Genomic DNA, 115,343 nt, shown 5'->3' on the forward strand with positions numbered 1-115,343 from the left:
TCTCTTTTCGTATGACCTTTTTCTGATTTTCATCGTTATCTGACATACTAAACCTCATGCTGTACATACAATCAGTATATACAGCATTCTCAACTTTGAAAGTTAATTATGAGGCTTTAGTCTATCAGGTAAGTTTTGTATTCAGTCATACCACAAAGTGTGTTTATTAATGAGCTGTAAGTCTGTTTTACTTGATGGACTTGTTTCATATCTACATGTTCATTTTGAGTATGTGCCAGTTGCGTATCTCCAGGACCAAAATAAATTGTCGGTATGCCATATTGGCTGATGAAAGCTCCCTCACCCCAAGCAGTCCAATACACAATATTAGTTTTCTGGTTCATTTGCTGTGAAATGGTATCAAGAACCGTGGGAAAACATGATATGTCAGGTTCAGTCAACAATCCGCTCCAGTCTCCTTCTAAATGAACACTCGCACGAAACATGGGATCATTTTCACGACATTCATTCAATGCAATTTGAACTTCATCAAGTCCAGTCTGAACATCCTGATGCGGTAAATAACGCTTATCAATTCGAACCTTGGCATAATCTGGTACAACATTAGGGTCTGTACCACCTTCAATCACTCCTACACTGATAGACTCTTTACCAAAATATGGATCTTCTTTGTAATTTTGCGTGTTACGGCGGAGTACTTGAACAAAATCCATGGCCATATAAATGGCATTTTGTCCTAGCATAGGTAAGCTAGAGTGTGCAGAAACACCATGAAACTCAACACTTATCCATGATTGCCCTTTATGGGCATTACAAATTTGACCATTAGTTGGCTCTGGGATCATTGCAAAATCATGTTTCCCTAGATGATTGTTATCAAACAAATGTTTAATACTCGCACCTGTTGTTTCTTCGTCAGTTGTAAAAACTAAAGTGACATCACCTTTTAATTCTGTATCTTGGGCAGCGTCAATAAACGCACTTAAAATACATGCACAACCACTCTTCATATCTGCACTACCACGACCATAAATCATGGATCCTCGCTTTTGCGGTATAAATTGGTGTGCTTCGCCATTCACGACATCAAGGTGGCCTTCTAGCAACAATTTAAAGTTGCTATTACTGCCCTCAATCCGCGCAATTAAACATGGTTCAATCTCCGTATTTACTTCGATTACAGCATTGGTCTTTTGCTCTAATATGCTGCGGACATATTCAATAGCTTCAAGTTTTCCATCGACTTGATAACTATTAATGCCCATTAAATCAATAGTGTAGCGCTCTAAATCAGTTAATGGCATATTACCCCCACTTATGCATTTTATTATCAGCAACAGAATCGAATAACTCACCACTATGGATATCTTTTTTCAAGGTTTTAAAAAATGATGTAAATAACACAGCCAAAGCCAATAAGACCGGTAAAGCTGAAATGGTGATCATAGATTGAATCGTTGTTAACACGTTTAATCCATCAATAGTATGTTCAAGAAATAGAATACCTAATGGAACCACGAGAAACATTAACGACCAAAAAACTTTAAAATGGGAACTCGGTTCTTGATCTCGTGCTAAACCAACTGAGGTATAAATACTTAAAGAAGTACCATTAGCCGTTGCTGTCGTAGCAAGATTAAAAAAGACCAAAACAACAAAGACAGCAATACAAATAGATGACATTGGCAAAGTATCTAGCACTTTTAATGTCACACCACTATTTCCAATCTCTCCAATTTGTGAAGATAAATCAATACCATGGTGTAACTCTTGTGACATACCATAACTACCTAAAATTCCGAATGTTATCCAACATGCAGCAGCGCCCCAAACACTATTTGCAATCGCTATCTCTCTAAATGTTCGACCGTATGAAGTTCGCGCAATCCATATGCCACAAATAAATGTTAATGCAACATACCAAGCCCAATAAAAAATGGTCCAGCCTTGAATAAACCCAGTCTGACGAACAGAATCTGCATTGAAACTCATTCGTGTAAATTCATGAATCGTTGTCCCAATCGACATAGTTAAATTATTTAAAATAAATCCTGTATCACCAGCAAACAATACGAATGCAAAGAAAACCAATGACAAGCGAACATTAAATGTACTAATTATCCCCATTCCTCTTGCAATCGTTTTTGAAGTTGAAAGCATAAAGAATACGCCAAATACACAAATTACACCGACTTTAAAACCAAAAGTATCATCAATGCCTAACAAGTGACTCGACAACTTGGCGATCACAGGCACACCGATGCCAACAGTTGTCATGATTGCCATGAAATAACCAAAAACAATAATAGAATCAATGATAAAACGAAGAGCTTTATAAAATTTTGATTCACCTCCAATCACATTGTGACACAGAGTCGAAACACGCAGATCATCACTTTTTTTATTCCAATAAAGATAACCCAAAGCAATACCAGGCAAGAGGTAAAAACCCCACGCAGAAATCCCCCAATGAAACATACCGTAAGAGATGGCATGTTCGTAAGCTTCAGGCGATCCTGCTTTAATGCCAAAAGGTGTCGTGTTGATGTAATACATCCATTCACACATTCCAAAAATCAAGATCCCCGCAGCTAAAGCCGAGCATAAGTTCATAGAAATCCATGTGAATTTTGAATAATGAGGTCTAGCATTCTTACCACCTAAGCGGATATCACCAAAGCGGCTAAAAATGAGTACAGCGACACCTATGGTCACACCAACACCCATCAATAAGAAAAACCAAGCCATATCAGTTGTGATAAAACGATAAAGCTCTGAAATTAAAGCAACTACCAAATCAGGTACAAAAATGATAGGTAAGATTACAGCTGTTAATATACAAAGGGCACTTAAGATTAGTGCCTTATTGGCATGTTGAAACATATATCCCTCTAAAATTTAAACATCTAAGCGTTTAGACGTCTGGAAATCTATCAGAAGTATATACATTTAACAAGATAAAACCATAATTGGTTTTTAGTCATAGGAAGATTTACGAATCCGTTTTGCCTAAAATTGTGAAGCAGGTGGCTTTGAGCAAGTCAATGCGGATTATGCAGATCATTGGCCAGCTCAAGGTGGACACTTCTATATTGTGTGTGATGGCATCGATCATAACGAGAACACTGTTGCTGCTGTTAGTGAGTTTTGTGAGCTATTAAAAGATGAATTTTCAGAGAACATCATTGGTGATGAAATTACTCTCGAGAATGCAATCATAAAAGCTGTAAGGTCACTTGAGCATAGAAGAGCCAGTTTTGCATTTTGTATGACCGCTGCCTTGAAATTACAGGATCAGTTAGTCGTCGCGCACTGTGGTGATTGTCGCTTAGGGTTTTTAACGCCTAAAGGTGTTGATTGGCAAACAAAGGATGACGTTCCTCACCATCAATTGTATCACCGAGGAGTGTTGGGTAGGGATATGTACCTGAAAGTACGACACTTAGTTTCTTGTAAGATTAAACCGGCCTTTAGAAGAGAAAGCCTAATTCAACTTAAGTCGGATATGAGTAATGCAAATAGATCATGTCATCTATTTGAAATGCTTCAAACGGCTGATGACTGATGATGGCGCAAAGATGTTTTTCTAAGTTAATTATTGTTATTTCGCATTCCGCATAACCCACAATACAGTCAGGATTCATGGCTTTTTGGTACTGACCGATAAGCATTGAGTGGGTCAGTCGTAAGTGCTTATTCCACAGTTCTACTTGGTGGGTTTGTTGTGCTCGACAGCAACAATTTATCGACGCCAACCAATACTTTAGTAACGGCCATTCTGGTCGCTGCATATGTAAGCTGAGATCCCATTGATACTCAGAGGCACACTGATGATAGGCTTTAATACCGCTGGATAGTTGCTCAAATAGTTCAGGTTCTTGGCGCAAATTCTGTATGGCATGCATAGCAAATAATGCCATGTCATCTTGTAATTGTGGTGAGGGCATCTTAGTAAAAGGCTCTTCCGATCGCCACCAAATATTTTGTACTTCTTCACTTAATAACCCTAAAGCGATTTGTCTAATCAAGGAATTCGAGCCGCCATCTAACCTCAATAGTTTTTCGAGTTTGTAGATTTTCTGCTCGAGTGTTGAAATCATTTCTGTGTCCATTTTTTCTCTTTCCGTTAGGCTTTAAGGCCACTCATCTTTACCCATACCCGATGTTCATTCATAACCGCGATTGCTATGCTGATTTGTGTTTTTATTGGCATAGTGGCTTTATTTTCGGATGTAATGAATCACTATGACGATCAATGAAAAAAACAGCGTCTCTACTTCCCAAAGCCGCACGATAACGACTCATCCCCAAACGAATAGGAATGTGTCGTTAATGCTCACCTCACACTTCTTTTTTCTCTAAAACTCCCTGTCTTTTTTCACCGGCCAAGGGCGCTGATGATACTCATATTGGCCGATACTAAAGACACTAGGCTTATCGAAGTCTGAGTAATACACACATTGTTTGGCATGCGGTTTACTGACCATCACGCTTTCTTTGTCATAACAAATATGGCTGCGTGGATCGGTGCAATGTTCATACATGGCCAGTGATAACGCTTTGCAGCATTGCAGGTGTTTCTCCCATATCAGCGTTCGGTCAAGATAGCTGTGCTTAATCGCACTGTAGTATTTCGCTAACGGCAAGCCTGGTGTCTTGGCATGTAAGCGCACATCCTCAAAGCTTGCAATGTCAGAGAACAATAGATTTTCTGCATAGTTATTGAGTACGGACTGTAAATGTGGCGCTTTCATAAAATTGTCATAGCATTGCTTGGCGATGGTTTCTAATAAGACTTGCTCATGCAAAGAGAACAAGACCATTTCGGGTTTATTGCCAATCAGGGTATGCACCGAGGGCAACTCAATGCCCAATGCAAAGGCGCCCAATTGCTTTATATCGGTGAGATTTTGTTGAAAGTATTGCGCGCGGTTAAACGATAAGATCATCATGCTGCGTCTCCTTGCATCATCGTGCTAAAGGCCCGTCCATCTTGACGTGATGCGTTGGCGACATAAGGGGCGTAAACCTCAAACAGCAGCTTGGTGTCACTGTGTCCTAGCATGTGAGAGATATAGAGAGGGTTTTCATGCGCGGCGATATGCAGCACTGCCGCCGTATGGCGCGTTTCATAAGCACGACGAGGCGCTAATCCTGCTTTTTTCAGGGTAGGGTGCCAAACCTTGGTGCTGATGTAATGGGTATCGAGCCCTTTTCCATTTTTACCACTAAACACAAACGGACTACTTGGATCACGTTGTTGCCATTGACGTTGCAATGCGGCGTATAAGGTATCGCACATGGCCAGTTCCCGACGCGATTTTGGCGTCTTCACATCGCAGATCTCACCATTGACGTAGTTTTGCCGAATACGAATGAGTCGGTGTTTAAAATCGATGTGCTCCCAATACAGGCCATGAACTTCACAGCTACGCATCCCTGTCCAAAATCGCAGTAAAAAATAATCTTGCCATTGCGGCTCGCAACTCGCTAAGAACTGTTTGACCTCTTCTAAGGTCAGCGGTTGGGAGTTGGCCTTTTCTTCTTTTAAGCTGCGGTAGCGACGAAACGGGTAAGGAAAATGATGCTCTTCTGCGGCAAGGCTGATAATGGCGATCAATGGCCACAAAATACCGTTGATGCGCTTGTATGGGAAATTAACTCTGCTTTTGGGTAATGTGAGACCCAGGCTTTAGCTGCAACTAAAGCTCTCTATGTAGTAGTTCGTTTGAACACTGGCTCCTCTGTTGAGAGACCGATAACAAACATGAACGCTACATAGAACTCCAAGCATAAACCTCGAATAGTCGACTGGGTCTAGAACCCGCATTACGCAAGCATGAGTTAGCTTATTATGAATACAAATACACTTCAAAACATTAATGTCGGTGTTGATACTGGCAAATCACAATTAGACATATTCATTCGCCCTCTTGATATCTATTTCACTGTTACCAATGATGAAAAAGGTATTAAAGAAGCGATTAAAAAAATCAAAAAACATGCCCCACAACGTATCGTCATTGAAGCCACTGGGCGCTTAGAAATGCCATTTGTGCTTGAATGTGCTGAAGCAAAACTCCCTATAGTCCGAGCTAATCCCGTGCACATTAAACGCTTCGCCGGCGCCATTGGGCGTCGAGCAAAAAATGACAGACTGGATGCCGAGTTAATTGCTCACTTTGCTGAATCTATCAAGCCAGAAATTACTATTATAAAGGCTGAAAACATAAGATTAATGAGTGACTTAGTCGTCCGCAGAAATCAGTTATTATCGATGCAAACTATGGAAAAGAACCGGATACAAATCTTACCTAAATCACTGCATTCAACGATAAAACCGATGCTCATAGCGATGAAAAATCAAATCAAAAAAATCGAAGATAAACTGACTAAACTCATCGAAAATTGCCCCGAATATCAAGCTAAAAACATACTCTTACAAAGTGTCCCCGGTATAGGTAATATCGCAGCAGCATCAATCATCAGCAATATGCCTGAGTTAGGATACATCTCCAATAAACAAGCGGCTTCTCTTATCGGCGTTGCGCCGATAACCAAAGAAAGCGGGCGTTATAAAGGCAAGAGAACAATACAAGGTGGCAGGTCGCAAGTAAGGACCGTTCTTTACATGGCGATGATGTCAGCTATGCAATGTAACCCTATTTTCAAAGCCACTTACCAACGCCTTGTTGAAGCTGGAAAACCTAAAAAAGTAGCCATCATCGCTTGTGTTCGTAAGATGGTAGTCATATTAAATTCGATGATAAGAGATGGCTCCATGTGGGATGAAAATTTTGCTAAAAATTAGTTATTGACACCATAGTCGTTTTGTTATGTTTGTCATACGCGCTTACCGAACTTGGCAAAAACTTGATTGCCTAGATCTATAACGCTTAAACCAATTTGAAGCGTCTACTTATCGACGGCTACAACTCTAATTTACTCGCCTCGAAAATCAGGGAAAATTACAAAATAGAACCCACCATAGAAAAATAAAAACATCAAAAACGCGGTAAATCCAGCCCAAAAGTGTGACCTATTTTCATAGTAGTCAATCCAACCGCCAGCGAAAAAAATAGACTTATATATCACCGCATGTAACAAGTTTAACGCCGACAAAATCGCTGCTATTAGAAACAAGACATCCATCAACATCCTCCCTGAGATAGACTTCTCAAATTGAAAATACAAACTATAAAGTCATCAAACAAACCATCAATAATTCGATAACGTGGAGCAACATTTTCAACGAAAACATAACAGTATATTAGCAAGAAACACGGATAAACCCGCAGATTATTTCAACACGTTCACTGCTAATCAATTCATTTATAGCTAAAAGATACTCTAATAGCGTTTTTTTAAAAGCATTTAGCCGATTTTATGCGATGGAGAAAGCGAGAATTGGGTTTAGTAAGCCAGTTGTGACAGGGATGTACTTTCAGTTTTTACATACTATTTTTAATTAACAATGCCTTACAATGAATTCCGATAGATCGCATATAGGTATAAGTTCTCGCTTTCACCCAAAACCGTTTAATACCCAAAAAATTTAATTATAACTGTATAAACACACTGAACGTGAAAGGGAGCGAGTGATTTTCGAACACTTATTGTTTCGTTAAACGCATCTAAAGAAAGCACACTCAAACGTCTAATATACGCTTGTGGTAAATAGATTCCTGCTCTCGCCTAGGCTCGGCTGGAATGACAACTTTAAAGCCCCCGAAGTAGTATGATTAAGTTAAAATAGACATCAATACCAAACCATTAATCAAACAATAAGTGCGTTTGTCCATCATGCTCAATACGCGTGACTTGGGTATTAAATATCTCTGTCAGTAATTGGCTGGTTAATAGCGACTTTGTTTCGCCTACTGCTTTTAATACACCTTCTTTGAGAATCAACACTTTATCCGAATGTCTCAAGGTTCGATTTAAATCGTGGTTTGCCATCACTACGGTTAACCCTTTGCGCGCCATCACTGCTATCATTTGGTACAGCAAGCTTTCTTGACCAACATCTAAAGGCGCTGCGGGTTCATCGAGCAGCAATACTTTCGCATCTGGGTTTAATGTTGGCCACACTTGCAAACATACTCCGGCAAGTCGTACTCTTTGCCATTCACCACCGGATAAATGATGAATGCTTTTGCCTAGCTTGTCGGTAATGCAAAGCTGCGTGGTAATTTCACTCACCGCTTTTTCTACTACATCATGGTGAATGTCTTTGTTGATAGAGAGCGATAAATATTGAAAGACCGACATATTAAACGCCGGTCGATCTGACTGACATAAATAGGCGCGGATCGTTGCCAGTTCTTTCAAATCATATTGAGCGATTGATTCACCACCAAAAGTGACGGTTCCTTGATGCGAAAGTAAGCCAGATAACACTGCAAGCAAGGTACTCTTACCACTCCCATTTGGACCAATCACATGTAGGATTTCCCCAGGATTGACTTGAAAGCTCATTGGCATCAAACGATTTGATACGCTGAGATCTTTTATATCGAGCATAGGCGTTATTTTATTCATAATTAATTCTGATCATGCCCACGTAGTAACATCCAAATGAACACTGGCGCACCAATTGTCGTTGTCATTACACCTAAAGGCAGTTCTGCACTGGTCAGTGATACTCTGGCAAGTAAGTCAGCCAGTACCAATAAACTTGCGCCACACAGTGCAGACATCGGTAACAGGTAACGGTTTTCACTACCAAAAATCAAACGAATGAGATGCGGAACCACTAAACCTATAAAACTGATCACTCCGCCAATCGCCACTGAACAGCCGACCAATATCGACACATAGATAATCAACTTCCAACGTAGAGCAAACACATCTAAGCCGAGTTGTTTGGCATGTTGTTCACCTGCCATCAATAAATCTAAATCTCGACCTTTGAAACACAACCAAACGATACAGGGTAACATTATGAGCCCTAGTGCCACTTGAGCCCAAGACACTCCGCTAATACTCCCCATTAGCCAATACATTAGAATTCTGAGGTTAAAGTCATCACTGAAATAAAATGCCCACGTCACAACGGCGCTAGATAAAATCCCTAACGCTACCCCAATCAATAACAAGCGGCCTGTGGTTAAACGCATCGCTTTGGCAAGTGACACAATTAAAAGCGTAAAAACTAACGAACCCAATATCGCGACGGCCATTGAACCTAGTGGCGACATTAAGACAGGAAAAAAGAACAAGGCGATCACCATCGCTAGACTTGCCCCGCCTGAAATACCAATAATACCGGGCTCTGCCAGCGGATTGCCTAATAAGACCTGTAAAGTTGCACCAGCCACCGCAAGTGAAGCGCCTAATAATATGGCAGCAAGCAACCTAGGTAGTCGAAGGTTGACGATCACTTGTTGCTGTAAATCAGACATAGGATGGAAAAAAGACAGGGATAAATCACCAACTGATAAATAGATAGCACTCACGCTGACTAAAAAGATCGTGATTAAAATGAATGGCAGTTTCCAGCTCTGGTGTTTGGTGTGAATTAACTGATTGAATTGCATATGATCATAGTCACTTATGTATACTCAAAATCATTGGAGTTGCAGTGAGGCGACAAGTGAATGAAGCCCCATGAGCATAGCTCGTCTATGTGATTGGGGTGAATGAACGCCGTCAACAAAGCTGCAGCTTCAAGTACGAAGAGTATAAGCTTGCGGTGTTTTCGATACCATACCAGTTACGCATCAATTGAAAAGTAAACTCATAATATATTTATCTTTAGCGAATTCTTTCGACCAATAATGCCGCTCTCTGACCGATATCCACCTTATCATTAGCAAACACTAAAGCGTAACCACCAGATTCACAGATCATCGGAACGCCGCCTTGTATTCCGTATTCTTGATTTAAGTACAGTGGCTCAAAATTGATTAGTGCTTGTTGTGCTGTAAAGGCTAAATCTGGATGTTGCTTACGGATCTCATCAACCACATCATAAACTGCAATATCTTGATTCATGCAATTCACATCATCTAACTTTCCATTTCGATTGAGCAATAAATGCATACCCGATAAAAACGATGTAAACACGGAAAGATCATTTTCACCGAATGATCTAAGTTGCCCAAGTTCGATGGTTAAACTCTTCGCTTGGAAATACTCACCGGTATACCAACTAAACGCATAACTAGGATGATGACATAACAAAACAGCCTGAACATCTGCGTGCTGAGCAAAGTATTTTAATTCTTGGTCGGTGATGTCAGATTGATGTCTGGTAGCCGGACGGATAGCAAAAACAGGATATTGAGAAGGGCGAGAGGAACAATGAAGATCAAGGTGCCAGCGTTTCTTTCCAGAAGAACGTTCAAAAAACAATTCGACGACATCTTTTATTTTAGCGGCAATTTCACTTTCAATTCCTCGTACTTTCCTACTGGATATTTCAAAAAGTTGATTGAGGTTTTGTTCTATAAAACGCTGTTTCTTTATGGTGGCATCGGGATGAGCAAAAATAAACAAACACGGATGGCTGATGGTCACCTCACCAGATAGTACTTGCGAAACCAATTTATCGACCAGCTCGATCGGCCCAGTTTCATCACCATGAATTCCAGCCGATATTACCGTAGCACTGTCCCCTTTGTAGTGAGCAGGCGTTATGCCTAACATGCCGCGGTGATAAAACCTTAGCACTAGGCCGCTATCTACCGTTAAGGTTTGTTGCGGCCACGATAAGTGATACAAAGTGGTATAAATAAACCCTTTGGTCACGAGATCGTTAACTAAAGGGTTATCTTTTTGATGATGTTGGTGATCCATAATCACCTCCACGAAGCCTACTCTTTAAAGTTTAGACTAAGTTGATGGTTTATTCAGCAATTCTAATTAACTTGTCATTGCCCATCAAGAGCTTCATCTCTGAAGCAATTGGATCATTAGCCGTGAAAACACAGACTCTTAATTTATCCGCTTTAGCTTTCTCGATTAACCCAGCTAAATGGTGTGTATCTTGGTATTCTTCTCTGTCTGCATCACGACGGCATAAATCCACAAATTCAAATGGACAATTCGTTGGATACAAAACCAATTCAGATTCTTGCATTAAACGTAGTGCTTTAATCGAAAGGTTTTCGACATCATGATTAAACTGAATCCAATGCAAAACTGACGTCACTTCCACTTTATCTTGTAAGGTATCGAGATATAGAGATTCCAATTGTTCACGCTTGGTAATGGTTGGAATTTTTGCTGAAGAAAAGAAACGCTCCCAAAACTTACGTCTTTCATCTACCGTGGCTAATGATTCTTTAATGCTATTACGTTTAGATGCGCCAAAATCTGCCAATAGTGATAAGTTCTGTGGCAACATAGATTCTAACTTTTCACGTAAATAACGAATTAATACTGGTGACGCCCCACCACTGGATACCGCTATTTGAATACGACCACGGTTGATCATAGACGGTGTAATAAAGTCACAATAAGGTTTGTCATCAACAACATTAACCATAATGTTTTTTTGCTTAGCATCATGGTGAACTTGATGATTCAACTGGGGGTTATCGGTCGTAGCCCAGACCTGAATATAGTCTTGCAACATCTCAGATTGGTAAAACGCCTTCACCCAAAGCAGTGATTGTTGCTCTGCTAGAGAAAGTAAATAAGGATGAATATTCGGTGAGACTACCGTTACATTTGCCCCTGCTCTAATAAGCATATCTACTTTACGGCAAGCCACTTCACCACCGCCGACAACCAGAACTGCTTTCTTGTTTAGATCTAAAAAAACTGGGAAATAACGCATTTAATTCCTTTTTGTGATGTGTCACTCATACTTGATACTACCAAATTTGTGCACAGAGGAAACATAAGATCTTTATCACAAACAATTTTACTTTGAATTTACCCCCCTCACTTATTGATTAATCCATTAGTAACTACTTTATTGATAATTATATAACGCCCTTACTCAACTATTCAGAATAAAAGGTTAGATGTGACATCGTGGTGCATCATTGCACTATTTACATTGCTATGACATTTATACATCCTAAATTTAATGAAAGATTTGTGATGCAACTCAATCACATAATGGATGTAGTGATTTGTGTATTTCAAATTCTTTCCTACTCTTTAAGAGTAAAACAGGTACGAAACCTCACTTAAATATGAAGGTGTACCGAACAAATATTCTAATTAAAACAACATTAGTTTAATCAATCACAGACAAATTCGTTTTCAGTTCAACCTGATTTCAATGGACGTATACAGGAAGGATACACATGCAAAAATCAATTAAACTTCTCGCTTCAGCAGTCGCAGTTTCTGCTGCAATGATGGCTAATACAGCGTTTGCCGGCACACTGCAAGATGTACAAAAAGCGAATGAACTAAAATGTGGTGTAAGTACTGGCCTTGCTGGCTTTTCAAACCCCAACTCAAAAGGCCAATGGGAAGGCCTTGATGTTGAATATTGTCAAGCGGTTGCTGCTGCAGTATTAGGTGATAAATCTAAAGTAAAATACGTTCCACTAAACGCAAAAGAACGTTTTACTGCCTTACAATCTGGTGAGGTAGATGTTCTATCTCGTAACACAACTTGGACACTTCAACGTGATGGTTCACTAGGTCTTAACTTTGTTGGAACGACTTACTACGATGGTCAAGGTTTCATGGTTAAGAAAGACCTTGGCGTTAAAAGCGCAACTGAGCTTGATGGCGCATCTGTTTGTGTTCAATCAGGTACTACGACTGAACTTAACCTTGCAGACTACTTCCGATTAAAAGGTATGGAATACAAACCAGTTGTCTTTGACACAATGGACCAAACCTCTAAAGGTTTCGATTCCGGCCGGTGTGATGTTTTGACTTCAGACCAATCTCAACTTTACGGACTACGTTTGAACTTAAAAGATCCAAGTTCTGCAACCGTTTTACCTGAAATCATTTCTAAAGAGCCATTAGGCCCTGTCGTACGTCAAGGTGATGACCAATGGTTTAACGTTGCTAAGTGGACATTATTTGCCATGATCAATGCCGAAGAATATGGCATAACTCAAGCAAATGTCGATGAGATGAAAAAATCTAATGATCCAAACGTGAAACGTATTTTAGGTCTTGATGGTCCCAAAGGCGAAGGTCTAGGACTAAAAGATGACTGGGCTTACCAAATCGTTAAGCAAGTGGGTAACTACGGTGAAATGTTTGAACGTACTGTCGGTCAAGGTTCACCACTTAAAGTGGACCGTGGTGTAAATAAACTTTGGAACGCAGGTGGCTTCCAATACGCGCCACCAATTCGTTAATACACATAACTTCATAATACTCTGGACTAGGGCGGTTTCTGCCGCCCTTTTTTTTCAATGATTTTGAGGTTACGCAGTATGAAACCTAATGAATCTGAGAAAGCAGTCAATCAGTCAGCATCTGGTAGCTCCCTTTCTCACCTTATTTATAACCCAAGATTCCGCTCGATTGCTTTTCAGCTTATAACCGTGCTAGTTCTTGGTTACTTTTTCTATATCATCATTAATAATACTATCGATAACTTGAATAACCGTGGTATTTCCACAGGTTTTAGTTTCCTCGATCGTGAGGCTGGCTTTGGTATCAGCCTAGCGTTAATTGAATATGATGAAACCTATACCTTTGGTCGCACCTTTATCGTCGGCCTACTCAATACTGTTTTAGTATCTTTTCTCGGTATCATCCTAGCAACTATTCTTGGTTTTACTGTCGGTATAGCGCGTTTGTCGTCCAACTGGATGGTCAATCGTCTTGCTGCGGTATACATAGAAATTGTTCGTAATGTCCCCCCTCTACTGCAGATACTATTCTGGTATTTTGCGGTTCTACAAGCCCTACCTTCCGCAAGACAAAGTCTCAGCTTAGGCGAAGCTATATTTCTCAACATACGTGGTTTGTATGTACCAAAACCGATCTTTGAATCTGGTAGTTGGCTAATCGGCGCTGCGGTTATTCTTGCGGTTGTGCTCAGCATTGGTGTGTATATCTGGGCTAAAAACAGACAGAAAGTGACAGGGTTACAAACGCCAGTTACTAGAATTGTTTTAAGCTTATGTATCGGCTTACCACTTGTCGCTTATTTCATTATGGGAATGCCAATTTCGGCAGATTACCCTGAATTAAAAGGCTTCAATTTCAAAGGTGGCATTACCGTATTGCCTGAATTGTTCGCTTTATGGCTTGCTCTAGGCATATTCACTTCAGCCTTTATCGCTGAAATTGTTCGCTCAGGCATTGAAGCTGTCAGTCATGGTCAAACAGAAGCCGCAACCGCTTTAGGCTTATCGCAATCAAAAACACTAAAATTAGTTGTTATTCCACAAGCGATGCGAATCATCGTTCCTCCCCTTACTAGTGAGTATTTGAATTTAACCAAAAACTCCTCATTAGCAATGGCAATTGGCTACCCCGATCTTGTCTCGGTTTTTGCTGGCACAACGCTCAACCAAACCGGCCAGGCTATTGAGATCATCTTTATGACGATGGGAGTTTACTTAGGATTAAGTTTATTAACGTCATGGCTCATGAACATCTATAACCGCAAAGTTGCGTTAGTAGAAAGATAACAAGCGGAGAATTTAGATGAAACAGCACCAATTTTTACCTGACCTCCCGCCACCGGCTAATACTGTCGGGCTTATCGGTTGGTTACGCAAAAACTTGTTTAGTACACCTCTTAATAGTCTTTTGACCCTAGTGATGGCTTATATTGCCGTGACAACAATTTGGTCAATTGTAGATTGGGGAATCATCAACGCAGATTGGATAGGCACAACTCGAGATGCATGTAGTAGTACCGGTGCATGTTGGGTGTTTATCAGCGTCCGCTGGGATCAGTTCATGTTCGGCTTTTATCCAGCAGCAGAACTGTGGAGACCTAAGCTATTTTACTGGACACTTGCCATTCTTGTTGTCTTGATGGCTTACGAAAAAACGCCGAAACGGACTTGGATCTTTATCTTTTTTGGTAGTGCCTACCCTATTTTAATGGCGGGTCTACTTGAAGGTTCGATGTTTGGTTTGCCAGTGGTTGATACTCACCAATGGGGTGGCCTACTGGTTACGTTAATCCTTTCAACCATAGGTATCGTTCTTTCGTTACCGATTGGTGTGGTTCTAGCATTAGGACGACGTTCTAAAATGCCAATTATCAGTAAGCTGAGTATTGCTTATATTGAAGTTTGGCGTGGCGTTCCACTGATTACTGTTTTATTTATGGCTTCAGTCATGTTGCCACTCTTTTTCGCTGATGGTGTTCAAACCGATAAACTCATTCGAGCCTTAATCGGGGTGGTGATGTTCTATTCAGCGTATATGGCAGAAGTTGTACGAGGTGGTTTACAAGCGATCCCTAAAGGCCAGTACGAAGCAGCCGATTCACTTGGGCTGTCATATTGGCAAAAAATGGGATTAATTGTGTTACCACAAGCATTAAAAATCACCATTCCATCTATTGTAAATAACTTCTTATCACTACTGAAAGATACCAGTCTTGTTCTCATCATTGGTATGTATGACGTACTAGGTATCGGCCAGGCTGCGAATAACGACCCGGACTGGTTAGGTTATTCAACTGAGAGTTATGTGTTTGTTGGGTTAGTGTTCTGGGTATTTTGTTTCGGGATTTCCCGCTACTCCATTTATTTAGAAAACAAACTCCATACTGGCCATAAGAGATAATTAATGTAATTGGTATTAATACAATTGGTATAGATCTCTTGGAAGATAGAAGCATTCAAGGAAGTAATTATGACTCAACAACAAGACTACATGATCCAAATTGATGATATGAATAAATGGTATGGTGAATTCCACGTACTGAAAAATATCAATTTGAAAGTAACAAAAGGCGAAAAAATCGTTATCTGTGGCCCTTCAGGTTCTGGCAAATCAACCATGATTCGCTGTATTAACCATTTGGAAGAGCATCAAAAAGGAAGCATTAATGTAGGTGGTACCGAGCTAACTGACGATCTGAAGAATATTGAAGCCATCCGTAAACAAGTTGGGATGTGTTTTCAGCACTTTAACTTATTCCCACATTTAACGGTGTTAGAAAACTGCACCCTAGCGCCTATTTGGGTAAAGAAAATGCCAAAAGCGGAAGCAGAGAAAGTTGCCATGAAATATTTAGAACGGGTAAAAATCCCAGACCAAGCCGATAAATACCCTGGGCAACTTTCTGGTGGTCAGCAACAACGTGTGGCGATTGCTCGTTCATTATGTATGAATCCACAAATAATGTTATTTGATGAGCCTACTTCTGCGCTCGATCCTGAAATGGTACGTGAAGTACTTGACGTAATGGTTGAATTGGCGGGCGAAGGCATGACGATGCTATGTGTAACCCATGAAATGGGCTTTGCTAAAGAAGTTGCAGACCGTGTCATATTCATGGATGCTGGAGAAATTATTGAAGAAAACAACCCGAAAGAGTTTTTCGAAAACCCTCAATCAGACCGTACCATTAATTTCTTAAGCCAAATACTGCATCATTAATCTCATCGTTTAAACGCTACTATATTTGAAACAAAGCCTTAGCAATTCACACTGCTAAGGCTTTTTAGTTTATCTATCTCTTAACTCATTATTCTAATCAACTAGAGGCATTGAATTTCATCCCAAAACCAATTTGATTGTATTGGTGATTCCCAAACTCCCGGGCCATTTTTGGCAATAAAACACTTATCTTGATAACTCACTTTTTCACCGTTAGCTATTTGAGTCACACCTGGTTGCCAAACAATATAATCCTCAATCGGAGTCGGATCTGGTATTGGCTCAGGATCAGGGGTTGGTTCAGGATTAGGTTCGACATCCCCACCGTCATTCACCTCACCATTCATTAATGACCAAGGCCCGCCACTGGTTGGTGTATCTCCTTGCGTCCACCATGCTGCTTGATATATCGCCCCCTGATAGCTCACTTGGTCGCCGCCAGTATAAACCTTACTCGCGTCCCATGAATCTACACCATCAACTGGGGGGTCAACCGGATCGGGTGAGACTGGCTCAAGCTCATCAACGACTCTTACTTCTGGCCAACCTGCATGAGAGCCATAGAAGTTAGTGACACATTTTTCATAATCTCCCGGAACCAGTGCCGAATAAGCAGTTTGGAAACCAACCAACTCACATTCAAATGAATAACCGCCTGGACGATCAGAATAGTATTTCCAATTACCATCCCAGTTTGTGTACAGCACATCCGTCGTACCATTTAAATTCAAGCTTCCATAAGGCGTCTGTTGCCAACAAGTATTGGTTTCATCACTTTCAATAGGAATTTGAAAATGTGCCACCAAGCCTTCCCAATAACGGATACGATTTACTGGCTGACCTTTCTCTTTATTTTGCTCACCACATTCAATCCCACCATTAATAATGTTAATAGTAGTACCAAAACCATATCCAATACCCGCATCGAGTTCTCGCTGAGATGGCTTCCAAGTTCGATCAATAACATGCAACATCGCAGGCTTTGGCGCTTGTGGCGTTAAGAAAAACCAAATAGCAGAAGCAAGGTTAAGCCATGAATCCGCAACTAGTCCCGGGTTATTCAGTAATACCGTCGCATCCCCGTCGAACATTACTTCAGAAAAAGCGCCATAATTAAAATGATAAGAAAGTTGCTTGGCACCTCGACCAAAATAGCCTTCACCGGCTGCACATGGCCAACGCTTATTTTGCCAATCATCTTGCCCACAACCTGTGGTATACCCTGCTTGACCTTCAGACCAGCCCAGTTCTCTAACATGCACCAGTGCTTGCTGCCACTCTTCTAGCGCAAGTGGATTATCGGAAATATTATCTTTGGAAATATGACCGCCAGTTTCTTGTGAAAAGTGAGCAAATGCCGTAATAATCGACTTCTTACAAATTGCGTCAGAGTCACGCCCATCGGTGTACTCGCCACAAAATGCAGGGAACTTGCCTATCGCCCGCAAAAAACGCGTGTAGGTATATTCTGGCGCTGCCATTTGAGTTAAGAAATCCCAGTCAGATTGAGGGAAAACACGCTCAACTCTCTTAACATTTTCTGGGTTAGAACTCGCACCCGGTTCAATCGCCTCAACAATAGCATTATCTCTGGTTTCTAACGCCTTAGACCAAATAGCATACATAGGATCTGACGTTTTTTGTTGCTCCATTGCTTGTATTTCAGTGCGATCGACTATATAGCCTGTCGGATTTTCAGGATCCGGTTGAATATTCATACTGGCGTAACTTGGCAAGGTATATAACGCGCCAAGCACTATGATAAATGATTTCCGTTTTAACATAGATGCATTCCTTATTTGTTGATAATCATCTAGAGGTTAGTTCTGAAACATGAAACAAAAACAGCATTAAAAATATGGATACATTCCTTTTGCGACGCAACTAAAAAATCAGATGTCGAGTATTGAATATGAAAAGAAGTAATTGTGATATACCCAATCAGACTCAAGTGGGGGGTAAGCAACCGATGTAATTGATAAATTAGATATTTCAAACTGCGTCTCAAAAAAGTACCAAGATGTCATAGGTGTATAGCCGTCACATTTTAGGCTGATTAAAATGCAAATCACTTTACCGATAGAGATAGGCCTAAAGCAGTATGAGTTTACAGACCCAACGCGCCAAATTACTTTTAAACGTCACATCTATTAAACACGATGGTTTTATTCAATATTTACTATCCTCAAAGTGCTATGACTTAGAAACAGGTTTCTTCTCTGTCACTTGCGACATAGCTAACCTACCGAGTCACTGGTATGAGGACATTGATACAAATATTGAGTGGTTAATACCAAAGGGTATGAAGAAGTATGGACTCGCGCTGTTAAACGACAAAGAATCTCGTCATATTACCGCGCAAGATTTTATTTTTTGCTCACCAGAGTTGAAGTTAGAAGATAATATTGTCGCGATTTTGCAGTCTATTCCAGCCGCTTTAGATGAATCACTATTATTTGAATACCTAGGAATAAACACTGCTACGCCACACTATCAAGCTTCATTTTGGCAATCGACTCTAGGCGCACTAGTCGATGGCTCGAAAGGAAAATATGAAGTTGAGCTATATGGGTTGCCCCTCAACAAGCAATCTAAAATAGCCTCTCGCTTTAATAGTGCATCATGGCTAAAAGCAAGTATAGAAACATTATCTGAGCGAAAAGAAAGCCAACTATGCTATGCCGTTTCTCGTAATCAAAATGACAAAACTCAATATCTCGCTTTTGATACCGACGAAACCAACAAACTGATTAATTTGCAGTGGAAAGAGTGCATCAGTAAAGCATTTTTATTTGCCAAGATCCCACATTCCCAAGTGCAAGAAGTGACCTCTGCCTACCAAGATGAACAACAAGTTAATAAGGTATTAAGAGAATACTGCCATTGTCAATCTCAATTAGCGGCTCTAGAAGATATGCTACCTTTCTTACAAAGCATGGACGATTCTATCAAATTAGACTGGGTAACATTAAAAGAGGCGTAAACAGCACTTTTATTTTCATATCATGTTACAACTTCACCTGACAGATATAAGGAAATTCCCGTAGAATAAATACAAAGGTTATTAAATAAAAACCTTGAAAAAGTGAACTTTAAGCACCATTAATGTACTTAAAGATACTTAGTCTATTTTTAAGTAATCCGATAGCAGTAACCCTGCAATCAAATAATGGTTATGCTATCGGTATCAAGTGTATTAACGAGGGAAACTATGAACAGTCCACTAACATCACGCACCGCAAGAAGCGAAAGCGTTGTACAAACCAACCGAGTGTTACGTAACACTTACTTTTTATTGTCTATGACACTACTTTGGTCTGCAGTGGTAGCGGGTGTATCTATGGCGCTAAACTTACCTCGCCCAGGTATCATTCTAATGTTAGTTGGTTTCTATGGTTTGCTTTTCTTAACAGAGAAAAACCGTAACTCTAGCTTAGGTCTTGTATTTGCTTTCCTATTTACAGGTTTCTTAGGTTATAGCCTTGGTCCAATTCTGAATATGTACGTTGGCGCTGGAATGGGCGATATTATTGTTACTGCTCTTGGTGGTACGGCTTTATCTTTCATGGCGGCATCCGCTTATGCATTAACCACTAAACGTGATTTATCAGTATTAAATGGCGTTATGATGGCAGGTGCCATTGTATTAATCGTGGGTATGGTTGCAAGCTTCTTCATCCAAATCCCAATGTTCCACCTAGCATTAAGCGCAATGTTTGTTTTATTCTCAACAGGTGCAATATTGCTCACAACGCAAAGTATTGTACGTGGTGGCGAGACAAACTATATCTCAGCGACCATTACTCTTTACGTATCTATTTACAATATTTTCATCAGCTTACTAAGCATCTTAGGTATTACTAGCCGCGATTAATTTGCCAATAAACTGATACTAAAACCATTCAAAAGCCTGAAGGGAAACTTTCAGGCTTTTTTGTCCCTATACCCAAGTAACGTCAAGGTGCAGAATTCAGAGCTATCATCCAAACCTTTAAGCAAAGAAGATTGGCGAAGGAATGTAGGTACCTTTCAAACTAATCTGACACTGCCTATCTCTTATAAAAAAGAAGAGGTTTGGATAAAGCTCCCGAAGGGCAAGTTAAAACAAGATTTATGTTGCGTTAAATTGAACAGAGATTGAATAACTATGATCATGTTCTATTTGCCTTGCCTAAAACTTGTTTTCCTCTTGCTGAAACTCGCACCTTGAAGTTACTTGGGTATATTTAAAGCAGCTAGAAGCCTGAATCGTAATATCATTAGATTCAGAGTTTGATTGCTATTATGATTAGAAATATATTCAAGTAGTGCACGCGGCAGGACGGTTGAAATGTATCAATATAATGGCAAGACGATAGAAACAGACAAAGAAGGCTACCTTTTAAATCACACAGATTGGCAAGAAGACCTCGTCCCTATGATCGCGGAGCAAGAAGGGATTGAACTTACTGATGCACATTGGGAAGTCATTCTATTTGTGCGCAATTTTTATCTCGAATTCAACACTTCTCCAGCTGTTCGGATGCTAGTTAAAGCAATGGCAAAAGAGCATGGTCCAGAAAAAGGTAATAGTAAATATCTGTTTACTCTATTTCGAAAAGGCCCAGCGAAACAAGCAACAAAATTAGCTGGTTTACCCAAGCCTGCAAAGTGCTTATAAAGAATATTCCGTAACTTCAATAGAGAGGGATTACGCTCAATCACTACAAAATAGCAAAATCCCTTTCAGTAATAAGCGTTGTTTCTACTTCTTTTACAGATTCAACATAAGCTGTCCTTGGACCTTGCTTTAGCCACTCATAAAACTCAACCACCTTTTGCTCATTGCCACAAGCTAAAACTTCGACATCACCATTATTCAGATTTTTAGCATACCCCGTTAACCCGAGAGTTAAACCATGATGGGCGGTCTGATAACGAAAGCCAACACCTTGTACCCTACCCGATACTATAAACATCCGATTAGATTCGGCCATAATCCACTCCTTTACTATTAATCATTCAGTTATCAGTTTAGTGATAATGGCGCTAATACGAAACATTTGCCTGTATTCATTTGCTTTCCGCCTCACATTCCATGAAAATAGAACATTCATTTTTTTCAGGCAATTTCTAACTATGTCATCAGCTATCTATCTCGTAAAAGGCAGAGAGAAATCTCTACTTCGTCGCCATCCTTGGGTTTTTTCTCGTGGTATTCAAAAAATCGATGGAAAACCACAATTAGGGGAAACGGTAGATATCTATTCCAACCAAGGCCAATGGTTAGCAAAAGCTGCATTTTCTCCTCAATCACAAATACGTGCTCGCGTTTGGAGTTTTGAAAAAGAAGAAATTAATACTGATTTCTTTATTAAACGCTTAACGGATGCGCAAGGCATGCGTAATGCGATTATCGAACGTGGGGGGTTAACGGGTTATCGACTCATTGCTGGTGAATCTGATGGTCTGCCAGGGATCACGATTGATCGTTACCAAGATTTCTTAGTTTGCCAATTACTCAGCGCAGGCGCAGAAGCGAAGCGTGAAGAGCTTATTGCAGCATTAAAAGTGGTCTACCCTACTTGCAGCATCTACGAGCGATCTGATGTATCGGTTCGTAAGAAAGAAGGTTTAAAAGAGCGCCAAGGCGTATTGCATGGCGATACACCACCGGATGTCGTTGTCATTGAAGAAAACGGCGTAAAAATCCAGGTAGATATTAAATCAGGCCATAAAACAGGCTTCTACCTAGATCAGCGTGATAGCCGCCAGCTTTCCATGAAATATGTCGATGGAAAAACCGTACTCAACTGTTTTTCTTACACTGGTGGCTTTGGGCTTTATGCATTAAAAGGTAACGCGACACACGTTGTAAATGCTGATGTGTCACAACCTGCGCTTGATAACGCAAAAGCCAACGCAGAGCTCAATGGCTTTGATATATCGAAAGCTAAATTTTTAAATGCTGATGTTTTCAAACTATTACGTGAATACCGTGAAAATGGCACTAAATTTGATGTCGTGATCATGGATCCACCCAAATTTGCCGAATCAAAAGCACAATTAAATGGGGCTTGCCGCGGCTATAAAGATATCAACATGCTTGCTATGCAGATTCTAAAACCGGGCGGCACATTGCTGACCTATTCATGCTCGGGGCTTATGGAGCAAAACCTGTTCCAGAAAATTTTAGCGGACGCAGCTTTGGATGCTGGTCGTAAAATGCAATTTATTGAACGTTTTGGACAAGCCGCCGATCATCCAGTAGACAGTGCCTACCCTGAAGGTTTTTACCTTAAAGGATTTGCTTGTCAGGTAATTTAATGGCTATTCTGTACTCATACGCAACGTTAGTTACAATATACCTAGCTCATTAATCAATTTATCAAACTCACAGTAGAGAGTAATAACATGTCAAAATTAACATCGGACATTCAAGCTAATCTTGATCTTTTCGTACAAGAAACTCAAGAAACGAAATTGGTTTGGGGACTTAAAAACGAAGATGGCTGGTTAGCTTGTGATTCATCAGAGTTTGAGAATAGTGAAGTTATGCCATTTTGGTCATCGAAAGAAGATGCTCAAATGCACAATGTTGAAGAATGGTCTGATTTTGAAGTACTAGAAATCCCGTTAGACATTTTTGTTGAAGACTGGTTAATCACTCTTTCAGAAGATGGTGTTTTAATTGGTACTAACTGGAATGCACAACTTGAAGGTAAAGAAGTTGAGCCTAGTGATCTAGCCAAACTATACCTTTAAATCAAATAGATAACTATATTAAACAAAGCCCTTCATATTGAAGGGCTTTTTTACAGCAAGATTATTTAGTCTTAGGTAACGTAAAGTTATTAGGATTGCTTCGCGATTAAAGCCGCCATCACAGCATCTCGATTTTCGATGTAATCGATTAAACCTGCCTTTCGAAGACCACACGCTGGGCAATCACCACAGCCATCACCAATCATGCCGTTATAACAAGTGAGTGTCTCATTTCTTACGAGATCTAACGCATCAAATTGATCTGCTAATGCCCAGGTTTCTGCTTTGTTAAGCCACATTAATGGAGTATCAATCGTAAATTGACGATCCATACCTAACACTAAAGATTGATTAATCGACTTCACAAACTCGTCACGACAATCAGGGTAGCCAGAAAAATCCGTTTCACATACGCCAGTAATCACATTTTGAGCACCGATTTGATAAGCGTAAATGCCCGCAAGGGTTAAAAATAAGATATTCCGACCCGGTACAAAAGAATTCGGCAAACCGTTATCTTGTAGTTCATGCGAAACTGGAATGTCATCACGAGTTAACGAGCTGATCGCAAGTTCATTTAATAAACTCACATCCATCACTTTGTGGGCCGCAACGCCCAACTTTTTCGCTAAGGATTGGGCAACTTCAATTTCAAGTTTGTGTCTTTGCCCATAATCAAACGTAATGGCGTGCACCTCATCAAATTCTTTGAGGGCTTTAACTAAGCAAGTGGTTGAATCTTGTCCACCACTAAAAACGACGACGGCTTTTGATGTCATAAGGATTTCTCTATTGTTTGGTTATTGCCGATACAACTAATTTTAAGGATCATGTAGGTTAAAACAAACCAAAGGCCACACTGGGCAAAATAACCACTAATTGAACTTTGTACCAACTGTGGAAACCAGAGCGATTGAGCGCATAAAATCCCCCCCCCAATTAACCAACATATAATTAACTTTATGATTAAATAAGGCGTATGAAGGCGTTGTACTTTTAACAAGCTTGGTAATGAAAGTAATAACGCAAAAGTGACAGCAGCAATATTCGCCAGCTGTATTGAATGAAATTGATAAGCTAAAACACTTAAACCGATAAATGATACCCACCATAGCGCCGGATTCTGCATCACAAGTTTCATTGTGATCGATGGTTTACTTTCTAAACGAATATAATGCCACAATGTAAATAATCCTATTACATAACCAAATAAAACATCCGAGGCAAATTGTTCACCAAGAATAACACTTGATATTCCTTGTACTAAGGTCAGTACAATAACGCCAAATAAGTAACCCCAAATGGAATCATAATCGTAGACTTTTCGCCATACATGGAACAGATAACCAATTAACACCACACTGAGTGCAGCACGTATACTAGGCGTACTAAAACCAAGTGGATCACTAAATTGTAATGAAGGTTGATAAATAAATGGTCGGGGGTACTTTAAACCAAGCTGAATAAGTAATGTTATTGACACCGTCACAATACCAATAAACGTCATATGTAGAATCGATTTACCGCCAAAGTAATAAATTAAGATTGGCAGCAAGAATAAGATCCCCAAAATACTCGATGACAAATTGATTATTTTAAGGCTACTTATCAATACATTCGATATTGCCTCTGGTAACTGAATAATACTAGATTGAATAGCTTGAATAATCGATAATTCAAACTGATGAACTGGGGGCGCAGCACTGATAGCAGAATCAATATATTGAATTGGTGCATTAGGAACATCATGATTTAACACTTGTTGTTCATACTGCTCAGGGTAGCGATATTGTTGTGGAACGATACTATCGGTATAGGCCAATAACACTTTATTCACTTCAATACGAAAATCTGGGGCAAACCAAGCTGGTAAAGTATGAAATCCTTGTTCATCTCTTGCTGTAAAAGCAATCACCCCCGAATCTGGCGTACAGTGATAAACAACTGCCGTTTCAGTCTCGGTTAATACTTCTTTAGCCGTAACAACAAGCCCCGTTTCTTCCCATGTTTCCCTTTCTGCAGTCTTATTAGGGGCTTCATTTACAGCAATAGTTCCTCCGGGAAGAGACAGTTTTTTAGTAAAAACTTCATCGACAAACACGACTTGATCATCGGCTTTTATAAAACATAAAGCTCCTTTAATATGAGGAGACACTGTTTCTATCTTCGTTTCTTCTGATGCGGACACAATAAATGAAGACACAAAAAACAAGATCAGAATTAAATATTTACTCACTCGCTTACCTAATTTGAATACCATTAAATTACCGACTTCCTAAGCCAATGTATATGTGAAGCAAAGCCTAACTTATTATATAAAGATCGCGCAGCTTGATTAAACGCCCAGACCTCAACAAAAATTTGCTGAACACCGTAATCAACTAAGGTTTGTTCTATCTTAGCCAACAGTTGTGCCGCTACCCCTAAGTTTCTATATTCAGGTATGACAAATAACTCATCAATGTTACCCATAGGTATCGCTTTACTTACCGTCGAAACGAGTTCGCAAAAATGCCCGGTAACAAAACCAACAACTGAATCTGAAGCATCTATCGCGACATACACTAAGCATTCAGGAGAATCTAAATAGCGGCCAATACTTTTTTCTTGCTCAATTTCTTCTGAGGTTTTAAAAAATTCGGGGCATGACTCATGATGGTGCTGGTGAAGTTGAAACATTAGCTCATCCAGTTGAGGTAAATCTTTTTGTGAAGCGGCGCGTATGTGAATAGTCATATCCAAATTAGTGGTTACTTAAAGTAGCGATAAGACTGGCTATTCTACTGCATTAAGTTAATTTTGTACTTAATATGTTACTGATTTTCTTTAATTCATTATGGTTAGATCAATAACTCAACACTTTCTTATTTTTACGAATTCTATTAAAGTAAAAAATTGCCTTTCAAATGGACTCGGTTATGCTCGATTACGCACTCTTATCCGCATTTATTCCTACCTTTTTCTTTGTGTCCATTACACCAGGAATGTGCATGACACTAGCCTTAACATTGGGTATGAGTGTTGGAATTAAACGCACGCTTTGGATGATGGTTGGAGAACTTGCAGGCGTGGCCTTAGTGGCATCATTAGCAGTGATTGGCGTTGCGGCAATAATGTTAAATTACCCTAATTTATTTTTAACATTAAAATGGATTGGTGGTGCCTACCTTATTTGGGTTGGTATCAATATGTGGCTCAATAAAGGCAAAATGTCCCTGAATATTGGCCAATCCACTCAACCTACCGACCGCCTAAAGTTAATGAGCCAAGGTTTTATTACTGCGATTGCCAATCCAAAAGGTTGGGCATTTATGATTTCACTCTTGCCGCCATTTATTAATGTCGACAAATCGGTTCCCCACCAGATGGTTGTCTTGATTAGTATTATTTTAATGACCGAATTCATTTCAATGATGGCCTATGCAACTGGCGGCAAAAGCCTACGCTTGTTTTTAACCCGCGGAGATAACGTTAAGTTTCTCAACCGTATTGCTGGTACATTGATGATTGGTGTTGGGATCTGGTTAGCCTTGATTGATTGACATAGCACCCAACCATGCATTCCTTCGCTAATCTTCCTTGTCTAAAGGCTTGGATGATAGTTCTGAGTTCTGCATTTTGAAGTCACTTGTGCATAGTTGTTACTGATAGTTTTCTTTTTTATATAACAAAACGTCATAACACATACTTTAATTGGCTTTGCAATTGTGAAGCCAAGCTGTAAATTTACAAATAATTGGAAACATTCCTCCCCTTTTGTAAACAAACCAGTTTAAGGATTCAATTATGTCACTTGCGGTTATCGCTAACTTAGCGGTATTTGTGTGCATTCTTTTCTTTTTATTTCAACAACAAAGAAAATCTAGCACTCTATCTCGCCTTGTTTTATTAGGACTTGTGCTTGGAAGCGCTTACGGTTTACTTATCCATATATTTTATGGCGAAGGTAATCCGGTTATCAAAAACACCCTCGATTGGGTGAATGTTGTCGGCAGTGGCTATGTCGGTTTACTCAAAATGGTGATCATGCCATTAGTATTGATTTCGATGATTTCAGCAGTTGTCAAACTCGACAACTCTGGTTCACTTGGAAAAATTAGTGGCTTAACCATTTCGGTACTGCTCTTCACTACGGCTATTTCTGCATTAATTGGTATTACCGTTGCTCACCTATTTGGTTTATCTGCGGAAGGTTTATCAGCAGGCGTACGTGAAACGGCTCGTATGAGCGTATTAGAAAATCGCATGGGTAGCGTTGCTGACTTAACGATTCCGCAAATGCTAGTGAGCTTTATTCCGACCAACCCATTTGCAGATTTAACTGGTGCACGTTCAACATCAATCATTGCTGTCGTCATCTTCGGGATTTTAGTGGGTATTGCTTCTCGTCTTGTAATGAAGGAAAAACAAGATCTTGAATCACCAATTCGTACCTTTGTTGAAGCCGTTCAGTCAATCGTTATGCGTCTAGTTAAAATGATCATTGCATTAACGCCATACGGTATTGCTGCGCTAATGAGCAAGGTGGTTGCCACTTCTAGCCTCAATGACATTTTAAGTTTAATTGGTTTTATCGTGGCTTCTTATGTGGCGATCTTATTGATGTTTTTTGTGCATGGCTTATTAGTTTCTTTGGTTGGCGTGAGTCCTAAAGAATACTTTAAACGAATCTGGCCAGTCCTAACATTTGCTTTTACTTCTCGCAGTTCTGCCGCGACGATTCCACTGAACGTAGAAGCGCAAATAACCAAATTAAAAGTGCCACCAGCGATTGCTAACTTATCAGCGACCTTTGGTGCCACTATTGGTCAAAATGGTTGTGCTGGTATCTACCCTGCAATGCTGGCAGTAATGGTTGCGCCAACAGTTGGTATTAACCCACTGGATGTGAACTTTATTCTGTCTTTAGTGGCGATCATTACCATCAGCTCATTTGGTATTGCCGGTGTCGGTGGTGGTGCAACATTTGCAGCATTAATCGTACTACCAGCAATGGGGCTACCTGTAGCAATTGCCGCTTTACTTATCTCGATTGAACCATTAATTGATATGGCACGTACCGCCCTTAATGTGAGTGGATCGATGACGGCAGGTACTATCACTTCTCGTTTACTAGGTGATAAGAAAGACATCAATAAAGAGTTTGATGAAGTTAACGCTTAGTACTCGTTCCAACAAGCAATTGCTCACAATATAAAATAAACAAAGCCCGCTAGTTCAATATTAACTAGCGGGCTTTTTGTCACTTAAATCTATGATTCAAGAATATTAATCAGCGCAAAGATGTTAAGAGATCAGGTTATAAAATTGCCAGAGCTAATTTTGCTAAATTATACGCATCCACATAACCTGAATGCTGTCGCCCTTCCCATTCTATATTCAAGTTTTCTTGCGCCGCTTTATGACCGATTCTTTTGTCTTTGAGTCGATATTTCATGCGGTATAACGTCGCGAGATTCAAAAACTCTTTAAAAGGGAAGTCTAAACCTTTTTCTGAACACTCTTTTCGCAGAATCTCATCATCATGTCCCCAAGCTGCATAGATCTTATTAGGGCCACCAAAGTTTTTGATCATAGATTTCAAAACATCTTCTAACGGGCGGCCTTGTTTTTGTACTTTACGTGGCGTAATACCCGTTAGCTCAAAGCAAAATGCAGAAATTTCATCATGTTCAGGTCGCACGTAATATTGAGCACGCTTAACGATCTCGCCTTTAATAAGGTCAATCTCTGCTAAACCTACTTCAATAATTTCACCGGTCGTGCCCACACCATCGACATTCCAGCAACACATTTCCAAATCGAAACAGACGACTCTGTTGTAATTCATACACTATCTTTTCCATCAAAACCTTAAAAAGGATTCTAACGAAGAATCTCTGCTTTCTCGACCTAAATTCAATATAAACAGGGAGATTTACCTAAATCAGCCATTTTACTTCTACTACAAGTTTGTCAGCGGTTAAAAAAAAGCCAAACACCTTTGCTCTACTTCCTTAAATGCTTAATCTATACTGGAATTCACGCAGCTTATGGTAAAATACGTCCCATTAAAAATACTGGGCTTTCGCTTGCATATTCTGATATTGCCCTAATATGATCACTTAGAATCAAATTTAACCAAGAGATAAAATAATCATGACTTTCGACTTATCGGCAATCCCAACCACTATCGATTTATTCCATGTCATTTTGGCTTCCACAACCGTATTGTTTCTATTACTCAGTCTACGTACAAAAACCGTAGAAAAAATCGTCGAGACACCAGTCGAAAAAATTGTTGAAGTTGAAAAGCCTGTTGAGAAGATCGTTGAAGTTGAAAAAGTTGTAGAAGTAGAAAAAGTGGTTGAGAAAATTGTTGAGGTTGAGTCTAAGTTAAAAAGCGCCCCAACTGACTCCGCACTTCAGTTAATGTCTATTTTCCAGCAAGAAGCACGTTTAATTGATTTCTTATCCGAAGACCTAACAGGCTTTAGTGATGAAGAAGTCGGCGCAGCGGCTCGTGTGATTCATATTGGTGGACAAAAAGTATTAGCGGATCACTTCAAATTAAGCCAAATTCGCGCAGAAGACGAAGAAACTCGCATTACTATTGAAGAAGGCTTTAACGCACAAGAAGTTCGTTTAACCGGTAATGTATCTGGCCAAGCACCATTCACTGGCACCCTTATTCATAAAGGTTGGAAAGCCGATACCATCACCCTACCTAAGCTATCTGAAAATTACGATGCCAAGGTATTAGCACCAGCAGAGGTTGAGCTGTAATGTCTACTAGTCAATATTTTATCGGTATCGACTTAGGTACTACCCATTGTGTTTTGTCGTATTGCCCAATCGATTCAGGTGAACCACAAGTCAATGTTTTCGCAGTGCCACAATTAATTGCGCAAGGCCAAGTCGATTCATTAAATCAACTGCCTTCATTTTTATATCAAGCGCATGACAGTGAAATGGCTTCAGGTACGAGCGCCCTACCTTGGACAAGTTCAACGACCAATACGCTCGTCGGTAGTATAGCTCGCAACATGGGCAATAAAACGCCAATGCGTTTAGTGGCGAGTGCCAAAAGTTGGTTATGTCATGGTGGCATTGACCGTCGTAACGCTTTCTTACCGCAAGGCAGTGATGACGAAGTACAAAAAGTATCACCATTGAAAGCCACACAGCTTTATCTAGAACATTTAATGGCCGCTTGGGATCATCAACATCAAGATGCTCCGTTACGTGAACAGCAAGTAACCATTACTATTCCAGCGTCCTTTGATCCTGCTGCAAAAGAATTAACTGCAGAAGCAGCACGTAATGCGGGCTTTCAACATGTCACCTTACTGGAAGAACCTCAAGCGGCACTTTACAGTTGGATTGACAGCAATAGCGCAGCTTGGCGTGAACAAGTAGAACTTGGTGATCTGGTTTTAGTTGTTGATATCGGCGGTGGTACCACAGATTTATCGTTAGTTTCTGTCACTGAACAAAACGGCAACCTTGCCTTAGAACGTATTGCCGTTGGTGAGCATATCTTGCTTGGCGGTGACAATATGGACTTAGCGCTCGCCTACCGCTTAAAAATGACTCTTGCTCAGCAAGGCAAACAGTTACAACCTTGGCAAGTACAAGCCATGGCGCACCTATGCCGTGACGCAAAAGAGGCATTGCTAAACGATCGCACATTAGCTTCCGTACCTATCGTCGTCCCTAGTCGCGGTTCGAAACTATTAGGGAGTACACTTAAAACCGAACTCACTCAGCAAGATGTCGAGCAAACTCTGCTTGAAGGCTTCTTCCCGAAAGTGGCTGTCAACGAACATCCTGTACAATCGGCTCGCAGTGCGTTAACCCAACTTGGCCTACCTTATGCGCAAGATGCGGGTATTACTCGTCATATCGCCGCGTTCTTATCTCGTCAAAGTCAGCAAGATGGTTCGAGCTTTATTAAGCCGACTAAAGTGTTATTTAATGGTGGCGTATTAAAATCTGATCTTATTTCAGAGCGCCTGCTTGGTATTATCAATGCTTGGTTAACCCAAGATAATAATGAGCCAACACAAGCGCTAACAGGTGTCGACCTTGATTTAGCCGTGGCTCGTGGTGCGAGTTACTACGGTTTTGTTCGACATAATATGGAAAACAATAACAGTGGTGTCCGTATTCGCGGCGGTATCGCAAGCAGCTACTATGTGGGTATAGAAAGTGCGATGCCAGCCATTCCGGGCATGGCACCACCAATGGAAGCGATCTGCGTTGCGCCATTTGGTATGGAAGAAGGCAGCCACGTTGAGCTCTCTAGCCAAGAATTTGGTTTAGTGATTGGTCAACCCGTTCAATTCCAGTTCTATGGCTCGACAACTCGTCGCGAAGATGAAGTCGGCACTCATTTGGATTATTGGGCACCAGAAGAACTCGAAGAGCTCCCTGAAATTCAAGTCACACTCGATGCCAAAGAAGGTCGAAATGTTGGTGACGTGGTCGTGGTTAACATAGCAGCGACCATTACTGAAATTGGTACCTTAGAACTTGAAGCCATCGCCAAAGATAATGGCCAAAAATGGCTGGTTGAGTTTAGCGTTCGTCAACAATAACGAATCACTACACTCTCTACTCACACTAACTAGGGGCATTGACTTGGGTATATAATAACTCTTTCATTCAGTGCCCTTTTGTTTTTACTTTTCTTTAGGAAAACATCATGAATTCTCCCATCAAATCAAATGCCCATTACCTAATTGGAATTGATTTAGGCACCACCAACAGTGTGCTTGCCTACTGTGAAATTCAGGATGATTTAACCAAAAGCAAAGTCAATATTTTCGATATCGACCAGCTCGTTGGCCCGGGTGAAGTTGTACGTAAACCACTACTTCCCTCTTTTCGTTTTCATCCTACTCAAGGGCAATTTCAATCATCGGATATGTCACTACCTTGGGATCTACAACCGGTTGAAGGTGAATTAGAACAAGTCATTATTGGTGAGTGGGCCCGTGAATTAGGTGCGCAAATTGAAGGCCGCCAAGTATCCAGCGCCAAAAGTTGGTTATCTCATGATGCGGTGGATCGAGAGTCTGAAATCCTACCTTGGTCTGGCTCAGATAACGTCGAAAAAGTATCTCCACTGCTTGCCAGTGCCAGTTACTTAAATCATATCCGTCAAAGCTGGGATCATCATAATCCGAACCACAAGCTAGCAGACCAAGAAGTGGTCGTAACCATCCCAGCCTCCTTTGATGAAACCGCTCGTAACCTTACCTTAAAAGCGGCTCAATTAGCCGGTCTACAACATATTCATTTATTGGAAGAGCCACAGGCAGTTTGCTACGACTGGTATAGCCGTCATATCGACACCGCTTCAGCACAACTGCAAGATATCCCTTCGATACTCGTTTGTGATGTTGGTGGTGGTACGACCGACTTGAGCTTAATTGAAGCCCAATATCAAGAACAGCAACTCACACTGAACCGTATTGGGGTCGGTGATCATCTTATGCTAGGTGGCGACAATATCGATTTAGCCCTCGCGCATCTGGCTGAACAGCGTTTAAATCAAAATAAAAAACTGAACGCAGCGTCGTTGATGAAACTGATCCAACAAACACGTAAAGTGAAAGAAGATTTATTGCGTCCTGATGCGGCAGAAGAAGCCAAGATTTCCATACTCGGCAGTGGCTCTCGCTTGATTGGTGGAACAAAAAGCGCGCCAATTACTAAGCAAGAGATCCATCAAATTGTTATCGATGGTTTCTTTCCTTTAACTCAGCCAGACGAAATGCCGCAGCAACGAAAAACCGCTGTCGTTGAATTTGGTCTACCTTATGCTGCGGATGCTGCGATCAGCCGCCATTTAGCAGCATTTATCCAAAACCATTCTCCCGACGGTAAAACACCTACTGGGCTATTACTAAATGGTGGCGTGTTTAATAGTGAATTAGTCGAAAACCGCATGGTTGAGTTACTCAGCCAATGGCATGGCGCTCCGATTACTTTGCTGGATAACCCGAGTCCTGATTTATCGGTCGCTTTTGGTGCAGTCGCTTATGCCAAAGCTCGCCATGGTGCGCAACTTAAAATTGGTGGCGGTTCGGCTCGATCATACTTCTTACACCTAAAACAAAAGAATGTTTCAGCGTCAAAAGCCTTATGTGTTTTATCCAAAGGTACCGATACAGGCCAAGAAATTCGCCTTAATGGTCGCCAGTTTTTATTAACTCTTGGCGAACCGATTCAAATTGATTTGTTAACCTCAACCCAAGAGCAATTTATTGATGCCAGCGGATCTTTAACGCCTCCTCAAAATAGTTTGTTGCTCAACGTACAAACCAACTTAGAGCGCGCTGCATTCAAGCCTCTACCGCCTTATATTGCAACATTAGAAGGCAGCCAAGCGCGTGAGAACTTGCAAGCTAACCAGAAAGATCGTGTTGAAGTCATGCTCGCTTGCCAACTTACCGAAGTCGGTACTTTAAAAATTGAATGTGTCAGCACCACAAATGACAATCAACGTTGGCTACTCGAATTCGATACCCGCAAACATGAAGAATTTGAGCAAGTCCAAGCTCACCCTCGCCTAGAACAAGCGAAAGCACTGATTTCAGCCGCCTACTCTGCTAATAAAAAATCGGACAACGCCAAATTAATTAAAACTCTTAGCAAAGATCTCGAAAAACAACTCGGCAAACGCGAACAGTGGGATTTTGCCACCCTACGCCAGTTATTTGATACGTTTGCTTTAGGAAAAAAACGTCGTCGTCGTTCGGAAGCTCATGAAAAGCAATGGTTGCGTCTAGCCGGTTTTGCTCTACGCCCGGGCTTTGGTGATCCAACCGATGAATGGCGCTGCGAACAAACATGGGCGTTATATCAGCAAGGTATTCAATTTCCTTCGCACCAAACTTGGTCGGATTGGTGGATTTTCTGGCGTCGGATTGCCGGCGGATTAAATCAGGAGCAGCAAGAAACCATTTTGGCCGATATTGCGAAGTACCTACACCCCGGCGCACATCGCGGAAAAGGAACGGGCAAAGAAGCAACTGAACATGGATATGAAGCCATGGTTCGTCTATCCGCCTCGCTAGAACATTTAGACAGTGAAGATAAAATCTTACTCTCTAATTGGTATCTAAGCCGTGCGCAAAAGTCTTCCGAATATGTACAGGCACACTGGTGGGCATTAGGCCGCTTAGCCTCACGCACCCAAATGTATGGCAGCCAGCACAATATTGTCCCTGTTGCACAAGTAAACCAATGGCTATTAAAAATGCTTGATTTAGACTGGAAGCAAGAGCCAATGATTGGCTTTGCCGCGGTGATGATGAGCCGAAAGACTGGCGACCGCAGTATCGATACTAATGAAGATATACGTGAGAAAATCATCGACAAACTGACCACAAGTCGTGCAACACCAACTTGGATAACACTCGTCAAAGAAGTAACAACATTAAACGAAGATGAATCGAAAAAAGTCTTTGGTGATTCTATTCCGGCAGGAATTCAAATGCTCAATTAACTAAATGCATTGTTCATCACTCATTTAGAAACCAACCAAATAAAAAGCCTAAGTTCATTCCACTTAGGCTTTATCATAACGTTCCTTATGTTATAGAAACCTACATAAACCAACTCCACCAAATAAAGGCAGCTAGGAAACCAAATAGATAAACAAAACCGACCCAAGACAAGACTTTCAATTTACCCGTAAATTTAAGTTGTTCTGGTAAATTAGTTTTCGTCACTAATTTATAATTCAAAACGGCAAAGATCGGTGTTGTCATAAAGGCTAAGATCATCGCAAAATGCATCATCGTCATTAATGATGAAGTAAAGAATAGAATAATCGCAAAGGCCAACAGGCTCACAATCACCATCCAAATATTTAAAACACGTTTTGCTTCAATTGGATAGCTTTCTTCTGATTTTTTGCTTAATAATAAAGTACTTTCGGTTAACACTCGAGAATAACCATCGATGCAAGTAATAGTACTACCGAAAATACAAAAGAAAGCAATCACCGCAATAAGGTAGCGAGACCACTCACCAATAGATGCCGTGTACATACTGACTAATTGGTGTGAAAAACCAATACCAGAAGTTTTAAGTGTTTCTCCACTACCATTTAACACTAGTGCGCCAAGGGATAGGAATACTATCGCGAGAATAGCGGTACCGATATAGCCCACATTGAAATCAAATAATGCAGAGCGTGCCGTCACTTTTTGTTCTTTGCTTTGTGACTTTAGCCACAACGAGTTAAAACAAGAAATTTCGATTGGTGCAGGCATCCAGCCCATCATGATCACAATAAATCCAAAGGCTGCCATTGTCCAAGCTGATGGGCTTTGATACTCGGCAGGTGCAACGGCGCCATTACTTGCTGCAATCATCACTGCCAGTACGGTGGTCACCACTAACACACCCATGATCACTTTAGATAAAGAACTCAGTGCTTTAAAATGCCCTGCGACCAAAATAGCTAAGCAGACGACCAAAATACCACCAGCAATCACTGAGATAGATAATGAGATTGGAAGGAAATAACCCATCAAACTCGAACTAAACATCAACAAAGCAGCAATATTGACAAACGCAGATACAAAGTTGAGAACGTTAAATAACCACAGATAGCCAACTCCCATTTGGTGATAACCTTGAACTAAACTCTGACCGGTTCCTACTGTGTATTGCACACCAGCTCTAAAAAATGGGTATTTAAAGACGTTTACTAACAGAATAAGCGCTGCAAGTTGCCACCCATAAATGGCACCAGCTTGCGTGGATGATACTAAATGCGATCCACCTACAGCCGCAGAAGCCATCATGACACCAGGGCCTAGGGCTTTTATTAGAGAAACTTTATCACTGATATCTCCTACATGAGGAGTTGAAACTGTGGCAGTATTGTCCATATCTTGTCCTTAATGAAGCAAGTGAATTGGTTTACTATTCAATTCCAAGCTTTTTATTGTTATTGCCTTCCATTGCCATTAGTAATCTTGAGAACTTATTTGGCTATTTGGGGAGAGACTCACAACGTTTCAATCCTAATTTATATATTTGGGTATAAAAAGACTTAACGTTATTTTGCAGAACATTCTGCTAGCTTTATGACAAAGAAACAAGGGTTGGAATAATAACAACAGAACTATTGACTAACAAATCCATTAATTTTAGTAATTTACTTTGATACTATAGTCACAACAGAATCACTGACTTGTTTTTAGTAACAAAAATAACATAAAAAAAAGCTGACCATCTGGCCAGCTTCTTTAGTTATGCTTTGTCGAACTCAGTTTTAATTAATATAAACCAAGATCTTTCTGCAAATGTGGAGATAATGATAAAGAATCATAAGCCGAAGTAACTGGCTTTTTGGTTTCTCCAAATAATACGTCCACAATATGCATCATCAATCCTTTGATGTTAACCGAGTAGGTTTTTTTATCCATAGATGGTGCTGCAACTGTTTCTAAAATTGCTTGTGTCATCTTTGTACTCACTCTAATTTAACTATCAATTTGAGCGTATAGTAAAAGTACAAAAGACAAGTTAACAATGAAAAATAACCAGCGTTCACATTAGTTTTTCTAATTTACAAATAATTAACACCCTACAGTTGTTAGAAAAAATAAACACATTAAAAACCAACAATTTAGGGTAAAAATGAAGCTAACCATTATAACAAAAACAAATGAATTAACATTTTTTTAACGATTATTTATTGTTGGATGAGTGAGAAATTTTAATTCGCTATCCATTGAGTCTCAATCAATAGTTGATCGTATTGCTTTATTCTTGCAGTAAAGATATCACCTTCATGTACTACACCAACGCCGCTTGGTGTCCCTGTCATGATCACATCCCCGTTATTTAAGGTGGTATAAGATTTCACTTCATTCAAAATATCATCAGGGCTATACATCATATGCATTACCCCACCCGCTTGTACTCGTAGTCCATTAATCAAAAGTTCTAGTGTCAATCCTTGCCAATTACCGCTCTTTAACGAAACAAACTTACTTAACACAGCTGAGCCATCGAATGCTTTCGCACGTTCCCAAGGTAACTGCTTTGCTTTCAATTGAGATTGTAACTCCCGTTTAGTGAGATCGAGACCAAAACCCACCGCATGTATCTCACCATTTTTAATGCTAAAGCAAATCTCACCTTCGTAATGTAATGGCTCTTGATGAAAAGACATTAACTGGTTAGTAATCGAAGTACTCGGCTTATTAAACACCACCATTTGGTCTGGCATTGCATTGTTTAACTCTTTGACGTGCTCAGCATAATTTCGGCCTACACACACGACTTTTGAGGGTTTCTGCTTTTTGTTATCTATCAGTATTGTTGTCATTGTTGTCCCTCTTATTACCCTTTTTAATATTGGGTAGTTTGCTGTTAAGCCGGCACACGGAAAGAAGAATCTAATTCACTCATTCCAAGTCCATTGCGTTTATGCACTTTTATCTGTACTGGAATACGCTCTTTCATGGCATCTATATGACTAATAACACCAATCATTTTACCGGAGGCATTTAAGTTATCTAATGCGTTTAAAGCCATATCGAGCGTATCGGCATCCAATGTACCAAAACCTTCATCCAAGAATAAAGAATCAATACTGGTTTTGTGACTGACCAAATCCGACAATGCGAGCGCTAACGCTAGGCTCACTAAAAAGCTTTCACCACCAGACAACGTCTTCGTATCTCGAATCGTATCGCCTTGCCAAGTGTCTATCACTGATAACGCCAATCCGTCCGTTGATACACTAGCAGTAGATACATCAGCATTCTGATCCATTGAAACGCCTGAGCGCTGTAATAAGTAGCGACCATGTAGCCGTTCCAACTGTTTATTGGCTAAATACACTAGGTTGTCTAAAGTAAGTCCTTGAGCAAATTTTCGGAACTTATCACCGCTTTTAGAACCAATTAAAGCATGTAGATATTGCCAGTCATCATAATGGGATTGCTGTGATTCTATCTGTTTAAATAGCTCAACTTGCCCTTCTCGCCTACGCTTATCACTTAATAATTCGTGTTCAATTTGCCCGATACGGTAGGTTTGGCTATCTAAGATTTCACTTACTTCTTGAAGGCTTTTCAACACCGTTTCGCAATCCGTCTTCATCCACTGAGACGCCTTCTCATGCTGTTGAATACTATCCCACTGCTTATTGGCATTTTCCACTAACGCCACCGCTCGTTCAGCTTGATTATTTATCTTCTGCTGCAACGTGATGAGTTTCTCTCTTTCATTGTCATCTAATAACGCCGCTTCAAACATGGCTTGGTTTTCAAACGGACTTTGGTCAAGCGCTTGTTGCCAATCTTGCTGTGCTTTTTTATGAGTTTGAGTTTGTTGTTCAAACTGATTTTGGGTACTGGCAATCTCACCGGATAATTTTTCTAACTGAACTTGCAGACTATGCCATTGTTGTTGAGCGACTTGATAGGCTTGTTCCGTTTGATCTAATTGCTTTTGACTCGCTTGTTTTTCTTCTGCAATGTTTCGTTTACCAAATAATGCCAACCGTTCCTGTTTTTTCTGTGCGAGCAATTCAATTTGAGCCATAAGAGCCTTGTTCATTTGATCTGCAAGGTTCTGTTTTTCTTGTAGTGATTGATTCAAACGAACTTCATCTTGCTGTACTTGCGCCAGTTTGTGCGTCAGCTCGGTAGATTGCTGATTATATTGCTGCCATTGTTGCGATGCTTGACGCTTTTGCTCTAACCAATCATTTAATGGCGAAACATCCGTTGGACTCCCCTCTAGCAGTGAATAGTCGGGCAAGCTATAGCCTAAAGCCTGCCATTGCTCACTCAAGGTTTGATAGATTGTCGCTCTATCTTCTTGCAGGCTTTGTAATGATTGGAGCTTAGCATCATCTTGTTTAAATAATGCCCGTTCTTGTTGCTTAAGCCCTTCAAGTGAGGCTTTAACTTTTTCTTGTTGAAAATGGCTTAATTGCAGCCCTTCTTTGCAAGTATTCAATTGCTTTTCAGCCTGTTGAAGCTGAGATAACTTCGCTTTAATGGCTTCGATTTGCCTAGGAACGTCAACCTCATACAGCTGCAGTTGCTTTGAGTCTTCAATCGCAAACAATGGTAATGTTTGATTGTTAAAGCTTTGCTGCCACTGATGTTCAATGTCGCTCAACTCAGCGTTATCTTGCTGCTGTTTTTGCGTTAATTCGGTTATATAGCGAGCCGTAGAATCTAGTTGCGAGCGAGCTTGCATGCCTTGTGCTTCAATCGTCTTTATCTCTGTTTCGGCGCGTTCTTTATCAAGACTGATTTGCGAGCGGTTCAGTGCCGTTGAATGCTCTAAAGCCGGATGTTCCAATGAACCGCACAAAGGACACGCTTCACCCGTTTGTAATTTGGCACGATAATCGGCAAATTGCGTGTCTTGATCGATAAGCGTTATATAACTCTGTATCTCAGCGTCTTTGGCTTTATAAGCCTGACGTAATGATGCGCAATTATCGGTAAGTTGTTGATGTTGTTTCTGTTGTTCAATCAGAACTTGAGCTTCACGCAGAATGGTTTGCGATAGCTTTGACCATGCATCATGCTTCATTCGTAGTTGATAAATAAATTGGCGATGTTGATCTTTTTCTTCTAACTCTAGAGCCAATTGATCCGCATTTTTTTGTTCATCAGTATTGAGATCTAACCAGGTTTGATTGGCGGCTTGAAATAGGGCTTCTTTACCATGAACATCCGCCTGGCATTGCTGAAAGTGCTTTTCTTCCACAGCAATAGTATTAGCAAGATTAACCTTTTCTTGTTGCTCGGCTTGAATAGTCTTATTGAGATCGACTATTTCACGCCCCTTTTGCGCCATTTGTTCAACTTGCAACTGCCATGAATTTAGGTGTTGAGAGATCACCTCATCATTCGCGTGCTTATCTAAATACTCTCGACAAGTCGCCTGCTGTTGTTGGGCTTGTTCTAAAGCAGACTTAACCTGGCTAAGTTCTTGTTGTACGGCATTAAGCTGCTTATTTTCATTTTGATATTGGTTAGTTAAATCAGCAACTTTGCTCTCTTTTTGTTGTATGTCTTGATCCAGCGGCAATACTTGTTCATCAATTAATTTGAATAGACTTCGCTGGGATTTTTTCTGTTGTTCCAATGCAATAGCAGCCTGATCATGACTTTGTTGTTTCGATTGCTTCTGCTTTTCAAACTCTGAAAATTGCTGCTGTTTGTCATTGAATTGAGTGGTAACCGCATCAAGTTGTTGCTTCGCCTGTTGCCATTGCAGGAAAGGCTGTCTCAATTTTTCAGCCGGTTCGCTTTTCGCGAGTTTATCCAACTGCGGCTGTTCATCTATTTTTTGCTGATTAACTTTCTCTTGTAGTTGATGCGCTTCTTGCACAGCTTGCTGGGCAGTTTGGTACTGTTGCCACCAGTGGTGATGCTCATTCCAGGCTTGTTGTGTTTGCTTGTTTTTCTGTTGCTGTTGTTTAACGTCTTCAAGTTCATTATTCAGTGCTGAAACTTGCTCTAAAGAGAGAAGTTGAACGCCTTTTGCTTGCGATTCCAGTTCCGCTAACTTTTGTTTGGCATTTGTAAAGTACTCATGCACTTTCTCTGAAATTTGACCGTAGATCTCCGTGCCCGTTAATTCTTCAAGTAGCTCGGCTCGCTCGGATTCTTTCGCATTTAAAAAAGCGGCAAATTGGCCCTGAGATAACATCATGGATTTAGTAAAACGAGAAAAATCCAACCCAGTGATTTCCTTTAATAAGGAATCTTTTCGTTTCGTTTGACTCGCAAGAACCTTACCACTTACCACTTCAGCCAACTCCACAACCGCTGATTGCAAATTGCCATCTATTTTACCTCTAGAACGACGCATGCTCCAAAATGCTCGAAACGCTTTTCCTTTCACCTCAAATTCAACTTCCGCTAAACACTCAGCCGTACCTCGCGTCATAATTTCATTGTTCGAAGTGGTAATTAGCCCAAGACGTGGTGTTTGGTGATACAGAGCAAGGCACATGGCATCAAGTAATGTAGTTTTACCTGCGCCAGTTGGCCCAGTGATGGCGAACAAACCATTTTCTACAAAAGGCGATTGAGTGAAGTCGATCTTCCACTCCCCCTTTAATGAATTTAAATTTTGAAAGCGAACCGTTAAGATTTTCATTACTTCACTTCCTTATCGCTATTACCAGTTTGTTGCTCTAACACATCGGAGACAACTTGCTCAAACTGCTGCATAATTCGTTGTTGCCTAGCCTCTGCCTCTTCTCCTTCAAAGGATTCAAGGCTCATTCGTTTGTGGAAAACATCTTGCGGGGTAAGCTCTGCCAGAGTTTCATTTTTCACCTGAGTCAGTGATTGAACTTGTTGCGAGCGACTACGACGCAGTTGCAAGACTTCAACATTAAGGTTTTCTGTCATAGCTTGGATTCTTGACTGTAAATCTGATAAGTAATCATCCACTTCCACATGAATACACAACCAGACCGTTTGCTCAATATCAACAAATTGCTGCAATTGCGACTCTATACTTTCAAGTGAGCCTTTCAGTGTCATCATAGATTGAAAAAGCGGAATAGAAAGTGGTTCGATCCGCTTACCATTTTCGTTGAATTCAACTAACACTACTTGTTTATTCGATAACTTTGATTGGCTTTTTTCTGGGCTTTCAGTTTCAATCGTTTTGGCTTTAATCTCATCAAAACTTAACGGAATAGGCGATCCGCAATAGCGAATAGATTCAGATTTAGCAACAATTTGTGGTCTGTGTATGTGGCCAAGCGCAATATAATCAACGGTCGGAAAGGCTTTAGCATCAAAGGCTTCAAGTGAGCCGATATAAATATCGCGCACCGATTCAGAAGTAGCCACACCTAATGCTGTTAAGTGACCCGTTGCGATTATTGGTAGTTTACGTTTGAGTTTCTGTTCTTGCTCACTTTGTATTTCTAACGCCTTATCGTACAAGTTCTGATAGTGCTGTTGAATAGCCTCTCCCAACGCTTGTTTTTTTTGGGTACTTGTTTCTCCTGCGACACTTTGCAACACATCTCTTGGTCGGATAAAAGGAACCGCACACAAAATAGCACCAGCTTTCTTATTACGATCTTCTAACAAAATCACTTGTTCATTAAGGTTTTCAGTCGTATTCGCAATAACATGGGTATTTAAGCAAGCAAGCAGATCTTTAGATTCATTCAGCATTGAAACTGAATCATGATTACCACCCAAAACGATTAATGTGGTATCTAGTTGACTCAATTTCACAACAAACTGATTGTACATTTCTCGGGCGTAACTTGGTGGCGTACCAGTATCGAAAACATCTCCCGCTATAATAACCGCATCGACTTGTTGTGCTTTAACCAACTCTAGTAGCCAATGAATAAAAGCTTGATGTTCATTCTTGCGACTTTTTGTGAAAAAATTTTGACCAAGATGCCAATCTGAAGTGTGGATAATTTTCATAAAGTAACGAACAGGCCAATTGAAAAAGATAAAGGAATTGTGCCATAACTGGTTGAAGAAGAAAGCGGAACCTGCATTTAATTGACCTATAAAACGAAGAATCCCAAGCATAAAAAAAGCTCAGGAAATTTAACCTGAGCTTGTTACAAAAACCATCACAAAAGTAACGGCCAGCTATGCGTAACCACCAATGTGTGTTCTAGTGTTTAGCTGATCGGCGGCCAAACCAAAAGCTAAACGAACACCTGGTATGCGACTAATTTCGTCGCTTTACCAATACACTGCCTGTTAATAGTAGACAATCCATTAAGATTGCTTTCTATACAACAAACAACATGTATTCAGTAAAAAGAACTAAACAGCTTATTTATCTATAGGTTATCGAGTTTTCCTTAGCTTTGATAAAAATCCCTATCAAGAATTTACAATCATTTCATGAAAAACTTGTGATGTAAAAACAAGCATTAATTAAAAAATCAATCTCTGTATTTTAAACAGACCGCAATTCTAGCGTTTCTATTGAAGTATGTCATTAAAAGTGTGAATGACATCGCTAAATCGGAAATATTGCGGCCCCCTACATTATTAGTATCCTTCTTGAACTTGCTTATATGACGAATAAACAAGCCGCTCACGTATAGGTTTAGCACCGATAACCAAAGAAAGTGAGTGCTATAAAGGTAAAAGAACCATCCAAGTTGGTCGTTCTCAAGTCAGAACTGTACTCTATTTGGCAATAGTCAGCGATGTAATTCGATTTTTAAAGCTCATTACCTATACCTTTTAGATGCTGGATAACCGACAAAAGTCGCTATTATTGCGTATGTTCGTAAGATGGATGTATCTTAAATTCGATACTAATAGATCGCGTCATGTGGGATGAAAATAGAGCTTGGCAGGCATTAAAAAAGCCCATCAAATCTAAACAAAATACTGTTTAGAAAATTAGGGCTAAATTAGGTTTTTTAAGGCTGTATTGGGCTTTATTTTCCACACTATTGTTTTTATCAACAGTGTCGTGCTTTTGAAAATATCCTCCTTGGATATCCTAAAACTACTTAGTCCAATCTAAGATAACTTTCCCCGAAAGCCCGCCACGCATCGTGTCGAAGCCCTCTTGAAAATCATCAACACTGAAATGGTGCGTGATAATTGGAGTTAGATCTAGGCCTGATTGAATCAAGCTTGCCATCTTATACCAAGTTTCGAACATTTCACGGCCGTAGATACCTTTGATCACTAAACCTTTGAAGATAACTTTAGTCCAGTCAATTGCCATATCGGATGGTGGGATACCAAGAAGCGCTACACGGCCACCGTGATTCATGGATTCAAGCATTGAGTTGAATGCCATTGGAACACCAGACATTTCTAGACCAACATCAAAGCCTTCTGTCATGCCTAACTCAGCCATCACGTCTTCAAGTTTTTCTTCCGCAACGTTAACTGCACGAGTTACGCCCATTTTACGTGCTAATTCTAAGCGGTATTCGTTTACATCAGTAATCACAACGTGACGCGCACCAACGTGTTTAGCAACTGCCGCCGCCATGATACCAATTGGACCAGCACCTGTGATTAGAACATCTTCACCCACTAAATCAAACGATAGCGCGGTGTGCACTGCGTTACCAAATGGGTCAAAGATGGATGCCAAATCATCAGAAATTTCATCTGGGATTTTAAATGCATTAAAGGCTGGAATCACTAAGTATTCAGAAAACGCACCGGTACGGTTTACGCCCACACCTGTTGTATTACGGCATAAGTGAGTACGACCACCACGGCAGTTACGACAGTGACCACAGGTAATATGGCCTTCACCTGAAACACGGTCGCCAAGTTCGAAACCTTTGACTTCTTGGCCGATGTCAACGACTTCACCTACGTATTCGTGACCAACAACCATTGGATAAGGAATAGTATTTTGTGACCATTCATCCCAGTTATAGATATGAACATCAGTACCACAAATAGCAGTTTTACGAATTTTGATTAAGATGTCGTTATGACCCATCTCAGGCATATCAACGTCTGTCATCCAAATGCCCTCTTCAGGCTTTAGCTTAGAGAGTGCTTTAATTTTACCCATATTTTTAATGTCGCCAATAGATCGAACTGTCATTTAGATGATCTCCATTTCTTTACCAACCGCGATGAATGCATCAATTGCGCGATCAAGTTGTTCACGGCTATGAGCGGCTGACATTTGAGTACGAATACGCGCTTGGCCTTTTGGTACGACGGGGAATGAGAAGCCCACAACGTAAATGCCTTTTTCAAGTGCACGTTCTGCAAATTCAGCGGCGACTTTCGCATCACCTAACATAATAGGAATAATCGCGTGATCAGCACCCGCCATAGTAAAGCCTGCTTCAGTCATGCGAGTTCGGAAATGATCAGCATTTTCCCAAAGCTTAGTACGAAGATCATTGCTTTCAGCCAGTAGGTCAATAACACGAATTGAGGCCGAAACAATCGCAGGAGCTACTGAGTTTGAGAACAAGTAAGGACGAGAACGTTGACGTAACCAGTCAATCACTTCTTTTTTACCCGCAGTGTAACCGCCTGAAGCGCCACCCATTGCTTTGCCTAATGTGCCCGTGATCAAATCAATACGGCCCATTACATTATTGTATTCGTGAGTACCACGGCCATTTTCGCCCATAAAGCCAACGGCGTGAGAATCATCCACCATCACTAACGCATTGTATTTATCCGCTAAATCACAGATAGCGGTTAAGTTTGCAACCACACCATCCATTGAGAATACACCGTCTGTCACAATCAGTTTATGACGTGCGCCAGCTTCATCTGCGGCGATCAATTGTTGCTCTAGTTCAGCCATATTATTGTTGGCATAGCGGAAGCGTTTCGCTTTACATAAACGAACACCATCAATGATAGAGGCGTGGTTTAGAGCATCAGAAATAATCGCATCTTCTGCTCCAAGGATAGTCTCAAATAAACCTGTGTTTGCATCAAAGCAAGAGGTGTAAAGAATGGTATCTTCCATACCTAAGAAATCAGATAACTTACGCTCAAGCTCTTTATGCGAATCTTGTGTACCACAAATAAAACGAACAGAAGCCATACCAAAACCGTGCTCATCCATCCCTTGTTTCGCTGCTTCAATAAGCGCAGGGTGATTAGCCAGACCTAAGTAGTTATTGGCACAAAAGTTTAATACTTCTTCACCTGTTGAGATTGAAACAGCAGCAGCTTGAGCTGACGTGATCACGCGTTCAGATTTGTATAAACCTTCAGTTTTGACATCATCAATCTGTTGGTTGATTTGTTGGTAGAATGCAGAAGACATGGAATATCCTTTTTATTATTGGGATTTTTAGCGTTTAAAAGCTGAAGACTATTTTAGTTCATGGTGAAAGAGACTATTATCCCTCCACATGGAAAAACATTAATGAATTAAATTCACAAATGGGCTATTTAGATGTTGAATTCTCGACTTATCGCATTGTTACCGGATCTCGCCACCTTCATTTTAGTGGTCAATAAAGGCAGCTTTACCGCGGCCGCAAAAGAGTTAGGGGTCACACCTTCCGCTTTAAGTAAATTGATCACCCGTTTAGAAGCCTCGCTCTCGGTTAAGCTGTTTGAGCGTACTACGCGAACATTACAGATCACACAATCAGGTCAAAAGATTTACCAACAATCGGTCGCTATGGTGAATGCGGCTCAACAGGCGGTGGATATCTCCAATGCTGAACACGAAGAGCCGGTGGGTACTGTCACCGTCGCCGCACCAAAAGCCTTTTTGAGTATAGTCTTACAACCAATCGTGACACCTTTTTTACAGCGTTATCCGAATATTGAATTGAAGTTGAAAGTCTCTGATGGCGATATCGATATGGTAGAACAAGGTATCGATATTATGTTTCGCTTAACCGATAAGCCGTATGAAAATCTAATTTCTCGAGAACTTGGCAAGGTCAATTTATCACTTTGTGCTAGTCCAGAATATTTAGATCATAAAGGTCATCCGCAACATCCTACTGAATTAATACAGCATGATTGCTTATACCTTGGAGAAGCTCGTAATGATCATATTTGGAATTTTGTTCAAGGTAATGAAACTCATACAATTCCTGTATCAGGGCGATATGCCGTTAACCATTCACAAATGCGTCTTAATGGGGTCAAAGATGGGCTTGGTATTGGTATCTTCCCTGATTTTGTAATCCGAGAAGCATTGAGTAATGGAGAAGTCATTCAAGTATTAGACGATTGGACGATCAAAGGAAACTATCATGGAGTAATTGCCATGCAATACGCGTCTAGCAAATACATGCCGACGCGTCTGAAAGTGTTTATCGATTATGCCGTAAAACATTTACCTATTTAATAGATCATCTTAGTGAAGCATCAAGATTACCCCCTAAGGTTACAACCTCTCAAATTCAGAAATCGCTTGGCGACCACGTTTAGCTAAGAATTCTAAAAACTGTTTCGGTGTGTGCGTAATCACTTGCTCTGCGGGCATTGCAATACGATCAAGCAATTCACTCACCTTTTCGAATTTACCCAGATCATGAGCAAAATGAGCATCGGAGCCTGTCGTGATATAACCACCCGATTCTTTTACCGCTAAAGCAATCGCTTCACAACGCTGTTCACTGCCCGCACGACTGCCGCCTTTTAATGAAGAGTTATTCAATTCAATCGCCACATTGTGTTGTTTGGCACACTCAGCTACCGCTTTAAAATCGAAATCGTATCTCGGGTTTCCTAGGTGACCGAGCGCATCAACGCGGCCACTTTTAATCACATTGATTAACGTTGTGGTATGAACCTCTTTGGTAGAAGGTGTAAATACCGGCTCATGGAAACTCGCAATGACCCAATCTAAATGCTCATCGGAACTAGGATGAATATCAACCTCACCAGATTCATTCATAATGTTGCTTTCCATACCGCGCAAAATGGCCACATCACTTAAAAATCGGGGTAAAATACGTTGGTTATTGAAAAACCAATAATGTGGAGCGCCCGGCATAGTTGAAGCATGGTCTGTAGTGCAAAACATTTTCATACCATGCTTATGAGCGCATTCAGCATTCTCAATTAACGTACTATAAGCATGACCGCTTGCATAAGTGTGAGTATGGGTATCAACCTGTATCTGCATCATATTTCTCCTTCTACTGGGTTATATACCATATCATTTTCATGTTGCGGCTGTATTAAAAATACAATCTAAGTTTCTAAAGAATGTTTAGTGAATCAAAACTCACCATTATCTTATCCCAACCACACCCATTAGATGAGCAGATAATTAGTACGATTGGTATTAGGTAAGTTTAGTGTCAATTTTATTCTGTAAACTCAAATAATGAATACAAAGAAGTATAAACAGGTGTAATTTATATATATCCAAACTTTCAAATCGAAAAGGATATTCTTATGCTTAAGCTCAAACCTGCATCTTTAATCATTATCGCCATTTTTGGTTTATCACAGCTTACCTTTGTACCAACCGTCTTAGCAAAAGAAAATCTAAGGCAACAAACATCTGCAATTCAAGCCACTCGTTATCAACAAGATGCCGAGATTATTAAGCATACGTTCGAGAGCCAACTTTACACGCTGAATGCCAACACTGCTGGGCATTACGGGTTAAGGATGTACCGCCAAACGTTAGATCCGAAATACTCTGCAGCAGTTTGGTCAGATATGGCAAGAGTCGCTAGCACACTTAATGAAATTGCCGCTGAAATACACACGCGTAAGCAAGCCAAAGCTTACGGGCAGAAGAAATTACAGTACTATAAAACAAAGAAGACTGTTCGCACCCAATTGCGCTACGAAGTGACCAAAGATAAGCCTGAATATCTATTCTTAGGTATCGACCTTCTTGGCGCTATGGCTCGAGCAGATGAATATGGTTTAAAGCATAAAGGCGATAAGCATCTACATAACTTAATTCGTCAATTCGACTTTAAACCCTATGCAACTGACCCTGAAATGATCAAAGCATGGGCGGCTCAATTAGCAAATCAAGTCTATTGGTTGCGCCAGTTAGATGAACAAGATGTGGTTGATGATTTTATTCTTGCTTTCCAAAAAACCTATCCAGATAACCAAGATAAACAACTTACCGACCAACAATATACAAATAAAATTTACGGTTTAACTCATATTATTTTTGCCGCTTCGGAGTACTATCAACGCCCTATCGACAATAAAGAATTCTCATGGATTTATGATTATTTCGATAAAAACATTGAACAAATATTAGCCCGAACTAAAGAGGATGTGGTGGCCGAGGTAGGTATCAGCTATCTACTTGCAGGAAAGTTAGATTCTCCAACTCTTGCCGATACACAAGCTACCATTTCTCATGCAATTGACATGAAAAGAGGCATGATTCCATCCACTGATGGTGATTTTGAATTAGGAAAAGGTGAACATAGAAATGTATTGGCGATCATGCTATTAGGATGGCAAGGAACCAATGCGGCGCCAACCATTTCAAAGCAACCAAATGTATTTAACAATTTACCATATGGTTTGGTTAAAAAGTAGCATCGACCAAAGCACTCTCCCACTCAATGTATTGATGAATGGGGATCCCCCTGCGTAAAATCATTTATCTCTGTTATTGGAAGCGGCCATTGCATCTTTACTACTAGTAAATTTAATCAGCCGAGTTCAATTTAGCTGTATTATGATCTGTTAATACTACTGATTTATATAGAAAATATATTTTTCACTAGGAAGAACACCATCATACTAATTAAAGTCGTGGCAATCACATTCTTCATTTTCCAAGCGATAAACGCCGCCAGAATAGCCGCAATCAAGTATGGATTATGATAAGAAACCGACAAACGATCATCATGGATAAACACAATCGGAGCCCAAATAGCAGTTAATACTGCCGGACTAGAATAACTAAGCAAACGCTGCGTATTGCCATTTAACTTTAGTGGTAGCTTAGGAGAAATAAACAAATAGCGACTAAAAAATACTACCGCTGTCATTGCCAAAATTGAAAGTAGAATCATGCTTCCCCTTCACTATTTTGATGAGAAATTGCTTCATCTTTAACATTACCTTCAACTAAGTAACCCGCCACCATCGCGAGCAAACTGGCAATAATAAGACTACCTTCAATTTTCCAATAACTCAGTAAAACGGATACTACCAAGGCAACAATAACCGATGTTAAAACAGACCAAGTTTTAATTGTTGGAATGACAATCGCAATAAACGTCGCAGCAACTGCAAAATCAAGCCCCCACTGGTCTAAATTCGGAATTCGTTTTCCTGCGACAATCCCTATAAAACTAGCAATATTCCAAACTAAGTAGAAGCTAAAACCTGCACCTAATGCGTACCAGCGGTTAAACACTCTTTGAGTTTGATGGCCACAAACCGCAAACAATTCATCGGTCAGTAAAAAGCCTAATCCTAAACGCCATTTAAGCGGTAAAGGACTCAACTTTTCGCGCATCGACATACTGTAAAGAAAGTGACGAGAAGTAATAAACAAGGTCGTCAACAACATTGTCCATAAGCCTACTTGAGCATCAAACATGCCCGTGGCCACGAGTTGTGCAGCTCCGGCAAATAAAATCGCCGATAAGGCTTGCGCTTCAAATGGCGTTAAACCGATATCAATCGCATACGAACCAGCTAACAACCCCCAAGGAATGACGGCTAAACTGAGAGGGAAAATAGCTAAAGTTCCCCGCCATATCTGTGATACGCGGGAAACATTTGAAGAAGCGTTATTCATAAATATTAAGAATGCTCATTGATATCAATTAAGGTTTCGAAACGAGGGTTACCTCTTAACATTTCAAAATCAGGCTCATCAGAGGCCAGCTCTCGAAGTGATGCACTTGATTCAATAGCTAAGACAAGATCATTAATCGCTTGCTCTTCGGCACCGAGTCGAGAATAAGCACAAGCACGTTGGTATAGAGCATGACCGTTATTATCATCCACTTCGAGTACTCGATTACAAATACTCAAGGCCCAATGGTATTCATTAATTTCCATCGCGGAATCAGCTTTATGAGTTAATGCTTCGAGATCACCTGGGCGAATTTTTAAAATTTCATCATAGGTTTCAATTTTTTGCTCTGGAGTCTGAGCACTCTGTGCACGAAGCCATAAGTTATGTACTTCATTAATAATTTCAATTTCGCGGTTGTTCTCTGTAATGATTCGTGTCTTACGTTTTAAATCACGCTCTAAGGCACTAAACTTTTTCTCATAAGACATGGTGATTTCATTAAGACGCTTATCAGCCATTTCTTTGGTGTTGTGCTTAATCTCTTTCAAAGACTGCCAACCGACTAGTGCTACCAAAGAAGCAACACCAGCAATGATATAGAAAAAGTAAGTCACGGTAATATTGGAATAGTTGAGAGATTTATCTGCGACAGCCAATTCACGGTCGGTAATTTGTACCGTCAAACGACGCTCTAAATCTTGTTGTTCTGTCCGCAATGATTTTAATTCATCGAGAATATAACGCTCCATTAAGGGACGATCGAGCATTTCCGTTTCTGAGTATTTTTTCGCTTCATTTGCTAGCGTCTGAAATGACAATAACGATATTAGTACAATCCATAACCATTTCATAATTTTGCCTTATTATATTATTGTTTTTCACCAACAAACCTTAACATAATTACAGCGAAGTTATATACCCAAGTAACTTTATCCCACACTAAAACAAGGGATAGAGCTAAAATTCTAATGATCAGTACTTTTTAAACACTGGTCGGCAATCAACTGCAAGAGAAAGGTTTCTCGGTCAATCGACATCCCTTTTTTATCACTTAGTTCAATGGTTTTTAAGTTGTGCTCTATCGCTTGTTGAATGTTAATCCAAACAGGCTTCATACCATTATTAATTTCATGCGATTCAAAACATGTATCCCCTAACCTATCATCAACTTCACAGGTATAACAATAAGACAGCATGTGCATCACATTGGCATCACCTTTATACCATGGACGAAACTCTTCATAACAACCGAACGCTTCAATATTACGAATATTCTGTGCACCCGTTTCTTCTTGTAGCTCGCGGATCATGCCCTCTACTTTGTCTTCACCAGAATCTAATCCTCCACCAGGCAGGCTGTAGTCGTGGTAGCGTTCAGTATAAAGTAGAAGAATACTCTCACCTTTCATGGCAATCGCACGTGTAGCTAAGCGTTGAATAATCGATTTAGATTCTAACTTTTTCACATCTGGATGTACGGTACTTCGTAGTAATTTCATTAACTTTTTTCTCTTTAAAAGAGTTCAGATCATTTAATATTAAAATCGGCCACAGACTCAATACACATTGCATCATGGCGCCAAAATTCAAACTCACAATCAAGCAACATTCCATCTTGGTTATAACGTATTTTTTCTACAAGCGTTGCAGGACTCCCCGAAGTGGCACGTAAAGCCTGAGCAATGTCCCCCATTAAAGAAGAAGCGGTAATGCGATATCGAATTGCTTGGTACTCTTGATGGTAGTGCTGACGATATATTTCAATAAGTGAAGTGCTTAAGTCATGCTCAAGCAGGTTAGGAAATAAATTCGGATGAGCATAAGTCGTCACAAAAGCTACCGGACGATCATCCAACAAACGTACCCGATCAATACAATAAACATTGCTAAAAGGTTTCAGATTTAATTGTTTCGAAGCTTGCTTATTAGCCAACATGGATTTAGCGGTAATCAACTTTGTTTCCGGTTTAAACTTCTGAGCGAATGCCATTTCAGTAAAGCCTACCACTTGATTAGGGTTATAAATCAACGGCTCTGGTGAAATAAACCAACCACGTCGGTCTTCTCGATACACTTTACCTTCTGCTTCCAATAAAGATAATGCCTCTCTTAAAGTCACCCTAGTCGTATCAAAAGATTCGGCTAATTGGCGCTCTGATGGTAATTTCTGCTTAGGTAGTAAAAGACCTGACTCTATTTGCTCAACAATAGCATCTTTAATTTTTACATATTGCACTGGCTAGCCTATCACCCTATATGTCAAATAATGTTCTTAGTATTTATACAAGTCTTGTATATAAGATAGTAACTTATTTATTTTATACAGGACAGTTTCAAATTTTTACTCAAACCAAGGCAACCAAGGCTCCATAACGATGAGAAACTAAAAACATTCTGTTCAATAGAGTTGATTCCACAAGTTCTGTAAGTGACTCAATATGCGTAGAAAGCTTTAAATCCGTTGATACAAATGTTGATTGTCACCTAACTCTATTAGTGTCGTTGTATACAAATAACACCTTCCTTATAGTGCCTTAAAAATAACAATAGGGGCTGAAAAACAGCCCCCATATAATGCACCATGAAGAAATATAACAGGATAGTATTATTAAAAATGGATAGATTAATGTCCTGCCACAATCTTAAAATAATAAATCATTGCGATTGCAATAAGGTACACGGACCAATGATCTTCTTTAAAACGTCCCGTAATTAATTTCAAAAATGCGTATACAACTAATGCAGCAGCGATACCATTACCAGAATTAAAACTAAAAATCGTCATAGCAATGCAGACAAAAGCAGGTAAATACTCCGTAATATCTTCATAATTAATTTTACGCAATGACGTCATCATTGAAAAACCTATATATACAAGAACCGGAGCAGTGGCAACCGTCGGAATCATTGTAGCGAGTGGTGATAAAAATAGCGTTAGTAAAAATAATGCTGCTGTCACTATACCAGTAAAGCCCGTTTTCCCTCCAGCTTCAACACCCGCAGAGCTTTCTAAATATGTAGTTAATACTGGACATGAAAATAATGCCCCAAAAGTGGTCGCGGTCGAGTCCACATGAAAGTTTTTTTCGATACCAGGCAAATTACCTTTATCATCTAAATAACCAGCTTGTGCGCCTACTCCTAATAATGTTCCCAAGGTAGAGAAGAAATCTGGAATAAAAAACGCTAATAAAAATGGAATGTATTTAACATCTAATGCGCCCAAAATATCCAATTGAAAAGCCATATCACCAATATTTTGTGGCATAGCTATAACTGATTTTGGAAGCTGTGTAATTCCTAGAGGGATGCTAATTACTGTTGTAATTAAAATAGCTAATATAATTCCACCACGAATTTGACGGGTAGTAAAAAAGAGCACAAGAAAAAAACCTATAAAACCAACAATGGCGGGCGTTGAAGTTAAATCACCAAAATTCAATACATTTTTACTCGCATTAGCAACAATAATGCCTGCTTGTTTCAGCCCAAGAAGCGCAATGAATAAGCCTATACCGACACCTACGGATATTTTAATTCCATGTGGAATCACTCGAACAATAAAGTCCCTCACCCCTAAAAAAGAAACCAACATAAAAAGTACACCGCTGATAAAGACAATACCTGATGCAATCTCTAAAGGAACCCCGCCACCAACGAGAGTAAATGAGAATATAGCCACACTCCCCAAACCTGGTCCTAAGACAAAAGGTCTATTTGTATATAGTGCCATAGCTATGGTCGTAATAACGGTCATCAAGACAGTTACTGTCATTGCTTCTGCAAATGGCAAGCCAGCTTTACTTAGCATTCCAGGTACAACCGCAACTATATAGGCCATCGTAGCAAAGATTGTAAATCCCGCTATTATTTCCGTTTTAAAGTTTGTTTTATATTTTTCAAATTCAAAAAACGCTTTTATCTTTTCCATTGAATTATATTCCTATTCCATCAAGAATTATTAGTTTCTATATTTAATTTGTTGTGCTTCCGGTCTAGAGTGGCAAAAGCTCAATTGTTTATAATATTCATCAAACTGCAGCCCCCACTTATCTATCCATTCCTCTTTTTGTTTTTTAGGTAACCAACTAGATTTCAAACTATTGATAATAAAAGTTTTCAAACTCATGACATCGAAACCTAAATCTTCCACCATGGTACGATAACAATTAACACTGTTAGTATTATGCATATGCCAATCGTCAGTACATGGCACGATATTTAAACCAGCCTGAGCCATGGCTCGGATAGGATGGTTGTTTTTCCATTCGTTAAAATCTGGCCATTTATTTAAAAAATAAGTGTTTGATGGTACAACTGTAAATGGAATTTGAGATTGAGCGTACTGGCGTGTTAGTTCTTTATTTTCAATAATGCTATAGCCATGATCGACTCGGTCAATACCAATCAATTCAATACCTGATTCAACATTTCTCCAATGTAAACCAAACTCCGAACAGTGAGCCGTTAATTTATAACCATGTTGTTTTGCTAAACGATATGCTTTCCAAAATTGCTCAACGGGGGCGTCATGTTCTTTATAATCAATACCGATACCAATTACATAAGGGTGTGGGTGAAGCAGCATAGTTTCGACCATTTCAACTGCAACTTCTGGGGTTTTCTCTCGATTAATTGATGGTATCAAACGAATGACAATACCCCATTTTTCATAAGCATCATCAATCGCTTGTACTAAGGAGTTATTCACACATTGATATTGAAGCGACGTATCACTAGGGTTCCAAAATGTTTCAATATACAAAACACCACATGTGTGGGCATCTTCTGCAACTTCCAATAAAACACGATAATAATCTTCAGGCTGCTTCATTAATTGATACAAATACGTCAATGCTGCAATTCCACCTTTCGTAGACCCCGTTTCACTTTGGTATTCACGGTAATAAGTCTTTGCCTCATTTTCAGTCAAAGGTTGGTGATATTTTTGAGCTAAATCCAACATAGTTGCCATTCTTACACCACCAAGGAGGTGATAATGAAGATCAGCTTTAGGGATATGATGTATAAATTCGGTTAATGTGAGTTTCTTCATTACATTTGCACCAATAAAAGCAATCGATTGCTTAAGTGTGCAATGTATACGAACTTATGAGAAATGCCTTTATTGATATGGCAATGCCATTTCGGCATTATTTAATAAACTTAGTGCCTAAACAGTATGAGGAAAATGATCTATTTAACTTAAAGACCAACCTTCTTGAACTTGTTTTGTTAGTTGTTTCCAAAATGTTTCCCCCTGATCGCTGAGTCGACTTTGATTTCGATAAACTCTCATTTGGTACGGCACACACCACTTCTCAGTATTAAAAGAGAATAATTGACCATTTTTAAGCTCATCAATAATCAAATTACTAGGCAACCAAGCGAGTCCTTTCCCTCTCATCGCCATATCCTTGTGCAATTGACACATCGATGATTCAAAACAGGTTTTAAAAGAGAATCCAAAATCAGTACCTACATGGCTCTCAATCAAACGAGCACTATAGCTCTCTGATGAGTAACGTAATAATGGTAACGTACTTTCTAAAAATGGATTGAATATAGGGTGTCCTGCTTTATCAACAGCTGACACTAATAGAAAGTGTCCTTTCCCAACTGGGATATTTTGAAATGGGGGTTGTAAGAGCTCCATAACATCAAATGCAAATAAAATATCGCTTTGTCCATCTATCAAAGATTGACTTGCTTGATCAACTCTAAGTACATCAACACTATATGGTAACTCATAACCAACATGGACTTGTTCTACTAAGTTCATTAATGATGGAGAAGCTAAAGAGTGTGGTGTGGCAACTTTTAATGGCGTAAAAAGTTGTTGTTCCATACCTTTTAACTGGGTTAGACCATGCTCAAGTTGTTGGACTAAATTTCTCGCAGTAGTCCTAAATTGCTTACCGGCAGGAGTTAAACTTATAGGGTGTGTTGTTCTATCAATAAGCTGTAATCCAACAGCTTCCTCCAGTGCTTTAATATGTCGCCCAAAAGCGGGTTGAGTGATAAACCTAGCTTCAGCAGCTCTCGAAAAATTTTTCATTTCACTAAGAACTATAAAGTCTTCTAGCCATTTAGTATCAATACTCATTAACTCTTCCATAAATAAAAAACGCCCAGCACATAAAGCACTAGGCGTAGTATATACACCCAAGTCATTTCAAGGTGCGAGTTTCAGCAAGAGCAAAACAAGCTTTCATACCGAGTCTGATCGATTTGAAAGCTGCTTACATCCCTTCGTCAATCATCCTTGCCTAAAGCCTTGGGTGATAACTCTGAATTCTGCATCTTGAAATCACTTGAGTATAGTATCATCTGTTCTTCTTTACTGTTATTTAGTCACAAGCCATAAAGCATGAATCATCGCTGGGAAGAAGAACAAGAAACACAATATTACGTTAATCAGTAGATCTTTACCTACACCACACTTCAAAAATACAGCCACAGGTGGAAGTAATACCGCTAAAATAATTGCAACTAATTTATTATCCATGTTCCATCTCCAAAATATCAATAATTATTTATTATCAGATAGTTAAGTAAAGTTATCTAGTAAAATCAACTAAATTAGAAAACTTTTATTGTTTCCAAACCAAGCTCTTAAATAATTGACCAACTATGTGTCATCGTAACACTCGCCCCAAGCATTAAACAAACCGAACAATATTTCTCTAGTGATTCCGACACGGCTTTTTCTATTAGTGCTTCATCTAATTGTTCACCAGTTAATTCAAAGTGAATGTTAATCTCGGTAAATACTTTTGGTGCAGTTTCTCGACGCTCACCAGTCAGCTTAGCAACACAAGTTTTAATTTTTTGTCCTGCACTTTTTAGACTATCAACCACATCAACTGAGCTGCAACCCCCCGCCGCCATTAATACCATCTCCATTGGACTTGGTGCTGTTTTTCCGCTATTACCATCCATCACAACAGAATGACCAGACTGTGACTCACCGATAAACTGAAAACCATCAACCCATTTTACTTGTGCTTGCATATTGTTTCCTTTTAATAACTTTAGTATTTCTTAACGATCGTTTGGCCAATTGGTGCCAATGAAATAACCGCTAATTTAATGTGTTGAATGCCAAAAGGAATACCGATAATTGTCACAAAACAAGCTAATGCTGATGCTAAATGCCCTAGTGCCAACCAAATACCAGCAAAAACAAACCACACAACATTACCAAGCATTCCTAAAAAGCCGGTACCAATATCTTCTTTAAAGGTTAGTTCATTTCGCTTAATGGCTTCTTTGCCAAACGGAAAAAAGGTAAAAGTTCCAATAATAAAGCACGATTTAGCCCAAGGAATGCAGATAATCGTTAAAATACAAATCAGACCCGCTAACCACCAAAACAACCCCATGAATACGCCACCCAATAGAAACCATAAAATATTACCAATCGTGCGCATGTAAACCTCGTTATTTATACGTTGAAGCGAGAATTCTATCGGCTCGCTTAACACATCATTTTAAATTAATACCAAACCCTATAAGAAAGTGATCTAAATATTAAATTCATTAACCAGTCAGAACGTTATCTTCTGGGTATTTCAATAAAGTTGGCTTTGGTTTTGCTAACATATACGCCAAAGTCAAAGGGCCGATACGGCCAATAATCATGATCACTACCATGATATATTTGCCAGACTCTGATAACTCTGCGGTTAATCCGGCCGAAACCCCTACTGTTGCAAATGCTGAAATAGTTTCAAACATCACTTTATCAAAACTGGCTTTTTCAGTAAGCATCAATAGAAACATAGATCCCGTTAATATAATACCGCTGACTACAATAATCGCTAATGCACGAGTCACTTTAGGCCAACTGACCGTTCTACGGAATAAAACCGCATGTTGATTTTGCTTTAAAAATGCCCAAGTTGCGACAATGGCAACCACGAACGTAGACACTTTAATGCCACCCCCCGTTGATGCAGAACCAGCACCAATTAGCATTAAAATAATCATAATAAGCAAAGCTGGCTCAGTTAATTGTGAAATATCAATACTATTAAAGCCAGCAGTACGTGCAGTTGCTGATTGAAAAAAAGCGGCTAGCCATTGTCCACCTTCAGTTAAATTTCCCATTGTTGCAGGGTTATTGCGCTCCAACAACCAAAACATAATGGTGCCAAATAGTAATAAAATAGGCGTCGCCGTTAACATGATTTTGGTATGTAGATTAAAACCACGAAATCCACGACGCCAATTAGCACTGACATCAGTAATAACGGTAAAACCAATACCACCAATGATAAATAAACCGGCAAGAGGAAAGGTAATCGCTGGATCTGCTACATACCCCATAATACTGTCAGAAAATAGAGAGAAACCGGCATTATTAAACGCTGAAACCGAATGGAACAAGGAATAATACAGCCCTTTATTCCAACCCATCTCAGGTACCCAAGTAAAGGATAGAATCACCATACCAATGAGTTCTGCCATACAAGCGAAGATAATAATCTTCATGACCAATTTCTTCAGATTAACATGCTTACTTTGACCTAAAGCTTCTTTCGCTACCGCTTGCTGTTTTAAGCTCAAACGGACACCAAAGATGTAAAGAAGAACTGCCGATAACGTCATTTGACCGAGACCACCGATTTGCATCAGTAGCAGCAATAATATTTGCCCCTCGATAGTAAAGTGTTGCCCGGTATCAACCACACCTAAACCAGTCACACTAATCGCAGACGTTGCAGTAAAGAGCGCATCAGTAAATGACAAACCAGACACAGAAAAAACAGGGAGAGTCAGTAATACTGCCGCAGGCATTAAGATAGAAAGAAAGCTACCTAGTATAATTTTAGGTTCAGACCAGCCTTTTTTCTCACCATCTTGTTTAATGGTAAAGACTGAACCTTTCACTTCTAATAACTTCATAGATAGCCTATTACATCGATTTCATTTTATGAGTCATGATATCTTGCGGCCCGACAATGAATAAAATATCGCCCATTTCAAGGTTTGTATCATATTCTGGTGAATCAATAATTTCAGGCCCACGTTTAATCGCAAGCACCTTCATATCAGGATCTTTACACAAGGATAAATCTCTCAATTTTTTCCCCATATTTTTAAGTGCAATAACGATTTCAGTGATAGCCAAGCCACTACCGATATCATGGAAATCAAATACTCGACGATCTAGCATTTGACGAGCAACTCGAATCCCCATGTCTCTTTCAGGTAAAATTACATGATCAGCACCAATTTTCTGTACGATTTTAGCGTGAAATTTATCGTTAGCCTTAACCCAAACATTTTTTGCTCCTAACTCTTTAACTACTAGAGTCGTTAAAATACTGGCATTCACATCTGAACCAATCGCCACCATTACCATGTCATATTCTTCAAGCTTTAACTCTTGCGCTGTTTCTTCATTGGTACAATTTGCCACGATCGCATTGGTAGTAATAGAAGAGACACTTTTCACTTTTTCTTCATTGATGTCGATTGCAAGTACCTCTGCGCCTGCATCACATAACTCTTCACATACTGAACGCCCAAAACGTCCTAATCCAATAACTGCAAACTGTTTAATTGAAGATTTCATATTTTGATATAGCCTTTCAAATTAATGAACATTAAGAAATAATGAAAAAAGATCGATAAACCCTATCAACTCTTTCTTTTAACGCCAACTCGTTATTAATCAAAAATGTAAACCTCGCTTAAGCTAGCTTCATTTTTAACACTCATGGCTAAATGTTTGTATTTTCTATCATAAAAAATCGAACCAATACGTAATCTGCCCTAAGAAAAAGAATTATTGATCTAGTTAATGATAAGAGTAGGAATAAACTAAGATATTTGTTAGCTTAACGCCCAATTAATCATCGTTTCACAGGTAATCACTTTGAAAGCATTTTTTGATAATATTTATAATTTTCTCACAGAATACTCTTATAATTGGGCGACTGATTTAATTGCTATCGGTATTCTCAGTTTCATCATTTGGTTAATATGGCGCTTTGTTTGTTCTCGCCTAATCAGTATTACTGACCATACTGCTTTACAGTGGGATGATGTTATCATTCATTCCTTACAAGCGCCTATTAGCACATTGATCTGGTGCTGGCCGATGCTGATAGGTATTGGCGTTTTACTCGAAGATTTATTAGATCGTTCGATAACTTGGATCTACACAGTTCAAATCCTAATGGGAATTGCTTTGGTTGTCTGGACTTTATTTAGACTCGTCAGCAATGTTGAATTAGTGGTTTTACGAAATAACAAACGAGATGAAACGACCGTTCAGGCTTTATCGAAAGTAGTCAGATTGATTATCTTTGTGATCGGTACAATGACGGTAATGCAAACTTTAGGGTTAAGTCTTTCTGGTTTGCTGACCTTTGGCGGCGTCGGTGGTTTAGTTGTTGGTTTGGCAGCCAAAGATCTCCTTTCAAACTTCTTTGGTGGAATGATGGTCTACCTTGATCGCCCTTTTAAAGTCGGAGATTGGGTCCGCTCACCAGATAGAAACATAGAAGGTACTGTCGAAAAAATCGGTTGGCGCATGACGATTATCAGAACGTTTGATAAGCGTCCATTATATGTACCCAATGCAATTTTTAGTAATATCGTAGTCGAAAATCCATCACGAATGCACAATCGACAAATCAACGAAATTATTGGCTTACGCTACCAAGATGCCCATAAAGTCGACGCGATCATTAAAGACGTCCGCGAAATGGTCACCAATCACCCTGATATTGACTCTCGCCAAACCATTATTGTTAACTTCAATACCTTTAGTCAATCGTCATTGAATTTCTTTATCTACGCGTTCACTAAAACCGTCGCCTGGGTACGCTTTCATGAAGTCAAACAGGATGTTTTATTGCAAGTATTAACCATTGTGCATAAACACGGTGCTGATGTAGCATTTCCAACCCAAACACTGCATATACATTCAGTTTCGCCAGAACCAGATGAAATACAGAACAAAGAAAAATCAACTCATGAGAAAGCTAAGTTTTCCATCAAAATGAAATAGTATCAGATACACAAAAAAGCATTTCTGTCCCTTCTCTCTTTTATAAGCAAAGATGTAGGAAGAAATGCTTTTTACGTTAACTCTAGTGTTTACTCAACTTTTACACTTACTTAATACAGAAACGATTAGCACCAAAACTTCTGCTTAATCAGATTATCCAGCACCTGATTGACCGCTTGCTCTGTCATATCTACGATCTGGTCAATATCACTTTTGGTTGCTATTAAAGGTGGCGCAAATCCTAAAATATCTCCATGTGGCATGGCACGAGCAATTAAGCCTCGTTCTAAGCACGCTGCCGCCACTTGTGGCCCGACTTTTAAGCTAGGATCAAATTGGGTGCGATGGTCTTTATCTGACGAAAACTCAAGCCCATGTAACAAGCCTACTCCACGGGTATCACCAACCATGGGATGATCGACAAATTTCGCATGCATTTTCTGTTGTAAATATTCCCCGACGACTCGGCTATTCTCCACCAGTCCTTCACGTTCAATAATATCAAGATTACATAACGCCGCCGCAGCGCCCATCGGATGTCCTGAGTAGGTATAACCATGACCAATTGCACCCCATTGATCAGTACCATCTTCCAAAACCGACCACACTTTATCGCCAATAATCACGCCTGATAGAGGCAAATACGCAGAAGTTAACCCTTTTGCGACCGTCATAAGATCTGGTTTCATTTGATACAAATCTGAACCAAAGTTCACCCCTAATCGACCAAAGCCGCACACCACTTCATCAGCAATCAGTAATATGTCGTATTTATCGAGCACCTTACGAATTGCCGGCCAATATCCACTTGGAGGTGGCACAATGCCACCCGTTCCGAGTACTGGTTCTGCAATCATTGCTGCGACGGTATCGGGATCTTCTTTTAAAATTTGTGCTTCCAGATGGTCAGCACAGAGTTGAGAGAATTCTTCTTCACTCATTTTATCCACTTCACGGCGATAATAATAAGGCGACATTGTGTGCTTAATCCGTTCAAGTGGTAGATCAAAATGCGCATGGAAAATCGGTAAGCCCGTCATGGAGCCAGATGCAATACTAGAACCATGATAGCCACGCTCACGCGAGATGATTTTTTTCTTCTCTGGCTTTCCTCGAGCATTGTTGTAATACCACACCAGTTTGAGCTGAGTTTCATTGGCATCACTGCCAGATAGACCGTAGTAGACTTTGCTCATGCCATCTGGAGCCCACTTTAAAATTCGATCAGAAAGCTCAATTAATGCCTCATTAGTATGGCCCACATAAGTATGGTAGTAGGCCAGTTTCTTTGCTTGTTCATAAATAGCATCGGCCATTTCTTCGCGCCCATAACCAATGTTGACGCAATATAAACCGGCAAAACCATCAAGAAGTTCAATGCCTTCCGAATCGGTAATTTTCAACCCTTTCGCGCCAGTAATAATACGACCTGGCAACTCACCTGCGGCGTACTGCTTCAAATGAGTCGAAGAGTGAAAAATGCTCTCGCGGTCGGTTTTTAAAAGTTGCTCTGTTGATTTAGTCATATCTTTTCTCCTTCCATTCATCGATTCACTTGGGTATATACCCAAAGTAATTGGAGTTGCAGTGAGGCGACAAGTGAATGAGACCCCATGAGCATAGCTAGCCTATGGCTTTCTTAATAAAAGATAGCGGGGCGAATGAACGCCGTTAACCAAGCTTCAGCTTCAAGTACGACAGGTATATTAAGAGCCACTCGCCGTTGGTAGTTGCCCTAAGCAGCAGTATTTAATCTCACTGAATTCATCAAAGCCGTGGCAGCTTCCTTCTCGCCCGAGACCCGATTGTTTAACGCCGCCAAATGGTATTGGCCCACCGGTCATCTTGACGGAATTAACACTCACCATGCCAAATTCTAACCCTCGCATGCAGCGCCAAATATCATGAATATCGTGGCCATAGACATAAGCCGCTAAGCCATATTCGGTATCGTTGCTCATTTCAATCACTTGCTCTACATCGTCATAAGGGATCACACCTGCAACAGGACAAAAGTTCTCTTCGCGATACACCGCCATATCCGGAGTCACATCCGCAAGCAAGGTAGGCGGGAAAAAGTTCACTCCTGATAAATGGCCTTGATACTGGGAAACTAAACGCGCCCCTTTATCGATGGCATCACCGACTAAACGTGCAGCATTTTGGGCAGCATTCGCCGAAATAAGCGGCCCCAGTGTGACTTTCGGATCAAGCCCATTGCCCACCACCATGTCATTCATTGCCTTGGCAAACTTATCCAAAAACGTTTCATAGTGACGACGGGGCACAAAGATACGATTAGCCGCTAAACAATCTTGTCCTGAGGTTTGAAACTTAGCATCGATAGCAGCATGAACCGCCTGATCCATATCCATATCATCCAACACAATAAATGGCGCATTACCGCCCAATTCCATACTGCATTTTTTTACTGTATCTGCTGCTTGCTTTAGCAATAATTTGCCTACTGGTGTTGAACCAGTAAACGACAACGCTTTAATCACAGGAGACGCACACAAGGTTTTTGAAATCATCGCCGCCTCACCTGTCACGACATTAAAGACGCCAGCAGGAAAGCCACAACGATCGGCCAGTTCCGCTAAAGCAAGCGCTGAAAATGGCGTATCACTAGCAGGCTTAATCACCACAGTGCAACCAATGGCTAATGCCGCGGCCGCTTTGCGTGTGATCATCGCATTAGGGAAATTCCAAGGGGTAATTAAAGCCGCCACGCCAATCGGCTCACGCAGCGTAGAAAGTTGCGCATTGTTGATGTGACTGGGAATAGTATGCCCGTAACTACGACGCGCTTCTTCAGCAAACCAACGAATAAAGGACGCGCCATATTCCACTTCACCTACTGCTTCAGCAAGCGTTTTACCCTGTTCAACCACCATTAAATACGCCAAATCTTGCTTGGCTTCTAAAATGGCGTAATACCAATTCATTAGAAAATCCGCTCGCTGATCGGCACTTAATTTTCGCCATGGTTGAAAAGCTTCATCTGCAGCTTCAATTGCTTGTTCTATTTGTAGCTCGCTCAACATACTGATATAGCCAATAGTTTGGTTATTGGCAGGATTTTCAACCGCATGAAAACTATCACCACATTGCCATTTTCCACTAATGTAAGCGTGATTTCTGACTAGACGAACATCATCCAGTAACGTCATCATTTCATGCGAAGCTTTATGCTCATTGTTATTAACATAATGAACAGACTGGTGGTTATTTGACTCATTGGTGGAATAAATATCTCGATCAGAAAATCCCATAATGCCCTCCCGTCCTATCAAAGTATGAGTATAAGAATTAGCTCATAGTTAAAAGATAAGGAAAACCGAGTAATTATGTTTTTGAAGAAAAGAGATTAAGGTATGTTTTTTTCTGTTGAGTCACCAGAATTCAGGGATTTTTTCTGGTGACGTTAACTGACTATCATTATTTCAATAATGGCTTTCTACTGACGTGGCATTTTGCTTGATAGTTTTTGTTACGATGTAGGTAAAATAACGATCAATTCCAAGGTCGGAATCAAGCCATAAATCCATTAAACGTTGGTATTGATCAATATCTTGTGCCTGTACCTTGATAATGTAATCAACCCCACCACCAGTGGCATAGCAATCCGTAACTTCTGGAGTTTCACACATTAACGATTCAAACCGTTTAAACGCTCTCGAATGATGTTCTTTTAGAGAAACCTCTACCAAAACCGACGTGCGCTTTAAAATTTGATTGATGTTTACTCTAGCACCATAACCTTCAATGATGCCGGCTTTTTCAAGCTTTTTAACTCGCTCCCAACATGGGCTAACAGATAAATGAATTTCATCCGCTAATTGCGATTTAGTAATACGTCCATTTTCCTGCAAAATTTGCAGTATTTTCATATCATATTGATCAAGCTGCATCATACCTCCAGCCTATTAAATCCTGTCATCCTTAGTGATTGAAAACTCTAATGCTTAATAAACAAGTGGCGTGGATAATCACACAAAGCTTGAGCGCCAAGTGATGTAATCACAATACTTTCGGTTGTTTCCAATCCCCAACTATCAAACCAAAGACCAGGCATCAAATGGAACGTCATGCCTTCTTGCAATACCGTGTCATCACTACTGCGTAAGCTCATGGTTCTCTCCCCCCAATCCGGCGGATAACTCAAACCAATCGGATAACCACAACGAGCCCCAGCTCTATCAAAACCAGCTTTATCTAAAATGGTTTGCAATACATTAGCTACATCAGCGCAAGTATTCCCGGGCTTCGCGATATCCATCGCGGCCTCTAAGGCAATGGTTAACGCTTCATCGGCGCGTTTAAATTCATCGTCTGGCTCACCTAAAAATATCGTTCTAGATAATGGGCAATGATAACGACGATGTACTCCCGCCATTTCAATAAAGGTACCTTCACCCTTATTAAAGGGCTGATCATCCCATGTTAGGTGTGGCGCTGAAGCATCTGCACCAGAAGGTAGCATCGGTACAATCGAAGCATAGTCACCAAAGTACCCTTCATAACCTAATACAGCCTGACGATTAATCTCCGCAACCAAGTGATGCTTTGGTAATCCTGGCTCAATCATGTCAAAGGCGACTCTGTGCATGTTTTCAACGATTCTTGCAGCGTGATACATATACAATAGTTCTTGCTCCGATTTCACCGCCCTACACCAATTGACTAAACCCGTTGCATCTAATAACTGTGCATTCGGTAAACTATCTCTCAACCACTCGAATGCCGTAGCACTAAAATAGTAATTATCCTTTTCAACGCCAATACGCCCACGGTCCCATAATTTAGGTGTAAGAACAGCTTTAACCAAATATTCCATCGGGTGTAAATGAGGATTCATTACATAGTAGTCGGGATAATAAAAGACGTTCTCAGCTGCCATATAGACAGTTCTAAATGCTCCATTAGCATCTAAATAGCGACCAAACCAAATTGGCTCACCGCTAGTCGATACCACAACACATTGAGGGACATAGAAAGACCAACCATCATATCCAGTTAACCATGCCATATTGGAAGGATCATGAATGATTAATAAGTCCAGTTCATTTTCTTCCATTGATTGACGGACTTTAAGTAAGCGTTGCTGATATTCTTCCAACGAAAACTTAAATACAACTCGTTGCATATCCATTCCTCTTTGATAAATGCAGCATCTAATTTGCAATTAAAAAAACCGCAATCCCATCATTTAACATCAGAGATCGATTACATTAATACCAATCCAAATAAGTCGTTATTCGAAGCTTACATAGTGAGAGTTAAGCAACTATCGAGCCATTTTTGAAACGGATATTAAAAGCGATTATTGATGGCTAATAGCTTAACTTTAGGTTTTGGAATTAAGCCTGATGACAACTTATTTCGATTGGCCTATCCCTGCCTGATGCAAGTTAAAAAAGGTTGAATAATAAAACCGTCATAATTTCAGTATGGTTCAGAGAATGGGATTTGCCTAAAAAATGTATTTCAAAAAAAAACAGACACGCGATGTATCTGTTTTTAGGTAAGTTTCTATCAATTTTTATAATGCTGAAATTTGAAAATTAGTACTTAACCTGATAACTCAGCATATAAGTTCGGCCTTGACCTTTGTAATCAAATACCGATGCTGGTGCCGAATTACCGTAATATATTTGAGCACGTTGTCCCCAAACCGTGGTGTAATCTTCATTGAGTAAGTTCTGAATGCCAAACCCTAAGCTGCCTACTGGTAATTTAACCGACGTGGTTAAATCAACTGTCGTGTAACCATCCAGTTCATTATCAGAATCATCACTTAAATCAAACATAGTGTTACTTTGTAAACGTAAAGCGTAAATATCATCATACCAACCGACCCAAGCTCCCATTTTTGATGCACTTGATGTCGTGACCGCAGATTTTACCCAATCACCATTAGCATCTTTTTCTTCACTACGGACAACATGACCTAGACCACCTATTTGTAGATTAGAAGTTAACCAATAATTAAGCTCCGCTTCTAAGCCATATACACGTTTATCGAAATCAGAAACTAATACCGCAAGAGTACTTTTATCGTAAGAGGTCACTTTGTCTGATAATGATATATAAGCAGCGCTCTGAATACTTAATTCACCCACTTGGTTTCGCATACCTACTTCGAAACTGTTGGTTTTCATTCCCTCTAACTTACTTTCAGACACATTAACACTATCGATTAGGTTCATGTGGCCATTTGCATCAGTTTGATAATTACCATTCCCGTAATATTTAGCAGGATCGGCTAAGTCAAAACCTTGCGAGAAGTTAGCCCATACTTGATTACGGTTATTAATGTGGTAAAGAGTACCTAAATTAAATAATCCCACCGCGTAATCTGTGCTACCACCCTCAATAGTATCTGCAGAAATTGCACCACCTAAAGCAATCGTAGATTGAGCGTTGGCGCTAACAAAGTCATCAATTTTATTATTAATATATTGATAACGATAGCCGCCCTGCACTGTCCAATCATCGGTAATATTGTACTCGCCTTGTATAAAGCCTGCGACAGAGGCAACTTCAGTCCCTGGGTATCTGCCAATGGTGGCGTAGGTTTTATTAACTAAACCACCTGTTGCATAACTTGTTGCTTGGTCAAACATATCTTGACTACTATCTAAAGTATCGATGTAGCCATCAAGGCCATAGGAAAGGTTAAAGCGACCAAAGTCTTTTAATAATGCCATACGCAGACTAACTACTTCTGTATCCTGCTCTGACGCAGCCATATATGTACCGTAAATAAAAGGAATAAATGACAAACTTTCTTTACGGTAGGAAGCTTGAATCATTAGTTGTTGGTTTAAAAAGTCTGAATTTAAGTAATTCACATTCACCATATAACGTTCTGTGCCACCTTGGCGATCCGATTCATAACCTTTACTACGAACATTCAGTTGGCTTTCATCTCTTAAGCCAGCAAAGTATGTTCCAAAGTCGATACCATAAGGGCTATCTTGTTGACTATCATAATATTGTGCGAGAATAGATAAGCTTTGGCTATCAGTTAAATTCAATTCACCAGTTGCCATCAAATCTAAAACGGTATTGTATTGTAAAGAGCCTTGCGTAATATCTGGTACAATGATGTTGCCATTGGCATCGTATTTAGCACCTGTTTCATGATAAACAGCAGAAAGTCGACCACGAACCTTCTCATTACCTCCACTGATCGATTGGGCAATTTTTCCATCATAATCTTCACCGTTATTAAAACTGCTACCACCACCAACATAAGTTTCAGCGTGTAAGCCTTCATCGCGCGCTTTTTTAGTAACAATATTAATTACGCCGCCAGTTGCCCCTGCACCATAAACAGAAGTTGCACCTGAAAGCACTTCAATTCGTTCAATATTAAATGGGTCGATAGAATCAAATTGGCGACTAATCGAACGAGATGAATTTAGCGATACACCATCAATCATTACCAAGGCAGAGCGGCCACGTAAGTTTTGTGAAGTATTCGTTCTTCCTTGGCTACCAATATCTAATGAGGGGATAGTTGCAGCTAAAATGTCCCCTAAACTTTTACCACTACGCGCTTCTTCCTCGATGCGCTCTTGATCTACATACCAAACCGTACCTGGAATATCACTAATACTTTTAGGTGCAGTACTTGCCACCACTACTACGGTATCTAATGATGTACTTTTTTCTTCGGCCTGAACGGAAAAGCTTGAAACACCTGCAACCGCTAATGCCAAGCTAACTGGTGCTAATTTTTTTGGTGGCAAGTTGAGTCCTTTTAACATGTTGATTTCCATTTAACTTCATCTCTCTATACTGTTTTTATTAAAAAATGCCCATTCATTCTTCTTAGCGATTAACGCTATTGATAATCCACTATCGTAATAGAAACCCACTACTGATAATCGAAATACCAATGATAATTATTACTATATCTGATAATAATTATCCCGTTATATTGGCTCTATGACCAACTTCATACAATGTTGTAGCTATCGATTATTCAAGCTACAAATTTAGGTTGAATTTAAATGCTCAACCTTATTATTCCTACTATTTAACTTTACTTTCTTAACAAATAGATAAAGTAGCCACCACCAATCAGTGATGCCAGCAGCCCTGCAGGTACTTGCCAAGGAAACCAAATATTGCGACCTAACCAGTCCGCTAATAACATGATGTTACTGCCTATCGCGCAGGACAAGAGCATTTGATGTCGTGCGCTATATTGTCCCATTGATTTAGCCATATGCGGTGCCAATAAACCGACAAAACTCAGGGGCCCCACCACAATCACAGCCAACGCAGTAAGCATCGATGCAAACAACATTAAACATTGTCGAACTCGATAGGTATTCAGCCCTAAAGCACTCGCGGTAATATTGCCTAGCGCCATCAAATCTAGCCAGCGGTGACAAGTAAATAATCCAGCCGCTAACAATACCGTGCCAACGATCAAAAGTAAGGAATCTGACCACGCCACTAAATAAGTTGAACCGGATAACCAAGCTAATAAGGCTTTCACTTGCTCGTTACCAGAGGCTAATGAAATTCGAATCAATGAATCTAATAAGGCGCTTAATGCCACACCTGTCAATAACATTTTCACTGGCGAAAGTTGGCTCTTACGGCTAAACCACCACACCATAAACATGATGAATAAGGCTCCACCAGTGCCAAGCAGTAACTGCTCAAAACGCGTCACCGAACCAAACAACAACACGCCCAGCACTAAAGCAAAAGCAGCACCAGAACTGATACCAATCACTTCCGGGCTCGACATTGGGTTGCCCGTAATTCGTTGAATAATGCTACCCGCTAATGCCAATGCAGAACCGGCAAAAATCGCCACCAGTACTCTTGGCATTCTTAAATCTAAAACGCTATGTGCAAAGCTCAGTTGCCAGCCGAATTGGCTTTGTCCTAAAAACAAAGACATCAAAGTAAACGCCACTAACACCAATACTGAAATCACAAATACTGGTAGGAAGGTTTGTTCAGAAAATTGTGGATCAGAGCCTGGCTGAAACTTTTGCGAACTCGACCAGGTTTGTTTATTCAATAGCCACAGTAAACACGGCGCGCCAATCAAAGCCGTGACTGAACCTGTTGGTAATAACTCCCCTGCCACTCCCGCAAAAGGCATGACTAATAGATCAGTTAAAAGCAACAAAACCGCGCCCATTAACGTACTGAGCAATAATTGAGAAATCAGTCGTCTGGCCCCTAATAATTTGGCAAGACTTGGGGCAACCAAACCAATAAAACTGATAATACCCACTTCACTGACAATACTTGAGGTGACAAACACCGCAATCACCAAAGCAGCGATCCGCAATAACCCCACTTTGACGCCAATCGATGAGGCAACATCTTCACCGAGCTGCAAAATAGACAATGGACGCTGAATCACTAGCAGGAGCAATAATGCAATCGCAATTTGTGGCAATAAATGCGCGACACCACTCCAATCATTTTGATCTAATGCTCCGGCTCCCCAAATAAACAAGCCAGTTAATTGCTGTTCATTAAATAGGATCAACACCATGTTGAGTGAGCCTAAGAATAATGTCACCACCATGCCTGCTAACACCATTTGTAGTGGTGCAAAGCCTTTGTGGGCGGTCAGTAAAAACACTAAACCTGTCGCTATTAATCCACCGATAAAAGCGAGCGTTTTCGGTGTCAGCCAAAACAAACCACTCAACTCGGAATGCCAAGCCGATAAAGGAAGTAATAATGCAATCGCAACCCCTAACTGAGCCCCCGAAGCCACACCTAGCGTGGTTGGTGAAGCCAATGGATTCCTTAATACGGTTTGCATTACGGAGCCAGCAAGCGCCAATCCTGCGCCACACAACAACGCCATCATCAAACGTGGAAAATAACTGTAATGCAAGATAACTTGCTGATAGCTTTCTTGATCAGGAGAGAATAAAGCTTGAACCAACTGATCAATAGGTAATGAATACGGCATACTAGCTTTAATCAATAGGTTTAATAACCCAATGATCAGCGCAACGAAGACACCATATTTCATCACACCAAATTTAAAAGGAGTCGGGAGCGCAGCGTCCATCTACTTTGCCTTAACCTGTGATTCTATAGTGTTGGTTTGCGTTAAGGCTCGAGTAACTTCATCACTGAACTTTTGCGCAGCTAACAGTCCGCCAAACGTCCATACCGGTGGTAACTCATGGGCACGCTGCTCACGTACAAACTTCATGACTTTCCAAATAGGATTACTATTGAGCAGTTTTCTTTCATCACCGGTTAATGGTCCATAATAGAAAACTTCAGAGTCTTGAAATGGCGCTAATTGTTGAACGGTAGCTGAGCTAAACCCCCAGCTATTGCCTTGCTGTTGCCAAGCATTGGTTAATCCCATCAACTGAATCGTTTCTCCAGATAAAGAAGCATTACCATGGATGCGGATATGTTGCTCACCGATAAAACGGATCAATAACAAGGGAGAAATAGTTGTTTGAGAATCTTTTTCGAACTGTTCAATGCGCTGTTTGTTAGCTTGGATCTTTTCATCAAAATCAGCAATCACTTGCTCTGCTTGCTCACTACGATGTAACACTTTACCGAGATTACGAACTTGAGATTTGGCATTTTCTATCGGTTGATGTGAATCAGTATAAATACTTAACACCATGGTTGGCGCAATGGCATTCAACTTTTGATAAGCTGGACTCATCGCATTACTCATCAAAATAAGATCTGGCTTCATTTGTGCGAGCAGCTCTAGGTTTGGCTCTCTTCTTGAACCAACACTGACAACACTTTCCGGTAATTGTGGTGAGACAACCCAAGCTTGGTAACCCTTAACATCCGCAATACCTACTGGAGTCACACCGAGCGCTAACAAATGTTCCGTCAACACCCAATCCAATGCCACAACTTTTTGTGGGATGGAATTAAATGTAACTACCCCCATCTCATGCTTAAAGCTTTCAGCGTGAGAACTAAACGATGCCCACAGCATTAAGAATGAGACTAACCAGCTTTTCATACAAACTTCCTTTTAAATACATCTATATATGATGAGTACCAATTAACGGATATAGCTGATCGCATGACCAGATTCAGGATGAACAAATAAATCGAGTGGGATGCCGTAAATTTGATGCAGAACATCTTGCTGCATTAACTCATCAGGCGCGCCACTGGCTAACACTTTTCCTGAATGTAACGCCACCATATGATCACTGAATCTTGCCGCCATATTGATGTCATGCAGCACCATGATCACGGTTAACCCTAATTCCTGGTTTAACTCTCTCACCAAGGCTAATAATTCATATTGGTGAGCAACATCTAATGCCGAAGTAGGTTCATCTAATAAAATACATTCGCTTTTTTGTGCCAGTAACATCGCCATCCAAGCACGCTGTCTTTCGCCACCAGAAAGCGTCGCCACAAAACGATCTTGCATATGGGTGAGCTCCACTTGCTCAATGGCCTGATCGATATATTCTTCATCTTGGGAGGTGTAGCGGCCGAACAACCCTTTCCACGGATAACGACCAAAGCGTACTAACTCGCGAACTTTGACCCCATCAGTCAACGGGGGATGTTGCGGTAAATAAGCAACTTTAAGTGCAAATTCCTTGGCCGATAATTCAGATAATGGTTCTTCATCTAATAAAATACGGCCTTGGCTGGCTTGCTGTTGCCTTGCTAACATCTTAATCAACGTGGATTTCCCACTACCATTATGACCAAGCAAACTGGTGATCTTGCCCTTTTCAAAGCTTAAAGACATCGGACTTAAAATGGTTTTATTTTGAGTCTCAAACGTAACATCCTGTAATCGAAACATATCCTTAAGCTCACTAAGCAAATCAAACTACACAAATAGTAATGATTATCATAACCAGTATCAATAACGTTTTAAATTTATATACAATTCAATGGCACTTTTTTTGATATTTTCTGAATCAGAATTTATCCTTTTCTGTAGTCTAAATAGCTAGATAAGTAGCGGGTTGGCGATAGGATCGGCTAATTCTGGTAATGGCCTTTCACTGCTATCTCCTAATCCAATTTTAAAACGTACTTTATTAAGACAAATCTTATCTATATGGGTAGTCAATAGATCTAAAGCTTTAAAACGTTCGCTCAATTCCGGATGTTGAGCTTGGTAGTCCTGCAAAGTACTTTTTAGTAATCGGTAAAATTCCGGCTCACTCACTCCACCAGCTTCAAGCATTGGAGAAACAAAACGCAGCACCGTCACAAAATGTCCAGTAAGTAAATCATGGATAAGATAATGAGCCGGCAAACGAACAAGGTTGGCTTGAATATCATGATCAAGTGTTGAAAGCTCAGGATAATCTTGCTCGATTAATCGCAAGTCACCGTGAAAATCTTTAATCAAACAGCCAACTGGGAAGTGGTTTTGTAAAATCAAAGTGACGTTTTGTCCATGCGCTACGATTCCCACACCATATTTAGCCATTAAATGATAAATAGGCACCACAACATGAGTAAACATCGCTTTCAACCAATCTTGAGGAGTTCGATTTGATAAGTGAATTAACGCTTCAATGCACGGCTCACCACTTAAATCTTTTTGCATTAGGGTTGCCATTGAAAGAGGTCTTTGGTGTTCACTCAGTAAGCTTTCTGCACGTTCTCGCCAAATACAACCCAGCATTTCTTGATAACGATATGGCCCGTCGATTTTAGATTGATAAGGATGAGGGCAATACACCCCACCAATTTCTTGTTGAACTCGCAGGCCAAGCTCATTTAAAACCACATCTTGTTTTGCAATATCCGCCAACCAAGTTGAGATACGTGCACCATGCGCAATATATTTGCCAGGAATCCCTCGATAGCAAGAGGTATTTAAGATCGTTAATGCGGTTTTGATGTCTACATCCACACTCGGTATTTCTGCCGTTAATGTTCTAATCGATTGCTGGGCCAACCACTTCACTGTCGTTGTACCGAGATCGATCAATTTATTTTCAACGAAATACTGTAAAAATTGGCTTTGAAGATAACGCTGCAACTGCCATGGATGTACAAGAATAATATCAAACTGATCTAACCCATCTGACGGCAATTTATCGAGTAGCAAATGCCATTCTTGCTCGGTGACAAAAGAAGCAAATAAATCCTGAATATCTAAGCCAACTTTAAACCCAGACACAGAAATCGATTTATCCACCGCCAAGAAATGTAGTGCAAATGCTTGACCTGATTCAGGAGAATAACGCTCAAGATCGTGCTCCCCCCACCCTAAACGGCCTTTATTGGCGATTAATTTAGGATGAGCATTTAAATATTTTTGTCTCGTGATTTCATCACACTGGACAATATCAAAAGCGGTAAGCCCTTGTTGGACTTCCAAGCTACGCAACTCACTTCTTAGCGTCTGCTGAACCTCTTCAAAAAAGCCAGCTAAATTCATATCAGAAATATTGAGTACAGGTTGTAAATCGATCAATAAATCATTTAATAAAGGGACTTCACCATGACTCGATTGAATGGAAGCATTATCAATGTTGAGCATGCCCCATACCGTTTCTTGTGCTTCAAATCTCCATTGATGATCCCCGAAATCGAGTACATAACTTTCCTTGCTCGATGTTTGAGTATTAGGTGCTTGAGCGCTCAATGGTGCACATTCAATTAACTGCTCAAAATGAATTTCACTTAATGTTTTACCAATCAAATTACGGTTTGCTTGTTCCCAAAATTTATATGACATGCAGCCTCCTACCCCCCAATAACCACAAATAAGTCATTGATATTTATTCGTATGACAAACTTATGTAGCACGAAATAATCACCAAAAATCCCCCTTAATGTATTGACATCCACACCAAAGATCAACAATCATAATGATAATTATTTGCATTATCATTTAGGTTTGTGTTTTATGTGGTTATTTGGATCACTATTTACTTTAGGAATTAATCAGACATTACTGATCGCACTCCTACCACAAATAGCCGTGCTTTTTAACGTCGATGCACAAAGCCATCAATTAGGACTGATCGCAATAGCGATTAATGTCAATTTAATTAGTTATTGGGTGGGTTCAGGGATATGGGGAAAGTATCTTAATCGTATAAGTTTGACACAAGCCTATTGGATCGCAGGGATTGGATATATAACATGTCATATTCTTTTCATTGCCGCCCTGTTTCACTTATCAAGTCCGCAACTTTGGTTAGCCGCATTAAGTCGATTTGGACTTGGTTTATTCAGCAGTGCATTTATGCCAATAGGACAAACCTATCTCACTCACAAGCGACCTGCCGAATTAAATAACATATCAAAACTCAGTGGTATCGCCACGCTTGGTCGATTACTCGGCCCGACTTTGGTTTTTTTACCTTTAGGGTTATCCAATATTCTGTTACTCACACTACTCCCTATCGGCGTGAGTTTATTGTTCATAAAATGGTTAGCTAAAAACGATTTAAACCTGACTTTCATCCCCAATCATACCAAAGCGGTTTCTTCAATAAAGCTAGCTCAGGCATATAAATTGACCTTTTTGACTGCATGTTTAACTACCATGCTGGTCGCTATATACCAATTAATGCTAGTGCCTTATTTAAGTAAGTTAGGATTAAACTCCCAGCAAATATCCAACTACCTTGCGGGTATGATGTTGGCAATTAGCAGTTTAATGACCATCAATCAAATGTGGCTCACCCCTAAATTATTAGCTCGACCAACATTGATTTGGCACTTCATCAGTTGGCCTCTTGCTTTTTGTGGCTACATTCTCGCCACTTTTGAACATAGTTTGATAACGTTAATTATATTTAGCACAGCATTGACCATTGCGTTATCAAATCTACCAGCCTGGTATTCCAAGCAACTTTTATTTGTTAATCGAGACACTCCCCATACCAGTCAACTCAGCGGCCTCTTAGCGCAATCTCATTCTAGCGGGCACCTGATTGGCACTGCATTGGCATCTTTAGCAGTCTACTTAAATATCAACGCTGAATATCTGCTGATCATGTTTATTTCAATATTAGTGCTTAGTGCGGTGTTGCTTAAACGTCAACACCTCACCCAAGCCTCAATCGTAAATTAACCCGTCCAATTTATGGACCGTCACTGCTTCATATAAAGGAAAACATATGTCTATCTACCCATTAGCTATTCCAGATAGCACAGTACAACACACCTCAAGTTTAGGATTACAAAGCTTTTTCAATAGTTTTTTGATGGAAACAAAAGGTTGTCGAGTCGTTCAGCAACACCTTTATATTTCACTTGGTGAACAACAATTAGCCTTACCATTAAGCTATGTATCGGCACTAGGGCGTCATCGTTATCAAGGCGATATCTACTTAATTAACCATGCAGAAACTCACGACGATCACCAAGTAGATTCGAGTATAAATAATGCGAATAAAATCAATTTTTCACGTGCCGTATCGTTATTAGTCTCTTACTACTACCCTCATATAGATTCTAAAACGCATGATCGTTTCTTTAACCGAGTCGGAGAGTCAACACGCTATATTAATCGTGCAATGTTAGCACTAGAGCAACGCTCTCAGCTCGATCTTTCGGCAGATTGTTTCATTCAATCAGAACAATCTTTAGTTGGTGGACATAGCATGCACCCAGCACCGAAAAGCAGCGAACCTTTAACGGAAGAACAGCAATATGCGTACCTTCCGGAATACGCTCAAAGTTTTGCCATTGAATGGTTCGCCATCCACCCTAATTACATCGCCTCACAAACAGAAGCATCGCAGCTTCTCCATACCTTTAAAGCGCTATTACAAAGCAATTTATCTTTAGATGGAAAAACAACCCATCATATACCATCGCTAATTCAACAAGGTTGGCTTGCACTACCTATGCATCCATTACAAGCCAAAGAGTGGCGAGAAAACATTAAAAAGTACGACCTATCTGAATATGTTGTTGATTGTCAACTCTGCACGCATGGCTGGACTGCTACTTCATCCACTAGAGCGATTTATCACCCTCAATTGGCTTGGATGCTCAAAGTCTCTCTGCCGGTTAAGTTAACCAATTCTTTACGCCTACTTAGTGAAAAAGAAGCCAAACGAGGTGTTCAGTTTAGTCAGATATTACAGACTGCTGTGGGTCAAGAGATGCAACAAAGAATGCCTAACACTGAATTTATCCAAGAGCCAATTTGGGCTTCAGTAAAAGACTCAAATGGTCAGTGTCTAGACTTACCTTTAGTTTGCTTAAGAGAAAACGTCTTTTACCACTTTCAAGATTCCCTCACCACTCAACCCAATACTCATCTTCTTGCCACTGCGAATCAAAATATCAATGGTGAAAGTCAAATAGGACAATGGGTCAAAAGCTACGCACAAGAAAATCAACTGCCATTATCGGTAGCAGCGCGTCAATGGCTAAATCAATTTATGAACAACGTTATTCACCCACTATGTATTGCTCGTAGTGATTACGGCATCATTTTTTTAGCACACCAACAAAACATCCTGTTAGATATTGATAATAACCTACCAATCGGTATGAAATATCGAGACTGCCAAGGGATTGGATTAACGGATGTTGCCCTTCAAAAATTTTCCGAGCTTTTCGATAACCAAGAGCCCGAATATTTTGTGTCACAAGATAAAGTTGATCCCTACCTTTCTTATTATTTGGTTGGCAATACATTACTCAATACCATTGCAACCATCTGTGCAGATACGCAAATAAAGGAGCATGAACTATGGTCTAGTTGCCAACACACATTTTCTCAATGGCGTCAAGCTCGACCGATAGACTCCGGTTTCTATGATTACTTACTCAAATCACCAACACTAAGATGGAAGCGTAATTTTTTCTGTTTCTTATCTAACTTTAACGAATCAACTTTACTGGACCCTAGTCAGATTTATTGCGAAATTGAAAATCCATTTTATGACGCTCAACCAAAAGAGAGACTATATAAACCTTTACCTTCCAATTCCCATCAACCACGTAGTATTTGTATTGAGTCATTACAAACTCTGACTGAACAAGATCATTCACATCAACGGTTCGCAATATATGAGTTGGGAGTATTACAAGGCGAATTCGATTTAATCTTGTCTCAAGGTGAGATCTATATCGATACCAAATTAACCGAGCCGATGTTGTGGTGGAGCGCAACAGAGCACGCGTTTTATACGAGTCATAAAGCCGAGCTACATTGTGGACATTGGCCTGACTTTGTTCTCCCTCACCTAACAGATGAAAAGCTATTACATAAAACCTTTCTACAAGTAGCTCCAATATGGCACCAACCAGCACAAATCACAGAGTCAAAACAAAGACAAACCGCGCCCAACGGCATTTCACATCCTATCCGTCCGCCTAAACCCGTGGGTACTGTCTATCAACGCTATTGTTACCACCTAAAGCGTACAGTGTCGTTTCGAATGATCGAAATTCACCGCGATTTAGACATTTTCCACCGTTGGCATAATCACCCATTAACGTCGCCAATTTGGGAACTAGAAGGTAGCTTAGGGATGCATTCACAATACTTGCAAAAATTAGAACAAGACCCACATCAATTTGCCGTTATTGGAGAATTCGATGGGGTCGCTTTTGGATATTTTGAAGTGTACTGGGCAGCCGAAGATCGTCTAGGGCCTTATTACGAATTTCAAGACTATGACCGAGGTGTACACATCTTAGTTGGTAATTTTGACTACCGAGGGGGCACCTACTTTGATGCGTGGGGCAAGTCGATTCTACATTATTGCTTCTTAGTTGAACCGCAAACCATGAGCACAGTAGGTGAGCCAAACGCGAAAAACTATCGAGTCGTCAAAATCACGGAACGAATTGGCATGAAAAAACAGTTCGAATTTGATTTTCCACATAAGCGTGCTGCATTGCTGCAATGTCAACGTCAAGATTTTTTTGAAAACGTCATTTTTTAATTTCGCCACTGTCAGTGATGCTAAACACATCATCACTGACATTGCTTATACCAATCAAATTAATTAGATGATCAGAGATTACGTAGGAAAAAGCCTTGAGAACAAGGCATAAATTTTCGATAAGTAGTTACTCTACAATCAAAATTTATAACGCAGTTATCGATGCTTTTCACAAGTAAGAATGATTAGATGATTAATGAGATTGGTATTAATACCTGTAGGGAACACATCATGAATAATCCACAAGATTTTGATTGCCTTGGAATTGGACTTGGCCCATTTAATTTAAGCATTGCAGCATTAATTGAAGAGTCAAAAACACAACTGCAAACGCGATTCTTAGAAAGAAAGCCTTTATTCAGTTGGCACCCAGGCTTATTACTCAGCGATGCAAAAATGCAGACTTCGTTTTTAAAAGACCTAGTCAGTGCCGTCGACCCCACAAGCCCATACAGCTTTTTAAATTACTTGGTAAAACAGCATAAATTCTATCCATTTTGTGCCTCTGGTCAGTCAGTCATTTCACGATTAGAGTTCTCGGACTACCTTGCTTGGACTGCCCATCAATTACCCAACACCCAGTTTGACTGTAACATTCAACACGTCGATTACGTCGACAATCAGTTTATTGTTCATTCAGAAACAGAGCGTTACACCAGCAAAGATTTAATCATAGGAACCGGCATGCAACCGCATATACCTGAATGTATCCGTGAGTTGGTATCCGATCACTGTTTTCATGCAAGTGAATTGGCTTTACGCGCGCCGGACTTAACAGGAAAACGAGTTGCAATCATAGGAGGAGGACAAACTGGCGCAGATATATTTCAGCACACCTTTGATCAACAATTCGGTAGACCTGAGAATATTGATTGGATTTCTCGACGCCCGAATATCGAACAATTAGACGAAGGTTGCTTTACTGATCAATATTTCATGCCCGATTACGTCAATCAGTTTTACCACCTAGACCAAAAGAATAAACATCGTGAAGTTTCCCACCAGAAACTAGCAAGTGACGGTGTCACGTCAAGTTGTTTAAATGGATTATATCAACGTCTCTATCACGACAAATATGTATTACGAAACCCTAAATGGTGGTCAATCAAACCTCATCAGAGCTTAATATCAGGTCAATATAGAAATGGAGAATATCAATTAGACATTCAGCATGGTCTGACCCAGAAAATCCAAACGGTAAAAGCAGATATTGTCATTCTCTGTACTGGTTTTACCCATGACCTCCCGGCATGTTTAGATCATTTAAAACCACTGATGATCACCGACCCACGCAACCGACTCATACTCAGTAGCGACTACTGTTTGCAATGGAAAGGAATGCAGAACAATCGTATTTACATTGTAAATTCTGGTACCGATAACCACGGCATTGCCGAGCCTCAACTTAGCTTAGCTGCATGGCGAGCTGCTAAAATCGTCAATAGCCTATGCCAAAATAACATTTATGAACTTGATGAAGAGCAAAATATTCTCGATTGGGGTTTGGATATTGAACCACAGCATAACTTTGCCAATGTAATCTCTATGTAACTGAAATAAATAAAGATCTAGTCTAATCTAGATCTTTATTTTTGAATCATTAGTTTAATCAAAACCATTAACTTCCCCCCTTCATTTAGCTGAATTAAATCTTGCTAATACTCAAGTCACTTCAAGATGGAGTTTCAGCAATAATATAATGTTCATAAATCAACCTATTTCAGAGGCTTTTTATGATTACCGCCACACTTTATAGATCCAGAATGTGACGGTGCTAGCAACTCCTCTCCACAATAAAAAACCACCATTTGTCTTACAATATACTAAAAATGGTGAATCAAGGAGAGAGTCTATGTTAAATGCAGAATCTATTGTTAAAGATGCAATAGACGTCGTAACCCCATCTATTGAAAAGCTTTTTGAAAGAACAAATCGAAAAGAGCTTCATATCGTAGTAATGAATCCTGAGTTAAAGCCTTGGGAAAGTTCATTTGAAAATGCCATTTTGTATGAGAAATCATTAGGCAAACCAGAAACTTGGACGATTCCTTTTGAGCAACTTGCTCGCCAAAAAGCCAAACAAGCATGGCGAAACTCTGTGGCAAATATTAATGCTCAAACTCAACACCCCGCTTCAATTAGAGAAGGCGACATTTTGTTCTATGGCTCATTTGTTTACGGCAATATTGTTGTGGCATGTAGTGGCGTAGAGCAATGGTATGACATGCTAATTAGTGGTTGGATTGCGGTGGCAATTGAACAGATCACTATGAGTGAATATCAGAACAATAAAATTTCTAACCCTACACAACCTGTAAGATAAGGAAAAGACTGCCATGAATAATTTATTAAAAAAATTGCTTGTTACAGCTGGAATTCTTTTGTCAACCACCGCGGTTGCCGCAGACTATCCAACCAAAAACATTCGCCTTATTGTTCCATTTGGTGCCGGTGGTGGCACGGATGCAGTTGGTCGAACACTGGCTAACTCTGCGAAAGATGTTTTAGGGCAAAACATTACTGTAATGAATCGTACTGGTGGTGCGGGTGCAGTTGGTATGAGTTTTGGTGCACAACAACGCCCAGACGGCTATACCCTAACCGTAGTCACTCGTGAAATTTCCTCTTTACCTCAAATGGGGTTGATGCAACACGATGCGAGTGATTTTAAATTAATCCGTATGGTAAACCTTGATCCTGCAGTCGTGCTTGTGTCAAAAGATAGCCCATACAACACCATTAATGACCTTATTGCAGAAGCAAAGAAAGAACCAGGTTCACTAAAATTTGCATCAACAGCAGCTCCCAACTTTTACTTAATGGCGCTTGAGAAAAAAGAAGGCATCAAACTGAATGCGATTCCATACAACGGTGCTTCAGAAGCGATTCCTGCGGTACTAGGTAAGCACACTGATGTGACTATGGTAACGCCAGGAGAAGCGATTGCTCAATTGCGTTCAGGCCAACTAAAAGCATTGGGCGTAATGTCTGCAGAGCGCATTGATTACCTTCCTGAAGTACCTACTTTAAAAGAGCAAGGTGTCGATGTAGTAACAGGTACATGGCGTGGTATTGGTGCACCGAAAGGTACACCTGATGAAGTAATTGAAACTCTAGGTAAAGCGTTTGACCAAGCAATGGCGAGCGATGAGTTCAAAGGATTCATGACAAAAGGGGCGATGACTATTCATAACCTCAATGCTGAAGAGTTCACTCAGTTTGTTGCTGAAGATACTAAAGCATTAGGCGCACTCATTAACGACAAATAGTAACAACAAAAAATGGGGCCTACAGGCTCCATTTTTGCTCAATTAACTAATTAAGTTGTAGAGTTTATTATGAAAGATCGAAACCTTACCTTCCCCTTTTTAATGATCTTGATGAGTATTGGCGCATTAATTGTGATCAGCCAATTTGATAAGCCCATGTTCCAGGATGCTAGCGTTGACGCAAAATTCTTTCCTCGAGTGATTGCGTTCGGCATTATTATTCTATCTTGTGTATTGATGCTTCAAAGTATTATACAAAGAACAAAACAGACACTACCTCCAATTTTCTCCAAACTGTCTTTATTTGGAGTTGGATTTCTCATTCTGTATGCCTCATTAATTTATTTCATTGGCTATTTAGCCGCTTCACTTATTGCCTTTACTAGTTATTTAATCTTCCTAAAAATCAAAAAACCTATGTATTACGTTTTTTCGACGATTTTTGTCTTCTTTGTTTATTACTTATTCAGCGAAGTCTTTTTTATTTCTTTGCCACAAGGCGTATTTTTCTAAGAGGCGGTTATGTTAGAGCATTTATTGAACGGCTTAGCTGTCACATTCAGTTTTGAAGTTCTGCCTGTCCTGATTTTTGGAGTATTGGGCGGCATTATCTTAGGTGCACTACCCGGCTTAACCGCCACTATGGGGGTTGCAATTCTTTTACCTTTTACTTTTGGTATGGAGCCTACCGCCGCGTTAGTGATGCTCATTGGTGTCTATATCGGTGGCATTTATGGCGGTTCCATTGCGGCTATTTTGCTTAAAACACCTGGCACTCCCGCATCTGCTGCCAGTGTACTGGATGGATATACCATGTCTTCCAATGGACAAGCCGCACGTGCATTAAGTATTTCTGCCATTGCTTCTTTTGTTGGTGGATTGATCAGTACCATAGTGCTGATTGCCATCTCCCCTCTTTTGGCGAAGTTTGCTTTAAAATTTAACGCTCCTGAGTATTTTGCTTTGGCGTTATTTGGTTTAACGATTATTGCCAGTGTGTCTTCACAAAACATTCTCAAAGGCTTATTAGCAGGCGGAATTGGCTTATTGATTTCCACTGTCGGTTTAGATCCAATCAGTAGTGTTCCACGATTTACCTTTGGCGTGATGGATTTATACAGCGGTGTGAATGTAATTCCAGTGCTAATTGGTTTATTTGCTCTATCTGAAGCGCTAAATCAAATCGAAAAAATCTTGTCTGAAAAACAAATCAAACCACCTAAGTTTGATCGTAAATTACTCAGTCAGAAAGATTTAAAAGAAATGATGCCGACGGCAGTGAAAAGCGGATTAATGGGAACAACCATAGGTTCAGTACCAGGTGCCGGTGCTGATATTTCTGCCTTTGTTTGTTACAACGAAGCAAAACGATCTTCAAAGAATCCTGATGAGTTTGGTAAAGGATCGGTGAAAGGCTTAGCGGCGGCTGAAGCCGGTAACAATGGTGTAACTGGCGGTTCATTAGTGCCACTGCTTACTTTAGGTGTTCCTGGCGATGCGGTAGCGGCAGTACTTCTTGGTGCATTAATCATTCAAGGTTTAACCCCTGGTCCATTACTATTTGCTCAAAGCCCGGAAGTGGTTTACGGCGTGTTCAGTTCAATGCTGGTGGCTAACATAGTGATGTTGATTGTCGGCCTACTTGGCATTCGCTTTTTCTGTCGCATTATTGAAGTACCTAAGATTTTAATGATCCCGATTATTATCTTCTTATCAATTGTCGGCGCGTATGCCATCAACAACTCAATGTTTGATATTGGTATCGCAATTGGCTTCGGTGCTTTAGGCTTTATTCTCGGTAAATTAGATATTCCATCTTCACCGATTTTACTGGCTATCATCTTGGGACCAATGGCGGAAACCAACTTGCGCAAGTCATTGTTAATGTATGATAACTCTTGGTCTTTCCTATACGATAGACCGATTGCCTTAGCCTTTATTGTATTGGCTGTTTTATCGGTTTACTCTACAATGAAAATGAAAAAGCGCGCGAATAAAGACGCTTAATTTTCTCAATTTCAATCATAAATAAAAAGTGCCGACATCTTAATCAAAGTGTCGGCACTTTTATCAATATCCCTATGAGCAATTGGTTAACAAATATTTTCTTCGTGAACCCACACTGCCATTTCAACACGTGAACGTAAATTCAATTTTTTTAGCAAACTTTTGACATGGACCTTCACCGTTCCTTCTGCAATATCAAGTTTACGAGCTATCATCTTATTCGTCATACCTGTCGCAACTAACTTTAACGTTTGGAATTCCCGCTTAGTTAAACTATCAATCCCGCGTTGTACTTTCTTATTACGTAATCCTTCCATTAAAATAGGTGCCATTTCAGGGCTTAATACCATCTGACCATGACAAGCTTGCTCAATCGCTTTTAATAACTCTTCCGGTTCCATATCTTTGAGTAAATATCCATCAGCACCAAGTTTAATCGCATTAGTCAAATCCCCTTTATAATTCGATACCGTAAACACTATAACTCGGCTTGATAAATGACAATTACGCAATTCTCGCAACGTTTCAAGACCATTCATCTCCGGCATATTAAGATCCAAAAGAATAAGATCTGGATCGTATTTTTCAGCTAGCTCAATACCATCTACACCACTATGAGCCATTGCTACCACTTGCATATGACTACTCATTTCAATTAAATGCTTGACCCCACCACAAAGCATTGGATGATCATCGATTAATAATATGGTTGATTTATCAGTGTGTTGTATTTCCATAGCAATACCTTTTTTATTGAGGCGAGAATTCAATATTAATACGAGTTCCCATTCCTAGTTCTGATTCAATATTAAACTTACCAGGTAACGACTTTGCTCTATCTCTCATAATAGTAATGCCATAATGATTTTTAGGTTCGGTGATTCTGCTCATACCACAACCATTATCAATCACGGATATAGATACTTTTTGATTCGTAGGATCGTATTTAGCATCGATATCAACGGAGCTGGCATGGGCATGTTTATAAATATTGGATAAAGCTTCTCGAATAATATGAACAATATGCACAGCTTGATGAGCAGAAATACTATTGGCAGGTGCATCAAAATTTAGCTGAATGATTAAACCAAGTTTCTCATTAAATTCTTCAATGGTATTTTCAAGAGCTGGCAATAACCCAGGTTCCATCACTTTTAACCTGAACGTAGTGAGTAAATGCCTAAGTTGACTATAGGCGGTGTCCACTTCTTGGCGCATTTCTGCGACTAAGGTTTTTTGATCATCCGAAAATTGTGCATTTTGCATTTGCAAACAACTTAAGCGTATTTTCATACAAGACAGAGATTGTGCGATAGAATCATGTAGCTCGCGAGCAATGGTTGCCCTTTCATTTGCGAGCAACACTTCACTATTGAGATGTTCTTGATATTTAGAGGCTAACGAACGCGTGATTTGCTTGCTTAAAGTATCAATCAATTGCAATTCATCATCCGAAGCTTGTTGCTCTACGAAGAAATCAATTTTAAGGCGACCGTAACTGCGTAATCCATCTTCTAATTCCCACGCCTTCACTGAACCTACAACATCGGACACATCAGACATCGTATAAAAACAAGTATCACAGTGATTGTCTAAACAGCTTTCTGGTCGCTGATATTGTGCAGTGGTGACAACTTGTTGATTCGCCGATTTATGATAATCAGCAATTTCTAAGGTAATATTTTTGTAGCCTGTAATCTCTTTCAACTCAAAAATAATAGGAGAAAATAATGCACAGTAGCGTTCATTTTTATCTAGAATCAAAGCACCACTGGAACGATTTAGAAAATCGAGTAACCGATTCTTATACGTCAAACTCTGGGTTTTGATTGTCACTAAAGATTCTAAGTTGGCATACATGCCTTCAAGTTTATCCGCCATGCTGTTAAACATGGTTCCCAATTGATGTAGTTCATCTTTTTTATTGGTCGCAGGAAAACGAGATTGTAAGTGACCATTTTTCAAATGAAATGACATAGTTAATAGCTGACGCCAAGGATGAAAAATACGACGCCGTAAATGAACAATATTCACCAGTAACAGGATTATAAGAAGAAAAATAAAAAGGGTTTGTAAGGATTTTAAAATCCATAGACGGTGTTCTGTTTCTTTATCAATCAAATGCACTAATTGATCTAATTGAGAGACATATTGAGTGATCTCACCTCTTGCTTCATCAGGAATCTTCGCAGTTAATAGGCTTGGCTTTACCACTTCAAGCCAATAGACATGCACATTTTTATACTCGTCTGAAAAACCGCGCTCTTGTAAATAATCTTCCAAAAATTGGGAATGACGACTTTTATCAATTGCGGTTAAAACGTCATCTTTTTTTTGATTAAGAGGGAGTAATGAAAGCAATTCAAAACTTTGCATCCGCATATAGCCAATTCGGTTTATGGCATGAGCGTTCCCTTGAATACTGTTTGCAAACCAGGCTGACACCGACATTCCGACAATGGCACATAGCGAAATCACCAACATAGAGACAGAAATTTTACTGACTAAAGAAAAAGGATTCCAAAAGAAAGTCATTGGGCTTCGTTTTAATTTTGATTTCTGCAAATTAACTTGTGTCATAACAGTCATTTTGAAAAGAATGAGTCGATATTTTATGCTTTTCCCCATAGAACCATATAACCATTTGTGGGTATCACTTAATATCCACGTATCAATATTATCGATGACACAATCAAGAGAAAAATCATAAGCAATTAATATTAAGACAAATAAAAGTAAATCGATAACTACCTATATTGTCCATGCAACCTCTTTTCAATACTAAAAAATGCACATCCACTTGATATGTGTCAAAAAGCCCTCTCAAAAATAGGTCAAAGCTAATCGAAGTTTTCTCCCAACTAAGGACTTTGAAATGGAATCGACCATTCATAATAATAAAAATATCAGCAAGGTTTTAACCCATTGGGTTCCTGAAGATCCAATATTTTGGCAGCAAGAAGGACAACATATTGCTCGGAAGAACTTATGGATTTCCATTCCTTGTTTGTTATTGTCGTTTTGCGTTTGGATGATATTTAGTACGGTTTCGGTCAATCTAAATAAAGTGGGGTTTAGTTTCACCACAGATCAATTGTTTTTATTGACTGCATTACCTTCGGCATCTGGTGCGATCATGCGCATCCCCTATTCATTTATGGTTCCGATTGTGGGAGGACGTCGTTGGACAGCTTTCACTACGGCCTTTCTTGCAATACCTTGTATTTGGTTGGCCCTTGCCGTCCAAAATCCCAATACTCCTTATTCCGTATTTGTTTTAATTTCCCTGCTGTGTGGCTTTGCTGGTGGTAATTTTGCTTCAAGCATGTCCAACATTAGCTTTTTCTTCCCTAAACATAAGCAAGGTGGGGCGCTTGGCCTGAATGGTGGCTTGGGTAATCTTGGTGTCAGTGTGTTGCAATTATTAGCCCCACTTGCCGTATCTATGGGGATCTTTAGCTTCTTTATTTCTGGTTCTCAACAGCCAGACGGAAGCATGTTGTGGCTCGCGAATGCGCCATTGATTTGGGTCCCTTTTATTATTATTGCGACGTTGGCAGCTTGGTTTGGGATGAATGATCTCGCGACAGCCAAAGCATCAATATCGGATCAATTACCGGTATTAAAACGCCCTCACATGTGGATATTAAGTTTCTTATATTTATCCACTTTTGGCTCGTTTATTGGATTTTCAGCCGGCTTTGCAATGTTAACCAATACACAATTCCCAACGGTAGATATCATTCATATCGCCTTTATTGGCCCTTTATTAGGCGCATTAATGAGACCAGTTGGTGGCGCGCTATCGGATAAATTTGGCGGGATCAGAGTTACCACCATTAACTTTATTTTAATGGCAATCTTTACCGCTTCGATATTCTATTTCTTACCTGGAGAAATCTCAGAAAACGGTAATTTCGAATTATTCTTTATCGGGTTTATGATGTTATTCGCAACCGCAGGTCTGGGCAGTGGCTCAACATTCCAAATGATTGCTGTGGTATTCCGACAATTAACGGTAGAAAGAATGCTGCGTGAAAATGGTGGTGATGAAGAAAAAGCACAAGCACGGGCCATCAAAGACTCCGCTGCCGCTCTGGGATTTATCTCAGCAATAGGCGCCATTGGTGGCTTCTTTATCCCAAAAGCTTTTGGAACGTCTTTAGCATTAACTGGCTCGCCACTGGGTGCTATGAAGGTTTTCTTAGGCTTTTACATCGTATGCATCATTTTGACATGGGCGGTATACGGACGTTATGAAAAGAAATAATTAAGATCGAATCGATTAATAGGTTTTAAAAAATACCAGCTGTAAAGGCTACTAATAATTATCTAAAGATATAAATAAATGTCAGGGGTTAATAAATGATTATAATTATATCTAATTAATATGTCTGAGATTGGAGGCAATACTTTGTCTTATTTCGACACTCATCAACTAGACGTTAAAAATTGGCATTGCTCTCTTAATCTGTGCTCAGATTTCCAGAGCAATCGTATTCAAGGATTGTTTAAAAGTAAGAGTGAATATGTTGCCATTTGGTATAGCTATAAACTTACTATCTAAGCAATCAATTCTTTTGTAGACGTTAAATTTGTTGAATTAACAAATCCTACCTATAAAAAATGAGAAAGAATATAAAAGTTTTTTAATCGTCAAGCTTCCTATAAATTACTTGCATAAAATTCCATAATTTTCGCTATTGACCCTGAAGAAAATAGCAACCACAGTGGCACATTTAAATGTGCTCTATGCAAAGATCAGGTCTTTCAACTGGTACGAAAATCGAAATTCGGCGGGCCACATTTCTTCGCTGATTGACCGCATCGAGACTCTTTGTAAAGAAGGTATACAAATCCCCCCAAAATTGGGAGGGTTAGATTGAACAAATTAGTAACAATTAGGAGAGCATCTGCGCACGATGCTGAGACATTAGGTGTGATTGGTCCCGCTGCTTATGCCACGACATACCATTACCTATCGAGTGACAGTATTACTCTGATCCATCAACTTGATACTTTTAGTAAATCCGTATTTTTAGTACTGTTACAGCGAGATGACTCAAGGGTATGGGCTGCCGAAAAATCGAGGAAAATTATTGGTTTTCTAACAATGTTAATAAGTTCGGAAAATCCCACTACGTATGATACTAACGGTGCAGAAATTTCGAGGATTTACCTACTTCCAGGTAGCAAAAAATGGAAATTGAGTAAATGCTGCACAAGAATATGCGAGTAAACTTAAGCTGACGAGGTGGCTTGATGTAATGGAGTCAGCAACAGTAGCAAGGAATGCGTATTATAAATGGGGTTTTCAGAGATAGGGCTTAAGACTTTCCTCCTCAAGTCAAAGCAGATTTATCAAAAATGCTTTTCCTGAGCATAAAACTCAATCCTAAAGGTAACAGAGCATTTCTGTGTATTAGGTAATTATGGAACTACGAAGATTCGTATATGGCGATAAAATTGCGTTGACCCATTGACTTGCGGCTAGTTGATATTATTCAGTACAAAAAACGGCCATAATGTACAATGATTTTCAATATCCAAACCGCCAAATTATTAAGTAACAATATGATAGTAAAAAATTTATAATCACAAGTGACGTTTCCAGAGATGTGTACATTAAAATTAATACAGGGTAATGAGCCAATGAATATTAACAACGAACTTGTTTATGAGCTTATATCTGCCCAGTTTCCGCAGTGGTCTAATTTACCCATCCGTCCCGTAGAAATGAGTGGATGGGATAATCGTACTTTTCATTTAGGTGGCGATATGCTCGTGCGCTTACCAAGTGCTGCGCATTACGCCTGTCAAGTCGAGAAAGAACAGGAATGGCTGCCAAAACTCGCGCCGTTCCTATCCCAAAAGATACCCACCCCGTTAGGCCTGGGGAAACCGACTGAACGTTATCCTTGGAAATGGTCTGTTTACCGTTGGATAAAAGGGAAAACTGTCGTTGCTTCTACTGAAATCGACCTTACTGTACTCGCTGAAGATTTAGCTAATTTTCTTATCAATTTTCAGGCTATAGACCTAAAAGGTGGGCCAGCTCCGGGGGCTCAAAACTTTTATCGTGGTGGTTCTATTGCTGTATACGATTCAGAAACCCGGCAGGCAATCAGTGCATTAAATGGAAAAATCGATTCGAATCTGGTTACTGAAATATGGAAGTCCGGCAGCTCTCAAACCTGGCAGAAAGAACCGGTTTGGGTTCATGGAGATATCAGTGCGGGTAACCTGTTAATCAATAATGGTAGACTGGATGCTGTTATTGATTTTGGCCAGTTATGCATAGGTGACCCAGCATGTGATTTCGTCATTGCTTGGACATTATTTGATGCTGATAGCAGGCAGGTATTCCATGATATCCTTTTGCCTGATGCGCAGACCTGGGCAAGGGCGCGCGCCTGGGCGTTATGGAAGTCTTTGATAGTCATGCTTAACACAAACCAAACTAATGCGGTCGAGGCAAAGCAGGCACATCGAACATTCGAGAATATTCTTGCGGAGTATAGTTTAAACCACTAACAGTTAAAATAAGGCATGCGCCTAAAAGGATTATTTAATGAACAATCAAAAAGAAATAATGACATATTATATTGCCGAGTCTAAAGATAATTATTTTGTGCATGGCAGCCCTCCGATAGAGACGATTGAAGTTGTGGATTATGATATTTATCAAAAAATTTTCCAATCCCTTGATTATTTAGATAGCGAAGACGCATAGCGTCTCCATAGATAATCCAGCCGTACACCTCTCTACCCCTCAATAGTCTACTTATCTCCACACTGATAACAACACTGGCAACAATAAAAATAAACCATATTAAAACAACAGCTTAAATAAAAAAACCCAGTACCTAGTTGGAGGTATTTGTCTTTTTACCCTTGCGTAAGGACAAAGTGCTTCTTGATCAAAATCAATATTCCTATTCTTTATCCTACCTATTCTGCTCGTGATAACCAATGTCAATATAAATACATATAACTACAGGTGAAAAACCTGATGAGGAGATCTCCGGATGAGCAAATTTCTTGACCGGTTTCGTTACTTTAAGCAGCTCGGTGAAACCTTTTCAAATGATCATGGCCAAACATTAAAGACCAATCGCGATTGGGAAAATAGCTATCGTAGTCGTTGGCAACATGACAAAATTGTTCGATCCACTCACGGCGTTAACTGTACCGGCTCTTGTAGCTGGAAAATTTATGTCAAAAATGGCCTAGTAACTTGGGAAACTCAACAAACCGATTATCCAAGAACTCGTCCAGATCTTCCAAACCACGAACCTCGTGGCTGTCCTCGTGGCGCAAGCTACTCTTGGTACCTTTACAGTGCCAACCGTGTAAAATACCCAATGATCCGTAAACGTTTGTTGAAACTATGGCAAGAAGCCAAACAACAACATAACGATCCAGTTGATGCTTGGAAATCCATCACTTCAGATCCCGCAAAAATGCAGCAATACAAAAAAGCGCGTGGTCGTGGTGGATTTGTTCGCGCAAACTGGGCAGAAGTGAATGAGTTAATTGCTGCGGCAAACGTTCACACAGCCAAAGAACATGGTCCAGACCGTATCGCTGGTTTCTCACCAATCCCAGCTATGTCTATGGTGTCATATGCTTCTGGTGCTCGTTACTTATCGCTTATCGGTGGTACATGTTTAAGCTTCTACGATTGGTATTGTGATTTACCACCTGCCTCTCCAATGACTTGGGGCGAGCAAACGGATGTGCCCGAATCTGCAGATTGGTACAATTCTTCATACATCATTGCTTGGGGTTCAAACGTTCCACAAACACGTACGCCTGATGCCCACTTCTTCACCGAAGTTCGTTATAAAGGGACAAAAACTGTTGCGGTAACCCCTGATTACGCTGAAGTAGCCAAATTATGTGACCATTGGTTAAATCCAAAGCAAGGTACTGACAGCGCGATGGCATTGGCAATGGGTCATGTTTTATTAACTGAATTCCACACGAAACGCCAAGTGGAATACTTCAAGAACTACACTCAACAATATACAGATATGCCAATGTTGGTTGAGTTAGAAAAACGCGAAGACGGTACTTTTGTTCCTGGACGCCAATTACGCGCATCTGATTTGGTCGATAACCTTGGTCAAGATAACAATCCTGAATGGAAAACCATTGCCATTGATGACGCAACGGGCGAACTGATTGCACCACAAGGCTCAATTGGTTACCGCTGGGGTGAAGATGGCAAATGGAACCTTGAGCAAAAAGATGGCAAAACCGATCAAGAAAGAAACCTACGTTTAAGCTTGGTGGATTCTTGTGATGAAGTGGTTAATGTTGGCTTCCCTTACTTTGGTGGCCTACCAAGTGAGCACTTTAAAAATGTGGAACTTAATGATGTTATTCAACATAAACTGCCTGCTAAGCGCCTAACTAATGCGCAAGGCAATGACATTTTAGTCACCAGTGTTTACGACCTCACCATGGCAAACTATGGTGTTGATCGTGGCTTAAATGATGAAAATTGTGCAACAACCTACAGTGAAGTAAAAGCCTATTCTCCGGCTTGGGCTGAGCAAGTTACTGGCGTTAAACAAGAAGAAATCATCAAAATTGCACGTGAGTTTGGTGAAAATGCTGAAAAAACTCGTGGCCGCTCTATGGTCATCGTTGGTGCAGGCCTGAACCACTGGTTCCACATGGATATGTCTTACCGAGGCATCATCAACATGTTGGTATTTTGTGGTTGTGTTGGTCAAAGTGGTGGCGGTTGGTCACATTATGTCGGTCAGGAAAAACTGCGTCCACAAACTGGCTGGCAACCTCTTGCCTTTGGTCTAGATTGGCAAAAACCGCCTCGTCATATGAATGGTACGTCTTTCTTCTACAACCATTCAAGTCAATGGCGTTATGAGACAGTGAACTCAAATGATCTTCTTTCTCCATTAGCAGATAAATCTCGCTACAGCGAAAGTTTGCTTGATATGAATGTAAAAGCAGAACGTTTAGGCTGGTTACCGTCTTCTCCACAATTCGACATTAACCCTCTGACCGTGGCAAAAAAAGCAGAAGCAGAAGGCTTAAGTGCTGAAGATTACATGGTGAAAAACTTAAAAGATGGCAGTATCAAGTTCGCCTCTGAGCAGCCTGAAGATCACTACCCTCGTAACTTATTTATCTGGCGTTCCAACCTATTAGGTTCTTCCGGTAAAGGCCATGAATACATGCTGAAGTACTTATTAGGTACTGAGAATGGCGTTCAAGGTAAAGATCTTGGTGAGCAAGGCAAAGTAAAACCAGAAGAAATTGAATGGAAAGATACCGGCACTGAAGGCAAGTTAGATCTTGTTGTAACGCTTGATTTCCGTATGTCGAGCACGTGCTTATTCTCTGACATCGTTCTGCCTACTGCGACTTGGTATGAAAAAGATGACATGAATACATCAGACATGCATCCATTCATTCACCCTCTTTCAGCCGCTGTTGATCCGGCTTGGGAAGCAAAAAGTGACTGGGAAATCTACAAAGGCATTGCGAAGAAATTCTCAGAAGTCTGTGTGGGCCATCTCGGTGTTGAAACCGATCTTGTTTCATTGCCAATCCAACATGATTCAAATGCTGAAATTGCTCAGCCATTTGATGTGCGAGATTGGAAAAAAGGCGAATGTGACCTTATCCCAGGTAAAACAGCGCCACACCTAAAAACCGTGGTTCGTGATTATCCAAATACTTATGAACGCTTCACCTCCCTTGGTCCAATTTTGGATGAGCAAGGTAATGGCGGTAAAGGTATTAATTGGGAAACTCAAGTTGAAGTCGATTTCCTAAAAGAGCTGAACTACACCAAAACAAAAGGGGCAGCTGAAGGACGTCCATTAATTGAAAGCGCGATTGATGCCGCTGAAGTTATCTTATCTCTCGCACCTGAAACTAATGGTCAAGTGGCGGTGAAAGCTTGGAGCGCATTAAGTGAGAAAACCGGTATTGACCACACTCACCTTGCAACCAATAAAGAAGACGAAAAAATTCGCTTCCGTGATATTCAAGCACAACCACGTAAGATCATTTCAAGCCCGACTTGGTCTGGTTTAGAGGATGAACATGTATCTTATAACGCATGTTATACCAACGTACATGAGCTGATCCCATGGCGTACGCTATCAGGCCGTCAACAGTTGTATCAAGATCACCAATGGATGCGTGATTTCGGTGAAAGCTTAGTCGCTTATCGCCCGCCAGTTGATACTCGTTCAGTACAAAGCGAAATCAATAGAAAGAGTAATGGCAACCCTGAAAAAGCGTTGAATTTCATTACTCCACACCAAAAATGGGGCATTCACTCAACGTACAGTGAAAACCTATTGATGCTGACGCTTTCTCGCGGTGGTCCGATTGTTTGGATGAGTGAAGATGATGCGAAACAGCTTGGTATTGAAGATAACGATTGGATCGAAGCCTTTAATAGCAATGGCGCATTGACTGCTCGTGCTGTTGTTAGCCAACGTGTTCCAGAAGGTATGGTGATGATGTATCACGCCCAAGAACGTTTAGTGAATATTCCTGGTTCGGAAATCACACAACAACGTGGCGGTATCCATAACTCCGTGACTCGTATTACACCAAAACCGACGCATATGATTGGTGGTTACGCTCAGCAATCTTACGGATTTAACTATTACGGAACGGTGGGTTCTAACCGTGATGAGTTCGTTGTGGTTCGTAAGATGAAAGACGTGAAATGGCTAGATGACGAAAATAACGACTATGGCCAAGAAAAAGCCATTGCTCAAGCTTCAACAAAAACTGGACAGGAGAAATAAGCATGAAAATCCGTTCTCAAGTCGGCATGGTGCTTAACCTAGACAAATGTATTGGCTGTCACACCTGTTCAGTCACTTGTAAAAATGTATGGACCAGCCGTGAAGGTATGGAATACGCCTGGTTCAACAACGTCGAGAGTAAACCTGGTGTGGGTTACCCGGCAAACTGGGAAGACCAAGACCAATGGAAAGGTGGCTGGATCCGTAAAATCAATGGAAAGTTAGAACCAAGAATGGGCAGCAAGGTTGGCGTATTGTCAAAACTATTCAATAACCCAGATATGCCATCGATTGATGATTATTACGAACCGTTTACTTTCGATTATGAGCATCTACAAAATGCCAAAGAAAGCAAACATCAGCCTATTGCTCGTCCACGTTCGTTGATCACTGGCCAACGTATGGACAAAATTGAAAATGGTCCAAACTGGGAAGAAATTCTTGGTGGTGAGTATTCAAAACGTTCCAAAGATTACAACTTAAACACATTTGGTTTCGAGCAAAAACAAAAAGAAATGGTCGGTGAATTCGAAAACACCTTCATGATGTATTTGCCTCGTCTGTGCGAGCACTGTTTAAACCCAGCCTGTGTGGCAACTTGTCCTAGTGGCTCAATCTACAAGCGTGAAGAAGACGGCATTGTCTTGATCGACCAAGATAAATGTCGTGGCTGGCGGATGTGTTTAACTGGTTGTCCATATAAGAAAATCTACTTCAACTGGAAATCAGGAAAATCTGAAAAATGTCTTTTCTGTTACCCACGAATTGAAGCTGGTCAACCAACGGTATGTTCCGAAACTTGTGTTGGTCGTATCCGTTATTTGGGTGTGATGCTTTATGACGCCGACAAAATTGAACAAGCAGCATCAACCGAAAACGTCACCGATCTTTACCAAGAACAGTTGAATGTTTTCCTCGATCCTAATGACCCTGAAGTGATTAAAGAGGCACAGGCTCAAGGGATCCCGATGAGCACAATAGAAGCAGCGCAAAAATCACCAGTCTATAAAATGGCAGTTGATTGGAAATTGGCACTACCGCTTCACCCAGAATATCGCACCCTTCCTATGGTGTGGTATGTGCCACCACTATCACCAATTCAATCAGTAACGGATGCAGGCGTACTGGATGGTGATGGCGTGTTGCCTGAAATTGAACGTTTACGTATTCCCGTAAAATACTTAGCAAATTTATTAACGGCAGGTGACGAAAAGCCGGTACTGAACGCGTTAAAACGTATGCTTGCAATGCGTCATTATAAACGCTCAGAAACCGTTGATGGTGTGATTGATACATCTGCACTAGAAGAAACAGGCCTCACTGAAGCACAAGCGAAAGAAATGTATCGCTACCTAGCCATTGCCAACTACGAAGATCGATTTGTGATCCCAGCAAGTCATCGTGAAATGGCAAAAGAGTCTTTCCCTGATTCTTTTGATAACAAAGGTGCTTTTGCTGAGAAAAGTAGTTGTGGCTTTAGCTTTGGTGACGGATGTCATGGGGGCGGAAGCGACAATAAATTCAACCTATTTGATAGTAAACGTATTGATGCCATTAACATCGAGCCTCAAACATCAAACAAAAATGGAGTGGAATAATGGAAAATCTAAAAATTATTTCATTATTACTTGAATATCCAGATCATGAGATCTGGTTACACAGAGACGAGTTGATGAAAGACATTTCAGAAATGCTGTTTCTTAGCCCTGCTCAAATGAGTCGTTTATATACCTTCATTGAAGAACTAACAGAGCAAGATTTATTAGATGCTCAATCTAACTATATCGAATTATTCGACCGAGGCCGTTCACTATCATTGTTATTGTTTGAACACGTACATGGTGAATCAAGAGATCGTGGTCAAGCCATGATCGACTTGATGGAACAATACAAAACGGTAGGCTTACAAATCGAAAGCATCGAATTACCTGATTATTTACCGGTTTATCTTGAGTATTTATCGACACAAACTCGTGAAGAAGCCACCCAAGGATTGGCCGATATTGCCCCCATCTTGGCCCTACTTGGTGCTCGTTTAAAAAAACGCGGCAGTAAATACCAACATTTATTTACGTTACTACTTGAATTATCAGGTACAAAAGTACGCCCGAAACATTTAAATAATAATGTAGAAAAAGAAGATCGTGATGATACACCAGAAGCTTTAGATGCCGTTTGGGAAGAGGAACAAATCAAATTCTTAGGTGAAGAAGGCTGTGCTTCTGCTGAGCAAAACATGCATCAAAAGCGTTTTTCCGACAGTGTACAACCCCAATATATCAGCTTAGATTCATTGCCATTAAGCTCTAACTCAGCCACTGGAGGACAATTATGAGTTTTCTAAATACCTTCTTTTTTGACGTGTATCCTTATATTGCCAGTGCTGTATTTTTCATTGGTAGTTGGATCCGTTATGACTACGCACAATACACATGGCGTGCAGGTTCAAGCCAAATGCTCACTAGCCGTGATGATAAGCGTTATATGCGTATTGCTTCCAATTTATTCCACGTAGGCATCTTGGGAATTTTTGCTGGTCACTTTGTCGGTATGCTAACCCCGCATTGGATGTATGCGCCATTTATCACCATTGCCGCGAAACAAAAACTGGCTATGATTGCTGGTGGGGCTTGTGGTTTGATGACGGTGACCGGTGGCGCGATGCTACTTAAACGTCGCTTGACTAACTCACGCGTTCGCGCAACATCTAGCTTTGCTGATATCGGCATTCTAACGCTATTGGTGATCCAAGCAACCCTCGGTGTTCTAACTATTCCATTCTCTGCACAACATATGGATGGCAGTGAAATGATGAAATTAGTTGGCTGGGCACAATCAGTAATGACGTTTGGTGCCGATTCTTCTGCTCACTTAGATGGGGTTGCTATAATATTTCGAGTTCATATAGTGTTAGGTATGACTCTGTTCTTGTTATTCCCATTCTGTCGTTTAGTCCATATTTGGAGTGTACCGGTAGAATACCTCACCCGTAAATATCAGCTTGTTCGTCAACGCCGATAATCAGTAAAAAGTGCCGAAATCTTAATCAAGGTTTCGGCACTTTTCTTTGAATAACGATCAGCAGCCTTTTGGCTCTACTTGCCCATCACCTTTTTATGTACAAGCCCAGCGATTAAACCCCAAAGTGTCGCTCCGATACCGAACAAGGTAATCCCCGACAAAGTCACTAAAAACGTATATAGCGATGACTCACGTAAACCTTCATCTGAAAACGCACTTTGCATGCACATTAATAGCGTTCCAAGTAACGCAAGGCCAGCCAGAATATTTGAAACCTCCTTTGGTAGAGCAAGGAAAATAGTTACCACTGCGGTAGCCCATAAACCAGCAATGACATAAAACACGCCCGCCCACATGGCTGAACGGTAACGCTGCGTTCTATCTTCATCTACCTCTTCATTCATACAAATCGCGGCTGAAATCGCGGCAAGGTTTAAACTAAAACCACCAAACGGAGCAAGAAGCATATTAAAAATGCCAGTGCCAATAAACACAGGCTTGCCAGGTACTTGATATTGATAACTGCGTATCATGGCAAAGCCGGGTAAGTTCTGCGACAGCATGGTAATAATGTAAAGCGGTACGCTTAGGTTAAGCATCGCCATCAAATCAAAATCAGGCGTGACCCATACGGGTTTCGCGATATCTAACGAAATACTTTGCCCATCAAATGCACCAGAAAAAATAGCAATCGCCACACCGACAATGAGCAATAACATCATGGCATAGCGAGGTAAATAACGTTTCGCGACAAAAAAGGTCACCACCATTAACCCAAATGTTGCAGGGCTAGTCATCACAGGCGTAAACGCTTTAAGACAAAATGGTATCAAAATAGCTGCCAACATAGCGGTTGCGAGTTGAGATGGGATCTTTTCAATCAAGCGACTAAGGGGAGATATTAAACCTGTAAGCACAATCAAAAAGCCTGAAATGATAAAAGCACCAATCACTTCAGGTAGAGCGTATTGCCCTACTACCGCCACCAACATTGCCGCACCGGGGGTTGACCACGACATCAATACCGGCATCTTATAATACCAAGAATAAGCAATCGAGCTTACCCCTACCATTAACCCTAAAACCAATAACCAACTGGCAATTTCTAAAGGGTTTGCTCCGGCTGCGGTAGCGGCTTGTATGATAATAACAATTGAGCTGGTATAACCGATTAACACTGCAGTAAAACCTGCAGAAATATGGCTAATATTCCCCCACGACTTTAAGTGATCTAACTTTACATCATCCATCATTTGCGCCGACTCTTCCTTGTATCCGTGACTCAATTCAAGCCATCATATCCAAATCTATCTAATCAAGTCACTCTATCTAGCCACTCTACCTAACCAGCAAACAAAGCATTAAAGCTGAATACATTTAAGCTGAGCAATTAACTCTTGGGTAGCCTTACCCTGTGGATGTTGAGTTGACCAAATAAGATCGATTCCTTGCTTCCATGGCTGAGACTCGAAAGACAACTCTAGTCGCTTTAATTGATTCGAAGAAACAAAATCGTTGACTACTTGAGCCGGTAATGAAGCCCAACCTAGCCCTTGTTGTAACATAGGTATAGTCGAATGTGCACTTTCTGTACGCCATACTTGATCAGACACGCGCCATCTTGGCGTATCTTGATTGTATCGACCAGTGATTAAAAACTGACGGTAGTTCTCTAGCATTTGCCATGTCAGTTTTTCTTCCTTGGCCAGAGGGTGATCGACACCAGTTACACACCAAAACTCCAAAGAGCCCAACCCATAGACTTCAATTTCTCCGGGATACATCAATTCTAACTGCTGTAAAACGGCCAGTTGCGCTCGACCATCACGAATGAATTCTAACACCTCGCTCTCATTCACATGCAAAATTTCTATTTCGACTAATGGATATTGTTGCTCAAAATGACACAGAGCTTCAGCCACCGCTTGTGTCATCGCCATTGATTCCACCACCAGCGTGATCTTTTCTTCAACACCCATTTGATAAGCATCAGCTGCCGATAAAAATATCCCACATTCGTTCAATATTCGCTTAGCGCGTAGTAATAATGCTTCTCCGTGTGACGTCAATTTTGGCGAGCGAGTGGAGCGATCAAACAAACTTAAATTTAAGTCATCTTCAAGGTTAGCAATTGCGGTACTGATTACTGATTGCGCTTTGCCTAAATGCCGTGCGGCAGCTGAAAATGATCCTTGTTCCGCAGCGACAACAAATGCTTGTAATTGGTCTATTGAAAATCGCATCTTTTATTCCTGCCCAATTTATTTAGATCTTGACCTATCTAAAAAAACGATAGTTATTAACTAGAATATATCTTATTTAGTATTAATAATAGCAACTGTTTTATGGTTAGATTAGCAATTTAGTTGAGGAAAAAATGCGTACAACCTTTGATAGACTAAGACACACTATCTGCTTTGAATTAATTGGTCTGGTGATTTTGACCTTAGGTGTGGCAAAACTGATTAATATGGATATGACTAAGATAGGTATTTTGGCGGTTGCGTTTTCAATCATCGCAACGGTATGGAATTACTTCTACAACATTTTATTTGATAAAGCGATGCTAAAGCGTACCGGACAACTGAATAAAACGGTCGCAATACGAGTGTTTCACGCAGGGTTATTTGAGCTAGGATTACTGGTGATCACACTACCTATTATGGCGTGGTGGTTAGAAATAAGCTTGGTAGAGGCATTAATTTTAGATCTAGGAATGGCGTTATTTTATCTTATTTACGCTTTCATTTATAACTTGGCTTACGACCGAATTTTCCCGATTCCGCAAACCAAGCAAGTAAGATCTAACGCTTAAGCAGTAAAAAAGCTCCAAATAAGGTTTAACGCAATAAAGGTTAATGCAAATTTCAGCACAACATGGAAGTGCTGATTTGATACTTTATCCAGTACCTTCTTACCTACAAACGTACCGAAAAAGCCAACGAGGATCATCAGCCCTATCACGCCAATCCATTGCTGATAGGCAAAACCCAACATACCAAAAATAACCGCCTTAATAATATGTTGAATCGACATAAAACAAGACATCGTTGCGCCGAGTTCACGACGATCGGGCAGAATATTCTTAATCGTTGCAATCAGAAATGGCCCCGTTGCGCCAACAAACATGGTCAAGAAAGCGGTAAAAGCTCCGATACCAAGCAGCCCTTTTTTCCCTTGTAAACTCAACTTGATAGGCACCCAACTGCTGATCAAAATGAACACGGCCAAAATAAGTTCTAAGTACTTGGTAGGCAAGTTTAAAGCAAGATTCCCCCCAATCACTGCCCCGACAACACTACCAACAAAAAACCATCCTAAATATTGCTTTTGAATATAGCGTCGCATCAGCACCGCACGCCCCGCATTCGAACCGAGTTGCACAATGGCGTGAACCGGAATCACCGCCGCCGCTGGCATCATAGTGATCATAAATGCAATTAACGTCGCCCCACCGCCTACTCCAATAATAACATTGAACATAGACGTCATACCGCTTAAACCGATTAAGGAAAAAAACTGTACCGTGCTAAGGTCATCGGGTTTTAAATGAAGAATTAAATCAGTAAAGACTTGCATAAAATGAATTCAGGAAAAGGAACAAACTCCAATTATATACCTAAGTCATCGTCAAATGCGATTTGGATGTGGGTGTTAATTTTTCAGTTTTGTAAAATAAACAACAGCTGAAGCAGCTTGCAGCATTTGTAGCAAGTTACTACAATAAGCCTATATATAAACCAAATAAGGAAACACCACATGGCGACTACAAGCGTACGTATTGACCAAGAACTTGTCGATAAAGCGGCTATCATGGCTAAAGCACTAAACCGCACTACACCAAAACAAATTGAACATTGGGCTAAAATTGGTGAAATGATGGAAGATAACCCTGACTTACCTTACGAATTTGTAAAACAAGCCATTATCGCAAAAGCAGAGAAAGAAGCGGGTAAGTTAGAGGCTTATACTTTTGACTAAAATCACCAACATTCTTCAAACTCCAGCGTTTAAAAAAGCGGTCAAAAAGCTACATAAAAACCAAAAAGTGGACTTAGATAATGCCATTCGTGAGCTTCTTAAAGATCCCTATTTAGGCGAACAGAAAAAAGGTGACCTATCATTTCTGCGAGTATATAAATTCAAGATGGTTAAACAATTAACTTTACTCGGTTATAACTATGAAGATGGCACGGTAACTCTTGAACTCATGGCACTAGGGGCTCATGAAAACTTTTATCGCGATGTCAAAAAGGGTTATTAATTCGAGGATGTAATGAGATAAACGACAACCTCACCTAGTCTGTACTAACTCATCCCCACATAACCTTCCATACTCCCGATAGAATCAATCCAACGCTCGATATTTGGGTAACTGGCTAACTCAAAACCACCTTCATGGGCGACATGGGTGTAGGAATACAACGCAATATCAGCGATCGAGATGCTATTCCCAACCAAGAAAGCAGATTGCGATAATTGTTGCTCCATGATTTTCAGGGCTTTGTGACCGCCAGATTGCAATGATTGGTATTCTTCAAGCCGGTGCTCTGGCATGCCTTGGTATTTTTGTATAAACCGCGCAACAGCGATATAAGGTTCATGCGAATATTGCTCAAAGAAAAGCCACTCATAAACTTTGGCTTTCTGGTATCTATCGGTTGGTAAGTACCGTGTCCCTTCAGCAAAGTAGCTTAATATGGCGTTAGATTCACACAACACCTGACCATTATCAAAAACGATGGTTGGAATTTTTCCATTTGGGTTGAGTGACAAAAACTCGCTTGTTTGAGTTTCTTTATTGAGGATATCAACATACTGCCAATCGTGTTGAATATTTAAAAATGACAATAATAGTTTTACTTTCAAGCAGTTTCCCGACTGCAAATCGCCATATACGAGCATTCCATTCTCCGTATGTATTAAAATTTAAACCAACGGTTTCTCCATATAGAAAAACCGATCATCTTCTTTTACCACAACAAAGCCACTACGCTGATATAAATGAAACGCAGGGCTAATCTTAAACACTCTCAATTTCACTTTTTTAATATCAGATTGCAACGTTAATCGTTCTATTTCTTTCAAAACCGCTGAACCTACCCCTTTTTTTTGGTAGGAAGAACTGACTTGTAGATCTCTTAAATAACAACTGTCAGCTTCAAAAGCTAAGCGAAATGTTCCAATAATTTGACCTTCTTCGACTATGTCCCAATTATCTAAACTTTTAACTTGATCGACTATCTGCTGTTGCTGCCATTCAACGCCATACTTCTCGTAATACGGCGACATGTTTTGATAAGTGATCTCGGCTGAGAAGGCTAAGTCGTCCGTTGGTTGGAATAAAATATTCATCATAAACCCTACCCTAGTTACCACATCGATCGCTTCAAGCTACTCAATTCCAATAAACGTGTCGAGATTTCTTCGACCGATAAAGTAGTGGTATTAAGATAAGGGATTGCTTCACGACGAAATAAAGATTCCACCCGATTTAGCTCTTTTTCACATTGCTGTTGACTGGCGTAGTCACTATTGGCGTAACGTTCGTGGCGAATTGCCATTAAACGTTCGGTATCAATCGTTAGCCCAAAAGTTTTGAAGCGATAAGGTTCAATTTCTTTAGGGAGTTTTAACGCAGACATATCATCTTCGATAAACGGATAATTTACCGCACGAATGCCAAATTGCATCGCAAGGTACAAGCTAGTCGGGGTTTTTCCACAACGAGAAACACCAAGCAAAATGATATCTGCTTGATCCAGGTTATTAAGAGACAGCCCATCATCATGCGCCAATGTGTATTCTACGGCAGCAATGCGATTTTGATAACTGGCAGCATCTTTTTCAATGCTGTGAGAGCGGTGTAATTGTGGGCTAGGCTCTAAACCCAAATCTTGCTTTAACGGTTCGACTAAAGCATTTAACACATCATAAAAATATGCATTCGCTTGCTCAATAATCGCTTTCACTTCTGGAATAACAATAGAGAAAAACACCAAAGGCTTTTGCCCCGTTGCTTGATGCTTTTCTTCAATCAAGCCTTTTACATATTCGGCCCGGTCAATAGTCTCCACAAAAGGTAAGGTAGTTTGTGAAATTTTCAATGGGAACTGCCCTAATACTGCATGCCCTAAAGTTTCGGATGTGATCGCAGTCCCATCTGAAACATAAAAAACATATCTGAAATCTGCCTCATTATTCATAACCAACTGATTCCTAAGTTTAAATTTTTAAGTTAATTGTAATATTAATTTTTTGTGAATTTTTACAACTACAATTACACAAAATATTTTTATAAGGTATAGCAAAGCAAGGTTCATTGTGAAGTGGTCTCTCCATTTATACTTAACTTAAGTTCAAAACTGAGAGATGAGTAATCATTCATAGTGACATGCGCAATATACTGAATGATAAAAATAACAGACATAAGAGTAACTTTTTCCAGTCAAGGTAAGTTACCAACATAGCTTACTGAGACTGTTTTATAACAATCCAAAACAAACAGTCTAGGAGATACGCCGTGGGTCAAAACGTGCTTTGGTACGATGCTTTATCAATGAATGATGTTGATAAAGTCGGGGGTAAAAATGCATCTCTAGGTGAGATGGTAGCCAACTTGTCTAATGCTGGGGTAAAAGTGCCGAATGGATTTGCCACTACCTCTTTTGCTTTTAATCAATTTCTAGAAACCAATCGACTCAATGAGCGAATCTATCAACTATTAGATACTCTCGATGTTGAAGATGTTAATGCTTTGAAATCGGCTGGTGAAACCATTCGCAACTGGGTACTTGAAGCCCCACTCCCCCCTCAACTTGAAAACGATATTCGTGATTACTACCAAGAACTCAGCAACGGCGATGACAAGCTTTCGGTTGCGGTACGTTCTTCGGCCACTGCAGAAGATTTACCCGATGCTTCTTTCGCAGGCCAGCAAGAAACCTTCTTAAATGTGCGTGGTATTGATGCGATTATCGAGGCTACCAAACATGTCTTTGCTTCTCTATTTAATGATCGAGCTATCTCCTACCGAGTTCATCAGGGATTTGACCATAAAGGTGTTGCACTATCGGCTGGTATTCAACGTATGGTGCGCTCAGATAAAGCGGCCTCTGGCGTCATGTTTACCCTAGATACAGAATCTGGCTTTGATCAAGTCGTCTTCATTACCTCTTCTTGGGGTTTAGGTGAAATGGTCGTACAAGGTGCGGTTAATCCTGATGAGTTCTACGTTCACAAACCAATGTTACAAGCAGGTAACCCAGCCGTTGTACGTCGCACGATTGGTTCAAAACTGATTAAGATGATTTACGCCGAAGGTAAAGAACTCGGCACACAAGTTGAAATCATTGATACCGATGCATCTGAACGCAGCCAATATTCATTAACCGATGACGAAATTCAAGAGCTAGCTAAACAAGCCTTAATCATTGAAAAACACTACGGTCGACCGATGGATATCGAGTGGGCAAAAGATGGCATTACCGGTGAGTTATTAATCGTTCAAGCGCGTCCTGAGACCGTTCGTTCTCGTGATAATCAACAAGTGATGGAGCGTTTTCAATTAAACGAAAATAGCCAAAACTTGATTGAAGGTCGTGCAATTGGTCAGCGTATAGGCGCCGGTGTCGTACGCGTCGTGCAAAATCTAGATCAAATGGATCAAGTACAAACTGGCGATATATTAGTAGCCGATATGACCGACCCTGATTGGGAACCGGTGATGAAGAAAGCTTCTGCTATTGTTACTAACCGTGGCGGTCGAACTTGTCATGCAGCGATCATTGCACGTGAACTCGGCATTCCTGCGGTGGTCGGTTGTGGGGAGGCCACCAGCAAACTAAAAGATGGACAGACAGTAACCGTTTCATGTGCCCAAGGTGAAACCGGTTATGTGTTTGAAGGTGAACTCGATTACGAAATCAAACGCTCTTCGGTCAGTGACCTACCCGACTTACCACTCAAAGTAATGATGAATGTTGGTAACCCAGATCGTGCCTTCGATTTTGCGTGTATTCCAAACGAAGGGGTTGGCCTTGCTCGACTCGAGTTCATCATTAATAAAATGATAGGTATTCACCCGAAAGCGCTGCTGAATTACGAAGAGCAATCGGCGGAACTTAAAGCTGAAATAGACCAACGTATTATTGGTTACGCCAACCCTGTTGAGTTTTACATTGAGAAGCTCACCGAAGGTATTTCGACCCTAGCGGCGGCATTCTGGCCTAAGCGCGTGATTGTGCGGATGTCCGATTTCAAATCCAATGAATATCGTAATCTGGTTGGTGGCATTAACTTTGAACCGACCGAAGAAAACCCAATGCTTGGTTTCCGTGGCGCATCTCGTTATATCTCACCAAAATTCCAAGACTGCTTTGCTTTGGAATGTGAGGCGATTAAACGAGTCCGCAATAAAATGGGCCTCAAAAACGTCGAAATCATGATCCCATTTGTGCGCACGACTAACGAAGCGGCATCGGTCATTGATTTACTGGCTAAGTTCGATCTACGTCGTGGTGAAGATGGCTTAAAAGTCATCATGATGTGTGAGCTTCCATCCAATGCAATTTTAGCGGAAGACTTCCTAAAATACTTTGATGGATTTTCCATTGGCTCGAACGACATGACCCAACTAACACTAGGCTTAGACCGGGATTCTGGTGAAATCGCTCACATGTTTGATGAACGAAATGCCGCGGTAAAAGCCATGTTATCAATGGCGATTAAAGCGGCGAACAAAGCTGGGAAATATGTAGGAATTTGCGGCCAAGGTCCATCAGATCACGATGACCTCGCTCAATGGTTAATGGAACAAGGCATCGATTCGGTATCTTTAAACCCTGACACGGTTTTAGAAACCTGGGTACATTTAGGAACCAAAGTGCCAAATAATTAATCTAGCTGATCATTTCATGCTATAAATCAAAAAACGAGGTCATCATGATCTCGTTTTTTCTATCAAAATACACTATCTATCAATATTAATTAGACAAAATTTAGATAAAAAAAACCGAGCATATTTCCTGGCCGGGAAATGTTGCTCGGATAGGTAGGATTAATACAACTCTTTCCCTTATTACAAGGAGTGAAAGAAGGAGCATTAGTGCACCAAACGGTGCGACCTATACAATGAACTGTTACTAAGCCGTCTTACCAATCTCAGTAATTAGTACGACGTGCTTGAGTTAATTTTGCTTCCAGTTGCAAGATATCGTCTCTTGCAAACATGTCTTCTAATGTAGACACCAATTTTCGTCTCCAGTTCGGATATTCATCCATTGTTCCTGGAATATTTACTGGTGTATCCATTTCTAACCAATCTTCCAGCTGTAAACTAAGTAAAGCACTGCTTCCAGTTGCCATATGCACTTGCATTGCTTCACTTAACGCTTGGTTAATCTCCACCTCATCGTCATGATTTCGCACTAGTTCAGGAAGGTGATTATGTTGTTCTAATGTTTCAATAATATGTCGTCTACGTGATTTTCTATCTTCGAACAACACATTTAATTGCTCTTCATCTGGATACAAACCAATCTCACGACCTAGAGTTAAATCTGCACTATTCCAAAAGCCTCGTAATGTCGGCATATCATGGGTACATAATGCAGTCATCGATTGCTGTTTGTACTGTTCTGGTGCAATATATTGCCCATCTTGCTCAGTTTCAAAAAAGAACACTTTGTAAGAATGGATACCTGCATCATTGAGCTTTTCAACAATCTCTTCAGGAACGGTCCCTAAATCTTCACCAATCACTGCGCATTGATGACGATGACTTTCCAGTGCCAATATCGACATTAAATCATCAACCGGGTAGTAAATATACGCGCCATCTTTGGCAGTTTTACCTTTTGGGATCCACCACAACCGCAATAAACCTAAAACGTGATCGATTCGTAGTGCGCCGCAATTACGCATATTAGCTCGTAGCAAATCGATAAACGGTTGATAAGCTAATGCTTTAAGCTGGTACGGGTTTAACGGTGGCAAGCCCCAGTTCTGCCCTAGTGGCCCGAAGATATCAGGTGGTGCACCAATACTTACATCTTGGCAAAGGGCACCATGGTCTGCCCAAGTCTCCGCTCCCGAGTCGCACACGCCGACGGCCAAATCACGATACAACCCTAGCGCCATGTCCTTTTCTTCTGCTAACTGTTGTACTTGAGTCAGTTGCTCATCGGCAAGCCATTGCAAGTACATATACAACTGCACTTTTGACTGATTATCTTTAATGTAATTTTGCACTTCTGGTTTGTCGAAATGCTGAAGGCTTTCATCAAAAACTGGCCAGCCCCAAACACAATCATCTTGTGCTTTTAAATCTGCGTGCAATGCATCAAAAGCGGCTTGATGAAGCAAACTCTCGCCACCTAATTCAACAAACTTGACAAAATCTTGGGCGCGTTTTGTTTCCTTATTAACTTCCTTGTCAATAAAGGTTGAAAATAGTTCCGGCAAGATTGCCATTTTGAGCGCTGAAACTTCTGTATAGTCGACCCACTCTTTCGCGCGGTTATCAGATAAACGCTGTTGGAATATCGAATCTGCTACCATCGCCTGTGCTTTTTCACTTTTCGAGAATTCAGGCACCGCTTCTACATCAATGTACATCACATTCAACCAGCGACGAGACGATGGACTATATGGACTCGCGCCTTCTGGATTCGCTGGAAACAAAGAATGAATTGGATTCAAACCGACAAAATCACCACCTCCTTCGGCAATTTTTTCCACTAAGTATTTAAGATCAGAAAAGTCGCCGATACCCCAGTTGGTTTTTGAAGTCACCGAATAAAGCTGAATACTCGGGCCCCATAAACGTTCGCCTTCGACTAACTCTGCTTGCTTAAAGCAAGATTGAGGTGTCACAATCAACGACATCATAAACGGCTTATTACGGCGTTTACGAAAGAGTGATAATTGGTGATAACCAAGCGGCAACTGATTCGATAATGAAAAGACTAGGTAACCTTTTTCAGCGCGATGGTCTTCAATAATTTGAGATTCTAAATAGCCTTCAAATCGCTCACCTTGTTCAGTTTCTACTAACCAAGAAAACTCGCTCAGCCTGGCAGATGCATTGATATGTAATTCAACCAGCACTTCTTTGTTAGCATGCACCACCTTCACGCTTGGCAGTACATCGACCTTATGACGTTGCTCGGCTTGATCTAATAATGTGGATTTATCTGCCGTGTCATAACCAAGTGCTTGCAATAGTTCTTCGATGGTTTGTTCGCTCACATAGGCTTCATCGCCCCACGCGCTGATATAACGGTCAACAATCCCTTCTAGAGTAGCCACTTGTTTTAATATTGAATGAGATTGCGCTGAATTTAAGTCTTGCATCGAATGCTCCATAACGTCTTCTTAAAAACATCTGTCGTCGAAATCTTTATTTTTAAGAACCTATGCCTTTAAAAACATAAAATACTTCGAGAAGTCGTGTTCATTTTCGTTACATTCAATATTGCCGATTAACCTAAAATATCGCATCCTCCCTTTTAACGGCGTAGAGGGATGAGAGTTAGGGCGTAGCTGAAAGAAAGCTTGAACAAAATGAGATCTATAGCAGGATTTACAGTATAAACCTGAGTCAGATCACATCATCTTGCCGATCGCATGGTATGTTAAAGCGAAATATCGGCTTATAACTAAAATTAAAATTTACAAAAATATGAGCTAGGTAACAAAAAAACTTAACTATTTCTCAGAGAATCATCGCTGCTATGTGGATACCTTCCAAACTCAATCGACCAGCTCGACTACACAACGCCATTTTACGCTCTCGCCTACTTGAAGCTTTAGCCCATGCGCCTTTCTATAAATTGGTGTTATTTCGTTCCCCCGCCGGTTACGGTAAAACCACTATGGCTGCACAATGGTTGAACAATCACCCAAACCTAGGTTGGTTCAACATTGATGAAAGTGACAATGACGCCTTTCGCTTTGTGAACTACTTTCTACAAGCTTTCAATAAAGCAACTAATGATGCCTGCCCAAATACTCAAGCACTGGCAGAACGTCGTCAATTTGCCAGCTTAACCAGTTTATTTAGCGAACTATTTGCCGAGTTTGGTTTCAACGACACTCAAACCTACCTAGTACTCGATGATTATCATTTAATTACCAATGATGAGATCCACGAAGGTCTGCGCTTTTTCTTAAAACACATGCCCGACAACATTACCTTAGTAGTCACCAGCCGAACTCATCCTCCGCTCAACACCGCTAACTTGCGAGTACGTGATTTATTAATCGAAGTCGATAATGATCTGCTGGCGTTTGATAAAGAAGAAACCGAACGCTTCTTCCATAAACGCATTACGGATAACCGCTATCAAGCCGATATCTTAGAAACCATCCGCACTCAAGTTGAAGGTTGGCCATCGGCATTACAGTTGATTGCACTACATGCACAGCAATTTCCCGGCACCTTAGAAAATTCTGCAGTCTCAATTGCCAATTTCAACCAAGACCATATTTGGGACTACCTCGCCGAAGAAGTGTTTGATCAATTAACCCCAGAATTACAAACCTTTTTACTTCAATGTTCGGTTCTTGATATGTTCAACGCAGAACTAATCTCCGAGCTAACCGGCAGAGATGATGCGCTTGCAATGCTGGATTCACTCAACCGTTTTGGGCTGTTTCTTCACCCAATGGAAGGAGCAGATAATTGGTTCCGTTTCCACAATTTATTTGCTGAGTTCTTACGCCACCAGCGTTATACCCAGATTCCGGGGCAGCATAATCAACTGCACTACAATGCGGCCAAAGCCTGGCTCAAACAACAAAGACCACAAGCAGCTTTAATTCACGCACAAAAAAGTGGTGATGAAATCCTGATGAGTCAAATCTTGTCTGATCACGGTTGGGATATGTTCAACCACGGTGAACTACAGGTAGTGGAATCGGCCATTAACCATTTAAGTGACGAAGTACTTTTTGCCTCGCCACGCTTGTCTTTATTGCGTGCTTGGTTGGCACAAAGTCAGCACCGTTATAACCAAGTGTTCGATTTGATCGTAGAAGCCGAAGAAAAAATGACAGAGCACAATATTAAATTGACCGACACACAAGTTGGTGAATTCAAAGCGCTTTCAGCTCAAGTTGCCATCAACCAAGATAATCCTGCGCTTGCTTTAGAAACCGCCGAGTTTGCCTTACAACAACTTCCTCATTCGAGTTTCCGTAGTCGCATTGTCGCCACTTCAGTGATTGGCGAGGTGTACCATGTGATCGGAGAGCTTGATAAAGCCTTTGAAACCATGCAAAAAACCGAAGTCATGGCGCGAGAAGATGGCGTATTCCACCAAGCGTTATGGGCGATTTTGCAGCAAAGTGAAATTCAATTGGCGCGCGGTTATGGCCAAGCAGCATTTGAATTACTCAATAAAGCCGAACAGCTAATTAAAGAGCAACACCTACACCAGCTGCCTTTGCATGAGTTTATGCTACGCATTAAGGCGCAAATTTTATGGTGTTGGAATCGCTTAGATGAAGCCGAACAATGTGCCCACCTAGGCTTAGAAATCATGGCACCATTTGAAGATTCTAAATCCTTACATTGCTATTTAATGCTAGCCCGAATCGCCATTTCTCGCGGCGAATTAGATAAAGCGGCTCGATATTTAGACACTTGTAATCAGCTTAAAGCCAATAACCGATACCACATTGATTGGCGCGCTAATGCTGATCTTTCCAACCTACTCTATTGGCAAGCTACTCATAATCAGCCAGCCATTGAGCAATGGTTAAATGAATGCGAAGAGCCTCGATCTGCGGTTAATCACTTCCAACAATTACAATGGCGTAATATTGCCCGTGCTGCCTTGTTAGTCGGTGATTTAGATCGTGCGGAAAATATTCTGACGCATCTACAAACACAAACTTCAAAGCTAAAACTGGTTGCTGATAAAAACCGTAATCTAGTGCTCGAAGCCGTACTGGCAGAGAAACAAAACCAACCACAAAAAGCTCAGCAATGTATTCACGAAGCGTTATCACTCACCAATAGCACCGGCATGATAGGTAACTTCTTATGCAATGCTGAGACAATATCACCACTGATTAAATCATTAGTGAACGAGAAGAAACTTGCTGAACTTGAACTACACCGAGCGCAAAACTTACTGCAATTAATGACCAATAAAGAACGTGTTCGTGCAGTACATTTTGATGAAGAATTTGTGCAAAAACTGCTAACGCTGCCAGACCTACCAGAGCTCATTCGCACTAGCCCATTGACTCAACGTGAATGGCAAGTGCTAGGCTTAATTTATGCTGGGTTAAGTAACGATCAAATCGCTGCCGAGTTTGATGTTGCGCCGACGACGATCAAAACGCACATTCGTAACCTGTACCAAAAAATGGGATTAGATAACCGACAGCACGCAATCAAAACTGCTGAGCACTTAATTCAATTAATGGGGTTTACGGCCCATTAATAAACGTTATCTCGTGCTATAAAGATGTATACCCAATTACGAAGGGTACAAAGCCACCTGATTAAGGATGATCTCATGGCCACGTTTTTGCCCAACAAACCACATCACAATAAACCAAAACCCACGTTCACTCTCAGCCGGAGTGAGCGTTATCTCTTCCTATTGCTAACAGCACTTCTCACCCTTGGAGTAGTCTGGAAAATTGATGATAGTGCTACTCAACGCAAAGCCATCACCCCACTCAAACAGCACCAATACTTATTTAATCAAGCCTGTCAGCAAGCACTGAATAACGGCGCAGATCGCAATGTCTCCTATTGCACCGCCGCGCAACACTACGACCATGTTTTGATGTTAGCGTTAAAAGACAACCATATTGATTTAAGTGAAGCGGTTGAGCTGGAAAGTTATTTTCAGAGGCAGTATCGGGGGTTTAGTAATAATTAAGTTTGGTTTTTTGAATTATAAAAAACAAAAAGCCCCACCGGTTAAGTGAGGCTGTTCAACGTGCTAGGTGTGTACCATCTTAGGGCTAGGCTACTGCCAAGTTCAAGCCTATAGCATGAGTCACTTTATAAATCGTATTCCATTTAGGCTGCGTTTTACCATTGAATGTTTTGTATAAACTTTCACGGCTTAATCCTGTTACCTCTGCCACATCAGCCATACCATGCTTTTTGACAAGATGACCAAGTGCTGAAACAAATACTGTCGGATCATCATCTTCAAGACATTCACGCAAGAAATCATTAATTTCTTCTTGTGTTTCCATGTAATCAAAAGGATTAAATGGGCTAGTTTTATTGTTCATACTAATCCTCCATTTCGGCTAGTAGTTCATGTGCTTTTGCTATGTCTTGTTGCTGCGTGCCTTTATGTCCACCATTGAGTAACAATATGATTTTGCTACCACGAATAGTGAAATAAACGCGATAGCCCTTACTCACAAAAATACGCATTTCTTGAACAGGTGTACCAACATTTTTCACATCGCCAAAGTTTCCATTTTCAGCCCGCACAATGCGCATTAAAATCGCTCTGATTGCAGCCCTGTCTTTTAACTTTGAAAGCCATTTATCAAATGTTGGCGTTTTTTCAATCGTATATTTCATTTATCCAATTGTAGCCTATAGGATACTAATGGCAAGTTGAACTTATCCTTTTCTGAGGCAGTAACAAATTCGAGTCCTAAACCACATATTTGTTTATTTTCTACCTTCATCCCACTTTTTTTGCTTTGCGACCTACCGAAATAACGAATTATCAACCACACTAAATGTGTCAGTTTAGAGAGAACACTAAAACACTGACGAAACACAAGCTCAACTAAGACTTTTGCACACCTTTATAACCTTAGTTGCTCTGCTTGTTACAAACTCTTGGCTTTAGTTGCAGACCTCCCCACCCTTGCAGCTAAAGCCAATTTTTGATCATGAGTCACGAGGGATCCCGATGACCAATACACTTTCTAGAACACTACACCATAATCATTCCGTTTCTATTCTCAGCAGTTTTACCAAGCACAGCTCTATCAAAAAGGCCTTATTCGGCGCTGTTTGCTTATTTAGCGCAGGCACTTATGCGCAAACCCCTGCTATTTATTCTAGCGACAGCATTCACCACCCAGTTTGGGCTGAACATGGCATGGTGGCGAGCCAAGAAGAACTGGCTTCGAAAATCGGTGTTGAGATCCTAAAACAAGGCGGTAATGCAGTGGATGCCGGTGTTGCGATCGGTTTTGCTTTAGCTGTCACACTACCGCGCGCGGGCAACATTGGCGGCGGTGGTTTTATGATGATTTACGATGCCAAAAAGAAACGCACCTTTGCCTTAGATTATCGTGAAATGGCTCCCTCAAAAGCGTACAAAGATATGTACCTTGATGAAGATGGCAATGCAGTTGAAGAACTGTCGCGTTTTCATGGTTTAGCGGTTGGCGTACCGGGTACGGTGGCAGGCCTAATCACTGCTCTCGAAAACTACGGCAGCATGGACTTAAAAACCGTAATGGCTCCAGCAATCAAACTGGCAGAACAAGGCATTATTGTTACCCCTGATTTATATACCTCGCTACAAAGCGCCAAAGAACGACTACAAAAATGGGATAGCAGCAAACTCGTATTCTTTAAAGATAGCGGTAAAACTGACTACCAAATTGGCGATAAACTGATTCAAAACGATCTCGCTAATTCCCTTAAACTGATCGCTGAAAATGGCCGTGATGGTTTTTATAAAGGCAAAACCGCCAAAGCGATTGCCGATTCAGTGACTACGGCAGGCGGCTTAATGACAGTCGAAGATTTAGCGAGTTATAAAGCGGTGATACGTGAACCGGTAATGGGAAGTTATCGAGGTTACAGCATTGCTTCTATGCCACCACCATCATCGGGCGGGGTTCATATTATTCAAATCTTAAATATTTTGGAAAA

At 40.4% G+C, this 115,343-nt stretch carries 94 protein-coding genes and 2 pseudogenes (1 of these 96 running past the window's edge); 40 read left to right on the forward strand and 56 right to left on the reverse strand.

Going from position 1 to position 115,343, the window contains the following annotated elements:
• Positions 1-116: 116 nt before the first annotated feature.
• The 5 genes and pseudogenes from ACN0T8_RS10500 to ACN0T8_RS10520 all read right to left on the reverse strand — a co-directional run.
• Positions 117-1,265 carry a M20 family metallopeptidase gene (locus ACN0T8_RS10500; protein WP_417880576.1) on the reverse strand — a complete coding sequence of 383 codons (1,149 nt, stop codon included), beginning with the start codon at positions 1,263-1,265 and terminating at the stop codon, positions 117-119.
• 1 nt (position 1,266) lies between these two features.
• Positions 1,267-2,844, reverse strand: coding sequence for a BCCT family transporter (locus ACN0T8_RS10505; RefSeq protein ID WP_417880577.1), 1,578 nt, complete (start codon positions 2,842-2,844; stop codon positions 1,267-1,269).
• A gap of 611 nt (positions 2,845-3,455) precedes the next feature.
• Positions 3,456-4,073 carry a hypothetical protein gene (locus ACN0T8_RS10510; protein WP_417880578.1) on the reverse strand — a complete coding sequence of 206 codons (618 nt, stop codon included), beginning with the start codon at positions 4,071-4,073 and terminating at the stop codon, positions 3,456-3,458.
• A 246-nt stretch (positions 4,074-4,319) separates the two neighbouring features.
• Positions 4,320-4,913: a hypothetical protein gene (locus ACN0T8_RS10515; protein ID WP_417880579.1), complete on the reverse strand. Its 594-nt coding sequence runs from the start codon at positions 4,911-4,913 to the stop codon at positions 4,320-4,322.
• Positions 4,910-5,608 (reverse strand): annotated as a pseudogene (locus ACN0T8_RS10520) (site-specific integrase); the annotation flags it as partial. The gene ACN0T8_RS10515 and the pseudogene ACN0T8_RS10520, both read right to left, overlap by 4 nt.
• Positions 5,609-5,815: 207 nt before the next feature.
• Here ACN0T8_RS10520 and ACN0T8_RS10525 point away from each other — a divergent pair.
• The gene (locus tag ACN0T8_RS10525) at positions 5,816-6,772 is read left to right on the forward strand and encodes an IS110 family transposase (protein WP_417880580.1); all 957 of its coding nucleotides are present in this window, start codon (positions 5,816-5,818) and stop codon (positions 6,770-6,772) included.
• Between the two features lie 962 nt (positions 6,773-7,734).
• Here the strand turns inward: ACN0T8_RS10525 and btuD are convergent.
• From btuD to ACN0T8_RS10545, 4 genes are all read right to left on the reverse strand, one after another.
• Complete coding sequence (gene btuD / locus ACN0T8_RS10530) at positions 7,735-8,484, reverse strand: vitamin B12 ABC transporter ATP-binding protein BtuD (RefSeq protein WP_417880691.1); 750 nt, start codon at positions 8,482-8,484, stop codon at positions 7,735-7,737.
• Between the two features lie 20 nt (positions 8,485-8,504).
• Complete coding sequence (gene btuC / locus ACN0T8_RS10535) at positions 8,505-9,500, reverse strand: vitamin B12 ABC transporter permease BtuC (RefSeq protein ID WP_417880581.1); 996 nt, start codon at positions 9,498-9,500, stop codon at positions 8,505-8,507.
• Positions 9,501-9,717: 217 nt separating this feature from the next.
• Positions 9,718-10,761 (reverse strand): succinylglutamate desuccinylase, encoded by a 1,044-nt coding sequence (locus ACN0T8_RS10540; protein WP_417880582.1) that lies wholly within the window; start codon positions 10,759-10,761, stop codon positions 9,718-9,720.
• A gap of 49 nt (positions 10,762-10,810) precedes the next feature.
• A complete protein-coding gene (locus tag ACN0T8_RS10545; RefSeq protein WP_417880583.1) occupies positions 10,811-11,746 on the reverse strand; it encodes a precorrin-2 dehydrogenase/sirohydrochlorin ferrochelatase family protein in 936 nt (311 codons plus the stop codon).
• Positions 11,747-12,224: 478 nt separating this feature from the next.
• Here ACN0T8_RS10545 and ACN0T8_RS10550 point away from each other — a divergent pair, with 478 nt between their 5' ends.
• The 4 genes from ACN0T8_RS10550 (at position 12,225) to ACN0T8_RS10565 (ending at position 16,467) form a co-directional block, all read left to right on the forward strand.
• Complete coding sequence (locus ACN0T8_RS10550) at positions 12,225-13,247, forward strand: amino acid ABC transporter substrate-binding protein (protein ID WP_417880584.1); 1,023 nt, start codon at positions 12,225-12,227, stop codon at positions 13,245-13,247.
• 78 nt (positions 13,248-13,325) lie between these two features.
• Positions 13,326-14,534, forward strand: coding sequence for an amino acid ABC transporter permease (locus tag ACN0T8_RS10555; RefSeq protein ID WP_417880585.1), 1,209 nt, complete (start codon positions 13,326-13,328; stop codon positions 14,532-14,534).
• Between the two features lie 16 nt (positions 14,535-14,550).
• Positions 14,551-15,648 carry an amino acid ABC transporter permease gene (locus ACN0T8_RS10560; protein ID WP_417880586.1) on the forward strand — a complete coding sequence of 366 codons (1,098 nt, stop codon included), beginning with the start codon at positions 14,551-14,553 and terminating at the stop codon, positions 15,646-15,648.
• A 69-nt stretch (positions 15,649-15,717) separates the two neighbouring features.
• Complete coding sequence (locus ACN0T8_RS10565; RefSeq protein WP_417880587.1) at positions 15,718-16,467, forward strand: amino acid ABC transporter ATP-binding protein; 750 nt, start codon at positions 15,718-15,720, stop codon at positions 16,465-16,467.
• A gap of 101 nt (positions 16,468-16,568) precedes the next feature.
• Here ACN0T8_RS10565 and ACN0T8_RS10570 read toward each other — a convergent pair whose 3' ends face one another.
• Positions 16,569-18,251: a glycoside hydrolase family 19 protein gene (locus ACN0T8_RS10570; RefSeq protein ID WP_417880588.1), complete on the reverse strand. Its 1,683-nt coding sequence runs from the start codon at positions 18,249-18,251 to the stop codon at positions 16,569-16,571.
• A gap of 317 nt (positions 18,252-18,568) precedes the next feature.
• Here ACN0T8_RS10570 and ACN0T8_RS10575 point away from each other — a divergent pair, with 317 nt between their 5' ends.
• The 3 genes from ACN0T8_RS10575 (at position 18,569) to ACN0T8_RS10585 (ending at position 21,127) form a co-directional block, all read left to right on the forward strand.
• Positions 18,569-19,450 (forward strand): hypothetical protein, encoded by an 882-nt coding sequence (locus tag ACN0T8_RS10575; protein WP_417880589.1) that lies wholly within the window; start codon positions 18,569-18,571, stop codon positions 19,448-19,450.
• Positions 19,451-19,678: 228 nt separating this feature from the next.
• Positions 19,679-20,341, forward strand: coding sequence for a Bax inhibitor-1/YccA family protein (locus ACN0T8_RS10580; RefSeq protein WP_417880590.1), 663 nt, complete (start codon positions 19,679-19,681; stop codon positions 20,339-20,341).
• Positions 20,342-20,797: 456 nt separating this feature from the next.
• On the forward strand, positions 20,798-21,127 hold the full coding sequence (locus tag ACN0T8_RS10585) for a TusE/DsrC/DsvC family sulfur relay protein (protein ID WP_417880591.1): 330 nt from the start codon (positions 20,798-20,800) through the stop codon (positions 21,125-21,127).
• Positions 21,128-21,170: 43 nt separating this feature from the next.
• On the opposite strand, the gene yccX is transcribed toward ACN0T8_RS10585, so the two are convergent.
• Entirely contained in the window at positions 21,171-21,443 is a 273-nt protein-coding gene (gene yccX, locus ACN0T8_RS10590) for an acylphosphatase (protein ID WP_417880592.1), read from the reverse strand.
• 142 nt (positions 21,444-21,585) lie between these two features.
• On the opposite strand from yccX, the gene ACN0T8_RS10595 reads away from it, so the two are divergent.
• Complete coding sequence (locus ACN0T8_RS10595) at positions 21,586-22,773, forward strand: class I SAM-dependent methyltransferase (RefSeq protein ID WP_417880593.1); 1,188 nt, start codon at positions 21,586-21,588, stop codon at positions 22,771-22,773.
• 87 nt (positions 22,774-22,860) lie between these two features.
• Positions 22,861-23,211: a DUF2750 domain-containing protein gene (locus ACN0T8_RS10600; protein WP_027696508.1), complete on the forward strand. Its 351-nt coding sequence runs from the start codon at positions 22,861-22,863 to the stop codon at positions 23,209-23,211.
• Between the two features lie 89 nt (positions 23,212-23,300).
• Here the strand turns inward: ACN0T8_RS10600 and queC are convergent, their stop codons facing one another.
• From queC to ACN0T8_RS10615, 3 genes are read right to left on the reverse strand one after another with little or no spacing between them, the layout of a single operon-like run.
• Positions 23,301-23,990: a 7-cyano-7-deazaguanine synthase QueC gene (gene queC / locus ACN0T8_RS10605; RefSeq protein WP_417880594.1), complete on the reverse strand. Its 690-nt coding sequence runs from the start codon at positions 23,988-23,990 to the stop codon at positions 23,301-23,303.
• Positions 23,987-25,447 (reverse strand): bifunctional NUDIX hydrolase/phosphatase PAP2 family protein, encoded by a 1,461-nt coding sequence (locus ACN0T8_RS10610; RefSeq protein WP_417880595.1) that lies wholly within the window; start codon positions 25,445-25,447, stop codon positions 23,987-23,989. The genes queC and ACN0T8_RS10610 overlap by 4 nt, the downstream gene beginning before the upstream one ends.
• Positions 25,448-25,470: 23 nt before the next feature.
• Positions 25,471-25,947: a GNAT family N-acetyltransferase gene (locus ACN0T8_RS10615; protein WP_417880596.1), complete on the reverse strand. Its 477-nt coding sequence runs from the start codon at positions 25,945-25,947 to the stop codon at positions 25,471-25,473.
• 182 nt (positions 25,948-26,129) lie between these two features.
• On the opposite strand from ACN0T8_RS10615, the gene ACN0T8_RS10620 reads away from it, so the two are divergent.
• Both ACN0T8_RS10620 and ACN0T8_RS10625 read left to right on the forward strand, forming a co-directional pair.
• A complete protein-coding gene (locus ACN0T8_RS10620) occupies positions 26,130-26,753 on the forward strand; it encodes a LysE family translocator (RefSeq protein WP_417880597.1) in 624 nt (207 codons plus the stop codon).
• Positions 26,754-26,997: 244 nt separating this feature from the next.
• Positions 26,998-28,374, forward strand: a complete 1,377-nt coding sequence (locus tag ACN0T8_RS10625; RefSeq protein ID WP_417880598.1) for an L-cystine transporter — start codon at positions 26,998-27,000, stop codon at positions 28,372-28,374.
• A 136-nt stretch (positions 28,375-28,510) separates the two neighbouring features.
• Here the strand turns inward: ACN0T8_RS10625 and ACN0T8_RS10630 are convergent, their stop codons facing one another.
• Positions 28,511-29,041 carry an exonuclease domain-containing protein gene (locus ACN0T8_RS10630; RefSeq protein ID WP_417880599.1) on the reverse strand — a complete coding sequence of 177 codons (531 nt, stop codon included), beginning with the start codon at positions 29,039-29,041 and terminating at the stop codon, positions 28,511-28,513.
• Positions 29,042-29,349: 308 nt separating this feature from the next.
• Between ACN0T8_RS10630 and ACN0T8_RS10635 the strand changes: the two genes are divergently transcribed.
• The 3 genes from ACN0T8_RS10635 (at position 29,350) to ACN0T8_RS10645 (ending at position 34,708) form a co-directional block, all read left to right on the forward strand.
• Positions 29,350-29,976 (forward strand): DUF2760 domain-containing protein, encoded by a 627-nt coding sequence (locus ACN0T8_RS10635; protein WP_417880600.1) that lies wholly within the window; start codon positions 29,350-29,352, stop codon positions 29,974-29,976.
• Positions 29,976-31,790 (forward strand): Hsp70 family protein, encoded by a 1,815-nt coding sequence (locus ACN0T8_RS10640; RefSeq protein WP_417880601.1) that lies wholly within the window; start codon positions 29,976-29,978, stop codon positions 31,788-31,790. Before ACN0T8_RS10635 ends, ACN0T8_RS10640 begins: the two co-directional genes overlap by 1 nt.
• Positions 31,791-31,897: 107 nt before the next feature.
• Positions 31,898-34,708: an Hsp70 family protein gene (locus ACN0T8_RS10645; RefSeq protein WP_417880602.1), complete on the forward strand. Its 2,811-nt coding sequence runs from the start codon at positions 31,898-31,900 to the stop codon at positions 34,706-34,708.
• Positions 34,709-34,808: 100 nt separating this feature from the next.
• On the opposite strand, the gene ACN0T8_RS10650 is transcribed toward ACN0T8_RS10645, so the two are convergent.
• The 5 genes from ACN0T8_RS10650 to sbcD form a co-directional block, all read right to left on the reverse strand.
• Positions 34,809-36,104, reverse strand: coding sequence for an NRAMP family divalent metal transporter (locus ACN0T8_RS10650; protein ID WP_417880603.1), 1,296 nt, complete (start codon positions 36,102-36,104; stop codon positions 34,809-34,811).
• 390 nt (positions 36,105-36,494) lie between these two features.
• Complete coding sequence (locus tag ACN0T8_RS10655) at positions 36,495-36,683, reverse strand: hypothetical protein (RefSeq protein WP_417880604.1); 189 nt, start codon at positions 36,681-36,683, stop codon at positions 36,495-36,497.
• 254 nt (positions 36,684-36,937) lie between these two features.
• A complete protein-coding gene (locus ACN0T8_RS10660; RefSeq protein ID WP_417880605.1) occupies positions 36,938-37,552 on the reverse strand; it encodes a fumarylacetoacetate hydrolase family protein in 615 nt (204 codons plus the stop codon).
• Positions 37,553-37,596: 44 nt separating this feature from the next.
• Positions 37,597-41,361 (reverse strand): AAA family ATPase, encoded by a 3,765-nt coding sequence (locus ACN0T8_RS10665; protein ID WP_417880606.1) that lies wholly within the window; start codon positions 41,359-41,361, stop codon positions 37,597-37,599.
• The gene (gene sbcD / locus ACN0T8_RS10670; protein ID WP_417880692.1) at positions 41,361-42,665 is read right to left on the reverse strand and encodes an exonuclease subunit SbcD; all 1,305 of its coding nucleotides are present in this window, start codon (positions 42,663-42,665) and stop codon (positions 41,361-41,363) included. Before sbcD ends, ACN0T8_RS10665 begins: the two co-directional genes overlap by 1 nt.
• A 557-nt stretch (positions 42,666-43,222) precedes the next feature.
• Here sbcD and ACN0T8_RS10675 point away from each other — a divergent pair.
• A pseudogene (locus tag ACN0T8_RS10675) lies at positions 43,223-43,606 on the forward strand (transposase); the annotation flags it as partial.
• Between the two features lie 113 nt (positions 43,607-43,719).
• Here ACN0T8_RS10675 and tdh read toward each other — a convergent pair.
• Positions 43,720-44,757: an L-threonine 3-dehydrogenase gene (gene tdh / locus ACN0T8_RS10680; protein ID WP_417880693.1), complete on the reverse strand. Its 1,038-nt coding sequence runs from the start codon at positions 44,755-44,757 to the stop codon at positions 43,720-43,722.
• A gap of 33 nt (positions 44,758-44,790) precedes the next feature.
• Positions 44,791-45,984 (reverse strand): glycine C-acetyltransferase, encoded by a 1,194-nt coding sequence (locus tag ACN0T8_RS10685; RefSeq protein ID WP_417880607.1) that lies wholly within the window; start codon positions 45,982-45,984, stop codon positions 44,791-44,793.
• Between the two features lie 132 nt (positions 45,985-46,116).
• Between ACN0T8_RS10685 and ACN0T8_RS10690 the strand changes: the two genes are divergently transcribed.
• The gene (locus tag ACN0T8_RS10690; protein ID WP_417880608.1) at positions 46,117-47,028 is read left to right on the forward strand and encodes a LysR family transcriptional regulator; all 912 of its coding nucleotides are present in this window, start codon (positions 46,117-46,119) and stop codon (positions 47,026-47,028) included.
• A gap of 39 nt (positions 47,029-47,067) precedes the next feature.
• On the opposite strand, the gene ACN0T8_RS10695 is transcribed toward ACN0T8_RS10690, so the two are convergent.
• Entirely contained in the window at positions 47,068-47,811 is a 744-nt protein-coding gene (locus ACN0T8_RS10695; protein ID WP_417880694.1) for a phosphatase, read from the reverse strand.
• 275 nt (positions 47,812-48,086) lie between these two features.
• Between ACN0T8_RS10695 and ACN0T8_RS10700 the strand changes: the two genes are divergently transcribed.
• Positions 48,087-49,208, forward strand: coding sequence for a DUF3541 domain-containing protein (locus tag ACN0T8_RS10700; protein ID WP_417880609.1), 1,122 nt, complete (start codon positions 48,087-48,089; stop codon positions 49,206-49,208).
• A 164-nt stretch (positions 49,209-49,372) separates the two neighbouring features.
• Here the strand turns inward: ACN0T8_RS10700 and ACN0T8_RS10705 are convergent, their stop codons facing one another.
• The 13 genes from ACN0T8_RS10705 to ACN0T8_RS10765 all read right to left on the reverse strand — a co-directional run bounded on the left by ACN0T8_RS10705 (position 49,373) and on the right by ACN0T8_RS10765 (position 60,010).
• A complete protein-coding gene (locus ACN0T8_RS10705) occupies positions 49,373-49,690 on the reverse strand; it encodes an AzlD domain-containing protein (protein ID WP_417880610.1) in 318 nt (105 codons plus the stop codon).
• The gene (locus ACN0T8_RS10710; RefSeq protein WP_417880611.1) at positions 49,687-50,424 is read right to left on the reverse strand and encodes an AzlC family ABC transporter permease; all 738 of its coding nucleotides are present in this window, start codon (positions 50,422-50,424) and stop codon (positions 49,687-49,689) included. The genes ACN0T8_RS10705 and ACN0T8_RS10710 overlap by 4 nt, the downstream gene beginning before the upstream one ends.
• A 5-nt stretch (positions 50,425-50,429) precedes the next feature.
• Positions 50,430-51,278, reverse strand: a complete 849-nt coding sequence (locus ACN0T8_RS10715; protein ID WP_417880612.1) for a tetratricopeptide repeat protein — start codon at positions 51,276-51,278, stop codon at positions 50,430-50,432.
• A gap of 114 nt (positions 51,279-51,392) precedes the next feature.
• Positions 51,393-51,926, reverse strand: coding sequence for an NUDIX hydrolase (locus tag ACN0T8_RS10720; protein ID WP_417880613.1), 534 nt, complete (start codon positions 51,924-51,926; stop codon positions 51,393-51,395).
• Between the two features lie 29 nt (positions 51,927-51,955).
• A complete protein-coding gene (phnR, locus tag ACN0T8_RS10725; RefSeq protein ID WP_417880614.1) occupies positions 51,956-52,663 on the reverse strand; it encodes a phosphonate utilization transcriptional regulator PhnR in 708 nt (235 codons plus the stop codon).
• A 387-nt stretch (positions 52,664-53,050) separates the two neighbouring features.
• Complete coding sequence (locus ACN0T8_RS10730; RefSeq protein WP_417880615.1) at positions 53,051-54,358, reverse strand: NCS2 family permease; 1,308 nt, start codon at positions 54,356-54,358, stop codon at positions 53,051-53,053.
• A 30-nt stretch (positions 54,359-54,388) separates the two neighbouring features.
• Positions 54,389-55,483, reverse strand: a complete 1,095-nt coding sequence (locus ACN0T8_RS10735) for an adenosine deaminase family protein (protein ID WP_417880616.1) — start codon at positions 55,481-55,483, stop codon at positions 54,389-54,391.
• A gap of 144 nt (positions 55,484-55,627) precedes the next feature.
• Positions 55,628-56,533, reverse strand: a complete 906-nt coding sequence (locus ACN0T8_RS10740; protein ID WP_417880617.1) for a LysR family transcriptional regulator — start codon at positions 56,531-56,533, stop codon at positions 55,628-55,630.
• Between the two features lie 240 nt (positions 56,534-56,773).
• Complete coding sequence (locus ACN0T8_RS10745) at positions 56,774-56,935, reverse strand: YqaE/Pmp3 family membrane protein (RefSeq protein WP_417880618.1); 162 nt, start codon at positions 56,933-56,935, stop codon at positions 56,774-56,776.
• A gap of 107 nt (positions 56,936-57,042) precedes the next feature.
• Positions 57,043-57,441, reverse strand: a complete 399-nt coding sequence (locus tag ACN0T8_RS10750; RefSeq protein ID WP_417880619.1) for an OsmC family protein — start codon at positions 57,439-57,441, stop codon at positions 57,043-57,045.
• A 20-nt stretch (positions 57,442-57,461) separates the two neighbouring features.
• A complete protein-coding gene (locus ACN0T8_RS10755) occupies positions 57,462-57,860 on the reverse strand; it encodes a YccF domain-containing protein (RefSeq protein ID WP_417880620.1) in 399 nt (132 codons plus the stop codon).
• 109 nt (positions 57,861-57,969) lie between these two features.
• Entirely contained in the window at positions 57,970-59,337 is a 1,368-nt protein-coding gene (locus ACN0T8_RS10760; protein WP_417880621.1) for a TrkH family potassium uptake protein, read from the reverse strand.
• Positions 59,338-59,347: 10 nt separating this feature from the next.
• A complete protein-coding gene (locus ACN0T8_RS10765; protein ID WP_417880622.1) occupies positions 59,348-60,010 on the reverse strand; it encodes a potassium channel family protein in 663 nt (220 codons plus the stop codon).
• 303 nt (positions 60,011-60,313) lie between these two features.
• Here ACN0T8_RS10765 and ACN0T8_RS10770 point away from each other — a divergent pair, with 303 nt between their 5' ends.
• Positions 60,314-61,453 carry a mechanosensitive ion channel family protein gene (locus ACN0T8_RS10770; protein WP_417880623.1) on the forward strand — a complete coding sequence of 380 codons (1,140 nt, stop codon included), beginning with the start codon at positions 60,314-60,316 and terminating at the stop codon, positions 61,451-61,453.
• 125 nt (positions 61,454-61,578) lie between these two features.
• Here ACN0T8_RS10770 and ACN0T8_RS10775 read toward each other — a convergent pair whose 3' ends face one another.
• The 9 genes from ACN0T8_RS10775 to ACN0T8_RS10815 all read right to left on the reverse strand — a co-directional run bounded on the left by ACN0T8_RS10775 (position 61,579) and on the right by ACN0T8_RS10815 (position 75,173).
• Positions 61,579-62,979 carry an aspartate aminotransferase family protein gene (locus tag ACN0T8_RS10775; protein ID WP_417880624.1) on the reverse strand — a complete coding sequence of 467 codons (1,401 nt, stop codon included), beginning with the start codon at positions 62,977-62,979 and terminating at the stop codon, positions 61,579-61,581.
• Between the two features lie 180 nt (positions 62,980-63,159).
• A complete protein-coding gene (locus tag ACN0T8_RS10780) occupies positions 63,160-64,629 on the reverse strand; it encodes an NAD-dependent succinate-semialdehyde dehydrogenase (RefSeq protein WP_417880695.1) in 1,470 nt (489 codons plus the stop codon).
• A gap of 270 nt (positions 64,630-64,899) precedes the next feature.
• Positions 64,900-65,367 (reverse strand): Lrp/AsnC family transcriptional regulator, encoded by a 468-nt coding sequence (locus ACN0T8_RS10785; protein WP_417880625.1) that lies wholly within the window; start codon positions 65,365-65,367, stop codon positions 64,900-64,902.
• A 47-nt stretch (positions 65,368-65,414) separates the two neighbouring features.
• Positions 65,415-66,602, reverse strand: a complete 1,188-nt coding sequence (locus tag ACN0T8_RS10790) for a M24 family metallopeptidase (RefSeq protein ID WP_417880626.1) — start codon at positions 66,600-66,602, stop codon at positions 65,415-65,417.
• A 418-nt stretch (positions 66,603-67,020) separates the two neighbouring features.
• A complete protein-coding gene (locus ACN0T8_RS10795) occupies positions 67,021-69,231 on the reverse strand; it encodes a TonB-dependent receptor (RefSeq protein WP_417880627.1) in 2,211 nt (736 codons plus the stop codon).
• 278 nt (positions 69,232-69,509) lie between these two features.
• Complete coding sequence (gene fhuB, locus ACN0T8_RS10800; RefSeq protein WP_417880628.1) at positions 69,510-71,525, reverse strand: Fe(3+)-hydroxamate ABC transporter permease FhuB; 2,016 nt, start codon at positions 71,523-71,525, stop codon at positions 69,510-69,512.
• On the reverse strand, positions 71,526-72,464 hold the full coding sequence (locus ACN0T8_RS10805; RefSeq protein WP_417880629.1) for an ABC transporter substrate-binding protein: 939 nt from the start codon (positions 72,462-72,464) through the stop codon (positions 71,526-71,528).
• Between the two features lie 42 nt (positions 72,465-72,506).
• Positions 72,507-73,274: an ABC transporter ATP-binding protein gene (locus tag ACN0T8_RS10810; RefSeq protein WP_417880630.1), complete on the reverse strand. Its 768-nt coding sequence runs from the start codon at positions 73,272-73,274 to the stop codon at positions 72,507-72,509.
• 150 nt (positions 73,275-73,424) lie between these two features.
• On the reverse strand, positions 73,425-75,173 hold the full coding sequence (locus ACN0T8_RS10815; protein ID WP_417880631.1) for an IucA/IucC family protein: 1,749 nt from the start codon (positions 75,171-75,173) through the stop codon (positions 73,425-73,427).
• A gap of 171 nt (positions 75,174-75,344) precedes the next feature.
• Here ACN0T8_RS10815 and ACN0T8_RS10820 point away from each other — a divergent pair, with 171 nt between their 5' ends.
• The 7 genes from ACN0T8_RS10820 (at position 75,345) to ACN0T8_RS10850 (ending at position 84,632) form a co-directional block, all read left to right on the forward strand.
• A complete protein-coding gene (locus ACN0T8_RS10820) occupies positions 75,345-76,520 on the forward strand; it encodes an MFS transporter (RefSeq protein ID WP_417880632.1) in 1,176 nt (391 codons plus the stop codon).
• Between the two features lie 46 nt (positions 76,521-76,566).
• Complete coding sequence (locus tag ACN0T8_RS10825) at positions 76,567-79,356, forward strand: GNAT family N-acetyltransferase (protein ID WP_417880633.1); 2,790 nt, start codon at positions 76,567-76,569, stop codon at positions 79,354-79,356.
• A 231-nt stretch (positions 79,357-79,587) separates the two neighbouring features.
• Entirely contained in the window at positions 79,588-80,907 is a 1,320-nt protein-coding gene (locus ACN0T8_RS10830) for a lysine N(6)-hydroxylase/L-ornithine N(5)-oxygenase family protein (protein WP_417880634.1), read from the forward strand.
• Between the two features lie 301 nt (positions 80,908-81,208).
• Positions 81,209-81,679: a hypothetical protein gene (locus ACN0T8_RS10835; RefSeq protein WP_417880635.1), complete on the forward strand. Its 471-nt coding sequence runs from the start codon at positions 81,209-81,211 to the stop codon at positions 81,677-81,679.
• 13 nt (positions 81,680-81,692) lie between these two features.
• Positions 81,693-82,625 carry a tripartite tricarboxylate transporter substrate binding protein gene (locus ACN0T8_RS10840; RefSeq protein WP_417880636.1) on the forward strand — a complete coding sequence of 311 codons (933 nt, stop codon included), beginning with the start codon at positions 81,693-81,695 and terminating at the stop codon, positions 82,623-82,625.
• Positions 82,626-82,694: 69 nt separating this feature from the next.
• Positions 82,695-83,138: a tripartite tricarboxylate transporter TctB family protein gene (locus tag ACN0T8_RS10845; RefSeq protein ID WP_417880637.1), complete on the forward strand. Its 444-nt coding sequence runs from the start codon at positions 82,695-82,697 to the stop codon at positions 83,136-83,138.
• Between the two features lie 9 nt (positions 83,139-83,147).
• A complete protein-coding gene (locus ACN0T8_RS10850; protein WP_417880638.1) occupies positions 83,148-84,632 on the forward strand; it encodes a tripartite tricarboxylate transporter permease in 1,485 nt (494 codons plus the stop codon).
• An 86-nt stretch (positions 84,633-84,718) separates the two neighbouring features.
• On the opposite strand, the gene narL is transcribed toward ACN0T8_RS10850, so the two are convergent.
• Positions 84,719-85,369, reverse strand: a complete 651-nt coding sequence (gene narL / locus ACN0T8_RS10855) for a two-component system response regulator NarL (protein ID WP_417880639.1) — start codon at positions 85,367-85,369, stop codon at positions 84,719-84,721.
• A 13-nt stretch (positions 85,370-85,382) separates the two neighbouring features.
• Positions 85,383-87,167 (reverse strand): nitrate/nitrite two-component system sensor histidine kinase NarX, encoded by a 1,785-nt coding sequence (narX, locus tag ACN0T8_RS10860; protein ID WP_417880640.1) that lies wholly within the window; start codon positions 87,165-87,167, stop codon positions 85,383-85,385.
• Between the two features lie 340 nt (positions 87,168-87,507).
• On the opposite strand from narX, the gene ACN0T8_RS10865 reads away from it, so the two are divergent.
• From ACN0T8_RS10865 to narI, 7 genes are all read left to right on the forward strand, one after another.
• A complete protein-coding gene (locus tag ACN0T8_RS10865) occupies positions 87,508-88,902 on the forward strand; it encodes a NarK family nitrate/nitrite MFS transporter (protein WP_417880641.1) in 1,395 nt (464 codons plus the stop codon).
• Between the two features lie 1,382 nt (positions 88,903-90,284).
• Entirely contained in the window at positions 90,285-91,166 is an 882-nt protein-coding gene (locus ACN0T8_RS10870) for an aminoglycoside phosphotransferase family protein (protein WP_417880642.1), read from the forward strand.
• A 37-nt stretch (positions 91,167-91,203) separates the two neighbouring features.
• Positions 91,204-91,365, forward strand: coding sequence for a hypothetical protein (locus ACN0T8_RS10875; RefSeq protein WP_417880643.1), 162 nt, complete (start codon positions 91,204-91,206; stop codon positions 91,363-91,365).
• A 295-nt stretch (positions 91,366-91,660) separates the two neighbouring features.
• Positions 91,661-95,437 (forward strand): nitrate reductase subunit alpha, encoded by a 3,777-nt coding sequence (locus ACN0T8_RS10880; RefSeq protein ID WP_417880644.1) that lies wholly within the window; start codon positions 91,661-91,663, stop codon positions 95,435-95,437.
• A 2-nt stretch (positions 95,438-95,439) separates the two neighbouring features.
• Complete coding sequence (gene narH, locus ACN0T8_RS10885) at positions 95,440-97,035, forward strand: nitrate reductase subunit beta (protein ID WP_417880645.1); 1,596 nt, start codon at positions 95,440-95,442, stop codon at positions 97,033-97,035.
• Positions 97,035-97,772: a nitrate reductase molybdenum cofactor assembly chaperone gene (gene narJ / locus ACN0T8_RS10890; protein WP_417880646.1), complete on the forward strand. Its 738-nt coding sequence runs from the start codon at positions 97,035-97,037 to the stop codon at positions 97,770-97,772. Before narH ends, narJ begins: the two co-directional genes overlap by 1 nt.
• A complete protein-coding gene (gene narI / locus ACN0T8_RS10895) occupies positions 97,769-98,458 on the forward strand; it encodes a respiratory nitrate reductase subunit gamma (RefSeq protein WP_417880647.1) in 690 nt (229 codons plus the stop codon). Before narJ ends, narI begins: the two co-directional genes overlap by 4 nt.
• Before the next feature lie 74 nt (positions 98,459-98,532).
• On the opposite strand, the gene ACN0T8_RS10900 is transcribed toward narI, so the two are convergent.
• Together ACN0T8_RS10900 and ACN0T8_RS10905 are read right to left on the reverse strand one after the other, a co-directional pair.
• On the reverse strand, positions 98,533-99,708 hold the full coding sequence (locus ACN0T8_RS10900) for a benzoate/H(+) symporter BenE family transporter (protein ID WP_417880696.1): 1,176 nt from the start codon (positions 99,706-99,708) through the stop codon (positions 98,533-98,535).
• Between the two features lie 111 nt (positions 99,709-99,819).
• Entirely contained in the window at positions 99,820-100,701 is an 882-nt protein-coding gene (locus ACN0T8_RS10905) for a LysR family transcriptional regulator (protein ID WP_417880648.1), read from the reverse strand.
• A gap of 134 nt (positions 100,702-100,835) precedes the next feature.
• On the opposite strand from ACN0T8_RS10905, the gene ACN0T8_RS10910 reads away from it, so the two are divergent.
• Complete coding sequence (locus tag ACN0T8_RS10910) at positions 100,836-101,273, forward strand: PACE efflux transporter (RefSeq protein WP_417880649.1); 438 nt, start codon at positions 100,836-100,838, stop codon at positions 101,271-101,273.
• On the opposite strand, the gene ACN0T8_RS10915 is transcribed toward ACN0T8_RS10910, so the two are convergent.
• The gene (locus ACN0T8_RS10915) at positions 101,270-102,037 is read right to left on the reverse strand and encodes a sulfite exporter TauE/SafE family protein (RefSeq protein WP_417880650.1); all 768 of its coding nucleotides are present in this window, start codon (positions 102,035-102,037) and stop codon (positions 101,270-101,272) included. The two genes, ACN0T8_RS10910 and ACN0T8_RS10915, sit on opposite strands and share 4 nt — an antisense overlap.
• Before the next feature lie 180 nt (positions 102,038-102,217).
• Here ACN0T8_RS10915 and ACN0T8_RS10920 point away from each other — a divergent pair, with 180 nt between their 5' ends.
• Both ACN0T8_RS10920 and ACN0T8_RS10925 read left to right on the forward strand, forming a co-directional pair.
• Positions 102,218-102,439: a TA system antitoxin ParD family protein gene (locus tag ACN0T8_RS10920; protein ID WP_417880651.1), complete on the forward strand. Its 222-nt coding sequence runs from the start codon at positions 102,218-102,220 to the stop codon at positions 102,437-102,439.
• Entirely contained in the window at positions 102,432-102,722 is a 291-nt protein-coding gene (locus ACN0T8_RS10925) for a type II toxin-antitoxin system RelE/ParE family toxin (RefSeq protein ID WP_417880652.1), read from the forward strand. Before ACN0T8_RS10920 ends, ACN0T8_RS10925 begins: the two co-directional genes overlap by 8 nt.
• Positions 102,723-102,766: 44 nt before the next feature.
• On the opposite strand, the gene ACN0T8_RS10930 is transcribed toward ACN0T8_RS10925, so the two are convergent.
• The 3 genes from ACN0T8_RS10930 to ACN0T8_RS10940 are packed head-to-tail and all read right to left on the reverse strand — an operon-like array spanning position 102,767 to position 104,664.
• Positions 102,767-103,363, reverse strand: coding sequence for a glutathione S-transferase family protein (locus ACN0T8_RS10930; protein ID WP_417880653.1), 597 nt, complete (start codon positions 103,361-103,363; stop codon positions 102,767-102,769).
• Between the two features lie 24 nt (positions 103,364-103,387).
• Positions 103,388-103,816: a GNAT family N-acetyltransferase gene (locus ACN0T8_RS10935; RefSeq protein ID WP_417880654.1), complete on the reverse strand. Its 429-nt coding sequence runs from the start codon at positions 103,814-103,816 to the stop codon at positions 103,388-103,390.
• Between the two features lie 14 nt (positions 103,817-103,830).
• Entirely contained in the window at positions 103,831-104,664 is an 834-nt protein-coding gene (locus tag ACN0T8_RS10940; protein ID WP_417880655.1) for a pyruvate, water dikinase regulatory protein, read from the reverse strand.
• A gap of 317 nt (positions 104,665-104,981) precedes the next feature.
• On the opposite strand from ACN0T8_RS10940, the gene ppsA reads away from it, so the two are divergent.
• Positions 104,982-107,357, forward strand: coding sequence for a phosphoenolpyruvate synthase (gene ppsA, locus ACN0T8_RS10945; RefSeq protein WP_417880656.1), 2,376 nt, complete (start codon positions 104,982-104,984; stop codon positions 107,355-107,357).
• A 263-nt stretch (positions 107,358-107,620) separates the two neighbouring features.
• On the opposite strand, the gene malQ is transcribed toward ppsA, so the two are convergent.
• Positions 107,621-109,813, reverse strand: a complete 2,193-nt coding sequence (malQ, locus tag ACN0T8_RS10950; protein ID WP_417880657.1) for a 4-alpha-glucanotransferase — start codon at positions 109,811-109,813, stop codon at positions 107,621-107,623.
• Positions 109,814-110,193: 380 nt separating this feature from the next.
• Here malQ and malT point away from each other — a divergent pair, with 380 nt between their 5' ends.
• On the forward strand, positions 110,194-112,914 hold the full coding sequence (malT, locus tag ACN0T8_RS10955; protein WP_417880658.1) for an HTH-type transcriptional regulator MalT: 2,721 nt from the start codon (positions 110,194-110,196) through the stop codon (positions 112,912-112,914).
• Between the two features lie 75 nt (positions 112,915-112,989).
• Entirely contained in the window at positions 112,990-113,361 is a 372-nt protein-coding gene (locus tag ACN0T8_RS10960; RefSeq protein WP_417880659.1) for a hypothetical protein, read from the forward strand.
• An 85-nt stretch (positions 113,362-113,446) separates the two neighbouring features.
• Here the strand turns inward: ACN0T8_RS10960 and ACN0T8_RS10965 are convergent, their stop codons facing one another.
• Positions 113,447-113,725, reverse strand: coding sequence for an addiction module antidote protein (locus tag ACN0T8_RS10965; protein ID WP_417880660.1), 279 nt, complete (start codon positions 113,723-113,725; stop codon positions 113,447-113,449).
• Position 113,726: 1 nt separating this feature from the next.
• Complete coding sequence (locus ACN0T8_RS10970) at positions 113,727-114,026, reverse strand: type II toxin-antitoxin system RelE/ParE family toxin (RefSeq protein ID WP_417880661.1); 300 nt, start codon at positions 114,024-114,026, stop codon at positions 113,727-113,729.
• A gap of 340 nt (positions 114,027-114,366) precedes the next feature.
• Here ACN0T8_RS10970 and ggt point away from each other — a divergent pair, with 340 nt between their 5' ends.
• Positions 114,367-115,343: the 5' portion of a gamma-glutamyltransferase gene (gene ggt, locus ACN0T8_RS10975; RefSeq protein ID WP_417880662.1), read on the forward strand. The gene runs 814 nt beyond the window's last position; 977 of the gene's 1,791 nt are visible here — the first part of the coding sequence; it begins with the start codon at positions 114,367-114,369; the stop codon falls past the right edge of the window.

Origin of the sequence: Vibrio sp. (assembly GCF_048266485.1) — a bacterium.
GTDB lineage: Bacteria > Pseudomonadota > Gammaproteobacteria > Enterobacterales > Vibrionaceae > Vibrio.

Bases quoted from the DNA above. Each gene is read 5' to 3' on its own strand.
- ACN0T8_RS10830 (WP_417880634.1), top strand. From the start codon at position 79,588: ATGAATAATCCACAAGATTTTGATTGCCTTGGAATTGGACTTGGCCCA.
- ACN0T8_RS10560 (WP_417880586.1), top strand. From the start codon at position 14,551: ATGAAACAGCACCAATTTTTACCTGACCTCCCGCCACCGGCTAATACT.
- ACN0T8_RS10500 (WP_417880576.1), bottom strand. From the start codon at position 1,265: ATGCCATTAACTGATTTAGAGCGCTACACTATTGATTTAATGGGCATT.
- ACN0T8_RS10965 (WP_417880660.1), bottom strand. From the start codon at position 113,725: ATGAACAATAAAACTAGCCCATTTAATCCTTTTGATTACATGGAAACA.
- ACN0T8_RS10905 (WP_417880648.1), bottom strand. From the start codon at position 100,701: ATGCGATTTTCAATAGACCAATTACAAGCATTTGTTGTCGCTGCGGAA.
- ACN0T8_RS10815 (WP_417880631.1), bottom strand. From the start codon at position 75,173: ATGTCATATAAATTTTGGGAACAAGCAAACCGTAATTTGATTGGTAAA.
- ACN0T8_RS10850 (WP_417880638.1), top strand. From the start codon at position 83,148: ATGTTAGAGCATTTATTGAACGGCTTAGCTGTCACATTCAGTTTTGAA.
- ACN0T8_RS10845 (WP_417880637.1), top strand. From the start codon at position 82,695: ATGAAAGATCGAAACCTTACCTTCCCCTTTTTAATGATCTTGATGAGT.
- ACN0T8_RS10615 (WP_417880596.1), bottom strand. From the start codon at position 25,947: ATGACTATTCACATACGCGCCGCTTCACAAAAAGATTTACCTCAACTG.
- yccX (WP_417880592.1), bottom strand. From the start codon at position 21,443: ATGGCCGAATCTAATCGGATGTTTATAGTATCGGGTAGGGTACAAGGT.
- narI (WP_417880647.1), top strand. From the start codon at position 97,769: ATGAGTTTTCTAAATACCTTCTTTTTTGACGTGTATCCTTATATTGCC.
- ACN0T8_RS10695 (WP_417880694.1), bottom strand. From the start codon at position 47,811: ATGCAGATACAGGTTGATACCCATACTCACACTTATGCAAGCGGTCAT.
- ACN0T8_RS10700 (WP_417880609.1), top strand. From the start codon at position 48,087: ATGCTTAAGCTCAAACCTGCATCTTTAATCATTATCGCCATTTTTGGT.
- ACN0T8_RS10585 (WP_417880591.1), top strand. From the start codon at position 20,798: ATGTATCAATATAATGGCAAGACGATAGAAACAGACAAAGAAGGCTAC.
- ACN0T8_RS10935 (WP_417880654.1), bottom strand. From the start codon at position 103,816: ATGATGAATATTTTATTCCAACCAACGGACGACTTAGCCTTCTCAGCC.
- ACN0T8_RS10920 (WP_417880651.1), top strand. From the start codon at position 102,218: ATGGCGACTACAAGCGTACGTATTGACCAAGAACTTGTCGATAAAGCG.
- ACN0T8_RS10555 (WP_417880585.1), top strand. From the start codon at position 13,326: ATGAAACCTAATGAATCTGAGAAAGCAGTCAATCAGTCAGCATCTGGT.
- ACN0T8_RS10775 (WP_417880624.1), bottom strand. From the start codon at position 62,979: ATGACTAAATCAACAGAGCAACTTTTAAAAACCGACCGCGAGAGCATT.
- ACN0T8_RS10685 (WP_417880607.1), bottom strand. From the start codon at position 45,984: ATGTCTTCTGCATTCTACCAACAAATCAACCAACAGATTGATGATGTC.
- ACN0T8_RS10640 (WP_417880601.1), top strand. From the start codon at position 29,976: ATGTCTACTAGTCAATATTTTATCGGTATCGACTTAGGTACTACCCAT.
- ACN0T8_RS10545 (WP_417880583.1), bottom strand. From the start codon at position 11,746: ATGCGTTATTTCCCAGTTTTTTTAGATCTAAACAAGAAAGCAGTTCTG.
- ACN0T8_RS10835 (WP_417880635.1), top strand. From the start codon at position 81,209: ATGTTAAATGCAGAATCTATTGTTAAAGATGCAATAGACGTCGTAACC.
- ACN0T8_RS10900 (WP_417880696.1), bottom strand. From the start codon at position 99,708: ATGGATGATGTAAAGTTAGATCACTTAAAGTCGTGGGGGAATATTAGC.
- ACN0T8_RS10580 (WP_417880590.1), top strand. From the start codon at position 19,679: ATGAACAGTCCACTAACATCACGCACCGCAAGAAGCGAAAGCGTTGTA.
- sbcD (WP_417880692.1), bottom strand. From the start codon at position 42,665: ATGAAAATTATCCACACTTCAGATTGGCATCTTGGTCAAAATTTTTTC.
- ACN0T8_RS10550 (WP_417880584.1), top strand. From the start codon at position 12,225: ATGCAAAAATCAATTAAACTTCTCGCTTCAGCAGTCGCAGTTTCTGCT.
- ACN0T8_RS10715 (WP_417880612.1), bottom strand. From the start codon at position 51,278: ATGAAATGGTTATGGATTGTACTAATATCGTTATTGTCATTTCAGACG.
- btuC (WP_417880581.1), bottom strand. From the start codon at position 9,500: ATGCAATTCAATCAGTTAATTCACACCAAACACCAGAGCTGGAAACTG.
- malT (WP_417880658.1), top strand. From the start codon at position 110,194: ATGTGGATACCTTCCAAACTCAATCGACCAGCTCGACTACACAACGCC.
- ACN0T8_RS10915 (WP_417880650.1), bottom strand. From the start codon at position 102,037: ATGCAAGTCTTTACTGATTTAATTCTTCATTTAAAACCCGATGACCTT.
- ACN0T8_RS10645 (WP_417880602.1), top strand. From the start codon at position 31,898: ATGAATTCTCCCATCAAATCAAATGCCCATTACCTAATTGGAATTGAT.
- ACN0T8_RS10650 (WP_417880603.1), bottom strand. From the start codon at position 36,104: ATGGACAATACTGCCACAGTTTCAACTCCTCATGTAGGAGATATCAGT.
- tdh (WP_417880693.1), bottom strand. From the start codon at position 44,757: ATGGGTAAAATTAAAGCACTCTCTAAGCTAAAGCCTGAAGAGGGCATT.
- ACN0T8_RS10940 (WP_417880655.1), bottom strand. From the start codon at position 104,664: ATGAATAATGAGGCAGATTTCAGATATGTTTTTTATGTTTCAGATGGG.
- ACN0T8_RS10705 (WP_417880610.1), bottom strand. From the start codon at position 49,690: ATGATTCTACTTTCAATTTTGGCAATGACAGCGGTAGTATTTTTTAGT.
- fhuB (WP_417880628.1), bottom strand. From the start codon at position 71,525: ATGGACGCTGCGCTCCCGACTCCTTTTAAATTTGGTGTGATGAAATAT.
- narX (WP_417880640.1), bottom strand. From the start codon at position 87,167: ATGACTTTCTTTTGGAATCCTTTTTCTTTAGTCAGTAAAATTTCTGTC.
- ACN0T8_RS10600 (WP_027696508.1), top strand. From the start codon at position 22,861: ATGTCAAAATTAACATCGGACATTCAAGCTAATCTTGATCTTTTCGTA.
- ACN0T8_RS10745 (WP_417880618.1), bottom strand. From the start codon at position 56,935: ATGGATAATAAATTAGTTGCAATTATTTTAGCGGTATTACTTCCACCT.
- ACN0T8_RS10820 (WP_417880632.1), top strand. From the start codon at position 75,345: ATGTGGTTATTTGGATCACTATTTACTTTAGGAATTAATCAGACATTA.
- btuD (WP_417880691.1), bottom strand. From the start codon at position 8,484: ATGCTCGATATAAAAGATCTCAGCGTATCAAATCGTTTGATGCCAATG.
- narJ (WP_417880646.1), top strand. From the start codon at position 97,035: ATGGAAAATCTAAAAATTATTTCATTATTACTTGAATATCCAGATCAT.
- ACN0T8_RS10930 (WP_417880653.1), bottom strand. From the start codon at position 103,363: ATGCTCGTATATGGCGATTTGCAGTCGGGAAACTGCTTGAAAGTAAAA.
- narL (WP_417880639.1), bottom strand. From the start codon at position 85,369: ATGGAAATACAACACACTGATAAATCAACCATATTATTAATCGATGAT.
- ACN0T8_RS10565 (WP_417880587.1), top strand. From the start codon at position 15,718: ATGACTCAACAACAAGACTACATGATCCAAATTGATGATATGAATAAA.
- ACN0T8_RS10735 (WP_417880616.1), bottom strand. From the start codon at position 55,483: ATGAAGAAACTCACATTAACCGAATTTATACATCATATCCCTAAAGCT.
- ACN0T8_RS10880 (WP_417880644.1), top strand. From the start codon at position 91,661: ATGAGCAAATTTCTTGACCGGTTTCGTTACTTTAAGCAGCTCGGTGAA.
- ACN0T8_RS10765 (WP_417880622.1), bottom strand. From the start codon at position 60,010: ATGAAATCTTCAATTAAACAGTTTGCAGTTATTGGATTAGGACGTTTT.
- ACN0T8_RS10635 (WP_417880600.1), top strand. From the start codon at position 29,350: ATGACTTTCGACTTATCGGCAATCCCAACCACTATCGATTTATTCCAT.
- ACN0T8_RS10595 (WP_417880593.1), top strand. From the start codon at position 21,586: ATGTCATCAGCTATCTATCTCGTAAAAGGCAGAGAGAAATCTCTACTT.
- ACN0T8_RS10870 (WP_417880642.1), top strand. From the start codon at position 90,285: ATGAATATTAACAACGAACTTGTTTATGAGCTTATATCTGCCCAGTTT.
- ACN0T8_RS10570 (WP_417880588.1), bottom strand. From the start codon at position 18,251: ATGTTAAAACGGAAATCATTTATCATAGTGCTTGGCGCGTTATATACC.
- ACN0T8_RS10660 (WP_417880605.1), bottom strand. From the start codon at position 37,552: ATGACAACAATACTGATAGATAACAAAAAGCAGAAACCCTCAAAAGTC.
- queC (WP_417880594.1), bottom strand. From the start codon at position 23,990: ATGACATCAAAAGCCGTCGTCGTTTTTAGTGGTGGACAAGATTCAACC.
- ACN0T8_RS10780 (WP_417880695.1), bottom strand. From the start codon at position 64,629: ATGATGACGTTACTGGATGATGTTCGTCTAGTCAGAAATCACGCTTAC.
- ACN0T8_RS10540 (WP_417880582.1), bottom strand. From the start codon at position 10,761: ATGGATCACCAACATCATCAAAAAGATAACCCTTTAGTTAACGATCTC.
- ACN0T8_RS10805 (WP_417880629.1), bottom strand. From the start codon at position 72,464: ATGAAAAGCTGGTTAGTCTCATTCTTAATGCTGTGGGCATCGTTTAGT.
- ACN0T8_RS10840 (WP_417880636.1), top strand. From the start codon at position 81,693: ATGAATAATTTATTAAAAAAATTGCTTGTTACAGCTGGAATTCTTTTG.
- ACN0T8_RS10630 (WP_417880599.1), bottom strand. From the start codon at position 29,041: ATGAATTACAACAGAGTCGTCTGTTTCGATTTGGAAATGTGTTGCTGG.
- ACN0T8_RS10865 (WP_417880641.1), top strand. From the start codon at position 87,508: ATGGAATCGACCATTCATAATAATAAAAATATCAGCAAGGTTTTAACC.
- narH (WP_417880645.1), top strand. From the start codon at position 95,440: ATGAAAATCCGTTCTCAAGTCGGCATGGTGCTTAACCTAGACAAATGT.
- ACN0T8_RS10510 (WP_417880578.1), bottom strand. From the start codon at position 4,073: ATGGACACAGAAATGATTTCAACACTCGAGCAGAAAATCTACAAACTC.
- ACN0T8_RS10575 (WP_417880589.1), top strand. From the start codon at position 18,569: ATGAGTTTACAGACCCAACGCGCCAAATTACTTTTAAACGTCACATCT.
- ACN0T8_RS10760 (WP_417880621.1), bottom strand. From the start codon at position 59,337: ATGAAGTTATTAGAAGTGAAAGGTTCAGTCTTTACCATTAAACAAGAT.
- ACN0T8_RS10785 (WP_417880625.1), bottom strand. From the start codon at position 65,367: ATGCAGCTTGATCAATATGATATGAAAATACTGCAAATTTTGCAGGAA.
- ACN0T8_RS10790 (WP_417880626.1), bottom strand. From the start codon at position 66,602: ATGCAACGAGTTGTATTTAAGTTTTCGTTGGAAGAATATCAGCAACGC.
- ACN0T8_RS10810 (WP_417880630.1), bottom strand. From the start codon at position 73,274: ATGTTTCGATTACAGGATGTTACGTTTGAGACTCAAAATAAAACCATT.
- ACN0T8_RS10795 (WP_417880627.1), bottom strand. From the start codon at position 69,231: ATGTTAAAAGGACTCAACTTGCCACCAAAAAAATTAGCACCAGTTAGC.
- ACN0T8_RS10525 (WP_417880580.1), top strand. From the start codon at position 5,816: ATGAATACAAATACACTTCAAAACATTAATGTCGGTGTTGATACTGGC.
- ACN0T8_RS10740 (WP_417880617.1), bottom strand. From the start codon at position 56,533: ATGAGTATTGATACTAAATGGCTAGAAGACTTTATAGTTCTTAGTGAA.
- ACN0T8_RS10625 (WP_417880598.1), top strand. From the start codon at position 26,998: ATGTCACTTGCGGTTATCGCTAACTTAGCGGTATTTGTGTGCATTCTT.
- ACN0T8_RS10875 (WP_417880643.1), top strand. From the start codon at position 91,204: ATGAACAATCAAAAAGAAATAATGACATATTATATTGCCGAGTCTAAA.
- ACN0T8_RS10620 (WP_417880597.1), top strand. From the start codon at position 26,130: ATGCTCGATTACGCACTCTTATCCGCATTTATTCCTACCTTTTTCTTT.
- ACN0T8_RS10655 (WP_417880604.1), bottom strand. From the start codon at position 36,683: ATGACACAAGCAATTTTAGAAACAGTTGCAGCACCATCTATGGATAAA.
- ACN0T8_RS10750 (WP_417880619.1), bottom strand. From the start codon at position 57,441: ATGCAAGCACAAGTAAAATGGGTTGATGGTTTTCAGTTTATCGGTGAG.
- ACN0T8_RS10515 (WP_417880579.1), bottom strand. From the start codon at position 4,913: ATGATGATCTTATCGTTTAACCGCGCGCAATACTTTCAACAAAATCTC.
- ACN0T8_RS10825 (WP_417880633.1), top strand. From the start codon at position 76,567: ATGTCTATCTACCCATTAGCTATTCCAGATAGCACAGTACAACACACC.
- ACN0T8_RS10505 (WP_417880577.1), bottom strand. From the start codon at position 2,844: ATGTTTCAACATGCCAATAAGGCACTAATCTTAAGTGCCCTTTGTATA.
- ACN0T8_RS10910 (WP_417880649.1), top strand. From the start codon at position 100,836: ATGCGTACAACCTTTGATAGACTAAGACACACTATCTGCTTTGAATTA.
- ACN0T8_RS10690 (WP_417880608.1), top strand. From the start codon at position 46,117: ATGTTGAATTCTCGACTTATCGCATTGTTACCGGATCTCGCCACCTTC.
- ACN0T8_RS10665 (WP_417880606.1), bottom strand. From the start codon at position 41,361: ATGAAAATCTTAACGGTTCGCTTTCAAAATTTAAATTCATTAAAGGGG.
- ACN0T8_RS10720 (WP_417880613.1), bottom strand. From the start codon at position 51,926: ATGAAATTACTACGAAGTACCGTACATCCAGATGTGAAAAAGTTAGAA.
- ACN0T8_RS10755 (WP_417880620.1), bottom strand. From the start codon at position 57,860: ATGCGCACGATTGGTAATATTTTATGGTTTCTATTGGGTGGCGTATTC.
- ACN0T8_RS10970 (WP_417880661.1), bottom strand. From the start codon at position 114,026: ATGAAATATACGATTGAAAAAACGCCAACATTTGATAAATGGCTTTCA.
- malQ (WP_417880657.1), bottom strand. From the start codon at position 109,813: ATGCAAGACTTAAATTCAGCGCAATCTCATTCAATATTAAAACAAGTG.
- ACN0T8_RS10960 (WP_417880659.1), top strand. From the start codon at position 112,990: ATGGCCACGTTTTTGCCCAACAAACCACATCACAATAAACCAAAACCC.
- ACN0T8_RS10730 (WP_417880615.1), bottom strand. From the start codon at position 54,358: ATGGAAAAGATAAAAGCGTTTTTTGAATTTGAAAAATATAAAACAAAC.
- ACN0T8_RS10710 (WP_417880611.1), bottom strand. From the start codon at position 50,424: ATGAATAACGCTTCTTCAAATGTTTCCCGCGTATCACAGATATGGCGG.